The organism is Streptomyces sp. WY228, assembly GCF_019287315.1.
Taxonomy (GTDB): Bacteria; Actinomycetota; Actinomycetes; order Streptomycetales; family Streptomycetaceae; genus Streptomyces; species Streptomyces caviscabies.
This window is the reverse complement of sequence record NZ_CP079114.1, coordinates 3,469,157-3,581,370: the sequence shown is the minus strand read 5'-3', so window position 1 is coordinate 3,581,370 and position 112,214 is coordinate 3,469,157. Positions and strand designations below refer to the sequence as shown.

Annotated in this window: 106 protein-coding genes and 1 pseudogene (2 of these 107 running past the window's edge); 64 read left to right on the top strand and 43 right to left on the bottom strand. The window is 71.4% G+C overall.

All coding sequences use genetic code 11. The annotated features are described in order from the left end of the window. The 6 genes from KV381_RS15535 to hemB form a co-directional block, all read left to right on the top strand. Positions 1-151, top strand: the 3' portion of a protein-coding gene (locus KV381_RS15535; protein WP_030088041.1) for a glutaredoxin family protein. The gene continues 140 nt to the left of window position 1, outside the view; the window shows 151 of its 291 coding nt (coding positions 141-291); its start codon lies off the left edge, out of view; the stop codon is at positions 149-151. 257 nt (positions 152-408) lie between these two features. Further along, entirely contained in the window at positions 409-1,170 is a 762-nt protein-coding gene (locus tag KV381_RS15530; protein WP_030088043.1) for a redox-sensing transcriptional repressor Rex, read from the top strand. Further along, a complete protein-coding gene (locus KV381_RS15525) occupies positions 1,167-2,675 on the top strand; it encodes a glutamyl-tRNA reductase (protein ID WP_030624478.1) in 1,509 nt (502 codons plus the stop codon). The genes KV381_RS15530 and KV381_RS15525 overlap by 4 nt, the downstream gene beginning before the upstream one ends. Beyond that, on the top strand, positions 2,672-3,658 hold the full coding sequence (gene hemC, locus KV381_RS15520) for a hydroxymethylbilane synthase (protein ID WP_030088048.1): 987 nt from the start codon (positions 2,672-2,674) through the stop codon (positions 3,656-3,658). Before KV381_RS15525 ends, hemC begins: the two co-directional genes overlap by 4 nt. After that, positions 3,655-5,325, top strand: coding sequence for a bifunctional uroporphyrinogen-III C-methyltransferase/uroporphyrinogen-III synthase (locus tag KV381_RS15515; protein WP_086777442.1), 1,671 nt, complete (start codon positions 3,655-3,657; stop codon positions 5,323-5,325). Before hemC ends, KV381_RS15515 begins: the two co-directional genes overlap by 4 nt. 106 nt (positions 5,326-5,431) lie before the next feature. Beyond that, positions 5,432-6,445: a porphobilinogen synthase gene (gene hemB, locus KV381_RS15510; protein ID WP_030088051.1), complete on the top strand. Its 1,014-nt coding sequence runs from the start codon at positions 5,432-5,434 to the stop codon at positions 6,443-6,445. Positions 6,446-6,457: 12 nt separating this feature from the next. On the opposite strand, the gene KV381_RS15505 is transcribed toward hemB, so the two are convergent. Genes KV381_RS15505 through KV381_RS15490 form a run of 4 tightly spaced genes read right to left on the bottom strand, consistent with a single transcriptional unit; the run spans position 6,458 to position 10,326 of the window. Then, positions 6,458-6,946 (bottom strand): hypothetical protein, encoded by a 489-nt coding sequence (locus KV381_RS15505; protein ID WP_030088052.1) that lies wholly within the window; start codon positions 6,944-6,946, stop codon positions 6,458-6,460. A gap of 18 nt (positions 6,947-6,964) precedes the next feature. Further along, on the bottom strand, positions 6,965-7,342 hold the full coding sequence (locus KV381_RS15500; protein WP_103537161.1) for a hypothetical protein: 378 nt from the start codon (positions 7,340-7,342) through the stop codon (positions 6,965-6,967). Positions 7,343-7,390: 48 nt separating this feature from the next. Further along, a complete protein-coding gene (locus tag KV381_RS15495; RefSeq protein ID WP_086780028.1) occupies positions 7,391-9,451 on the bottom strand; it encodes a hypothetical protein in 2,061 nt (686 codons plus the stop codon). After that, positions 9,430-10,326: a DUF4253 domain-containing protein gene (locus KV381_RS15490; protein ID WP_086780027.1), complete on the bottom strand. Its 897-nt coding sequence runs from the start codon at positions 10,324-10,326 to the stop codon at positions 9,430-9,432. Before KV381_RS15490 ends, KV381_RS15495 begins: the two co-directional genes overlap by 22 nt. 155 nt (positions 10,327-10,481) lie before the next feature. Here KV381_RS15490 and KV381_RS15485 point away from each other — a divergent pair, with 155 nt between their 5' ends. Together KV381_RS15485 and KV381_RS15480 are read left to right on the top strand one after the other, a co-directional pair. Further along, positions 10,482-11,168, top strand: coding sequence for a DNA alkylation repair protein (locus tag KV381_RS15485; RefSeq protein ID WP_086780030.1), 687 nt, complete (start codon positions 10,482-10,484; stop codon positions 11,166-11,168). Positions 11,169-11,246: 78 nt separating this feature from the next. Further along, the gene (locus KV381_RS15480; protein ID WP_030624503.1) at positions 11,247-11,813 is read left to right on the top strand and encodes a dihydrofolate reductase family protein; all 567 of its coding nucleotides are present in this window, start codon (positions 11,247-11,249) and stop codon (positions 11,811-11,813) included. A gap of 19 nt (positions 11,814-11,832) precedes the next feature. On the opposite strand, the gene KV381_RS15475 is transcribed toward KV381_RS15480, so the two are convergent. The 3 genes from KV381_RS15475 to KV381_RS15465 form a co-directional block, all read right to left on the bottom strand. After that, on the bottom strand, positions 11,833-12,075 hold the full coding sequence (locus KV381_RS15475; RefSeq protein WP_030624506.1) for a DUF397 domain-containing protein: 243 nt from the start codon (positions 12,073-12,075) through the stop codon (positions 11,833-11,835). Continuing rightward, positions 12,072-12,857, bottom strand: coding sequence for a helix-turn-helix transcriptional regulator (locus KV381_RS15470; RefSeq protein ID WP_030624510.1), 786 nt, complete (start codon positions 12,855-12,857; stop codon positions 12,072-12,074). The genes KV381_RS15475 and KV381_RS15470 overlap by 4 nt, the downstream gene beginning before the upstream one ends. Positions 12,858-13,037: 180 nt before the next feature. After that, on the bottom strand, positions 13,038-13,745 hold the full coding sequence (locus tag KV381_RS15465) for a DUF4232 domain-containing protein (protein ID WP_030624512.1): 708 nt from the start codon (positions 13,743-13,745) through the stop codon (positions 13,038-13,040). 195 nt (positions 13,746-13,940) lie between these two features. Between KV381_RS15465 and KV381_RS15460 the strand changes: the two genes are divergently transcribed. The 3 genes from KV381_RS15460 (at position 13,941) to KV381_RS15450 (ending at position 17,134) form a co-directional block, all read left to right on the top strand. Beyond that, on the top strand, positions 13,941-15,323 hold the full coding sequence (locus KV381_RS15460) for a helix-turn-helix transcriptional regulator (protein WP_086780029.1): 1,383 nt from the start codon (positions 13,941-13,943) through the stop codon (positions 15,321-15,323). Between the two features lie 163 nt (positions 15,324-15,486). Continuing rightward, positions 15,487-16,716: a phosphatidylserine/phosphatidylglycerophosphate/cardiolipin synthase family protein gene (locus KV381_RS15455; RefSeq protein ID WP_030088073.1), complete on the top strand. Its 1,230-nt coding sequence runs from the start codon at positions 15,487-15,489 to the stop codon at positions 16,714-16,716. Positions 16,717-16,741: 25 nt separating this feature from the next. Next, on the top strand, positions 16,742-17,134 hold the full coding sequence (locus KV381_RS15450; RefSeq protein WP_050495790.1) for an antibiotic biosynthesis monooxygenase: 393 nt from the start codon (positions 16,742-16,744) through the stop codon (positions 17,132-17,134). A 78-nt stretch (positions 17,135-17,212) separates the two neighbouring features. Here the strand turns inward: KV381_RS15450 and argS are convergent, their stop codons facing one another. Continuing rightward, entirely contained in the window at positions 17,213-18,985 is a 1,773-nt protein-coding gene (argS, locus tag KV381_RS15445) for an arginine--tRNA ligase (RefSeq protein WP_030088076.1), read from the bottom strand. A gap of 135 nt (positions 18,986-19,120) precedes the next feature. Here argS and lysS point away from each other — a divergent pair, with 135 nt between their 5' ends. Continuing rightward, positions 19,121-20,887 (top strand): lysine--tRNA ligase, encoded by a 1,767-nt coding sequence (gene lysS, locus KV381_RS15440; RefSeq protein WP_218785414.1) that lies wholly within the window; start codon positions 19,121-19,123, stop codon positions 20,885-20,887. An 89-nt stretch (positions 20,888-20,976) separates the two neighbouring features. On the opposite strand, the gene KV381_RS15435 is transcribed toward lysS, so the two are convergent. The 4 genes from KV381_RS15435 to KV381_RS15420 form a co-directional block, all read right to left on the bottom strand. Beyond that, positions 20,977-22,350 carry a DUF2637 domain-containing protein gene (locus tag KV381_RS15435; RefSeq protein ID WP_218785413.1) on the bottom strand — a complete coding sequence of 458 codons (1,374 nt, stop codon included), beginning with the start codon at positions 22,348-22,350 and terminating at the stop codon, positions 20,977-20,979. Between the two features lie 228 nt (positions 22,351-22,578). Beyond that, complete coding sequence (locus KV381_RS15430; RefSeq protein WP_218785411.1) at positions 22,579-23,265, bottom strand: hypothetical protein; 687 nt, start codon at positions 23,263-23,265, stop codon at positions 22,579-22,581. Between the two features lie 233 nt (positions 23,266-23,498). Next, positions 23,499-24,332 (bottom strand): hypothetical protein, encoded by an 834-nt coding sequence (locus KV381_RS15425; protein ID WP_030624528.1) that lies wholly within the window; start codon positions 24,330-24,332, stop codon positions 23,499-23,501. 192 nt (positions 24,333-24,524) lie between these two features. After that, positions 24,525-25,415, bottom strand: a complete 891-nt coding sequence (locus KV381_RS15420) for a DUF3558 domain-containing protein (RefSeq protein WP_218785410.1) — start codon at positions 25,413-25,415, stop codon at positions 24,525-24,527. Between the two features lie 172 nt (positions 25,416-25,587). Between KV381_RS15420 and KV381_RS15415 the strand changes: the two genes are divergently transcribed. Beyond that, a complete protein-coding gene (locus KV381_RS15415; RefSeq protein WP_030624534.1) occupies positions 25,588-26,781 on the top strand; it encodes an RtcB family protein in 1,194 nt (397 codons plus the stop codon). Positions 26,782-26,788: 7 nt separating this feature from the next. Here the strand turns inward: KV381_RS15415 and KV381_RS15410 are convergent, their stop codons facing one another. From KV381_RS15410 to KV381_RS15400, 3 genes are all read right to left on the bottom strand, one after another. Beyond that, a complete protein-coding gene (locus tag KV381_RS15410; RefSeq protein ID WP_030624537.1) occupies positions 26,789-27,406 on the bottom strand; it encodes a dihydrofolate reductase family protein in 618 nt (205 codons plus the stop codon). Positions 27,407-27,502: 96 nt separating this feature from the next. Beyond that, entirely contained in the window at positions 27,503-28,150 is a 648-nt protein-coding gene (locus KV381_RS15405) for an HAD family phosphatase (RefSeq protein ID WP_030624539.1), read from the bottom strand. A gap of 93 nt (positions 28,151-28,243) precedes the next feature. After that, positions 28,244-28,984, bottom strand: coding sequence for a GntR family transcriptional regulator (locus KV381_RS15400; protein WP_030088096.1), 741 nt, complete (start codon positions 28,982-28,984; stop codon positions 28,244-28,246). A 323-nt stretch (positions 28,985-29,307) separates the two neighbouring features. Between KV381_RS15400 and KV381_RS15395 the strand changes: the two genes are divergently transcribed. The 5 genes from KV381_RS15395 to KV381_RS15375 are packed head-to-tail and all read left to right on the top strand — an operon-like array spanning position 29,308 to position 34,357. Continuing rightward, complete coding sequence (locus KV381_RS15395; RefSeq protein ID WP_050495791.1) at positions 29,308-30,456, top strand: extracellular solute-binding protein; 1,149 nt, start codon at positions 29,308-29,310, stop codon at positions 30,454-30,456. 2 nt (positions 30,457-30,458) lie between these two features. Further along, positions 30,459-31,433: an ABC transporter permease subunit gene (locus KV381_RS15390; RefSeq protein WP_208635435.1), complete on the top strand. Its 975-nt coding sequence runs from the start codon at positions 30,459-30,461 to the stop codon at positions 31,431-31,433. Continuing rightward, positions 31,421-32,278: an ABC transporter permease gene (locus tag KV381_RS15385; RefSeq protein ID WP_030088102.1), complete on the top strand. Its 858-nt coding sequence runs from the start codon at positions 31,421-31,423 to the stop codon at positions 32,276-32,278. The genes KV381_RS15390 and KV381_RS15385 overlap by 13 nt, the downstream gene beginning before the upstream one ends. After that, on the top strand, positions 32,275-33,348 hold the full coding sequence (locus KV381_RS15380) for an ABC transporter ATP-binding protein (protein WP_086778618.1): 1,074 nt from the start codon (positions 32,275-32,277) through the stop codon (positions 33,346-33,348). The genes KV381_RS15385 and KV381_RS15380 overlap by 4 nt, the downstream gene beginning before the upstream one ends. A gap of 19 nt (positions 33,349-33,367) precedes the next feature. Then, entirely contained in the window at positions 33,368-34,357 is a 990-nt protein-coding gene (locus tag KV381_RS15375; RefSeq protein ID WP_218785407.1) for an endonuclease/exonuclease/phosphatase family protein, read from the top strand. Between the two features lie 76 nt (positions 34,358-34,433). Here KV381_RS15375 and KV381_RS15370 read toward each other — a convergent pair whose 3' ends face one another. Next, positions 34,434-35,192 (bottom strand): SDR family NAD(P)-dependent oxidoreductase, encoded by a 759-nt coding sequence (locus tag KV381_RS15370; RefSeq protein ID WP_030088106.1) that lies wholly within the window; start codon positions 35,190-35,192, stop codon positions 34,434-34,436. 178 nt (positions 35,193-35,370) lie between these two features. Between KV381_RS15370 and KV381_RS15365 the strand changes: the two genes are divergently transcribed. Next, a complete protein-coding gene (locus tag KV381_RS15365) occupies positions 35,371-35,940 on the top strand; it encodes a hypothetical protein (protein ID WP_256995072.1) in 570 nt (189 codons plus the stop codon). Positions 35,941-36,078: 138 nt separating this feature from the next. Here the strand turns inward: KV381_RS15365 and KV381_RS15360 are convergent, their stop codons facing one another. Next, a complete protein-coding gene (locus tag KV381_RS15360; protein WP_218785405.1) occupies positions 36,079-36,813 on the bottom strand; it encodes a Mut7-C ubiquitin/RNAse domain-containing protein in 735 nt (244 codons plus the stop codon). Positions 36,814-36,908: 95 nt separating this feature from the next. Next, a complete protein-coding gene (locus tag KV381_RS15355) occupies positions 36,909-37,730 on the bottom strand; it encodes a helix-turn-helix domain-containing protein (RefSeq protein ID WP_103536615.1) in 822 nt (273 codons plus the stop codon). A gap of 80 nt (positions 37,731-37,810) precedes the next feature. On the opposite strand from KV381_RS15355, the gene KV381_RS15350 reads away from it, so the two are divergent. Beyond that, positions 37,811-38,395 carry a TIGR03086 family metal-binding protein gene (locus KV381_RS15350; RefSeq protein ID WP_218785402.1) on the top strand — a complete coding sequence of 195 codons (585 nt, stop codon included), beginning with the start codon at positions 37,811-37,813 and terminating at the stop codon, positions 38,393-38,395. Here KV381_RS15350 and KV381_RS15345 read toward each other — a convergent pair. After that, positions 38,319-38,744, bottom strand: coding sequence for a hypothetical protein (locus KV381_RS15345; RefSeq protein WP_218785400.1), 426 nt, complete (start codon positions 38,742-38,744; stop codon positions 38,319-38,321). The genes KV381_RS15350 and KV381_RS15345 overlap by 77 nt on opposite strands. Positions 38,745-39,133: 389 nt before the next feature. Between KV381_RS15345 and KV381_RS15340 the strand changes: the two genes are divergently transcribed. Next, entirely contained in the window at positions 39,134-39,502 is a 369-nt protein-coding gene (locus tag KV381_RS15340) for a hypothetical protein (RefSeq protein ID WP_050495792.1), read from the top strand. Between the two features lie 70 nt (positions 39,503-39,572). Here KV381_RS15340 and KV381_RS15335 read toward each other — a convergent pair whose 3' ends face one another. Continuing rightward, a complete protein-coding gene (locus KV381_RS15335; protein ID WP_073780093.1) occupies positions 39,573-40,157 on the bottom strand; it encodes a hypothetical protein in 585 nt (194 codons plus the stop codon). Positions 40,158-40,452: 295 nt separating this feature from the next. On the opposite strand from KV381_RS15335, the gene hemL reads away from it, so the two are divergent. From hemL to ccsB, 8 genes and pseudogenes are all read left to right on the top strand, one after another. Continuing rightward, complete coding sequence (gene hemL, locus KV381_RS15330; RefSeq protein ID WP_181008053.1) at positions 40,453-41,760, top strand: glutamate-1-semialdehyde 2,1-aminomutase; 1,308 nt, start codon at positions 40,453-40,455, stop codon at positions 41,758-41,760. Next, positions 41,757-42,479 carry a histidine phosphatase family protein gene (locus KV381_RS15325; protein WP_030088123.1) on the top strand — a complete coding sequence of 241 codons (723 nt, stop codon included), beginning with the start codon at positions 41,757-41,759 and terminating at the stop codon, positions 42,477-42,479. The genes hemL and KV381_RS15325 overlap by 4 nt, the downstream gene beginning before the upstream one ends. A 306-nt stretch (positions 42,480-42,785) precedes the next feature. Next, positions 42,786-44,174: an enterochelin esterase domain-containing protein gene (locus KV381_RS15320; RefSeq protein ID WP_086779907.1), complete on the top strand. Its 1,389-nt coding sequence runs from the start codon at positions 42,786-42,788 to the stop codon at positions 44,172-44,174. Between the two features lie 268 nt (positions 44,175-44,442). Continuing rightward, a pseudogene (locus tag KV381_RS15315) lies at positions 44,443-45,698 on the top strand (hypothetical protein). Positions 45,699-45,765: 67 nt separating this feature from the next. Further along, positions 45,766-46,368, top strand: coding sequence for a TlpA disulfide reductase family protein (locus tag KV381_RS15310; protein ID WP_030088129.1), 603 nt, complete (start codon positions 45,766-45,768; stop codon positions 46,366-46,368). A gap of 4 nt (positions 46,369-46,372) precedes the next feature. Continuing rightward, positions 46,373-47,155, top strand: coding sequence for a cytochrome c biogenesis CcdA family protein (locus KV381_RS15305; protein WP_030088130.1), 783 nt, complete (start codon positions 46,373-46,375; stop codon positions 47,153-47,155). Positions 47,156-47,160: 5 nt separating this feature from the next. Next, a complete protein-coding gene (locus KV381_RS15300; RefSeq protein ID WP_086779908.1) occupies positions 47,161-48,951 on the top strand; it encodes a cytochrome c biogenesis protein ResB in 1,791 nt (596 codons plus the stop codon). Next, positions 48,948-50,030 carry a c-type cytochrome biogenesis protein CcsB gene (gene ccsB / locus KV381_RS15295; protein ID WP_030624559.1) on the top strand — a complete coding sequence of 361 codons (1,083 nt, stop codon included), beginning with the start codon at positions 48,948-48,950 and terminating at the stop codon, positions 50,028-50,030. Before KV381_RS15300 ends, ccsB begins: the two co-directional genes overlap by 4 nt. A gap of 76 nt (positions 50,031-50,106) precedes the next feature. Here ccsB and KV381_RS15290 read toward each other — a convergent pair whose 3' ends face one another. After that, complete coding sequence (locus tag KV381_RS15290; RefSeq protein WP_030088135.1) at positions 50,107-50,463, bottom strand: PLD nuclease N-terminal domain-containing protein; 357 nt, start codon at positions 50,461-50,463, stop codon at positions 50,107-50,109. Between the two features lie 154 nt (positions 50,464-50,617). On the opposite strand from KV381_RS15290, the gene KV381_RS15285 reads away from it, so the two are divergent. Together KV381_RS15285 and mqnP are read left to right on the top strand one after the other, a co-directional pair. Next, on the top strand, positions 50,618-52,075 hold the full coding sequence (locus KV381_RS15285) for a menaquinone biosynthesis decarboxylase (RefSeq protein ID WP_030624565.1): 1,458 nt from the start codon (positions 50,618-50,620) through the stop codon (positions 52,073-52,075). Beyond that, a complete protein-coding gene (gene mqnP, locus KV381_RS15280; protein WP_086778274.1) occupies positions 52,072-52,992 on the top strand; it encodes a menaquinone biosynthesis prenyltransferase MqnP in 921 nt (306 codons plus the stop codon). The genes KV381_RS15285 and mqnP overlap by 4 nt, the downstream gene beginning before the upstream one ends. Positions 52,993-53,011: 19 nt before the next feature. Here mqnP and KV381_RS15275 read toward each other — a convergent pair whose 3' ends face one another. Next, the gene (locus tag KV381_RS15275) at positions 53,012-53,644 is read right to left on the bottom strand and encodes a rhomboid family intramembrane serine protease (RefSeq protein ID WP_030624568.1); all 633 of its coding nucleotides are present in this window, start codon (positions 53,642-53,644) and stop codon (positions 53,012-53,014) included. A 121-nt stretch (positions 53,645-53,765) separates the two neighbouring features. On the opposite strand from KV381_RS15275, the gene KV381_RS15270 reads away from it, so the two are divergent. Further along, entirely contained in the window at positions 53,766-54,449 is a 684-nt protein-coding gene (locus KV381_RS15270) for a UbiX family flavin prenyltransferase (RefSeq protein ID WP_030624571.1), read from the top strand. 8 nt (positions 54,450-54,457) lie between these two features. Here the strand turns inward: KV381_RS15270 and KV381_RS15265 are convergent, their stop codons facing one another. Beyond that, complete coding sequence (locus tag KV381_RS15265; RefSeq protein WP_007460445.1) at positions 54,458-54,604, bottom strand: hypothetical protein; 147 nt, start codon at positions 54,602-54,604, stop codon at positions 54,458-54,460. A 121-nt stretch (positions 54,605-54,725) separates the two neighbouring features. Between KV381_RS15265 and KV381_RS15260 the strand changes: the two genes are divergently transcribed. From KV381_RS15260 to KV381_RS15240, 5 genes are all read left to right on the top strand, one after another. Next, complete coding sequence (locus tag KV381_RS15260; protein WP_003968405.1) at positions 54,726-55,181, top strand: Lrp/AsnC family transcriptional regulator; 456 nt, start codon at positions 54,726-54,728, stop codon at positions 55,179-55,181. 94 nt (positions 55,182-55,275) lie between these two features. Next, positions 55,276-56,439: an aminofutalosine synthase MqnE gene (gene mqnE / locus KV381_RS15255; RefSeq protein WP_030088144.1), complete on the top strand. Its 1,164-nt coding sequence runs from the start codon at positions 55,276-55,278 to the stop codon at positions 56,437-56,439. 118 nt (positions 56,440-56,557) lie between these two features. Next, complete coding sequence (locus tag KV381_RS15250) at positions 56,558-57,097, top strand: GNAT family N-acetyltransferase (RefSeq protein WP_030088145.1); 540 nt, start codon at positions 56,558-56,560, stop codon at positions 57,095-57,097. Positions 57,098-57,171: 74 nt separating this feature from the next. Then, positions 57,172-57,465, top strand: a complete 294-nt coding sequence (locus tag KV381_RS15245) for a DUF4229 domain-containing protein (RefSeq protein ID WP_032786031.1) — start codon at positions 57,172-57,174, stop codon at positions 57,463-57,465. Between the two features lie 404 nt (positions 57,466-57,869). After that, entirely contained in the window at positions 57,870-59,252 is a 1,383-nt protein-coding gene (locus KV381_RS15240; protein ID WP_030624575.1) for a dicarboxylate/amino acid:cation symporter, read from the top strand. 86 nt (positions 59,253-59,338) lie between these two features. On the opposite strand, the gene KV381_RS15235 is transcribed toward KV381_RS15240, so the two are convergent. Continuing rightward, positions 59,339-60,592, bottom strand: coding sequence for an alpha/beta hydrolase (locus KV381_RS15235; protein WP_086778276.1), 1,254 nt, complete (start codon positions 60,590-60,592; stop codon positions 59,339-59,341). Between the two features lie 546 nt (positions 60,593-61,138). Here KV381_RS15235 and KV381_RS15230 point away from each other — a divergent pair. The 10 genes from KV381_RS15230 to KV381_RS15185 all read left to right on the top strand — a co-directional run bounded on the left by KV381_RS15230 (position 61,139) and on the right by KV381_RS15185 (position 80,688). Further along, positions 61,139-64,585: a non-ribosomal peptide synthetase gene (locus KV381_RS15230; RefSeq protein ID WP_218785398.1), complete on the top strand. Its 3,447-nt coding sequence runs from the start codon at positions 61,139-61,141 to the stop codon at positions 64,583-64,585. Beyond that, a complete protein-coding gene (locus KV381_RS15225; protein WP_218785397.1) occupies positions 64,582-70,482 on the top strand; it encodes a non-ribosomal peptide synthetase/MFS transporter in 5,901 nt (1,966 codons plus the stop codon). The genes KV381_RS15230 and KV381_RS15225 overlap by 4 nt, the downstream gene beginning before the upstream one ends. After that, positions 70,479-72,056 carry a class I adenylate-forming enzyme family protein gene (locus tag KV381_RS15220; RefSeq protein WP_218785396.1) on the top strand — a complete coding sequence of 526 codons (1,578 nt, stop codon included), beginning with the start codon at positions 70,479-70,481 and terminating at the stop codon, positions 72,054-72,056. The genes KV381_RS15225 and KV381_RS15220 overlap by 4 nt, the downstream gene beginning before the upstream one ends. Next, complete coding sequence (locus KV381_RS15215; RefSeq protein ID WP_218785395.1) at positions 72,053-75,247, top strand: non-ribosomal peptide synthetase; 3,195 nt, start codon at positions 72,053-72,055, stop codon at positions 75,245-75,247. Before KV381_RS15220 ends, KV381_RS15215 begins: the two co-directional genes overlap by 4 nt. Beyond that, positions 75,240-75,443 carry an MbtH family NRPS accessory protein gene (locus tag KV381_RS15210; RefSeq protein ID WP_218785394.1) on the top strand — a complete coding sequence of 68 codons (204 nt, stop codon included), beginning with the start codon at positions 75,240-75,242 and terminating at the stop codon, positions 75,441-75,443. The genes KV381_RS15215 and KV381_RS15210 overlap by 8 nt, the downstream gene beginning before the upstream one ends. Continuing rightward, positions 75,440-75,730: a phosphopantetheine-binding protein gene (locus KV381_RS15205; protein ID WP_030088165.1), complete on the top strand. Its 291-nt coding sequence runs from the start codon at positions 75,440-75,442 to the stop codon at positions 75,728-75,730. The genes KV381_RS15210 and KV381_RS15205 overlap by 4 nt, the downstream gene beginning before the upstream one ends. Further along, positions 75,723-77,249 carry a condensation domain-containing protein gene (locus KV381_RS15200; RefSeq protein WP_218785393.1) on the top strand — a complete coding sequence of 509 codons (1,527 nt, stop codon included), beginning with the start codon at positions 75,723-75,725 and terminating at the stop codon, positions 77,247-77,249. The genes KV381_RS15205 and KV381_RS15200 overlap by 8 nt, the downstream gene beginning before the upstream one ends. Then, positions 77,246-79,186 (top strand): N,N-dimethylformamidase beta subunit family domain-containing protein, encoded by a 1,941-nt coding sequence (locus KV381_RS15195; protein ID WP_218785392.1) that lies wholly within the window; start codon positions 77,246-77,248, stop codon positions 79,184-79,186. The genes KV381_RS15200 and KV381_RS15195 overlap by 4 nt, the downstream gene beginning before the upstream one ends. An 83-nt stretch (positions 79,187-79,269) precedes the next feature. Then, positions 79,270-79,914: a TetR/AcrR family transcriptional regulator gene (locus tag KV381_RS15190; protein ID WP_030088171.1), complete on the top strand. Its 645-nt coding sequence runs from the start codon at positions 79,270-79,272 to the stop codon at positions 79,912-79,914. 96 nt (positions 79,915-80,010) lie between these two features. Next, positions 80,011-80,688, top strand: a complete 678-nt coding sequence (locus KV381_RS15185) for a DUF2238 domain-containing protein (RefSeq protein ID WP_086779728.1) — start codon at positions 80,011-80,013, stop codon at positions 80,686-80,688. Here the strand turns inward: KV381_RS15185 and KV381_RS15180 are convergent. Both KV381_RS15180 and KV381_RS15175 read right to left on the bottom strand, forming a co-directional pair. Further along, positions 80,685-81,536, bottom strand: a complete 852-nt coding sequence (locus KV381_RS15180) for a MaoC/PaaZ C-terminal domain-containing protein (RefSeq protein WP_218785391.1) — start codon at positions 81,534-81,536, stop codon at positions 80,685-80,687. The genes KV381_RS15185 and KV381_RS15180 overlap by 4 nt on opposite strands. A gap of 5 nt (positions 81,537-81,541) precedes the next feature. Further along, positions 81,542-82,864: a 3-oxoacyl-ACP reductase gene (locus tag KV381_RS15175; protein WP_218785390.1), complete on the bottom strand. Its 1,323-nt coding sequence runs from the start codon at positions 82,862-82,864 to the stop codon at positions 81,542-81,544. A 100-nt stretch (positions 82,865-82,964) separates the two neighbouring features. Here KV381_RS15175 and KV381_RS15170 point away from each other — a divergent pair, with 100 nt between their 5' ends. Both KV381_RS15170 and KV381_RS15165 read left to right on the top strand, forming a co-directional pair. Then, complete coding sequence (locus tag KV381_RS15170; protein ID WP_218785389.1) at positions 82,965-84,260, top strand: acetyl-CoA C-acetyltransferase; 1,296 nt, start codon at positions 82,965-82,967, stop codon at positions 84,258-84,260. An 84-nt stretch (positions 84,261-84,344) separates the two neighbouring features. Continuing rightward, the gene (locus tag KV381_RS15165) at positions 84,345-86,279 is read left to right on the top strand and encodes a long-chain fatty acid--CoA ligase (protein ID WP_218785388.1); all 1,935 of its coding nucleotides are present in this window, start codon (positions 84,345-84,347) and stop codon (positions 86,277-86,279) included. A 128-nt stretch (positions 86,280-86,407) separates the two neighbouring features. Here the strand turns inward: KV381_RS15165 and KV381_RS15160 are convergent, their stop codons facing one another. Next, positions 86,408-87,271, bottom strand: a complete 864-nt coding sequence (locus tag KV381_RS15160; RefSeq protein WP_086779759.1) for a hypothetical protein — start codon at positions 87,269-87,271, stop codon at positions 86,408-86,410. Between the two features lie 394 nt (positions 87,272-87,665). Here KV381_RS15160 and KV381_RS15155 point away from each other — a divergent pair, with 394 nt between their 5' ends. From KV381_RS15155 to KV381_RS15135, 5 genes are all read left to right on the top strand, one after another. After that, on the top strand, positions 87,666-88,502 hold the full coding sequence (locus KV381_RS15155) for a M23 family metallopeptidase (protein WP_086779760.1): 837 nt from the start codon (positions 87,666-87,668) through the stop codon (positions 88,500-88,502). 180 nt (positions 88,503-88,682) lie between these two features. Further along, entirely contained in the window at positions 88,683-89,570 is an 888-nt protein-coding gene (locus KV381_RS15150) for an MOSC domain-containing protein (RefSeq protein WP_030624609.1), read from the top strand. Between the two features lie 188 nt (positions 89,571-89,758). Further along, a complete protein-coding gene (locus KV381_RS15145; protein WP_030624612.1) occupies positions 89,759-90,694 on the top strand; it encodes an aldo/keto reductase in 936 nt (311 codons plus the stop codon). Positions 90,695-90,721: 27 nt separating this feature from the next. Next, entirely contained in the window at positions 90,722-91,069 is a 348-nt protein-coding gene (locus KV381_RS15140) for a MerR family transcriptional regulator (protein ID WP_030088185.1), read from the top strand. Positions 91,070-91,303: 234 nt separating this feature from the next. Then, positions 91,304-91,570 carry a hypothetical protein gene (locus KV381_RS15135; protein WP_030088187.1) on the top strand — a complete coding sequence of 89 codons (267 nt, stop codon included), beginning with the start codon at positions 91,304-91,306 and terminating at the stop codon, positions 91,568-91,570. Positions 91,571-91,621: 51 nt separating this feature from the next. Here the strand turns inward: KV381_RS15135 and KV381_RS15130 are convergent, their stop codons facing one another. From KV381_RS15130 to KV381_RS15100, 7 genes are all read right to left on the bottom strand, one after another. After that, complete coding sequence (locus tag KV381_RS15130; RefSeq protein WP_050504789.1) at positions 91,622-92,758, bottom strand: glycoside hydrolase family 43 protein; 1,137 nt, start codon at positions 92,756-92,758, stop codon at positions 91,622-91,624. Between the two features lie 399 nt (positions 92,759-93,157). Beyond that, positions 93,158-95,326, bottom strand: a complete 2,169-nt coding sequence (locus KV381_RS15125) for a hypothetical protein (protein ID WP_030624616.1) — start codon at positions 95,324-95,326, stop codon at positions 93,158-93,160. Next, positions 95,326-96,009, bottom strand: a complete 684-nt coding sequence (locus KV381_RS15120; RefSeq protein ID WP_030088194.1) for an ABC transporter ATP-binding protein — start codon at positions 96,007-96,009, stop codon at positions 95,326-95,328. The genes KV381_RS15125 and KV381_RS15120 overlap by 1 nt, the downstream gene beginning before the upstream one ends. 83 nt (positions 96,010-96,092) lie before the next feature. Beyond that, positions 96,093-96,440, bottom strand: a complete 348-nt coding sequence (locus KV381_RS15115) for a hypothetical protein (RefSeq protein WP_063751868.1) — start codon at positions 96,438-96,440, stop codon at positions 96,093-96,095. Positions 96,441-97,013: 573 nt separating this feature from the next. Next, complete coding sequence (locus KV381_RS15110; RefSeq protein WP_030624619.1) at positions 97,014-97,550, bottom strand: hypothetical protein; 537 nt, start codon at positions 97,548-97,550, stop codon at positions 97,014-97,016. After that, positions 97,547-97,897, bottom strand: a complete 351-nt coding sequence (locus KV381_RS36475) for a hypothetical protein (protein WP_063755531.1) — start codon at positions 97,895-97,897, stop codon at positions 97,547-97,549. The genes KV381_RS15110 and KV381_RS36475 overlap by 4 nt, the downstream gene beginning before the upstream one ends. Next, positions 97,894-98,316 (bottom strand): ATP-binding protein, encoded by a 423-nt coding sequence (locus KV381_RS15100; protein WP_218785387.1) that lies wholly within the window; start codon positions 98,314-98,316, stop codon positions 97,894-97,896. The genes KV381_RS36475 and KV381_RS15100 overlap by 4 nt, the downstream gene beginning before the upstream one ends. 195 nt (positions 98,317-98,511) lie before the next feature. On the opposite strand from KV381_RS15100, the gene KV381_RS15095 reads away from it, so the two are divergent. The 4 genes from KV381_RS15095 to KV381_RS15080 all read left to right on the top strand — a co-directional run bounded on the left by KV381_RS15095 (position 98,512) and on the right by KV381_RS15080 (position 100,984). Continuing rightward, positions 98,512-99,366: a helix-turn-helix transcriptional regulator gene (locus KV381_RS15095; protein WP_103537332.1), complete on the top strand. Its 855-nt coding sequence runs from the start codon at positions 98,512-98,514 to the stop codon at positions 99,364-99,366. Next, positions 99,363-99,587, top strand: coding sequence for a DUF397 domain-containing protein (locus KV381_RS15090; protein ID WP_030088202.1), 225 nt, complete (start codon positions 99,363-99,365; stop codon positions 99,585-99,587). Before KV381_RS15095 ends, KV381_RS15090 begins: the two co-directional genes overlap by 4 nt. A gap of 15 nt (positions 99,588-99,602) precedes the next feature. Then, the gene (locus KV381_RS15085) at positions 99,603-100,028 is read left to right on the top strand and encodes a DUF5959 family protein (protein ID WP_086779763.1); all 426 of its coding nucleotides are present in this window, start codon (positions 99,603-99,605) and stop codon (positions 100,026-100,028) included. A gap of 131 nt (positions 100,029-100,159) precedes the next feature. Further along, positions 100,160-100,984, top strand: a complete 825-nt coding sequence (locus tag KV381_RS15080) for an alpha/beta fold hydrolase (RefSeq protein ID WP_218785386.1) — start codon at positions 100,160-100,162, stop codon at positions 100,982-100,984. A 40-nt stretch (positions 100,985-101,024) separates the two neighbouring features. On the opposite strand, the gene KV381_RS36470 is transcribed toward KV381_RS15080, so the two are convergent. Further along, complete coding sequence (locus KV381_RS36470) at positions 101,025-101,159, bottom strand: hypothetical protein (RefSeq protein WP_373461037.1); 135 nt, start codon at positions 101,157-101,159, stop codon at positions 101,025-101,027. Between the two features lie 68 nt (positions 101,160-101,227). On the opposite strand from KV381_RS36470, the gene KV381_RS15075 reads away from it, so the two are divergent. Next, on the top strand, positions 101,228-101,974 hold the full coding sequence (locus tag KV381_RS15075) for a phosphotransferase family protein (RefSeq protein ID WP_218785385.1): 747 nt from the start codon (positions 101,228-101,230) through the stop codon (positions 101,972-101,974). Positions 101,975-102,034: 60 nt separating this feature from the next. Here KV381_RS15075 and KV381_RS15070 read toward each other — a convergent pair whose 3' ends face one another. The 5 genes from KV381_RS15070 to KV381_RS15050 form a co-directional block, all read right to left on the bottom strand. Further along, complete coding sequence (locus KV381_RS15070) at positions 102,035-102,562, bottom strand: ATP-binding protein (RefSeq protein ID WP_030088209.1); 528 nt, start codon at positions 102,560-102,562, stop codon at positions 102,035-102,037. A 50-nt stretch (positions 102,563-102,612) separates the two neighbouring features. Further along, on the bottom strand, positions 102,613-102,762 hold the full coding sequence (locus tag KV381_RS15065) for a DUF6087 family protein (RefSeq protein WP_158101284.1): 150 nt from the start codon (positions 102,760-102,762) through the stop codon (positions 102,613-102,615). 70 nt (positions 102,763-102,832) lie between these two features. Further along, a complete protein-coding gene (locus KV381_RS15060) occupies positions 102,833-103,681 on the bottom strand; it encodes a helix-turn-helix transcriptional regulator (protein WP_030088211.1) in 849 nt (282 codons plus the stop codon). Between the two features lie 10 nt (positions 103,682-103,691). Beyond that, positions 103,692-104,210, bottom strand: coding sequence for a DUF6879 family protein (locus KV381_RS15055; RefSeq protein WP_032786039.1), 519 nt, complete (start codon positions 104,208-104,210; stop codon positions 103,692-103,694). After that, positions 104,210-104,518 (bottom strand): hypothetical protein, encoded by a 309-nt coding sequence (locus KV381_RS15050; RefSeq protein WP_086779767.1) that lies wholly within the window; start codon positions 104,516-104,518, stop codon positions 104,210-104,212. Before KV381_RS15050 ends, KV381_RS15055 begins: the two co-directional genes overlap by 1 nt. 223 nt (positions 104,519-104,741) lie before the next feature. On the opposite strand from KV381_RS15050, the gene KV381_RS15045 reads away from it, so the two are divergent. Further along, a complete protein-coding gene (locus KV381_RS15045) occupies positions 104,742-105,284 on the top strand; it encodes an adenylate cyclase (RefSeq protein ID WP_086779768.1) in 543 nt (180 codons plus the stop codon). Positions 105,285-105,334: 50 nt separating this feature from the next. Continuing rightward, positions 105,335-106,453 (top strand): radical SAM protein, encoded by a 1,119-nt coding sequence (locus KV381_RS15040; RefSeq protein ID WP_086779769.1) that lies wholly within the window; start codon positions 105,335-105,337, stop codon positions 106,451-106,453. A gap of 33 nt (positions 106,454-106,486) precedes the next feature. Here KV381_RS15040 and KV381_RS15035 read toward each other — a convergent pair whose 3' ends face one another. The 3 genes from KV381_RS15035 to KV381_RS15025 form a co-directional block, all read right to left on the bottom strand. After that, positions 106,487-107,326, bottom strand: coding sequence for an aldo/keto reductase (locus KV381_RS15035; RefSeq protein WP_218785384.1), 840 nt, complete (start codon positions 107,324-107,326; stop codon positions 106,487-106,489). A gap of 69 nt (positions 107,327-107,395) precedes the next feature. Further along, positions 107,396-107,785 carry a VOC family protein gene (locus tag KV381_RS15030; protein ID WP_218785383.1) on the bottom strand — a complete coding sequence of 130 codons (390 nt, stop codon included), beginning with the start codon at positions 107,783-107,785 and terminating at the stop codon, positions 107,396-107,398. Positions 107,786-107,924: 139 nt separating this feature from the next. Then, positions 107,925-108,734, bottom strand: a complete 810-nt coding sequence (locus tag KV381_RS15025) for an NAD(P)-dependent oxidoreductase (RefSeq protein WP_218785382.1) — start codon at positions 108,732-108,734, stop codon at positions 107,925-107,927. 379 nt (positions 108,735-109,113) lie between these two features. On the opposite strand from KV381_RS15025, the gene KV381_RS15020 reads away from it, so the two are divergent. The 3 genes in view from KV381_RS15020 to araD are tightly spaced (at most 53 nt apart) and all read left to right on the top strand, a layout consistent with a single transcriptional unit that may run on beyond the window. After that, positions 109,114-109,770 (top strand): GntR family transcriptional regulator, encoded by a 657-nt coding sequence (locus KV381_RS15020; RefSeq protein ID WP_006125376.1) that lies wholly within the window; start codon positions 109,114-109,116, stop codon positions 109,768-109,770. A 53-nt stretch (positions 109,771-109,823) separates the two neighbouring features. Then, entirely contained in the window at positions 109,824-110,726 is a 903-nt protein-coding gene (locus KV381_RS15015; protein WP_030078694.1) for a dihydrodipicolinate synthase family protein, read from the top strand. 23 nt (positions 110,727-110,749) lie between these two features. Further along, positions 110,750-112,214, top strand: partial view of an L-arabinonate dehydratase gene (gene araD / locus KV381_RS15010; RefSeq protein ID WP_256995069.1) — the 5' portion only. It continues 335 nt past the right edge of the window; the window shows 1,465 of its 1,800 coding nt (coding positions 1-1,465); it begins with the start codon at positions 110,750-110,752; the stop codon falls past the right edge of the window.

Here is a 112,214-nt window from a genome sequence, read left to right as displayed (position 1 = left end):
GGAGAAGGACATCACCGAGGACGAGGAGCTGTACAAGGAGTACTGGGAGCAGATTCCGGTGGTGCTGATCGATGACGAGCAGCACACGTTCTGGCGCGTGGACCCGGCGAGGCTGCGCAAGGCGCTGGGTGCGGACGCGAAACCCGGTTAACATTGCGGGCGTTTTGAGTGGCCTCGGGGGCTTGGCTGTGAGGAGTGTGTACCGCTTTGCCCCCTTCGAGGCTGCAACGGGCCGATGCGGTCCCCGGTTCCGGGATCGCGCGGGAAATGTGCGTGACCCCGGTCACTTTGACCGGACAAAACGGACACCATCTTTGTGCACGCGTTCACAAAGACATAGCCTGCAGGGGACGGGGCGGTCTAGGGACATACGGCCGCCTGCAGCCCCGCTCATCCCGCAGGAGCACCGTGGCAACTGGCCGAACACACCGACCGGCGACCCGTAGCCGAGGAATCCCCGAGGCCACCGTCGCCCGACTTCCGTTGTATCTGCGCGCTCTCACCGCGCTCTCCGAGCGATCGGTCCCCACGGTCTCCTCCGAGGAGCTGGCCACGGCGGCCGGCGTCAACTCGGCGAAGCTGCGCAAGGACTTCAGCTACCTCGGGTCCTACGGCACCCGCGGTGTCGGATACGACGTCGAGTATCTCGTCTACCAGATCTCGCGTGAGCTCGGGCTCACCCAGGACTGGCCGGTCGCGATCGTCGGTATCGGTAACCTCGGCGCGGCCCTCGCCAACTACGGCGGCTTCGCCTCCCGCGGCTTCCGGGTCGCCGCGCTGATCGACGCGGACCCCGCCATGGCCGGTACGCCGGTGGCCGGGATCGCCGTCCAGCACACGGACGACCTGGACCGGATCATCAGCGACAACGGTGTGTCCATCGGCGTGATCACCACCCCGCCCGGCGCGGCCCAGCAGGTCTGCGACCGGCTCGTCGCCGCCGGTGTGACCTCCATCCTGAACTTCGCGCCGACCGTGCTGTCGGTGCCCGAGGGCGTCGACGTGCGCAAGGTCGACCTCTCCATCGAGCTCCAGATCCTCGCGTTCCACGAGCAGCGCAAGGCCGGTGAGGACTCCGCCGCCGAGGACGAGGGCGCGCCCCCGATGCGTGCCACGCCCGCCGGCCGGAAGGGACCCGACGGGGACATGCCCGCCGTGATGCCGGCATGAGCCTCCTCGTCGTCGGACTGAGCCACCGCAGCGCCCCCGTCTCCGTACTGGAACGGGCCTCGCTCGCTGCCGAGACCCAGGCCAAGCTGCTCCAGGACACCCTCGCCGCGGAACCCGCGACCGAGGCCGCCGTGCTGGCCACCTGCAACCGCATCGAGCTGTACGCCGACGTGGACAAGTTCCACGCGGGCGTCGCCGAGCTCTCCACCCTGCTCGCCCAGCACAGCGGCGTCGGCCTGGAGGAGCTCACTCCGTATCTCTATGTGCACTACGAGGACCGGGCCGTCCACCACCTCTTCTCGGTGGCCTGCGGGCTGGACTCGATGGTCGTCGGCGAGGGTCAGATCCTCGGCCAGATCAAGGACGCGCTCGCGCGCGGCCAGGAGCTGCACACCGCCGGACGGCTGCTGAACGACCTCTTCCAGCAGGCCCTGCGGGTCGGCAAGCGCGCCCACAGCGAGACCGGCATCGACCGGGCCGGGCAGTCGCTCGTCACCTTCGGGCTCCAGCAGCTCGCCGCCGGCGCCGACCCCGAGCGCTGGGCCCGCGGCAAGCGCGCCCTGGTCATCGGCGCCGGATCGATGTCCTCGCTGGCCGCCGCGACCCTCGCCCGCACCGGCTGCGCCGAGGTCGTCGTCGCCAACCGGACCCGCTCCCGCGCGGACCGCCTGGTGGAGATCCTCCAGCAGGGCGACGACACGGAGGTGCGCGCGCACGCGGTCGAGATGTCCGCGGTCGGCGACGAACTGACACGTGCCGACATCGTCGTCTCCTGCACCGGTTCCACCGGCCTCGTGCTCACCGCCGACGCCCTCGCCGACGCCCTGGGCGTGACCCTGGACGCCGCGCCCGAGAAGCCCGCGGCCACCGTCACCCCGGCCCCGGCCGACGTCGACCAGCACGCCGCCTGGGTGGAGAACGGTTCCGCCACCTCCGCCGCGCACGCCGGTCCGGCGACCGCGCTGCGCCGGGCCACCGTGCCCGCCCAGTCCACCGGACCGGTCCGGCTCGCCCTGCTCGACCTCGCCATGCCGCGCGACATCGACGGCGCGGCCCACCGCATCGACGGTGTGCGCCTCGTCGACATCGAGTCGCTCGCGGAGGCGTCCGCCGACGCCCCGATGGCCGCCGATGTGGACCGGGTCCGCACCATCGTCTCCGACGAGGTGGCCGCCTTCGGCGCCGCCCAGCGCGCCGCGCACGTCGCCCCGACCGTGGTCGCCCTGCGCACCATGGCCGCCGACGTGGTGGCCGGCGAGATCGCCCGGCTGGACGGCCGCCTTCCCGACCTGGACGAGAAACAGCGCGCCGAGATCACCCAGACCGTGCGCCGCGTCGTCGACAAACTCCTGCACGCGCCCACCGTGCGGGTCAAGCAGCTCGCCAGCGAGCCCGGCGGCGCCGGGTACGCGGACGCGCTGCGAGAACTCTTCGACCTCGACCCGCAGACGGTGGCCGCCGTCTCCCGGGCCGACCTGAACGACCCGAATAGAGGGCGGTCATGACCGACAACTCATCGCCGGACGCGCGAGGCGCCGCTCCGCTCCGGCTGGGCACCCGGCGCTCCCAACTCGCCATGGCCCAGTCCGGGCTCGTCGCCGAGGCGGTTCGCGAGGTGACCGGGCGCGCCGTCGAGCTCGTCGAGATCACCACGTACGGGGACACCTCCCGCGAGCACCTGGCGCAGATCGGCGGCACCGGCGTGTTCGTCGCGGCCCTGCGCGAGGCGCTGGCGCGCGGCGAGGTGGACTTCGCCGTCCACTCGCTCAAGGACCTGCCGACCAGCCAGCCCGACGACCTCGTGCTGGCCGCCGTGCCGCAGCGCGAGGACCCGCGCGACGCGCTCGTCGCCCGGGACGGGCTGACCTTCGAGCAGCTGCCCGACGGCGCCCGCATCGGCACCGGTTCGCCGCGCCGCATGGCGCAGCTCAACGCGTACGCCCGTTCCCACGGCCTGCGGATCGAGACCGTCCCCATCCGGGGCAACGTCGACACGCGGATCGGGTTCGTGCGTGACGGAAAGCTCGACGCGGTGGTTCTCGCCGCCGCCGGGCTCAGCCGTCTCGGCCGGAGCGGTGAGGCGACCGACTTCCTGCCGGTCGACACCGTCCTGCCCGCTCCCGGCCAGGGAGCACTGGCGATCGAGTGCGCCGCGTCCAGCGCCGACCTCGCCGCCGCGCTCGCCGAGCTCGACGACCCGTACACCCGGGTCGCCGTGACCGCCGAGCGTGCCCTGCTCGCCGCCCTGGAGGCCGGCTGCTCCGCACCTGTGGGTGCGCTGGCCGACCTCCTGGTCGACGGACAGGTTGTCAACGAACTGCGCCTGCGCGGAGTCGTCGGTACCACCGACGGTTCCTCGCTCGTACAGCTGTCCACCACCGGTCCCGTCCCCACGTCGCACGACGACGCGGCGGCCCTCGGTCGCGAACTCGCGGCCGAGATGCTCGCCAAGGGTGCGGCCGGTCTTATGGGGGAGCGAGCACTTTGAGCCCCACCGGCCCCGCCGCATCCGACTTTCCTGCCCTGTCCGCCCAAGGCCAGGTCACCTTCCTCGGCGCCGGTCCCGGCGACCCGGGACTGCTGACGCTGCGCGCCGTCGAGGCGCTCGCGAGCGCGGACGTCCTTGTCGCCGAGCCCGATGTGCTCGACGTCGTTCGCAGCCATGCGCGAGCAGGCGTGAGCACGCCTGAGCTGACGGTTGTTGACGTCTCGTCAACAGCCGCCGGTGTACCCGTTCTCAGGGATGCCGCCAATCTTGTCATGGAGGCAGCGAAGGGCGGCAGGCGGGTGGTCCGTGCGGTCGCGGGCGACCCGGGCCTGGACGGGGACGCGGGCGCGGAGATGATCGCCTGCGCCGCCGCCGGGGTGCCCTTCGAGGTGGTCCCGGGCATCGCGAACGCCGTCGGCGTGCCCGCGTACGCCGGGGTGCCGCTGCGTGACGCGCAGGGCGCGGACGTCCGCTTCGTCGACGCCCGTACCGCCTCCGACCGGTGCTGGAGCGAGGTCGGCGCGAGCGACGCGACCGCCGTCGTCTCCACCACGCTGGACGCGGTCGCGGCCGCCGCCGGTGAGCTGGTCTCGGCGGGCCGCAAGCCCGACACCCCGCTCACCGTGACGATCGCGGGCACCACCACCCGCCAGCGCACCTGGACGGCGACCCTCGGGACGATCGCCCAGACGCTCAAGCAGGCCAAGGTGCTGCCCTCGCCCGAGGGCCACCGGCCGGTCATAGCCGTGGTCGGAGAGCGCAGCTCCGCCGCCCAGCGCGACCAGCTCGCGTGGTTCGAGTCCAAGCCGCTGTTCGGCTGGAGGGTGCTCGTCCCGCGCACGAAGGAGCAGGCCGCGTCGCTCTCCGACCAGCTGCGTTCCTACGGTGCGGTGCCGCACGAGGTCCCGACGATCGCCGTCGAGCCGCCGCGTACGCCCCAGCAGATGGAGCGCGCGGTCAAGGGCCTGGTCACCGGACGCTACGAGTGGATCGCCTTCACCAGCGTGAACGCCGTCAAGGCGGTCCGGGAGAAGTTCGAGGAGTACGGTCTCGACGCCCGCGCCTTCGCCGGGATCAAGGTCGCCGCGGTCGGCGAGCAGACCGCGGCCGCGCTGATCGACTTCGGCGTCAAGCCGGATCTGGTGCCCTCCGGCGAGCAGTCCGCCGCCGGGCTGCTGGAGGACTGGCCGCCCTACGACCCGGTCTTCGACCCGATCGACCGGGTGTTCCTGCCGCGCGCCGACATCGCCACCGAGACCCTGGTGGCCGGGCTGATCGAGCTGGGCTGGGAGGTCGACGACGTCACCGCGTACCGCACGGTCCGCGCCTCGCCGCCGCCGGCCGACACCCGCGAGGCGATCAAGGGCGGCGGCTTCGACGCGGTCCTGTTCACCTCGTCCTCGACCGTCCGGAACCTGGTCGGCATCGCGGGCAAGCCGCACAACGTGACCGTGATCGCGTGCATCGGCCCGGCCACCGCGAAGACCGCCGAGGAGCACGGCCTGCGGGTGGACGTGCTGTCCCCGGAGCCGTCGGTGCACAAGCTCGCCGAGGCGCTCGCCGCCTTCGGCGCGCAGCGCCGGGACGCGGCGAAGGAGGCCGGCGACCCGGTGACCCGGCCGAGCGAGCGGCGCCCGGGTGCGCGCCGGCGTCGGACGACGACGTAGCAGTTACGAGGGTGAGTGGGCCCGGTCGCTTCGGCGGCCGGGCCCGCCGCCTTTCCCGGCACCGGTGTCGGTAAGACCGCGCTGCGTACGGGTCTATCGTCGAAGGATGACTGCGTACGGAAACTTCCCCGGCTCCCGCCCCCGGCGGCTGCGGACGACCCCGGCGATGCGGCGGATGGTCGCCGAGACACGGCTCGACCCCGCGAACCTGATCCTGCCCGCGTTCGTCCGGGAGGGCGTCGACGCCCCGGTCGCCATCTCGGCCATGCCCGGCGTGCACCAGCACACCCTGGACACCCTGCGGAAGGCGGCCGTCGAGGCGGTCTCGGCCGGGGTCTCGGGGATCATGCTCTTCGGGGTGCCGGAGGACGAGAAGAAGGACGCCCGGGGCACGGCGGGCACCGACCCCGACGGCATCCTCCAGGTCGCCCTGCGCGCGGTCCGCGAGGAGGTCGGCGACGACCTCGTCGTGATGTCGGACCTCTGCCTGGACGAGTACACCGACCACGGCCACTGCGGGGTCCTGACGGCGGACGGCCGGGTGGACAACGACGCGACGCTGGAGCGGTACGCGGAGATGGCCCAGGTCCAGGCGGACGCCGGGGCGCATGTGGTGGGCCCCAGCGGCATGATGGACGGTCAGGTCGGCGTGATCCGCGACGCCCTGGACCAGACCGGCCACGAGGACGTGTCGATCCTCGCCTACGCCGTGAAGTACAGCTCCGCCTTCTACGGCCCCTTCCGCGAGGCCGTCGGCTCCTCGCTCACCGGCGACCGCAAGACCTACCAGCAGGACCCGGCGAACGCCCGCGAGTCGCTGCGGGAGCTGGCGCTGGACCTGGCGGAGGGCGCGGACATGGTGATGGTGAAGCCCGCCGGACCGTATCTGGACATCCTCGCCAAGGTCGCGGAGTCCGTGGACGTGCCGGTCGCGGCGTACCAGATCAGCGGCGAGTACGCGATGATCGAGGCCGCCGCCGAGAAGGGCTGGATCGACCGCGAGAAGGCGATCCTGGAGAGCCTGACCGGGATCCGGCGGGCCGGGGCGCAGATGATCCTCACCTACTGGGCGACCGAGGTGGCCCAGTGGCTGGGCGGACGGGACGTCAGGCGCGGCTGAGCGCGCGCGTGATCACGGCCCACCCGCTCCGGTCTCCTGGAGCCGGTGGGCCTCCTTGATGGAGAAGCGGGCGCTGTCCCGGACGAGCGGGTCCTCGTCGGCCCGTGCGGTGGTGTCGAGGACCGTGGCGACGATCGGGTCGTCGGTGTAGGGCGCCAGCGACATCGCCGCGTACTGGCGGACCAGGTCCTCCTCCGGGTCGCGCAGCGCGGTGAGCAGGGCGCGGCCCGCTTCGTGGCGCAGGACGGGGTCGGCCGGGGGCCACAGGCGCAGGACGGTGGCGCTCTCGACGCGGGCCAGGTCGTACTCGCCCGGATCCGCGACGACCGAGACGAGGAACGGCAGCGCCTGGGCGTTGTCGTCCAGCTCGGTGATGATCTCCCGCTTGCGGTCGCTGCCCGGCGGCAGCGCGCGGAACTCGGCTATCAGGCGTTCGGCGACTTCGGCCGCTTCCGTCGCGGAGGCGGCTTCCGTCGTGGTCGGGACGTTCGTGTCGTTCATGGGGGTAGACACTTTCTGTCAGGGCCAGTCGACCAGTGCCATGAATGCTACGAAAGTGACCCCCACGGTGGCGGGTGCGGCGAGTGCCAGTCCTACGCGGCGGGCCGCGTAGCGGAGTCGGTGCGGTACGGCCCAGCTCGCGATCAGCACGGCCAGGGCGATGAGCAGGCCGATCCACAGGACGGTCCACCCGATCATCCAGCTGTCGTGGAAGCGTTCGGCCACCTCGCCGTTGCAGGAGTCGCACTCCATGGGCGAGAGCGCCCCGTAGAGCAGGGCGAGCAGCCCCAGCGGCACGGTGACGACCGAGGAGATCAGCGGGGCGATCCAGGAGTGGGGGTCGGGCGTCTCGTCGGGGGTGGGTGCGGGGGCGGCCCCGGGCCTGTCGTCGCTCATGTTTCCGAGTGAACAGTGAGGGGCCGCCGCCCGCATGAGTACGAGGGCTCAGCCGGCGGCGGTCCGGTCGGCGCGGGCCGCCAGCCAGGCGCGGGCCGCGTTCACCTCGCCTTCGGTGAGGGCCGGGCGCACCTGGTCCGGGTGGCGCGTGACGTAGTGCTCGCGGGCCGCCTTCAGCCCGATCGCGCGGGCCTCGGCGGAGAGCGCGGGGTGGTCGGCCACCTCCTGGGCGCGGTGCCACCAGCTGTGGCTGCGGGGGTCGATCGCGTAGTGCCACAGCGGCTGGGCGGGGTCGGCGACCCCGATCAGGACGCGCTCCAGGACGTACGCGCGGACGCCCGGCTCCGCGATCAGCTTCTCCGCGACGTGCAGCGGGTGGACGCCGTCGAGGCGGGCGCGGAGCAGCACCCAGGTCATCAGGTGCCCGGTGTCGTGTCCGCCGGAGACGATGAACTCCCACAGCTCGGCGGCCTTCGCCTCGTCGGGCGCGCCGAGGTGGGTGAGCAGCCGGACCGGGTCCTTCCAGAGCGGTTTGGGCTTCGCCCACCAGGCCACCAGGTCGGCCGCGGCCGGGTGTTCCAGGTCGAGCGCCAGGCAGGTCAGGGTGACCAGCGGGTGGCGCCACTCGGTGTACGTGGTGCGGTACTGCTTGGTCAGCTCCTTCTTCCAGCGGGGGAGGAGCGCCTGGAGTTCCGTCTGTGTGGCCTCGCCGTGGGCGTACAGCAACTCCAGGCAGAACGCGATGCCCTGGACTTCGGTGGACGGGTCGGCGAGCCGGTCGCGGAGCCACTGGACGTCGGACGGGGTGAGGGTGCGGTAGCGGTGGTAGAGGTCGCCGAGGCCGCCCTCGTAGCCGGTGAGGTCGGGGCCGGTGCCGGCGAGGAGTTCGTCGCGGGCGGACTCGTACCGCTCCAGGGCGGCCAGCGCCTCGGCCGTCTCGGCGGCGTCGGTGAGGCGTCCGGCCGCCTCGCGCACCCGGTCGGCCGTGTCGGCGGCGGCCTTCGCGGCGGCGACCCGCAGCGGGCGCGGCAGCCGTTCGTCCGTGGCGAACCGGACGGTGGAGAGCAGGAGCGGGAAGAACCCGTCGGAGGTGGGCGGGCGCGGGGTGCGGTGCTCGGTTGTGACGGCTTCCCGCAGTGCGTGGAGGAGGCGGGTCTGCGCGGTCTCGGGTGCGGTGTGGGCCGTCAGCTCCTCGGAGAGCGCGCGGGCCGCTCTGACCGGGTCCGGTTCGTGCCGGGCGTGGTGGGCGCGGAACCAGCCGCGTACGGCACCGTCGTCACCGGTCAGCGCCCACGCACGCAGCAGCTCCAGCGAGCGCGGGGACGGATGCGCGGCGAGGGCGTGGGACGCGTCGGCTCCCAGCTCGGCGGCCACCTCCCAGGCCTCCGGGTGCTCCTGGCGCAGCAGGGCGGGGAGCACGGAACGCCAGCCGCGCCAGGCCGCGAGCCGTCCGGCGTACGTCTCCCGCCAGGCGGCCAGCAGCCGTGCCGTCTCGTCCGGTGTCAGCGCCTGCCGGTGTTCCAGCGGGGCGGCGAAGCGGTCGGCGGCGGCCAGGTCCACGGGGCCCGCCAGCCGCTCGTGGAGCCAGCGTTCCTCGGCGGCGGTCAGCGGGTCGTACTCCCGCTCGCGGGTCTTCCGGCTGCGGGGCTCGTCGATGCGGGCGAGGAACTGGCGTACGCCCGCGGTGTCCTCGGGGTCGGGCAGCCCGTCGGCGTCCGTCGCCGTGACCTTGTCCAGCTGGAAGGCCCCCTGCGGACCGTTGTCGACGATCCGGTAGCCGGGCGGGCCCTCCCCGAGACCGGCGGCGACCGTGGCGTGGTCGCCGCCCCAGTGCAGGTAGAGCACGCCGGTCAGTTCGCCGGAGCGGGCGAAGGCGTCATGGGACTGCCAGTGCCAGTAGGCGAAGGAGGTGTCGGTGGCGATGCCTTGGGTCGCGAACATCTCCGCCGCGTCCTCGTGGCCGTCCGACTGGGTGTAGCGGCCCCGGGTGGGGGGAGGCAGGACGGCGAAGCGGTCGCCGCCGAGCGTGCGCCACCAGGCCTTGATCCGAGACAGGTCCGACTGCTGCCCGGCCGGACGGTTCGTGTTCAGTCCCACCAGAACGACCACGCTTCCTGGTTGAGTACGGCCTTCTCGGCGTAGACGGCGAGGTCGTACGGCGGGGACTGGTCGATGTTGTCCGGGCAGAACGCGTAGTGCTCGGCGGCCAGGGCGCGGGCCTCCTCGATCGTGGCGGGCGGGCGGCCCACGGAGACGATCATCGTGTCGAAGCCGAGCACCACGACCCGGGCGTCGTAGCGGTCCTCCCAGGAGCGGAGCACCGCGCAGAGCCGGGCCACGTCGTTCTCGTGGTTCATCGGGCCCGACCAGCCGATCGCCGCCGGTATGTCGGCGCTGCGGCGGGCCGGGACGAGGGCGATGCGGGCTCCGCCGAGCCACTCGTCCGCGTCGGCGGTGATCACGCCCACGAGCCCCGCGGCCACCGCGTCCGGGTCCTCGGGGGCCTCCCGGGCGGGGACGGGCGCGAGGCCGGGCCAGGAGCCGGCGCCGCCGGACTGCTCCCCGTCCTCCCCGTCCTCTCCGGCCTCTCCGTCCTCTCCGGACTCCCCGTTCCTCTCGCTCTCCTCGCCGGCCCCGTCGGACGCCGGGCCGCCGCCGACCTCGTCGTCCGCGTAATCCGTCCAATACCCCGCGAGGACCTCGTCGGCGTCGTGGTCGCCGGGATACGAGGTGCCGTCCGGGCAGAGGTCCCAGTCCTCCGGCCACTGGTCGCGCGAGCCGCCGGTGACCAGCACCGGCAGCAGCCCGAGCCGCCGCCCGGACGCCCGCAGGGCCGACCAGCCGCGCTGGTCCGCCGGGCCGTCCGCGTACCAGAGCAGCGGCTCGTGCCAGGGGCCGTCCAGCGTGGCGTCCACCAGGGAGCCCGGCGGGAGGTCCAGGCCGGAGGAGGCCAGGGAGGGCAGAGGATTCGGGAGCGTCGCCATGGTGGTGACTCTAGGCGGGGGCACTGACAACAGGCACGGACAGCGGATGCCGACCGGGTGCCGAGCGGGAGCGGGCGGCCTCTGTCGGTCATAGGCTGAAAACTGCCGTGCGACGCGACCACGACCACGATCACGGCCACGGGAAGGAGACCGCGATGACCGGGACCACTGCGGCGCAGGTCATGGAGGAGCTGGCCGGGCTGGAGGACCCGAAGATGCGCGCGGTCAACGAGCGGCACGGCGACGACCACGGCGTGAACCTCGGCAAGCTGCGCGCGCTGGCCAAGCGGCTCAAGACGCAGCAGGACCTCGCCCGCGACCTCTGGGCCACCGACGACACCGCGGCCCGGCTGCTGGCGCTCCTGATCTGCCGCCCGAAGGCCTTCGAGCGCGAGGAGCTGGACACCATGCTCCGTGAGGCGCGCGCCCCCAAGGTGCACGACTGGCTCGTCAACTACGTCGTGAAGAAGAGCCCGCACGCGGAGGAGTTGCGCCTCGCCTGGACCGAGGATCCCGACCCCGTGGTCGCGAGCGCCGGGTGGGCGCTGACCACCGAGCGGGTGGCGAAGAAGCCCGAAGGGCTGGACCTCGCAGGGCTGCTGGACACCGTCGAGGCGGAGATGAAGGACGCCCCGGACCGGCTCCAGTGGGCGATGAACCACTGCCTAGCCCAGATCGGCATCCAGCACCCCGAACACCGCGCCCGTGCCGTCGCCATCGGTGAGCGTCTGGAGGTTCTCAAGGACTACCCGACCCCGCCGAACTGCACGTCCCCGTACGCGCCCGCCTGGATCGCCGAGATGGTGCGACGCCAGGAAGAAGCCACTTCGCGAGCCACCTGACGAGTCGCCCCGCAAGCCCCCCGCAAGCCACCTGACGAGTCGCCCAACGAGCCGCCCAACGAGCCCCCAGGAGCCCCCGTGAACAGGATCGTCACGTCCATCTCGCTCTCCCTCGACGGCTTCTTCGAAGGGCCCGACCAGGACATCGACTGGCACACGGTCGACGAGGAGGTGCACCAGCACTTCAACGACTATCTGCGGCTGGTGGGCGGCTTCGTGGAGGGGCGTGTCACCTACGAGCTGATGGAGGAGTTCTGGCCGACCGCCGATCAGGACCCGGAGAACGAAGGCCCGATGGCCGAATTCGCGGGGATCTGGCGGGACATGCCGAAGTTCGTCTTCTCGCGGACGCTGGAGAGCGTCGGGCCGAACGCGACCCTGCTGCACGAGGTCGACCCCGAGCAGGTGCGCGGTCTGCGGGACGCCGCCTCGGGCGATCTGGTGGTCGGCGGGTCGGATCTGCTGGAGTCGTTCCGGCAGGCCGATCTGATCGACGAGTACCGGATCTACATCCACCCCGTCATCCTCGGCCGGGGCCGCCCCTTCTTCCGGGACACGGAGGAGCGGCAGATGCTCCGGCTGATGGAGACCCGGACCTTCGGGAACGGAGTCGTCCTGCTCCGTTACGAGACGGTCCGGGCGTGAGGCTCACGGTGATGAGGCGTCAGGCGGTGGCCGCGTAGGCGGCGAACGCCGACCAGGCGGAGGGCGCGACGGTGAACGTCGGGCCTTCGATGTCCTTCGAGTCACGGATGTGGACGGCGGCGGGGTGCGCGGCGATCTCGACGCAGGCCCCGCCTTCATCGGCGCTGTAGCTCGACTTCCGCCAGTCGTACGCGACTTCGAGGCACTGGCCGCCTTCGTCGCTGCTGTAGCTCGACTTGAACCAGTTCAGTGCGGTGTTCATGTCTCTCCCAGTAAACGGGCCAGCAGGCGCAGGGTCTCAAAAGGGGTGAGCGCCTGGGCCCGCAGCATCGCATATTTCTGGGCGAGGATGCTGATCTCATTCCGGTCGGAGATCAGGTGGCTGCCACGCTGGGTCTCGGTGTAGGCGACGTGTTGGTGGTCCGGGGTCTCCAGGAGAGTGAAGGGGCCTGCGAGGCTCGCGTGGGCCCTGCTGTCCAGCGGGAGCACCTGAAGGCAGACGCCCGGGAGTTGCGCCATCGCGTAGAGGTGGCGCAGCTGTTCCCGATGGTCCTCGTCCGACGTCAGCTTCATCATCAGGACCGGCTCCCAGATCACCATGCTGATCGTCGGCGGCTTCTTCCGGTCCAGGATCTGCTGGCGTTGCAGCCGCGTCGCCGTCTGCGTCTCGACTTCCTCCGGGCTGTAGACCGGGATCTTGTTGCTGAACACCGCGTCCGCGTACGCCTTCGTCTGGAGCAGACCCGGGATGACCTGGTTGTCGTACCAGGAGAGCGCCAGCGCCTCGTGCTCCATGTTGAGGTAGTGCTCGGCCCACAGCGGAATCAGGTCGTATTCCGGCATGTTGTCGACCGCCGTCGCCAACGCGCCCTTGGTGTCCAGCAGATCGTCGATCGTCTCCGCCAGATCCGGCACGAGCGAGCGCCTGCCCTGCTCGATGGAGGCGATCGTGTCCTCCTGTACGCCTGCGGCCAGGGCCAGTTCGACCTGGGTCATGCCCGCCTCGGTGCGGAACCGGGCCAGGAGCTTGCCCACGAGCTTCATCGTCGACGCGTTCTTGCGCTGTCGCTTTCTGGGGTGCATACGGTTCCCACTCCCACCCCGGAACCCACTTCACGCATGCGCGACCCGTACAACAAATCTGTACGGGTCGCGCATGGTCACGGCACGTCAGGCGCTGGCCCGAGGTGTTCCCGAGGTGTTCCCGAGAGGGTGCTCCGCGGCTCAGAACGTCAGTGCGGTCTCCATGTCCGACTGCCAGTAGGTGACGAAGCCCAGGCTGTCCGTGTAGGTCTCCGCCGGGAGCTTCAGCGTGGCCTCGCCCTTGGACTTGTTGTTCTTGTCGACCATGATCACGCCGAGGTTGTCGCTCTTGACCGGCTCGCCCTCGCCGGGCTGGCCGAGCAGGCCGATGCCCGCGTACGCCTTCTCGCCCGGAGAGAGCACGACGACGGCCTGCGGCTTGCTGTCGTCGAGGATCGGGTAGACGGCCTGCGCGTCGTCGAAGCGGAGGAACGGCGCGTGGTACGCGGCGCAGTCCTTGGAGCCGGTGTTGGTCACCGTGAGCAGCAGGTGGTTGATCGGGCGGCTCACCGAGGAGACCTTCACCGTGGAGTTCTGGGGCGTGCAGGCCGGGATCGAGGCCGCCGCCTCCGCGTTCGGAGCGGTCTCCGGCTTCTTGGCGCGGCTGTCGCCGTTGCCGCCCGCGTTCTTGCCCCCGGCGGGGACGGTCTGGGTCTCGGGTGCGCCGGCCTCCGGCGCGTCCTGCTGTGCCGTGCCGTCGGTGTTCGACGCCGCGGGGGCCGCGGTCTCGGCGGCGCCGGCCGGCTTGGTGCCCATGGCCTTGTCCTCGCCGCCGCAGGCGGTGAGCGAGAGGGCGGCCGCGAGGGCGGTGACGGCGACGGCGGTGGTGCGGATGCGGTTGATGCGCATGGCGTTGGTACTCCCCGTACTCGGTTGATCTGCGGTGCTGCTGTGGTCTGGTCCGAGCTTGTGGGATGGCGGATTCCGGCCGCAACACCCGCAGAACCATTGGGGATGCTGGAACGTCTACGCGTACGGTGACCTGCGGGAATTCCGCGTCCCTGGAACGCCGTTCCGGGACGGATGAGGGAGGGGAACGCCGTCGTGGCGACGCCTGAGGCCGAGCATTTCGCGGCCCTGCTGAAGGAACTGAAGGGCCGTTCGGGGCGTAGCTACGGTGTTCTGGCCGGGAGACTGCACGTCAGTACGTCGACCCTCCACCGGTACTGCAACGGTGACGCCGTGCCGAACGAGTACGCGCCGATCGAGCGGTTCGCGCGGCTGTGCGGGGCGTCCGGCGACGAGCTGGTGGAGGTGCACCGGCGGTGGATCGTGGCGGACGCGGCTCGGCGGCGGACTCCGGCGGGAGCCGCCGAACCCGTTGGTGTGCCTGACGCCGTTCCCGGTGGGGGCGAGGCGAGTGAGCCGCCCCCGGTGTCCCTGGAGCCCGAGCTGTCCCGGGTACCCGAGCTGTCCCGGGAACCCGGGCCGTCCCAGGCGCCCGAGTCGGGCCCCGGCTCCCGGTGGTCCCGGCTCTCCCGGCGTACGCGGGTGCTCATCGCCGCCGCCGGGGTCGCCGCGCTCCTCGTGCCCGGCACCGTCGTCGCCGTGGATCTCGCCGGGTCGGGGAAGGAGGGCGGCGGGAGCGCCGCGGACCGGGTGGAGGACGCGGGCGGAGACCTCGCCGCGGCCCCGGAAGGCTCCGCCTCCGGTACGCCCCGGCCCTCCGCGAGCCCGAGCCCGTCGGGTTCTTCGGCGAGCGCATCCGGATCTCCGTCCGGGCCGCCGTCCGGGAAGCCCCCGGCGGGTGGCGGCTCCGGGCCCGGTCAGTCCCAGAGCGGGGGCGGCGGCGGTACGGGCCTCGGGGCTCCGCCGACCGTCACCATCAGCTCGTACAACTGGGAAGAACCCTGCGGGCAGCACTATCTGGTCAACCAGGGTCCCGACAAGCTCGATCCGCCGCCCGCACCGCAGGACCGGCGAGGCTGGGCGGAGTCGTACGGCGGGGTCGAGGCGGGGAACGCGCTGCTCCAGCTCACCGTGCAGGGCACCTCGCGCGAGGCGGTCGTCCTGAAGCGCATGAACGTCCGCGTGCTCTCCCGTAACGCTCCGCTGTCCTGGTCGGCGTACAAGATGGGCAACGGCTGCGGCAGCGGGATCACGCCGCAGACCTTCGCGGCCCACCTCGACGCCGGGCACCCCACCCTCCGGCCGGTGCCGGGGACGCAGGGGGACGTCGAGGTGCCGGCCGTGGACTTCCCGTACAAGGTGACGTCCGAGGACGTGGAGGTCTTCAACCTCGATATGGAGGCCGTGAATTACGACGTCACCTGGTTCCTGGAGCTGGAGTGGAGCAGTGGCGGCAACGAGGGGACGCTACGGATCGACGACCACGGGAAGCCGTTCCGGCTGAGCGGGATGAAGGGGCGGCCGGAGTATGTGTACGGCGGTCCCGGTTACGGCTGGGAGCCCGCCGGTCAGCCGTAGGGCGTGTCCGGGGCGCGGGGGACGGCCGCCGTATCCGTCTCCCGGCCGGGAGTGGCCGTACACGTGTGCGGAACCCGGGAGTACAGTCTGCGAGGCCCTGGCAGCCTGCCGCCGTGCGACGACGGCGTACGGCCGCCCCGCTCCCGCCCCCACCAGGTGACACATGTCCGCCACTGCTGCCGAAGCCACCGACCGACCGGGCCCGGACGACCGACCGGGCCTGGACGACCGCACCTGCGAGGAGCGGTCCCTGCGGCTCAGACGCAGGCTGGAGCGGTTGATCGGCATCGCCGCCACCGAGGGGAACGCCCTCGTCCCGCTCCGTAACGGCGACGCGATCTTCGGCGCGATGCTGGCGGCGATCCGGGGCGCGGAGCACACCGTCGACCTGATGACCTTCGTCTACTGGCGCGGTGACATCGCTCGCACGTTCGCCGAGGCGCTGGCCGACCGCGCCCGCGCCGGGGTCCGGGTGCGCCTCATGCTCGACGGGTTCGGGTCGCGGCTCATCGAGCAGGACCAGCTGGACCTGATGGACGCCGCCGGGGTCACCGTCACCTGGTTCCGCAAGCCCCTCTACCTCTCGCCGCTCAAGCAGAACCACCGCTGCCACCGCAAGGTCCTCGTGGTCGACGAGCGCACCGCGTTCACCGGCGGCGTCGGGATAGCGGAGGAGTGGTGCGGCGACGCCCGCAACGAGCACGAGTGGCGCGACACCCACGTCCAGGTCACCGGGCCCGCCGTCGACGGCCTGGCCGCCGCGTTCGCCCAGAACTGGGCCGAGTGCCACGCGGAGCTGTTCGACGAACGCGACCGCTTCATCGCGGAGGAACACCACGGTGACGCCGTCGTCCAGGTGGTGCGCGGCTCGGCCTCCTTCGGCTGGCAGGACATGCAGACCCTGATCCGGGTCGTCCTGGAGTCCGCCGAGGAGCGCATCCGCCTCACCACCGCCTACTTCGCCCCCGACGCCTACTTCACGGGGCTCCTCTGCGACGCCGCCCGGCGCGGCGTCGAGGTCGAGATCCTGCTGCCGGGGCCGCACACCGACAAGCGGGTCTGCCAGCTCGCCGGGCAGCGCTTCTACGAGGAACTGACCGGCTGCGGTGTGAAGATCCACCAGTACCAGCCGACGATGCTGCACACCAAGACGCTCACCGTCGACCGGGTCGCCTCGCTCATCGGCTCCACCAACTTCAACCGGCGCTCCCTCGACCACGACGAGGAAGTCATGCTCGCCGTCCTCGACCGGGACTTCACCGCCACCCTCGACGGCCACTTCGAGGAGGACCGGGCGAAGAGCGTGCTGATCGAGCATGGCCGGTGGAAGCGCCGCGATCTCCTCCAGCGGGCCCGGGAAGCGGCCGTCGTACCGATCCGCCGCTTCCTCTGAGCCCACGGCCTCCTAGGGTTTCCGCATGACCACAGAGAACGGCTTAACCACAGAGAACGGCTCGACCAGCGAGAACGGCTCGACCGCCGACACTCCGGACGCGTCCGTCACCTTCATCAACGTCTTCGAGATAGCCGCCGACGAACTCGACGCGTTCGTCGCGAAGTGGGAGGAGCGGGCCCGCCTCATGCGGGACAAGCCGGGCTTCATCGACTCCCGGATGCACCGCGCCCGCTCCTCCGACGCCCGCTTCCAGCTCGTCAACGTCTCCCACTGGGCGAGCCAGGAGGCGTGGGAGGCCGCCACCGCCGACCCCGACTTCGCCTCCCGGACCCGGGCCGCGCGCGAGGAGACGAAGCAGCCGGTCACCCCGAACCCGGCCGTCTACGACGTCGTCGTGGAACTCACCGCACCCTAGGGGGGCTGCCGTACGCGATCGGCCCCGGCGCCTGCGGAACAGGTGCCGGGGCCGACGTACGTACAGCCGGGTGCGGGATCAGAGCCGCTCGGGCGTCCGGATGCCCAGCAGCTCCATCCCCTGGTGCAGGGTCCGGGCGGTCAGCTCGACCAGGAAGAGCCGGTTCTCGACGACCTCCGGGTCGTTGTCCGGGCTGAGCACCTGGCACTGGTCGTAGAACGTGGTCAGGTGCGAGGCCAGCTGGTAGAGATACGCGGCCAGCTTGTGCGGCTCGTAGCCCGACGCGACCTCGCTCAGCACCTCGCCGAACTGGTCCAGGTGCAGACCGAGCGCCCGCTCGGCCGGGGCCAGCTCCAGCTCCGGGTGGGCGGCCGGAACCGCGTCCCCGGCCTTGCGCAGGATCGACCGGATCCGGGCGTAGGCGTACTGGAGGTAGACCGACGTGTCGCCGTGCAGCGACACCATCTGGTCCAGGTCGAACTTGTAGTCCCGTACGGCGGAGGTCGACAGGTCCGCGTACTTCACGGCGCCGACGCCGACGTACCGGCCGTTCTCGACGATCTCCTCCTCGGACAGGCCCACCTTCCCGGCCTTCTCCCGGACGACCGCCGTGGCCCGCGAGACCGCCTCGTCGAGGAGGTCCTCCAGCCGGACCGTCTCGCCCTCACGGGTCTTGAACGGCTTGCCGTCCTTGCCGAGGACCGTGCCGAACGCCAGCTGCACGGCCTTGACGTCCTCGTTCAGCCAGCCGGCCCGCCGGGCCGTCTCGAAGACCATCTTGAAGTGCAGCGACTGCCGGGCGTCCACCACGTACACCAGGGTGTCGGCCTTGAGGTCCTGGACCCGGTTGCGGATCGCGGAGAGGTCGGTGGCCGCGTAGCCGTAGCCGCCGTTCGTCTTCTTCACGATGAGCGGGACCTTGTTGCCGTCCGGGCCCTTCACATCGTCGAAGAACACGCACAGCGCACCCTCGGAGCGGACGGCGACACCCGTCTCCTCCAGGATCCGGCAGGTCTCCTCCAGCATGTCGTTGTAGCCGGACTCGCCGACGATGTCCGCGTCGACGATCTCCATGTCGAGCTTGTCGAACACCGAGTGGAAGTAGATCTTCGACTCGTCGACGAAGCCCTGCCACAGCTCCAGCGTCTCCGGGTCACCGGCCTGGAGCGCCACCACCCGGTCCCGGGACCGGGCCTTGAACTCCTCGTCGGAGTCGAACAGGGCCCGCGACTCCTTGTAGACCCGGTTCAGCGTCGACATCGCCGCCTCGCCGTCGCTCGCCCCGCCCTCGTGCTCCAGGGCGCCCGGGTGCTCGATCAGATACTGGATGAGCATGCCGAACTGGGTGCCCCAGTCGCCGATGTGGTGCCGCCGGACGACGTTCTCGCCGGTGAACTCCATGATCTTGACCATGGCGTCGCCGATGACCGCCGACCGCAGGTGGCCGACGTGCATCTCCTTGGCCACGTTCGGCTGGGCGTAGTCGATGACCGTGGTGCCGGCCTCGGCCTTCGGCGGCACACCGAGCCGGCCCTCGGCGTCGGCGGCCCGGGCGGCCAGCGTCTCGACGATCGCCCTGTCCGCGAGCGTGATGTTGAGGAAGCCGGGCCCGGAGACCTCGATGTCCTTGATCAGCTCACCGGCCGGAAGGGCGGCGGTGACCCGGGCGGCCAGCTCGCGCGGGTTGCCCTTGAGCTTCTTGGCGAGCGCCAGGATGCCGTTGGCCTGGAAATCGGCCCGGTCGCTTCGGCGCAGCAGCGGGTCCGCGGCGCCGGCATCCGGCAGAGCTGCCGTCAGGGCGTCCGCCAGCTGCTGCTGGAGCGTGGAAGCGAGGGAAGGGACCGAGGCCATGTCTGGCTGCCGTTTCCGTAGAAGTACAAGGGATCGGTCCAGTATCCCACGGGGCGTAAAGCCGTTTTCGCGCTGCGGGGAGTAGCTGGGAGAATGGTCCGTACCCCATCGGGAAACGACAGACGAGAGAAGGACGTGCCGACCGTGGCCGAGAGTCAGACCAGCACCGAGACCGACTGGGTCTCCCGCTTCGCGGACGATGTCATCGCCGAATCGGAGCGTCGTGCGCCTGGCAAACCGGTCGTCGTCGCCTCCGGGCTCTCCCCGTCCGGCCCGATCCACCTCGGCAACCTCCGCGAGGTCATGACCCCGCACCTGGTCGCCGACGAGATCCGCCGCCGCGGACACACCGTGCGCCACCTGATCTCCTGGGACGACTACGACCGCTACCGCAAGGTCCCGGAGGGCATCCCGGGGGTCGACAAGGCGACCTGGACCGAGCACATCGGCAAGCCGCTGACCTCGGTGCCCGCCCCGGCCGGCTCCTCCTACCCGAACTGGGCCGAGCACTTCAAGGCCGCCATGACGGCGGCCCTGGACGAGCTCGGCGTCGAGTACGACGGAATCAGCCAGACGGAGCAGTACACCGCCGGCACCTACCGCGAGCAGATCCTGCACGCGATGAAGCACCGCGCCGACATCGACGCCGTCCTCGACCGCTACCGGACCAAGAAGGACCCGGCGGCCCAGGGCAAGGGCGGCGGCAAGAAGCCGCAGCAGAAGAAGGTCGACGAGGCCGAGCTGGAGGCCGCCGAGGGCTCCGGCGCCGCCGACGAGGACGACGGCAGCGGCAACAGCGCCGGCTACTTCCCGTACAAGCCCTACTGCGGCAACTGCGAGAAGGACCTCACCGTCGTCACCTCCTACGACGACGACACCACCGAGCTGAACTACACCTGCTCGGCGTGCGGCTTCGCCGAGACGGTCCGCCTCAGCGAGTTCAACCGCGGCAAGCTGGTCTGGAAGGTCGACTGGCCGATGCGCTGGGCCTACGAGGGCGTGATCTTCGAGCCCAGCGGCGTCGACCACTCCTCGCCCGGCTCCTCCTTCGTCGTCGGCGGCCAGATCGTCCGCGAGGTCTTCGACGGCGTGCAGCCCATCGGGCCCATGTACGCCTTCGTCGGCATCTCCGGCATGGCCAAGATGTCCTCCAGCAAGGGCGGGGTGCCCACCCCGGCCGACGCGCTGGAGATCATGGAGGCGCCGCTGCTGCGCTGGCTCTACGCCCGCCGCAGGCCCAACCAGTCGTTCAAGATCGCCTTCGACCAGGAGATCCAGCGGCTGTACGACGAGTGGGACTCGCTGGGCCGCAAGGTCGCCGACGGCACGGTGCTGCCCGCCGACGCCGCCGCGCACTCCCGTGCCGTCCGCACGGCCGCCGGGGAGCTTCCGAGCACCCCGCACCCGCTGCCGTACCGGACGCTCGCCTCGGTCGCCGACATCACCGCCGGAGCCGAGGACCAGACGCTGCGCATCCTCAGCGAGCTGGACCCGGAGAACCCGCTGACCTCGCTGGACGAGGCGCGCCCGCGCCTGGACCGCGCCGAGAACTGGATCACCACCCAGGTCCCGGCCGAGGCCCGCACCATCGTCCGGGACGAGCCGGACAAGGAGCTGCTCGGCTCGCTCGACGACCAGGGCCGCCAGTCGCTGCGCCTCCTCCTGGAGGGCCTGGACACGCACTGGTCGCTGGACGGCCTCACCACGCTCGTCTACGGCGTGCCGAAGGTGCTGGCGGGCCTGGAGCCCGACGCCAAGCCGACGCCCGAGCTGAAGGCCGCCCAGCGGTCCTTCTTCGCCCTGCTCTACCGGCTGCTCGTCAGCCGCGACACCGGCCCGCGACTGCCCACGCTGCTGCTCGCGGTGGGGGCGGACCGGGTGCGCAGGCTGCTCGGCGCGTAACCCCCTGACAACGGCGGAGCGCCGCCGCCCGGGAATCACTCCCGGGCGGCGGCCCTCCGCCGTCCGTCGTACGGTCGTGCCTCCGCGCCTCAGGCGGGCTGGTCGGCGGTCGCCTGCTGCGCGTACGCGTCCCTGAACTGCGGCATCAGCTGCTGGAGCAGCTGCGTGGAGCGCGGGTGGCGGACGTTGCGCGTATCGGCCAGGTGGATGTCCAGGACCTCCAGGGACGGGTGCTGCCCCTGCTCGTCGGTGTAGTCGCTGAACACCTCGTACGCCTCCCGGGCGAAGTCGGTGTCCTCCATGGGCCACTCCTCCACCTGCGGGGCCTCCTCGGGGGCCGGAGCCTCGGGCAGCTCGGCGGCCGGCTCCTCCTGGCGGGGGTGCGGCACCGCGCCGATGGTGCCGACGTCACCCAGCGGACGGGTGCGGCCGGGGCCCGCCGGGATCTGGACCGGGGTGGGTTCGAGCCCTTCGACGTACTGCGGGTCGTACGCGCTCTCGTGGACGTTGTCCGGCAGCTTCTGGGCGGCGAACCAGGGGCTGTCGTGGGTGGGCGGACCCGGCGGAACCTGCTGCTGGAGCGAGGCGGGGTGGGGCTGTTGCTGCTGGGGGTGGGCCTTGGCCAGGTCCTGGTCCAGCCCTTGGCCCAGACCTTGGTCCTGCTGGGGCCCGTGCCCCTGGTGCTCCTGGTGTCCCTCGTACCCCTGCCGGGGCTCGTACGCCAGCTCGGCCTTCGGGCGGTCGGCCTCGACGGGCACCGGCGGCAGCAGGGCCGGCTCGATGCCCGCGGCGGCGAGCCCGGCCGGACCGGTCTCGGCGAGCGGTACGCCGTACTTCGCCAGCCGCAGCGGCATCATCGACTCGACCGGGGCCTTGCGCCGCCAGTTGCGGCCGAAACGGGCCTGGAGGCGGGCCTGGTAGATCAGCCGGTCCTGTTCGAGCTTGATGACCTGCTCGTAACTGCGCAGCTCCCACAGCTTCATCCGCCGCCACAGCTTGAACGTCGGGATCGGCGAGAGCAGCCAGCGGGTGAGGCGGACGCCCTCCATGTGCTTGTCGGCCGTGATGTCCGCGATCCGGCCCACCGCGTGCCGGGCGGCCTCGACGGAGACGACGAACAGCACCGGGATCACCGCGTGCATCGCGGTGCCCAGCGGGTCGGGCCAGGAGGCCGCGCCGTTGAACGCGATGGTCGCCGCCGTCAGCAGCCACGCCGTCTGGCGCAGCATCGGGAACGGGATCCGCATCCAGGTGAGCAGGAGGTCCAGCGCGAGCAGGACGCAGATGCCCGCGTCGATGCCGATCGGGAAGACCAGCGAGAACGTCCCGAAGCCCTTCTCCTCCGCCAGCTCGCGCACGGCGGCGTAGGAACCCGCGAACCCGATCGCGGCGATGACCACCGCACCCGCGACGACGACCCCGATGAGTATGCGGTGCGTGCGTGTCAGCTGCATCGCGGCCACGCGCGATCCCCTCCCCGACCTCTGCTGCCCGGACCCGGCGTGTGCGCCCGGCCTCGATTTCCGGCCAGGCCTGAGACGCCCGGCGATGGCACAGCCTGGCACATGTGTGCGAGTTTCGTTACGCGGGGCGGAGTTGTGGGGCTGTTCGCGGGTCCGGTGAGGGCTTTGGGCGGTGGCTTCGACAGGGCTCCGGCGGTGGCGGCGAGGGGGGCCGCCACCGCCGGAGGGTCACTCGCAGCCGCGCTGCCAGTTCCAGCCGATGAACGTGTTCTTCAGGTCGACCTCGAACTCGCAGGACGCGGTCCCGTCGGCCTTGAGGGCCACGGTGGAGCGGTGCGTGTTCGCGTACACGTTGCCCGTCGGGTCGAAGATCCCCTTGTACGTGAACGAGGCGTCGGCCACGTTGGTGGAGACCGCGCAATTCGCCACGCAGTCGGCGGACTTGCCCGAGGACTTCAGCGACCAGCCCGCGTTCCACGGCTCACGGTTCCACTGCTGGGTCGCGTCGGTGGACGAGGCGGTGACCACCGTGCCGTCGGAGCTCCAGTCGGAGGTCGTGTAGAGCCCGGTCATCCGGATGTTGCAGCAGTCGTACATCTCGGACCAGCTGCGGACCTGGCGGTCGGCCTGGGCGGCGGCGGCCGTCCGCGCGTTCGCGGCCGGGCCGGCCTTCGCCACCAGCCGTGCGGGGCCGAGCACCGGCTTGCAGTCGGGGCCGATGGAGACGTCCTGCCGCACGGCCATGCCCTCGGGAGGTACGGGCAGGGAGCCGGACAGCTTCACGTCCGCGCACGCGCGGGCGTCGCCCGATGCCGTGGCCGTCGGTTCGGCCGGAGCCGCGGTGGCGGTGGTGGCGGCGGTGAGCGCGAACAGGCCGGTCGTGAGCGCTGCGGCGAGTGCGATTCGATTGCGCAATTCCCTTGCCTTTCCTCGGGGTTCGCCGTGGAGCGTAACGGCGTTCGCGGGGCCCGGAACGGAACCGGGAAAGGGTTGGCAGGAAGGTGACAGGCACATGCCGCCGGGGCTTGCCGCACGCGCGGAACCCGGCCCTCGGGGAGGGTCGGGTTCCGGAAAAGCGGTGCTGGGAGGGGGTGTTCGCGCGTTCGCGCGCTCGCGTCCCCGCCTGTCGGCGCGATGGCGTGCCGGCGTCAGCTCGACTTCGGCTTCGACGTGGACTTCGGCTTCGACGTGGACGTGCCCTTGGCCGAGTCCTTCTTGCCCTCGTCCTTCTTGTCGTCCTTCGCCGGCGGCGTGGTCGCGGCGTCCTCGGCGGTGTCGGCAACTGCGGCGACCGCTTCCTTCGCGGCCTTCTGGGCGCCCTTGACGATGTCCGCGGAGGAGGGGGTCTTCGCGCCCGCGTAGCCCGCACCGTTGTACGTCAGGGTGACGACGACATTGCCCGTACGCGCCACGACGGTGGCGTACGCGAAGTCCTCGTCCGTCTTGCTGAGGCCGTAGGTGACGAGGGTGGCCTCCTCGCCGATGCCGGCGGCGGGCTCCGCGGCGAGCTTCTCCGCGCCGTCGGTGGCCTTCGTCTTGGTGATCTGCTTCGCGTAGTCGTCGGTGGCGCGCTTGGCGCCGCTGCCCAGCGACTGGTCCGAGTCGAACCGGGTGAAGCCGACGTCCAGCCAGCGGTACTGCGAGCCCTTGACGCCCTTGTCGTCCAGGCCGTTCCAGGAACAGCTGCTCCGGGCCGCCAGGTCGTTGGACCGGCCCGCCGTGCCGTTCTTCTTCTTGGCCGAGGGAACCAGGTCCTCGATCGTCTTCTTGGCGATCGAGCCGCACGGGTCGGGCAGATCGGCGAACTTCGCCGGCTCGACGGTGGGCTCCGAGGACTTGGCGCTGGGGGAGCCGGACGACGAGGAGCCCGCGTTCTTCTTGCCGTCGGAGCCGGAGTCCGACGAGCAGCCGACGGCTACGAGCATCACCGGAACGGCGGCGCAGGCGAGGATGCGGGACAGGCGCGGGGCAGATCGGTGCATGGTTCCTTCACTCGGATGGCACGGAGCTCTCGGTGCGGGAGGTCTCGGTTCGTGCGGTGTACGGGCGGGCTCGGTCGCGGGTCGGTACGTCTTCCGGACAGCCACGGTACGACGGGCGGCGGTCGGCGTGTGCCGCCGCCGAGAGCCCCCGGAGGCCGGAATCCGGCCGGTCGGGGGCCCGTCGGACGGGGGCTACTCGCTGAGCGTCTCGGCCAGTTTCCGGGCCAGTGCCTGGGCCTTCTCCTGGAGTTCCGCGCCGTCGGGCTCCTGGGTGACGAGGGCCGGCTGCTCGGCGTACCGGACGGTCACGACCACGTTCGATGTGCGGAATACCACGCTGACCGTGTGGTTCTGTGCGGTGGAACCTGACCTTTTGGGCAGATCGTGCAGAAATGCGGCATCTCCGAGGTTGTCGAGGATGCGCGAGGGGAGGGTGTCCTCCGGCCCGCCGCTGCCGCCGCTGCTCGCGCTGCCGCCCGCGGCGGGGGTCTTGGAGGGCGAGGCGGTGGACGAGGGGCCGGGGGAGGCCGAGCCCTTCGCCGCCCCCTTGTCGCTCTCGTCGCCCTTCTCGCCCTTCTCGCCCTTCTCGCTCTCCTCGTCCTTCTTGTCCGGGGTTCCGGAGTTCTTCTCCGCGTCGGGCCCGGGGGGCGTCGAGGACGACAGGCCGGCGGCCTTCTCCTTCTTCGCGTACACCGTGTCGGCCCGGTCGTCGTCGCTGACCGCGGGGTCGTAGGAGACGACGCGCTCGAAGTCGATGGACAGGCTCCGCGTGGCGTCCGGCGCGTCGGACTTCCAGCTGCAGCCGACCTTGCGGTCGGTGTCGTACGTGACGGCCGCCGTACCCCGGAACACCTTCTCCTGCTGGTCCCCGGGCAGCTCGGCGGCGCCGGGCAGCAGGTCCTTCAGCGTGGAGCGCGGCACGGCACGGCAGGGGGCGGGCAGCGTCAGGTACTTGCCGGGAGGAGCGGGGGTGACGGTCGGGCTGCCCGCCTTGCTGTCGGCGCCGTTCGCGTTGCTGTCGGCGTCGGCGCTGCAGCCGACGACGAGCGCTGCGAGAAGCGCGACGCCGGGTACGTACGCCATGTGTCGCACCGTCCCAGGCTCCCTTCGGTACGGAAAACGGGTTGCCGCTCGAAGGCGGCCGATGGACACAATGTGTATCGCACGCGCCGCTGTGAATGCCGGTCGGCCGACGGGTTTGCCGACCTTGGCACCGGTTTTGCGCTTTCAGTCTTTTCGGGGGAATCGAGGAGTTATGTCGTACGTAGAGGTGTCGGGAGCGAACGTTCCCATCCGGATGTGGGCGGACCCCGCGTCGGTCGAGGACGGGGCGATGCAGCAGCTGCGCAACGTCTCGACGCTGCCGTGGATCAAGGGTCTGGCCGTCATGCCGGACGTCCACTTCGGCAAGGGGGCGACGGTCGGGTCGGTGATCGCGATGCAGGGCGCGGTGTGCCCGGCGGCGGTCGGGGTGGACATCGGCTGCGGGATGTCCGCCGTCAAGACGTCCCTCACCGCGAACGATCTTCCCGGCGACCTGTCACGGCTGCGCTCCAAGATCGAGCAGGCGATTCCGGTCGGCCGGGGCATGCACGACGCCGTGGTGGACCCGGGGAAGCTGCACGGGTTCCCGACGGCGGGATGGGACGACTTCTGGGGGCGGTTCGGGGGGATCGCCGACGCGGTCAAATTCCGTCAGGAACGTGCCACGAAGCAGATGGGGACGCTCGGATCCGGAAATCATTTTATCGAGTTCTGTCTCGATGAGACCGGTTCTGTCTGGCTGATGCTGCATTCCGGTTCGCGGAACATCGGCAAGGAACTGGCCGACTTCCACATCGGCCAGGCGCAGAAGCTGCCGCACAACCAGGGGCTGATCGACCGCGACCTGGCGGTGTTCGTCGCGGACACCCCGCAGATGGCCGCGTACCGCAACGACCTCTTCTGGGCGCAGGAGTACGCGAAGTTCAACCGGGCGATCATGATGGGGCTCTTCCAGGACGTGGTCCGCAAGGAGTTCAAGAAGGCCCGGGTGACCTTCGATCCGGTCATCTCCTGCCACCACAACTACGTGGCGGAGGAGCGGTACGAGGGCATGGACCTGCTGGTCACCCGTAAGGGCGCGATCCGGGCGGGGTCCGGCGACTACGGGATCATCCCGGGGTCCATGGGCACCGGTTCGTACATCGTGAAGGGCCTCGGCAACGAGAAGTCGTTCAACTCGGCGTCGCACGGCGCGGGCCGGCGGATGAGCCGGAACGCGGCGAAGAAGCGCTTCTCGACCAAGGACCTGGAGGAGCAGACGCAGGGCGTGGAGTGCCGTAAGGACTCCGGTGTCGTGGACGAGATCCCGGGTGCGTACAAGCCGATCGAGCAGGTCATCGATCAGCAGCGGGATCTGGTCGCGGTCGTCGCGAAGCTCAAGCAGGTGGTGTGCGTGAAGGGCTGAGGCCCCGCTACGCTCCGCCCCCGTACGTCGCGTAGTCCGGCGTTCCCGTCACCGTGAAGACGTGGACGGAGACGCCGGCCGGGGTCGTCCGCTGTTCGGTCAGGTGGAGGCCGGCCGGGGCGCCGCCGTCCGGGAACAGGCGGCGGCCCTCGCCGAGCACGACCGGGGCGATGGCCAGGCGCAGTTCGTCGACCAGGCCCGCGGCCAGGAGGGACTGGGCCAGGCGGGCGCTGCCGTGGATCTGGAGGTCGCGGCCGGGTTGCCGTTTCAGGTCGGCCACCCGGGCCGGGACGTCGCCGGAGAGGACCGTGGTCGGGTTCCAGGTGGCCCCGGCCCCGGTCAGGGTGGTGGAGGCCACGTACTTCGGCAGGCCGTTCAGGATGGCGGCGAAGGGGTGGTCGGTCATCCGCGGCCAGTCCCGGGCGAAGTTCTCGTAGGTGCGGCGGCCGAAGAGGAACGCGTCCGCCTCGGCCAGCCATTCACCGGCCAGGGCCTCGAACGCCTCGTCCAGGTGCGGCACGAACCAGCCGCCCCGGGTGAACCCGTCGCTGGTGTCCTCGTCCGGCGCCCCCGGGCCCTGGGAGACGCCGTCGAGCGTCAGGAACTCCTGCACCACCAGCTTCATCGCGCGGCACTCCTCTGCGTGGGGGCTTCCGGCCGGTACGACGGGACCTTGCTGTCCTTCCCGTCTTCCTAGCACGGGCGGCCCGGAACGGACTCCCTATGCCGCGCCCGTCAGGTCCGCCTCCGTGAGCGAGGCGACCAGGACCGTGCGCGGGCCCGGTTCGATGCCGGGCACCGACGGGACGGCGAGCAGGCGGCATCCCGCGGCCAGGGCCGCGGCGGCGCCCGTGGGGGTGTCCTCGACGGCCAGGCAGTCCCGCGGGGCCACGCCGAGCGCGGCGGCGGCGGCCAGGTACGGGTCGGGGTGCGGCTTTCCGTGTGCGGTCTCGCCCGAGGCGACCGAGGTGTCGAAGCGGTGCCGGCCCAGGGTGTCGAGGACCAGGTCGGCCACGTGCCGCTCGGACGCGGTGACCAGGGCCGTCGGTACGCCGAGGGTGCGCGCCCGGTCCAGGAGGCGGAGGGCGCCCGGCTGGACGGCCACTCCGGCGGCCACCCGGGCGGTGAACTCCCGGTCGAGGTGGGCGTAGGTCTCCGGCTCGGTCAGGGCGGTGAGGCCGTCGCGTACGAGCCGGGCCGCCGCGTCGGCCAGTGCCGCGCCCGCGAACGGGGCGAGGGTGCCGGTGTCGGCCGGGGAGCCCTGCGTCCGCAGGAACCCGGCGACGGTGTCCAGCCAGGCGTGCTCGGTGTCGACGAGGGTGCCGTCCATGTCGCAGAGCAGGGCGGCGGGGCGGGGGAGCGGGGGCATGCGGGGCTCGCTGTTCCTGGGGGTGGGCCGCGCCGGAGGGGCAGGGCGGGGGTGAGGGGGTGTTCGGGCGGCCGGAGTGCGGGCCGTGGCGGGTCAGTCGGCGGCGGTGCGGACCAGGGGGTTGGCCTGCACCGAGTTGCGGACGGTGAAGACGACCGAGCCGGGCCGGTAGCGGTCGTCCGAGGTCTCCACGGGGCGGCCCTCGGAGGTGGTCGTGGTGCGGCGCACCCGCAGCAGCGGGGAGCCGCGCCGGACGCCCAGCTCGCGGGCGTCCGTGGTGCCCGCGGCGACCGCGTCCAGGTGGTGCTCGCCGTTGCTCATGACGATGCCGGCCTCCTCGTACAGGCTCCGGGTGACCGACTCGCAGTCGTCCGGCAGCCGTTCGACGGCGGCCGCCGCCCACCCGGCGTACACCGTGCGCTCCAGGAGGGCCGGTTCGCCGTCCAGGGTGCGCACCCGCAGGATGTGCAGGACCGGTTCGCCGGGGGCGAGTTGGAGCAGGGCGGCCTGTGCCTCGGTGGCCTTTCCGCGGCGGGAGCGGAGCACCAGGCCGCCGGGGGTGCGGTCGCCGGCCCTGGCCCACTCGGCGAAGCTGCGCAGTTCGGTGAAGCTCTGGCTGGGCGTGGTGGACAGGACGGTCCGGCGGGCGCCCTGCCGGGAGCCGATCAGGCCCTCCGACTGGAGCGTGCCGAAGGCCTGGCGGAGGGTGCCCCGGGACACGCCGTGGGCCAGGGCGAGTTCGGACTCGGACGGCAGCTCGGAGCCCACGGGGTGGACGCCTTCGGCGATGGCGCGGCGCAGCTCCTCGGCGATCTGCTGGTGCCGTCGGGTCACGTCTCTCCTTGGGGCTTCCGTGGGGTGCGCCGGACGCGCGGCGCGGTCCGGGTGAGCAGGGACGATCATGTCATCCGCGCGGGGTGCGACGCATCTTGGAACTGCGCGCAATCGGTGTTCCTTGGGTGGCGGGGCCCGAAGTGCGAACCCTGCGTCTAACCGGTTTGAGAGTAGGTAAACCTACGTCTTGATAACGCTTCTGACCTGCACTTTTTATCTCCATAAAGCTTTACCCGTCGCTCACTTGGCTGCTAGCTTCACCTGGCTTACTGACGATGGCTTGTCCATACAGGTGGCTCGCCGCAGACCCAGGAGTACGCATCGTGAAGGCACACCATCCCCGCCGCGTCCTGACCGCCGCGGCCCTCGCCGGCCTCACCGCCCTGGTGGCCACCGGCTGTGGCTCCGCACCCGACGACGAGGGTGCGAAGAACAGCAAGGCCGCGAAGGCGGAGTCGGCCGCGGCCCTCGGCGGTATGGAGAAGCTCGTCGCGGCGGCGGAGAAGGAGGGCAAGCTCAACGTCTACGCCCTCGCGCCGGACTGGGCGAACTACGGCGAGATGATCGCGGCCTTCGAGAAGAAGTACGCCATCGAGGTCAACAACGAGGACCCGGGCGGCAGCAGCCAGGGCGCGCTGAACGCCGCGGCCAAGCGCAAGGGCCAGGACCGGGCCGTGGACGCGCTGGACCTGGGCACCTCGTACATGCAGGACGCCAAGAAGCAGGGCCTGCTCGCGCCGTACAGGGTCGCGGGCTGGAAGGGCATTCCGGACGCGCAGAAGCAGCCGGACGCCTCCTTCATGAACAACTACGGCGGCTTCATCTCCATCGGCTGCGACGCCAAGGCCGTGAAGAACTGCCCCGAGACGTTCGCGGACCTGCTCAAGCCCGAGTACCGGAACAAGGTCGCGCTCAACGGCGACCCGACCGAGTCCAGCTCAGCGCTGGCCGCGGTCGTCGCCGCGTCGCTGGCCAACGGCGGTTCCCTGGACGACGCGCAGCCCGGTCTCGACTTCTTCCAGCAGCTGAAGAAGAAGGGCAACTTCGTGCCCGCGAAGTCGACGCTCGCCACCATCCAGCAGGGCGAGACGCCGATCTCGATCGACTGGGACTACCTGAACCTGGGGTACGGCCAGAAGCTGGCGGCCAAGGGCGTCGACTGGCAGGTCGCGGTGCCCTCCGACGGCCTGTACTCGCGCTACTACAACCAGGGCGTCAACAAGTACGCCCCGCACCCGGCCGCCGCCCGCCTGTGGCTGGAGTTCATCTACAGCCCCGAGGGCCAGAACATCTGGCTCAAGGGCTTCTCCCGCCCGGCGCTCCTGGACGCGATGAAGAAGGACGGCACCGCCGACAACGCCGCCCTGGCCAAGATCCCCGAGGTCCACGGAACGCCGAAGGAGCCGACCGTGGAGCAGGAGGCCAAGGCCAAGGAGACGGTCGTCCAGGGCTGGGGCAAGGCGGTCAGCTGAGCATGGCCGACCAGACCGCACCCTCCCCCGCGGGCAGCGGAGCCGCCGTCCTGGCGGCCTCCGCGCCCGCGGCGGGCCCGGCCGCTCCCGCCGGCCCCGTGCCTCCGGTACGGGACGGCGGCCGCCGCCGCCGTGGCGCGCGGCGGCACCGGTGGCCCGTCGTCGTTCCCTTCTTCGCGTTCCTCGCGGTGTGCTTCGGGCTGCCCGCCGGGACCATGGTGTACGGGGCGTTCACCGTCGTCGACCCGGCGAGCGGCGAGGGCCGCTTCTCCACGGAGAACGTCGGCGGATCGCTGTCGGGGGCGTACGCGACCGGGCTCGCCGGCAGCGTCGAACTCTCGCTCGTGACCGCCCTGTTGGCGACCGTGATCGGCACCCTGATCGCGCAGGCCGTCGTCAGTTCGCCGCGCCCGGCGCTGCGGGGCGTCGTCGTCTCGGCCAGCGGGGTGCTCGCCAACTTCTCCGGTGCGCCGCTCGCGTTCGCCTTCATCGCGACGCTCGGCACCACCGGCACGGTGACCCAGCTGCTCCACCTGGACCGGACGGGCTTCAGCCTCTACAGCTTCACCGGCCTGGTGCTGGCCTACCTCTACTTCATGGTGCCGCTGATGGTGGTGACCGTGCTGCCCGCGCTGGACGGTCTGCGCTCCCAGTGGCAGGAGGCCGCCGCGTCCTGCGGGGCGACCCGGGGGCAGTACTGGCGGCACGTCGGCATCCCGGTGCTGACCCCGTCGCTGCTCGGCGGCGCGGTGCTGATGTTCGGCACGGCGTTCGCCTCGCACGCCACCGCCGCCGTGATGGTCGGCTCCTCGCAGCCGCTGATCACCATCCAGATCGCCAACGCCCTCAACGGCAACGTCCTGGTGGGCCAGGAGAACCTCGCCCTCGCCATGAGCCTCAACATGGTCGTGATCGCGCTGCTCGTGATGGCCGTACAGATACCGCTGCAGCGCAGGAGCACCCGATGGCTCGGATGAAGTTGACCTCGCGGGGCGTCGTCCTGCCGCTCGCCGCGCTGTATTTCCTGGTTCCGATCGGCGCCTCGGTCTGGTTCAGCGTCAACGAGGTCGAGGGCATCAGCTTCGACGCGTACACGCGGGGGCTCGGCACCGAGGGGCTGACCACCAGCCTGATGCTCTCGGTGCGGCTGGGTCTGGCCACCATCGTCTGCGGGCTGCTGCTGATGGTGCCGACGCTGGTCGCGGTCTCGCTGTATCTGCCGAGGCTGCGCCGGATCGTCGAGATCCTGTGCATGATGCCGCTGGTCGTGCCGCCGATCGCGCTGGTCGCGGGCGTCACCACGGTGCTGTCCTGGGAACAGGACCTGGCCGACACCCCGCTGTACATGACCTTCCAGGTGCTGCGGGACGAGGACTTCCCGCTGATCCTCGTGCTCGTCTACACGGTCATGTCGCTGCCGTTCCTGTACCGCTCGCTGGACGCCGGGCTGCGCGCCGTCGATCTGCGCACCCTCGTCGAGGCCGCCCGCAGCCTGGGCGCGTCCCGGCTGCAGACGCTGTGGCAGGTGATCGTGCCGAATCTGCGGACCGCCGTGGTGGGCGGGGCCGTGCTGAGCCTGGCCATGGTGCTCGGCGAGTACACCGTCGCCTCCGTCCTCTCCTACCGCCCGTTCTCCGTGTGGATGGTGGAGATCAAGGACTCCGAGGCCCAGCTGTCGGTGGCGGCCGCGATGCTCAGCCTGCTGATCACCTGGGGGCTGCTGCTCCTGCTCACCACCCTGGCCGGTGGCCGCAGCCGCCGTCGTACGCGCCCGGGCTCCGTCCGCGAGAACCGCGAGAACCGAAAGAAGACCGTGTCATGACCGTCCCCGTGCAACTCAAGCAACTGCGCCGGAAGTTCGGCTCCACGGTCGCCCTCGACGGACTCGACCTGGACATCGCCCCGGGCGAGATGGTCGCCCTGCTGGGGCCTTCCGGCTGCGGCAAGACCACCGCGCTGCGCATCGTCGCGGGCTTCGAGAGCGCCGACGGCGGTGAGCTGCTGATGGACGGCCAGGACGTCACCTCGGTCCCGGCCCACCGCCGTGACATCGGCATGGTCTTCCAGTCGTACAGCCTCTTCCCGAACATGACGGCCGCCGAGAACATCGCGTACGGCCTGCGGGTACGGGGCCGGGCCGCCGCCGAACGCAGGCGGCGGGCGGGGGAGTTGCTGGAGCTGGTCGGGCTGCCCGGCCGCGAGGGCCACTATCCGCACCAGCTGTCCGGCGGCCAGCAGCAGCGCGTGGCGCTCGCCCGCGCCCTGGCCATCTCGCCCAAGGTGCTGCTCCTCGACGAGCCGCTGTCCGCGCTCGACGCGAAGGTGCGGCTCACGCTGCGCGAGGAGATCCGGCGCATCCAGCTGGACCTCGGCATCACCACCGTCTTCGTCACCCATGACCAGGAGGAGGCGCTGTCCATGGCGGACCGCGTCGCCGTGATGAAGGACGGCCGGCTCGAACAGTGCGCCGCCCCGAGCGAGTTGTACGAACGCCCGGCCACGCCCTTCGTCGCCGAGTTCGTCGGCACCATGAACCGGCTGCCGGGCACCGTCCGGGACGGCGCGATCGTCGAGCTGTTCGGGCGGCGGCTGCCCATCCACGGCGCGACCCCCGCCGTCGGCGCCGAGGTCGACGTACTGCTGCGCCCCGAGGGGCTGGCGGTCGGCGCCGCGGACGACGCGGCGGGCACCCCCGCGACCGTACGGGTGGCGACCTTCCTCGGCCCCACCACCCGGCTGCACCTCACCACCGACTCCGGCGTCGCGTGCAAGGCCGACCTGCCCAGCTGGGAGGCGACCGCGCTGACGCCGGGAGCACGCTGCACGATCACCCCGCACGAGAACCCCGTGCTCGTCGCCGAGCGAGCCGTCGTCCCGTCCCCGAAGGTGTAAGTGAAGGAGTGAGCAACCAGTGAGTGCCAAGCGCCGTGTGTTCCTGTCCGCCACCGGAGCGGCCGTCGCCCTCGCTGCGACCGCGGCCGTGGCGGTCGCCGGTCCGGCGGACCGGCCCGACGAGGCCAAGAAGCCCGGCAGGCCGGCCGCCGCGAGCGAGCTGCGCGTCATGACCCTGAACCTGTGGCACGGCGGTGCCAAGGTCGACGACGGGCTGGCCAAGCAGCTCGACGTGATCAAGAAGCACCGGCCCGACGTGGTCGGGCTCCAGGAGACCTCCGGGCACTCGGCGAAGGAGCTCGCGGAGGAGCTGGGCTGGGACCACTGGCAGTCCGACGCCGACCTGGGCATCATCAGCCGCTTCCCGTTCAGCTCGGAGGTGGAGACCAGCCAGGCGGCGGCGGGCGTCCGCATCCGGATCGACGAGGCCACCGGCCAGGAGGTCGAACTCTGGACGGCGCACCTCGGCTACGACCCGTACGGCCCGTACGACGCCTGCTTCGACGAGATGCCGGTCGAGGAGATCTTCCTGCGGGAGGCGCAGTCCGGGCGCACCCCGCAGGCCGAGGCCATCGCCAAGGACCTCGCGCCGAAGATCGCCGCCGCGGACGAGACGCCGGTGCTGCTCGTCGGCGACTTCAACACGCCCTCGCACCTGGACTGGACCGAGGCGACCAAGGACAGCCACTGCGGTTACGGACAGGTGGACTGGCCGGTGACCAAGATCTTCGAGGACGCCGGTCTGAAGGACTCCTTCCGGGAGGCCAACCCGGACCCGGCGACGGTGCCCGGCACCACCTGGTCGCCGGTCTACCCGAAGCACGACGGTTCCACGGGCGTCGACGAGCCGCAGGACCGGATCGACTTCATCGACTACGCGGGCGCCAAGCTGACCGTGAAGAAGTCGGTGTCCTTCGTCGAGGGCGACCCGAAGCCGGTGCCGGACCAGGCGGGCAACGCGTGGCCCACGGACCACGCGGCGGTCCTGACGACGTTCACGGTGGGCTGAGCCCGAGGCGCGGCATGCCAGGGGCCCGGAACCGGTACGCCGGTCCCGGGCCCCCTTCGCTCACCGGCTCACCGGCTCACAGGGTGCGGTGGACCTTCGTGTTGGAGGCCTGGGCGCGCGGGCGGACCACCAGGAGGTCGATGTTGACGTGGCTGGGGCGGGTGACGGCCCAGCCGATCGTGTCGGCCACGTCCTCGGCGGTCAGCGGGGCGTCGACGCCCGCGTAGACCTTGGCGGCCTTCTCGGTGTCGCCGCGGAAGCGGGTGGTGGCGAACTCCTCGGTCCTGACCATGCCGGGGGCCACCTCGATGACGCGGACCGGGGTGCCGACGATCTCCAGGCGCAGAGTCTCGGCCAGGACGTGTTCGCCGTGCTTGGCCGCCACGTAACCGCCGCCGCCCTCGTACGAGGAGAGCGCCGCGGTCGAGGAGAGGATCACGATCGTGCCGTCGCCGCTCGCGGTGAGGGCGGGCAGCAGGGCCTGGGTGACGTTGAGGGTGCCGATGACGTTGGTCTCGTACATCTGGCGCCAGTCGGCGGGGTCGCCGGTCGCTACCGGATCGGCCCCGAGCGCCCCGCCCGCGTTGTTGACGAGGACGGCGAGGGAGCGGAACGCGGTGGCGAACTCGTCGACCGCCGCCCGGTCGGTGACGTCCAGCGCGTAGGCGGTCGCCTGGAGACCGGCCTCGGTCAGCTCGGCGGCGAGCGCCTCGATGCGGTCCTTGCGACGGGCGGTCAGCACGACCCGGAAGCCGGCGGCGGCCAGCGTACGGGCGGTCGCGGCGCCGATGCCGCTGCTCGCGCCGGTGATGACGGCGATGGGGGTGGCGGCCATGGCGGATCTCCTCGGGCGGCTGCTGATCGGGTACGGGGCAAGGATAGGCAGGCGTCACGGGGCGCCCCGGTGCGCGGGGCGGCCGTGGGCCGAGTGGCCGTGGGCTGTGCGGGTGGGGGAGAGCGCGTCAGGGCGGTACGTTCATCGGACTAATCGGTGTCATCGGTATGTTCCGGGCATGCTGATGCTGAGCCGAACACTGTTGATGCCGCTGTCCGTCGCCGTCGCCGTGGCCGCGGCGACGACCGTGCCGGCCGCGACGGCGGTGCCGGTGGCGGGGCCGGTGGCGTGGTCGGCGGTGGTGGCGGACATCGACCCCGTCACCTTCGCCGCCGAGCCTGCCGCTTCCGCCGCGTCCGTCGCTTCCGAGGCGGACGTCGTCCATCGCGGGCACGTCGCCTTCTGGAGCGACCAACTGGAGATCCGGCTGCGGACCGCGAACCGGGGGCCCGCCGATGTGTCCGCCTCGACGGTGCGGCTGCGGTTCTCCGAGCCGCTGGCCGTGCGGCAGCAGCTTCCGGCGGGCTGCCTGTGGGGCGGCAGGGCGGCGGTGCTGTGCGAGACGGGCGCGCTGGCCAAGGACGGCCCGGCCCGGCGGACCGCGCTGGACCTGCGGCTGGCCGGCCGCCCGGCCGAGGTGGTCGTACGGGTCGACACGGTGTGGAGCGGCGGCGCGCGCGACGCGGACTCCGGGAACGACACGCACACGGTGCTGGCGCCTTCGACGGGTGACCCGTACGCCTTCTGACGCTGTGACGCTGTGACGCTGTGACGCTGTGACGCTTCCGAGCGGCGGATTCTCGCGGTCACGCGGTTACGCCGCTCCACGGTCACGCCGTTACGCCGCTCCACGGTCACGCCGTTACGCCGCTCCACGGTCACGCCGTTACGCCGCCGCGCCCCCGAACTCGCGGACCGCCTCGGACACGATCGTCTCCAGGTGGCCGTGGTGGGCGCCGCGCCAGTAGACCCGCTCGCACTCCGTGCACTGGGCGAACACGTCGTACGCCTGCTGCGTGCCGTGCTCCAGCAGCGCGCTCACGGAGTCCTTGGCGGCCCCGGTCAGGGTGCCGTTGCACGCGGTGCAGCGGGTCCACGGGTCCAGCACCGGAGCGAACCGGCCGAGGACGTCGCGGAGTTGCTCCTTGGGGCGGTCGCTGTAGACGTATGCGCCCGCCCAGATCTCGCGGCGGCGCAGCAGCCCGCGGTCCCGGGAGAGCAGGACGCGCCGCTCCCGTGCCGAGAGGGCGGCCAGGGCGGGGTCGCCGATGTCCTCGCTCTCGTACGCCGCGTCGACGCCCAGCAGCCGCAACCGGCGGGCCAGTGTGCCGAGATGGACGTCGAGGAGGAAGCGCAGCGGCGCGCCGGGCACCCGCTGCGGGCGTTCCACGGCACGCACCTCGACGTGCTCGCCGGGGCCCGGCACATGGGCGCGGGCCACCGGGGCGCCGTTCACCAGGAGCGTTCCGGCCTCGGTGAGCGGGACGCCGAGGGATTCGATGACATGGCCGAGGGTCGAGGAGCCGTCCGTGACGACGGGCGTGGGCCCGCCGCGGCGGTCGTGCGGGACGAAGAGCCGCAGCTCAGGGGCTACTTCGAGGGTGATCTCGGGTCCGTTCACCCGGCCAGGATGCCACCGGGGCGGGACGGGCGGCCAGGTATTTGGCAGGGGGCGGGCGGGGGCCCGGGGGCGTACGGGGGCGCGACCGCGCGCCGTCAGCGCGGGGCGAACGCGGTCGGAGGAACGCCGACCGTCGCGGTGAAGTCCCGCACCAGATGGGCCTGGTCGCTGTAGCCGAGGTCCGTCGCGAGCCGCGCCCAGTCGACTTCCGGGCCGGATTCGGCGGCCTCCAGCGCCTCGTGGATGCGGTAGCGGAGGATGACCCACTTGGGGCCGACGCCGACGTACGTGGCGAAGAGCCGTTGCAGGGAGCGGGCGGAGAGCCCGGTGTCCTGGGCGAGTCGGTCGGCCCGGCGCACCGTGCGGTCCGTGCGCGCCCGGTCGACGGCGGCCATCGCCAGCGTCGCCCGGGGGTCGGGGCGGGGCTCCAGGCCCAGCAGGAAGGCGTCCAGCGCCGCGACCCGCGCGTCCTCGTCGTCCGGTCCCAGGACCGCGTCGACGGGCGGCGGCGACCGCAGCACCTCGGCGGCGGGAACGTGGCGTCCGGTGAGGTCGCAGACGTCGTGCGCCGGCGCGAACGGGCGGAAGCCGCCGGGCCGGAACTGCACGCCGCAGACCCGCCCGCGCCCGGCCAGCTTCCGGGTGAAGAGCCCCGGGTCGACGCCCGCGACCTCGGCGTACCCGGACCGCTCCGCGGGGCTCGCCCCGGCCTCGTACCGCTGGAGGACCAGGTTCACCGACGGGTGCGGGACGACATGGGCGGCGTACGGCTCGGTGAGGTCCCAGTCGATCAGCCAGTAGTGCTCCAGGTACGGGCGCAGCGCGGCGGCGGGCTCGCGGCGGCGGAAGCGTACGTGGGCGAAGAGGTCCGGGGCGTCGACGATGCCCCGGGTGTCGCGGCGGGGTCCGGCGGCCATGCCACGATCCTAGGACTCCCGATCGGCGGCCTGTCGCGTTTCTTCAAGACGTGGGGCGGGACGCCGCGCAGGGTGGAGGCATGACGCAGAAGATCAGTGAACTGCTGGAAGTCGCCGCGGCCCGGGCGCTGCCCGTGGTCCGGGGCATCGACGAGAGCCGGCTGGGCGACCGTACGCCGTGCGCCGAGTACGACGTACGGGCGCTGCTGAACCACCTGTTCCTGGTGGTGGTGAACTTCCAGGCGCTCGCGGCCCGCGAGGAGGTGGACTTCGGCCGGGAGCCGGAGTTCGTGACGGGCGACTGGCGGGCGAGGTTCGCCGAGGAGACCGACCGGCTGGTGGCGGCGTGGGACGCGCCGGGCGCGGAGGACGGCACGACCGGGCAGATGGGACTGCCGGCCCGCACGGTGGGGCTGATGGTGCTCGGCGACCTGACCGTGCACGCCTGGGACCTGGCGCGGGCGACCGGCACGGACTTCGAGCCGGACCGGAGCGTGCTCGACGAGGTGGGCCCGGGGCTCGCGGCGATGGCCCCGCAGGCCCGCGCGATGAAGGTGTTCGGCGAGCCGTTCCCGGTAGGTGAGAGGGCTAGCGCCTTCGAACGGCTGCTGGCGGTGACGGGGCGCGATCCGGGCTGGCGTCCGGCCGGGACGGCCGGGGGCTGAACCCGGCGGGCGGTCCGGCGGGGCCGGTGGTGGCCGGTCCGGCGGGGCCGGTGGTGGCCGGTCCGGCGGGGCCGGTGGTGGCCGGTCCGGCGGGGCCGGTGGTGGCCGGTCCGGCGGGGCACGGGGTGGTGGCCGGGGCGTCGTAGAGGGGGCCGAGGGCGGCGTACGCGTCGTCGACGATGTCCGCGGCCAGGACCAGCATGTCCTGCTCCGCCAGCCGGGCGGCCCGGTGGGTGTACGGGGACGGTGGCGCCGGGTGCCTGCGGCGCCACCAGCAGTCGCAGGCCGCGTAGATGCCGCCGCCGAAGACGAGCACGGGGATGGACAGGGCCAGCAGAACGTCGCCCACGGCGGACCTCCTCGATGGTCGGTGTCCTGTGCATCGGCGTGTGGGGTGGTGGCGCTGAAGACCGGCTTCGGCCAAATTCGCCGTGATACATGGCTCGATCCGACCGAATGTGTGCACGTGAGAGCGCCTGTCTGAACGCTTCGACCGGCTGTACGGCCGTATTTCGGACGCCTCAAAGACACCGTGCGCCAGAATCCGGACGCATCGATTACCCGATGAGGCCAGGGAGTTCGACATACGAGGCGGTAGCTCGGTGCAGCACGATCTGAGTCCGGGGGCTCGTATGGGGGTGTCTCGTCGTGTTCGGTGCCGGGTGTGCCGATGGAAGCGGGCAGGGCGGCGGGGCAGGGGGCAGACGCGGGGCGTCCTCCTGGGACGAGGGTGTGAGTGTGTCGGCCGTCGCCGAGCGGCTGGGCGTGCGCGTGCCCGAGGCGGCCTCGGATGTGCGGGCCGGACACCGGAAGGGCCAGGACGACGCGCTGCTACTGGCGTTCGTGGTGCCGTCCGGAGACGTGGACGGCTTTCTCGCCGGGATGGATCCGGAGGAACCCGTGGAGGAGCGGGCCGTGCCGTTCGCGGGGGAGAGCGTGCCCGCCGCGCCCTTCGGCCATCTCGACCTGCCGGAACCGGTCGGCCTGCACGGTGTCCGAACGGCTCAGGTGTGCGCTCCCTGCGACGACGACCTCAACGCTCTCCACGTCGCGGTCGCAGCGATCGACGGTGAACGCAGCCGTGTCTATGTCAAGGGCGTCGACTGAGCCGTGCCCATGCGCCGGGCAACGGCAGCCTCGGGTGCGAGGCTGCTCGAAAACTCCGCTCAACCCAGGGTCAGGGCCACACCAGGCAGTAAGCCTGGTGGCCCGCGTCGTGCAGGCGGTGGGAGAAGTCCTGCCACTCGTGGAGCAGCTGGTAGACGTTGAAGGCGTCGCGCGGGCCGCCGCGGTCGGGGACCGTGGACCAGATGAAGGCCGCCGCGCCGACCGACTCCTCGCCGACGCCGCGCAGCGGGTCGACGACGGTCATCGGGAGTTTGACCACGGCGTAGTCGGGGTGGAGGACGACCAGTTCCAGCGGGGGGACCTTGTGCAGGGGTATGCCCTGGATTCCGGTCAGGACCATGGCGGCCACGGTCTCCGGCTTGATCTTGGTGAACATGCCGCCCATGCCCAGCTCGTCACCGCCGAGCTCCTCCGGGCGCATCGAGATGGGCACCCGGGCGGCGGTGGCGCCGTCCGGGGCGCCGAAGTACTTGTACGTCACGCCCATCCCGCCCCCGCTCCTGGTCCCGGGGGGCGGCGTGCTCTCCGCGCCCCTGCTCTGGGCGCGCTCGGCCCTGCGCCGGTGCCGCCCTCGCCGGGCAGGCTCGGGCCCCAGGTCGTCGGTCCCTTCGCCCACTCCGCCACCGCGATGCATATCTCATCCACCCGACTACTTCTTAGGAGACACAGCCCCCGCCGCGCAACCCGATCATCGTGTCAGTGACCTCCCCCGCGGGCGTGCGGTGAAACACCTGTCCGCAAGACCGTCCGTGCCTCTGACACCATGGCATGTGTGAGCTTTCCCTATGTCGCCCCAGTTTCGCAGACGTGAGGGTGCCGACGCTCTTTCGTGATACGAGGGAAGCGCGCTCCCTGCTCACCGGTGGCCGGGATTGAGCGTTGATTTCCGGCCCGGCCTCCCGATACCCGAATCGCAGATCAGGACCAAAGTGGCGTATTCATACGAAGCCCCAGTTTCGCAGTCGCTGTTCGACCGGGCGTCCGTCGTGACGCCCGGCGGCGTGAACTCACCCGTGCGTGCCTTCCGGGCCGTGGGCGGTACGCCCCGGTTCATGGTGTCCGGCACCGGTCCGTACCTCACCGACGCCGACGGCCGTGAGTATGTCGACCTCGTGTGCTCGTGGGGGCCGATGATTCTCGGCCACTCCCACCCCGAGGTCATCGCCGCCGTCCAGGAGGCGGTGTCCCGGGGTACCTCCTTCGGTACGCCGGGTGAGGGCGAGGTCGCGCTCGCCGAGGAGATCGTGGCGCGGATCGAGCCCGTCGAGCAGGTGCGCCTGGTCTCCTCCGGCACCGAGGCGACCATGTCGGCGATCCGGCTGGCCCGCGGCTTCACGGGCCGGGCCAAGGTCGTGAAGTTCGCCGGCTGCTACCACGGGCACGTGGACGCGCTGCTCGCCGCCGCCGGGTCGGGCGTGGCCACCTTCGGGCTGCCCGACACCCCGGGGGTCACGGGCGCCACGGCCGGTGACACCGTCGTGCTGCCGTACAACGACCTGGACGCGGTGCGCGCCGCCTTCGCCGCGCACCCGGGCGAGATCGCCTGCGTGATCACCGAGGCCTCGCCCGGCAACATGGGCGTCGTCCCGCCCGCGGACGGCTTCAACGCCGGGCTCAAGGAGCTGTGCGCGGCCAACGGCGCCCTGTACATCTCCGACGAGGTCATGACGGGCTTCCGTACGTCGAAGGCCGGCTGGTACGGCGTCGACGGCGTCCGCCCCGACCTGATGACCTTCGGCAAGGTGATGGGCGGCGGCTTCCCCGCCGCGGCCTTCGGCGGTCGCGGCGACGTGATGGCGCACCTGGCCCCGGCCGGCCCGGTCTACCAGGCGGGCACCCTCTCCGGGAACCCGGTCGCCACCGCCGCCGGGCTCGCCCAGCTGCGGCTGCTGGACGACGCGGCGTACGCGAAGATCGACGCGGTCTCCGCCGAGCTGCGCTCCCTGGTGGGCGAGGCGCTCACCAAGGAGGGCGTCGCGCACACCGTGTCCGCCGCGAGCAACATGTTCTCGGTCTTCTTCACCGATCAGCCGGTGCGCGACTACGACGACGCCAAGAAGCAGGACGTCTTCCGCTTCACCGCGTTCTTCCACTCCATGCTGGAGCAGGGCGTCTATCTGCCGCCGTCGGCGTTCGAGTCCTGGTTCGTCTCCACGGCCCACGACGAGCGGGCGGTCGAGCGCATCGCCGCCGCCCTGCCCGCCGCCGCCCGCGCCGCATCGGAGGCCACCGCATGAGCGAGCAGAGCCCCAAGCCCGAGAGCGCCGGCCGGGACGAGCAGCTGACCGTGGTGCACGTGGTCCGGCACGGCGAGGTCCACAACCCGGACGGTGTGCTCTACGGCCGCCGCCCCGGCTACCACCTCTCCGACCTGGGCCGGCAGATGGCCGACCGGGTCGCCGAGCACCTGGAGAAGCGCGACATCACCCATGTCGTCGCCTCCCCGCTGGAGCGCGCCCAGGAGACGGCCGCGCCCATCGCCAAGGCGCACGGCCTGGACCTGGCCACCGACGCCCGGCTGATCGAGGCCGCCAACGTCTTCGAGGGCAAGACCTTCGGCGTCGGCGACGGCGCGCTGCGCAAGCCGGACAACTGGAAGCACCTCACCAACCCCTTCAAGCCGTCCTGGGGCGAGCCGTACGTCGATCAGGTCGTCCGGATGATGGGCGCGATCGACGCCGCCCGGGACGCGGCGCGCGGGCACGAGGCGGTCTGCGTCAGCCACCAGCTGCCGATCTGGATCCTGCGCTCCTTCGTGGAGCGCCGCCGCCTCTGGCACGACCCGCGCAAGCGGCAGTGCACGCTGGCCTCGCTGACCAGCTTCACCTACCGGGGCGACACGATCGTCTCGGTCGGCTATTCGGAGCCGGCCCGGGACCTGGTGCCCGCGCACCTGCTGGCCGGGGCCAAGCCGGTGAAGGGGAAGCCGGGGCAGTCCAAGGCGTTCGGCGCATAGCCGCAGCCGTGGCTCCAGCAGTGGCCCCGGCCGCTGAGAAGAACATGCGGGACCCGTGACGGCGGCGGCGGTGGCCGTCGTGACCACCGCGGCAGCGGTGAACGCTGCGCCCCTGCGACCGTCGTGACCGCTTCGAACGTCTCGCCCTCCCTGTCTCCGTTGTGACCCGTGGTGGCAGTGGTTCCCGTGGGACTCGTCGTGGTCGCGAACGCCTACGACGAAACGGTGTAACGATGACGCGCACTGCCCCCGGAGACGTAATCGACCGGAGACCGTCGGAGCGGTCCCTCCCGGTGAGGCCGGCCGATGAGTGACCCCGTCTGCGCGGCGGATGCCGCCCCCCACCCGGTCACCGGCCCCCGGATAGCCCGACTCACCCGCCGGCTCGAAGCCGCCCGGGACACCGCTGCCCGGGACGCCCTGACCGAGGCGTTCTGGGGTGACGTCGCCCGCTCCGGAACCCCGCTCGTCGAAGCGCTCGACGACGCCCCCGGCCACCGTGCCGTCACCTTCCTCTGGCGCGGCCACCGCGCGACCCGCCAGGTCCTCCTGATGGCGACCGGCATCGGCGACCGCGAGCGACCCGCCGACTCGCTCCTCCACCACCTGCCGGGCACCGACATCTGGTACCTCGGCTACCGGCTGCGCGCCGACCACCGCGGTTCCTACCGGCTGGTGGCCGACATCTCCCCGGGCCCCGCGCCCGCCGACCCCGTCCGGCTCCAGCGGCGGCTGGTGGCCCTGATGGCGCACGGCGTGGCCGATCCGCTCAACCCCCGCCGCCTGCCGGTCCGCTGGCGCGCCGTGGAGAACTCGGTGTTCGCCCTGCCGGAGGCCCCGCCTCAGCCGTGGGCCGGCCGGCGGGCCGGCATCGGGCGCGGCGCCGTCGAGCGGCACACCCTGACCGGCGGCGCCCTGGGCGAGGAGCGCGAGGTCTGGGCGTACCTTCCGCCGGAGGGCGCGGGCCGGGCGGACGGCCCCGGCGTCGGCGGGCCGCTGCCGGTGCTCGTGCTCTGCGACGGGGACATGTGGTTCGGGCGCCTCGGCTTCCAGGACGCGCTGGACGCGCTGATCGCCGACGGGGCCCTGCCGCCGCTCGCCGTCCTCGCCCCGGACGCGGTCGATGCCGCGACCCGGCGGCGCGACCTGGGCGGACGCGAGGCCTACGCCGCGTTCCTCGCCGACGAACTGCTGCCCTGGGCGCGTGCCCGGTGGCCGCTGACCGCCGACGCGGACCGTACCGCCGTCTCCGGCCAGGGGTCCGGCGGGGCGGCGGCGCTGTACGCGGGTCTCACCCGGCCCGAACGCTTCGGCCGGGTGCTCGTCCAGTCGCCGTCACCGGGATGGTCGCCCGGCGAGGGGCCGCGTACGGACGGCGGCGACCTGCGTACGGGCGGCTTCGGACCGCGTACGGATGCCGACGTGCCGCGTACGCATGCCGACCTGTGGCGTACGGACGGCGGCGCGGGCGCCCGGCCCGTCGTCCATCTCGGCCTCGGATTGCACGACGGGGCCGCGGCCGCCCAGCACGGTGAGGCCCTCGTCGCGGTGTTGCGCGCCCGGGGGCACCGGGTCCTGCGCACCGTCCACAACGGCGGCCGCGACCACGCCTGCTGGCAGGGGCTCCTGGCCGACGCCCTGGTGGAGGCCTTCCGGCAGGAACGGCCGGCGGACGGTCTTCACGCCCGCGCATGAGTTCGAGGTTTCAGGGAATCCGACCCGTCGGCCGGCGATCCGTCGGCCGACGGCAGAACTGCGGAGGGCCGTCCACGCGTCCCTCAGCAGAGCTGCTCGTAAGGGAGTGCGAACACCGTACGGACGTAGCGCCGAGATCGGCCGCCGGCCGGCAAGGTAAAGCGTAAAGAAAGTCCCCAAATGCACGGAACCGACGTGTTACGCGCCTCATCTAACCCTTCAGCAGTTTGTATGGGCTTGAGATAAAACGACCGCAGATGGGGACGGTATGCGCGACATCAATCGAAGGGGCCTGCTCGGGGCGGGGCTCGGGGCCGCAGCCGCGATCGGACTCGCCGGCTGTGGCGCCTCGGGCTCCTCCGGCGACGGAGGGTCCGGGCAGGGCGGCAAGGGCGACGCCGGTACCGGCGGCAACGGCAGCGGAAACGGCTCGCCGAAGAACAAGGTCCGGCTGATCGGCGACGGCTCGACCGCCGACACCGGCAAGCAGCCCCAACAGCCGCCGGCGCCCGTCCCGCTCGAACCCGGCCAGAAGCCGCCGCAGTTCGTGATCTTTTCCTGGGACGGTGCGGGCGAGGTCGGCAACGGTCTCTTCCCGCGCTTTCTCGAACTCGCCAAGGAACACGACGCGGCGATGACGTTCTTCCTCTCCGGGATCTATCTGCTGCCCGAGTCGAAGAAATCCCTCTACCGTCCGCCGAACAACCCCCGCGGCGCCTCCGACATCGGCTATCTCACCGACGGCCACGTCAAGGACACGCTGAAGTACGTGCGCCAGGCGTGGCTGGACGGCCACGAGATCGGCACCCACTTCAACGGGCATTTCTGCGGCGGTTCCGGATCCGTGGAGCGCTGGACCCCGGCCCAATGGCACAGCGAGATCAATCAGGCTGTGTCCTTCGTCACGGAATGGCGGACCAACACCGGCTGGGAGAACGAGGACCCGCTCCCGTTCGACTATCGCAAGGAACTGGTCGGCGGCCGCACCCCCTGTCTGCTCGGCCAGGACAATCTCCTGCCGACCGCGAGCAAGCTGGGCTGGCGCTACGACGCCAGCTCGCCCGGCGGCCGCCAGACCTGGCCCGTGAAGCGCGGCGGCATCTGGGATCTGCCGCTGCAGGCGATGCCGTTCCCGGGGCACTCCTTCGAGGTGCTCTCGATGGACTACAACATCCTCGCCAACCAGTCGCAGAATTCGACCAAGGGCATGCCCTCGCGTTATGCCTATCTCGCCGGCCGCGCGCGGCGCGATCTTCAGGCGGTTTATGCGACGCCTACGACTCGAATCGCGCACCGTTCTACATCGGCAACCACTTCGAGGAGTGGAACGGCGGCATCTATATGGACGCCGTGGAAGAAGTGATCAAGAAGGTGGCGGACAAGGACGACGTGCGTCTCGTCTCGTTCCGGCAGTTCGTCGACTGGCTCGACGCGCAGGATCCCGCCGTGCTCGCCAAGCTCCGGACACTGGACGTCGGCCAGGCGCCCGCAGGCGGCTGGAACTCCTTCTTTAATCAGGCTTGACAAGGGGCTTTACGGGCAGCGAGGGGGGCGCGGGAAGGCCTGGAAACTGCCATGCGAAACTTTTCACATGAGCTTTGGCCGCGCGTCCCGACGCCGCTTCACCCTGCTCGCCGCCACCGCCGTGGCCGGTGCCCTGACGCTGTCCGCGTGCGGCGACGGCAACAAGGCCGGGGGTGGCGGCAACACCAACTTCGTCACCGGCAGCGGAGGCATCTCCACCGTCGCGAAGGGCGACCGGGTGGCCGCGCCGAAGCTCGACGGCAACAGCCTGGAGGGCAAGCCGCTCGACCTCGCCGACTACAAGGGCAAGGTCGTCGTGCTCAACGTCTGGGGCTCCTGGTGCGGACCCTGCCGGCTGGAGGCGAAGTACTTCGCGAAGGTCTCCGAGGAGACGAAGGCGCAGGGCGTCCAGTTCGTCGGCATCAACACCCGCGACTCCCAGCGGGACGCGGCGATCAACTTCGAGAAGGACTACGGGGTCGCCTACCCGAGCTTCTACGACCCGATCGGCAAGCTCATCCTCCGCTTCCCCAAGGGCACCCTGAACCCGCAGGCCATCCCGTCCACCGTGGTCATCGACCGGGACGGGAAGATCGCGGCCCGCACGCTCCAGGCGCTCGACGCGGACGAGCTGCGCAAGATGATCGACCCGATCATCGCGGAGAAGTGATCCGGTGATCCCCCTCGCCGCGCACCACGAGGCCGTCACGCTGGCCGCGTACAACGACACCGTCCTGAGCGGGGCCCTGCTGGCCGCTCTGCCGCTCGCCCTGCTGGCCGGTCTCATCTCCTTCTTCTCACCGTGTGTCCTGCCGCTGGTGCCCGGCTATCTGAGTTACGTCACCGGGGTCAGCGGCACCGACCTGGCCGACGCGCGCCGGGGCCGGGTGGTGGCCGGAGCCTCGCTCTTCGTCCTCGGCTTCACCGTCGTCTTCGCCTCCACCGGTGCGCTCTTCGGCTACTTCGGCCAAGAACTCCAGATGCACGCCGAGGTGCTCAACAAGGTCCTCGGCGTGCTGATGATCCTCATGGGCGTCTTCTTCATGGGGCTCCTGCCGGGTGTGACGCAGCGCGAGTTCCGCATCCACAAGCGGCCGGTGACCGGGCTGGCCGGAGCACCGCTGCTCGGCGCCCTGTTCGGGATCGGCTGGACCCCGTGCATCGGCCCGACGCTCTCCTCCGTGCTGGCGCTCTCCACCCAGAGCGCCACCGCCGGACGTGGCGCGATACTGACCGTCGCGTACTGTCTCGGACTCGGTGTCCCGTTCGTCCTGGCCGCCGTCGCCTTCCGTAAGGCGCTCGGTGCGTTCGGCTGGGTCAAGCGCCACTACGCATGGGTGATGCGGATCGGCGGCGGCATGATGATCGTGACCGGAATCCTGCTGCTGACCGGTGCGTGGGCCACGCTCATGCAGCACATGCAGAGCTGGTCCAGCGGCTTCGTTGTAGGGATCTGAGTCCAATGAGCAAGGCGAACAGCACCGGGACGCGGCAGCGCGCGGACGAGCAGGCGCAGGGCTCCGCCCACGGCGCGGCCGGCGACCGGCTCTCCACCGCACCCCGCGAGGAGCGCCCCGACACCGGGGCGGCCGTGCCCGCGATGGGCGTGATCGGCTGGGTCCGCTGGTTCTGGCGGCAGCTCACCTCGATGCGGGTGGCGCTGATCCTGCTCTTCCTGCTCTCGCTCGGCGCGATCCCGGGGTCGCTGATCCCGCAGACCAGCGTGGACGACATGAAGGTGCAGGCCTTCAAGGACCAGCACACCACCCTCACCCCGGTCTACGAGAAGCTCCAGCTCTTCGACGTCTACAGCTCGGTGTGGTTCTCCGCGATCTACATCCTGCTGTTCGTCTCGCTCATCGGCTGCATCGTGCCGCGCACCGGCCAGTTCGTCGGCCAGCTGCGCAGCCGCCCGCCGGGCGCGCCGAAGCGGCTGACGCGGCTGCCCGCGTACACCACCTGGCGCACGGAGGCCGAGCCCGACGCGGTCCGCGAGGCGGCCCTCGCGGTGCTGCGCAAGCGGCGGTTCCGTACGCACGGGGTGGGCGACGCGGTCGCCGCCGAGAAGGGCTACCTCCGCGAGGCCGGGAACCTGGTCTTCCACATCGCCCTGATCGTGATGCTGCTGGCCTTCGCCTCCGGGCAGCTCTTCAAGTCCGAGGGCGGCAAGCTGGTCGTCGAGGGCGACGGCTTCTCCAACACGCTCACCCAGTACGACGACTTCAAGTCCGGCTCGCTCTACGACTCCGACTCGCTGGCCCCGTTCAGCTTCGTGCTGGACGACTTCGCCGGTACGTACGAGAAGAGCGGCCCGCAACGCGGCACCCCGCGCACCTTCGAGGCCCGGGTGACGTACACCGAAGGGGCCGACGGCGCGGAGCGCAAGGGCGTCATCAAGGTCAACGAACCGCTCGTCGTGGACGGCACCAAGGTCTATCTGATCGCCCACGGCTACGCGCCCGTCGTCACCGTCCGGGACGGCTCCGGCAAGGTCGTCTCGAAGACCGCCGTGCCGCTGCTGCCGATCGACGACAACATCACCTCGTCCGGCGCGATCAAGGTGATGGACGGCTACAAGGACAAGAAGGGCGTCAAGACCCAGCTGGGCTTCAAGGCGTTCTTCGTGCCGACCTTCGCCGGACACGGCAAGGGCCAGATGTTCTCGCAGTTCCCCGGCCTGGAGTTCCCCGTGCTGGCGCTCAGCGCCTACCAGGGCTCCCTCGGCGTCGACTCCGGGCTGGCGCAGAACGTCTACCAGCTCGACACGTCCAAGATGAAGGAGTTCAAGGACAAGGACGGCGAGCTGCTCAAGAAGATGCTGATGCCCGGCGAGAAGCTGGATCTGCCCGACGGCGCCGGATCGATCACCTTCGACGGCGTCGAGGAGTGGGCCAGCTTCCAGGTCTCGCAGCAGCCGGGCACCGGCTGGGCGCTGACCGGAGCCGTCGCCGCCATCGCCGGACTCGCCGGTTCGCTGTTCATCCAGCGCCGCCGCGTGTGGGTGCGGGCGGTCCGGGGCGCCGACGGCGTCACAGTCGTGGAGATGGCGGGCCTGGGCCGCAGCGAGTCCGCGAAGCTCCCCGAGGAACTGGGCGACCTCGCGGCCGCTCTCGTCACCACCGCGCCGGTCGAGCCGGAGAAACCCGCGGCGTCGTCCGCGTCCATGGACGCGGACGGACCCGATGCCACCAACGAGGCCGGGAGCCGGCCCGTACACCCTGCCGAAGCACCTGCCGAAGGGGCTGAGAAGTGAATCTCGCCGCCGCAACCAACGAGAGCCTGGCGCACACCAGCAATGTGCTGATCTATTCGTCGATGGCCGTCTACACCCTGGCCTTCTTCGCGCACATCGCGGAGTGGGTCCTCGGCAGCCGCAGCAAGGTCGGGCGTACGGCCGCCGCGCTGTCCGCCTCCGGAACGGCCGCCTCCGCCTCCGCCCCGGTGGTGAAGACCCAGGCCGGCGGCACCGCCGTACTGGAGCGGCCCGAGGTCGTCACCCGCTCCGCCACCGGTACGCGTGACGTGCCCGACGGCCCGGGCGCGGCGGGCGGCACGTTCAAGGGCGATCTGTGGGGCCGGATCGCGGTCTCGCTGACCGTGGTGGCGTTCCTCGTCGAGGCGGGCGGGGTCATCACCCGCGCCCTGTCCGTGCAGCGCGCCCCCTGGGCCAACATGTACGAGTTCTCCATCACCTTCTCCACGGCGGTGGTCGGCTCCTACCTGGTGCTGCTCGCGCTGAAGAAGAACGTCCGCTGGATCGGGCTCCCCCTGGTCACCACGGTCCTGCTGGACCTCGGCATCGCGGTCACGACGCTCTACACCGACAGCGACCAGCTGGTGCCCGCGCTGCACTCGTACTGGCTGTGGATCCACGTCTCGACCGCGATCATCTGCGGCGCCGTCTTCTACCTCGGCGCGGTCGGCACGGTCCTCTACCTCTTCCGCGACAGCTACGAGAACAAGCTCGCGTCGGGCGGCAAGCCCGGGAAGTTCGCCTCCTCGGTCATGGAGCGGCTGCCCTCGGCGTCCTCGCTGGACAAGTTCGCGTACCGGATCAACGCGGCCGTCTTCCCGCTCTGGACGTTCACGATCATCGCGGGCGCGATCTGGGCCGGTGACGCCTGGGGCCGCTACTGGGGCTGGGACCCCAAGGAGGTCTGGTCCTTCATCACCTGGGTCGCCTACGCCGCCTATCTGCACGCCCGCGCCACCGCCGGCTGGAAGGGCCGCAAGGCCGCCTACCTGGCGCTCGTCGCCTTCGCCTGCTGGCTGTTCAACTACTACGGCGTGAACATCTTCGTCTCCGGCCTGCACTCCTACGCCGGCGTCTGAGCGACCCACGCACGACGCGAAAGGCTCCCCGGACGGAATCCCGTCCGGGGAGCCTTTCGTCTGCGGTGGTGCGCCGTCAGGACGTGGGCGGGGTCTTGTCGTCGGGGCCGGTGCCGCCGTCACGACGGCCCGGCTCCTCCCCGGCCTCCGCCTCGGGCTTCCGGTCGTCCTTGAGGGACTTCAGGAAGTCCGGGTTGTCGTCCGGGGCCACCCACTGCTGCCGCCTGTTCCGCTGCCACGAGGAGGGCCCGGCGCCTTCGGCCGTGGTGTGGCGGACCTTGCCCGCGATGAGCCAGACGACCGGGCCGACGATCCAGAACAGCAGGATGATGAAGACCCAGGCGATCTTCGGCAGGTGCTTGGTGTCCTCTTCCGAGGTGTTCAGGCAGTCGATGAACGCGTAGATCGTCAGAGCCAGCGGCACGATGAACATCAGGGCTCTCATGGTGCGTCCCCCAGGAAGTGGCGGCGGGCGGGACGATTGCCCCGTATCGCGGCCAGGGTACCGGCTCGGTATGAAGGAACCGGGGCGCGGGACGGGGGAGCCCCGGCGGGGCCGCGGGGGTGGGGATGACAAACTGGACGGCATGGCTTACGACGATCTTCGCTCCCTGCTCCGGGCTCTTGAGCGCGATGGTGATCTCAAGCGCGTCAAGGTCGAGGTCGACCCCCACCTGGAGGTCGGCGAGATCGTCGACCGGGTCAACAAGGCCGGCGGCCCCGCCCTGCTGTTCGAGAACGTCAAGGGGTCCTCGATGCCCCTGGCCATGAACGTCTTCGGTACCGACCGGCGCCTGCTCAAGGCCCTCGGGCTGAAGGCGTACAGCGACATCAGCGACAAGATCGGCGGGCTCCTCAAGCCGGAGCTGCCGCAGGGCTTCGTCGGCGTACGGGAGGCCTTCGGGAAGCTCGGCTCGATGGTGCACGTGCCGCCGAAGAAGGTGAAGTCCGGCGACGCGCCCGTCCAGGAAGTGGTGCTGACCGGCGACGACGTCGACCTGGACAAGCTGCCCGCGCTGTTCACCTGGCCCGAGGACGGCGGCTCGTTCTTCAACCTCGGCCTCACCCACACCAAGCATCCCGAGAACGGCGTCCGGAACCTGGGCCTCTACCGGCTCCAGCGCCACGACAAGCGCACCATCGGGATGCACTGGCAGATCCACAAGGACAGCGCCAACCACTACCAGGTCGCCGCCCGGCGCGGTGAGCGGCTGCCCGTCGCCATCGCCTTCGGCTGCCCGCCCGCCGTGACGTACGCCTCCACCGCGCCGCTGCCCGGGGACATCGACGAGTACCTGTTCGCCGGGTTCGTCCAGGGCAAGCGGATCGAGATGGTCGACTGCAAGACCGTGCCGCTCCAGGTGCCCGCGCAGGCGGAGGTCGTCATCGAGGGCTGGCTGGAGCCGGGCGAGATGCTGCCCGAGGGGCCGTTCGGGGACCACACCGGCTTCTACACCCCGCAGGAACCGTTCCCCGCACTGACCATCGACTGCGTCACCATGCGGAAGCGGCCGCTGCTCCAGTCCATCGTGGTGGGCCGCCCGCCGACCGAGGACGGGCCGCTGGGCCGGGCCACGGAGCGGTTCTTCCTGCCGCTGCTGAAGATCATCGTGCCGGACATCGTGGACTACCACCTCCCCGAGGCGGGCGGCTTCCACAACTGCGCGATCGTCTCGATCGACAAGAAGTACCCGAAGCACGCCCAGAAGGTGATGAGCGCGATCTGGGGCGCGCACATGATGTCGCTGACCAAGCTGATCGTGGTCGTCGACTCCGACTGCGATGTCCACGATCTGCACGAGGTCGCCTGGCGGGCGCTCGGCAACACCGACTACGCCCGCGACCTCGTGGTCGCCGAAGGGCCCGTCGACCATCTGGACCACGCCTCGTACCAGCAGTTCTGGGGCGGCAAGGCCGGCATCGACGCCACGAAGAAGCTGCCCACGGAGGGCTACACACGGGACGGGGGCTGGCCGGAGATGGTCGTCTCCGACCCGGAGACGGCGGCGAAGGTCGACCGCCGCTGGAAGGAATACGGGCTGTGAGCAGTGCGGCAGAAGCGGCGTCCGTCCAGGGCCCCGCACCCTCCAGCAGCAAGGTCAGGGCCTTCCTGCGGCTCGTGATGATCGAGCACTCGGTCTTCGCGCTGCCCTTCGCGTACATCGCCGCGCTGACCGCGATGTTCCTGCTGGACGGCACCATCCACTGGGGCGTCCTGCTCCTCGTCACGCTGGCCATGGTCGGGCTGCGGACCTTCGCGATGGCCGCCAACCGGATCATCGACCGGGAGATCGACGCCCGGAACCCGCGCACCGCCGGCCGTGAGCTGGTGACCGGCGCGGTGTCGGTGCGGTCCGCGTGGACCGGCGCGATCGTCGCGCTGGCGGTCTTCCTGGGCGCGGCGGCCCTGCTCAACCCGCTGTGCCTGGTGCTCGCGCCGCTGGCCGTCGTGCCGATGGTGGTCTACCCGTACGGCAAGCGGTTCACGAACTTCCCGCACGCGATCCTGGGCCTCGCGCAGGCCATCGGCCCGGTCGGCGCCTGGCTCGCGGTGACCGGCAGCTGGTCGTGGGACGCGGTGATCCTCGGGCTCGCGGTGGGCATCTGGATCGGCGGCTTCGACCTGATCTTCGCCTGCCAGGACGTCCAGGCGGACCGGGCCCACGGGGTGCTCTCCTTCCCGGCGCGCTTCGGGATCCCGGCCGCGCTGTGGGGCGCGCGGGTGTGCCACGCGGTCACGACCGGGCTGCTGGTGTGGTTCGGGCTGGCGACGGACGCCGAGGTCTTCTACTGGATCGGCATGGCGATCGTCGCCGTGGCGTTCGTCTACGAGCACCGGGTGGTGCGGCCGCACGACCTGTCCCGGCTGAACCGGGCGTTCTTCTCGGTGAACGGCTTCATCGGCATCGCGCTGTTCGCCTGCGCGCTGCTGGATCTGCTGTCGCGCGGCCTGACGCCGTAATCCCCGCGCGGGTCAGGGGTCAGACCGTGACCAGGTTGTCCGGGCCTCGACGCGTGGACGGCCGGCGGAAGAGGAACGCCGCCGCCACACCGCCGATCAGCCCGAACAGGTGCCCCTGCCAGCTGACGCCCGACTGGGTGGGCAGGACGCCCCAGAGCAGCGAGCCGTAGACCACGGCGACACCGACGCCTATGAGGACGTCCCAGGGCCGGCGGTCCACGAAGCCGCGGACCAGCAGATAGCCGAGCAGTCCGAAGACCACGCCGGACGCGCCGAGCGTGATCGTGTTCGCCGGGGCGGTCAGCCAGACGCCGAGGCCGCTGGCCAGGATGATCGTCACGACGACGGCGGCGAACCGGCGCAGTCCGGCGAGCGCGGTGATGAAGCCGAGGACCAGCAGCGGGACGCTGTTGGACGCCACGTGCTCCCAGCCGCTGTGCAGGAACGCGGCGGGCACCACGTCCCGCAGCTCGGAGAGCTCGCGCGGGCTGATGCCGTACGTGTCCAAGGCGTGGCCCGAGGCCGTGTCGATGCCTTCGAGGATCCACAGGAGGGCCACCCAGCCCGCCATCAGGAGCCCGGCGGTCAGGGCCCGCGCGCTGCCGGTGGTGCCGTTGTCCGCGGTGCGGTCGGTGGTCCAGTAATCGCCCATGGTCTGCCCCTGCCCCCGGGTTGCCCGTCACCCGGAGAACGTCCGGGGCGCCTGCCCGGTTCCGGGTGCCGGGCGCGGGGGCGTGCCGGATAGGCTCGCTGGTGTGGAATCCAGGACTTCAGTGACTCATCAGCGGCGGCGGCCTTGGATTGTCGGGGTATCCGGTGCTTCGGGTACCCCGTTCGCGGCCGCCGTTCTGCGCGGGCTGCTGGCGGCCGGCGAGAGCGTGGACCTGGTGGTGAGCCGGGCCTCGCGGCTCACCCTGCTGGACGAGACCGGCATCGCGTTCCGGGACGCGCACTGGCGCGAGGATCTGCGCGGTTGGCTGGATCGTGGCGCCGACGGGAAGCCGGACGCGTTCGCGGTGGGCGAGGCGGAGCTGGAGCGCGTACGCCACTGGCCGGCCGGTGATCTGGCCGCCGGGCCGTCCTCCGGGTCGTACCCGGCGAAGGGGATGCTGATCGTGCCGGCCTCGACGGCCTGTGTGGCCGGAGTGGCGCTCGGTCTGTCGAAGGATCTGCTCCAGCGGGCCGCGAGTGTGACGCTCAAGGAGCGCCGCCCGCTCGTCGTCGCGGTGCGCGAGACCCCGCTGAGCGGCCAGACGCTGAAGCAGATGGTGGCCCTGGACGAGGCGGGCGCGATCGTGCTGCCCGCCTCTCCGGCGTTCTACGCGGGTGCGACGCACATCCAGGACCTGGTGGATTTCGTCGCGGGGCGGGTGCTGGACGCGGCAGGGGTGCCGCACCGCTTGTACCGCCGGTGGGAAGGAGAGCTCGGTGGCTCCCGGGGTCCGCAGGGCCGCTAGGCCGCTGGTCAGCGCTTCTTGTGCGCGCGCGGGGTGCGGGTCTTGTCGACGCGGTGGGCGGCGGCGGGCTGGTGGGCACGCGAGCGGTTGGCCAGGTCCTGCAGCTCGCGCATCCGGGCGTAGGCCATCTCGATCGTGTACACGGTGAAGTTCACTCCTGAAGATTCGAAAGCGTTTCTTGGATGTTCTAGAAGATTTGCAGGGTGTCGACCCTGCATGCCTTAGATTCTACACGTAAACTCGCGGTACTGCTGAACAATGGAAGGTTTCAGTCATATGGACGCGGTGGACAGGCAGCTCATCCAGGCCCTCAGAGAGAACGGCAGGGCCTCGTACGCCGAGCTCGGGCGGCTCGTCGGGCTCTCCGGACCCAGCGTCACCGACCGCATCAACCGGCTGGAGACCGCCGGGGTCATCACCGGCTACCGCGCCACCGTCGACTCCGCGTCGCTCGGCCTCGGCGTCACCGCGCTGATCGGGATCTCGCTCTCGGACGCGGCGGACCACGAGGACGTGGCGCGCCGGCTGAAGGACCTCGCGGAGATCGAGGACGCCTGGTTCATCGCGGGCGACGACTCGTACATGCTCAAGGTGCGCGTCGGCGACGTGGACGGCCTGGAGAAGACCATCCGCCGCCTCAGCGGTACGAAGGGCGTCTCGCGGACCCGTACCACGATCGTGCTCTCCACCAAGTGGGAGAACCGGGTCGGGGAGCTGCCCGAGGAGGCGTAGGCGCGAAGCGCCGTAAAGGGGGCCCCTCCCGCCCGAAAGGTGGGGGAGTACGGTTGGGCGGAGTCTGATACACGGAGAAATGGGAGGCGGCCTAGTGGACGCGGGACTCAAGCGCGAGCTGGAGGAGAAGGTCCGGGCCGGCGAGCGGCTGACCCGCGAGGACGGGGTCGCGCTCTACGCGTCCGACGACCTGGCGTGGCTGGGCGGTCTCGCGCACGAGGTGCGGACGCGCAAGAACGGCGACGTGGTGCACTTCAACGTCAACCGTCACCTCAACATGACGAACGTGTGCACCGCCTCGTGCGCGTACTGCTCGTTCCAGCGCAAGCCGGGCGAGAAGGACGCGTACACGATGCGCATCGAGGAGGCCGTCCGCCTCGCCAAGGCGATGGAGAACGAGAACCTCACCGAGCTCCACATCGTCAACGGCCTCCACCCGACCCTCCCGTGGCGCTACTACCCGCGCTCGCTCAGCGCGCTGAAGGAAGCCCTGCCGGACGTGGCGCTGAAGGCGTTCACGGCGACGGAGATCCACCACTTCGAGACGATCTCCGGCCTCTCGGCCTCCGAGATCCTCGACGAGCTGATCGAGGCCGGTCTCGAATCGCTGACCGGCGGCGGCGCGGAGATCTTCGACTGGGAGGTCCGCCAGCACATCGTCGACCACCGCACCCACTGGGAGGACTGGTCGCGCATCCACCGTCTCGCGCACGAGAAGGGGCTCAAGACCCCGGCGACGATGCTGTACGGGCACATCGAGGAGCCCCGTCACCGCGTCGACCACGTGCTGCGGCTGCGGGAGATGCAGGACGAGACCGGCGGCTTCCAGGTCTTCATCCCGCTGCGCTACCAGCACGACTTCGTGGACATGAAGGACGGCAAGGTCCGCAACAAGCTCCAGGCGCGCACCACGATGGCGACCGGCGCGGAGGCGCTCAAGACCTTCGCGGTCTCCCGTCTCCTCTTCGACAACGTGCCGCACGTCAAGGTGTTCTGGGTGATGCACGGCGTGCAGACCGCCCAGCTCGCGCTCCAGCACGGTGCGGACGACATGGACGGCTCGGTCGTCGAGTACAAGATCACGCACGACGCGGACGACTTCGGCACGCCGAACAAGCTCGGCCGTGAGGATCTGCTGGACCTGATCCGTGACGCCGGTTTCCGGCCGGTCGAGCGGAACACCCGGTACGAGATCCTGCGCGAGTACCCGGGGCCGGAGGCGGACCGGCGCGAGTCGCCGCAGCCGATGCGCGTCTGACCGCGTCCGACGCGCCTCTTCCTGTCCCGTGTGAGCCCCGGCCGCCGTCCCCGGCCGGGGCTTTCTCATGTTCCGGACAGGCTTGAGCCGGCCGGTAAGTAATAGTTACTCTTGCTCTATGGCACTTACATTCGAGCTGGATCCCTCGTTCACCCCCGCCCTCCGCGACGGCATCACCGCCCTGTGGGCGGACGTCACCAACGCGGGCGGGGCCGTCGGCTTCGTCCCGCCCGTCACGCCCGAGGAGATCCGGCCCGACCTGCTCAAGCACCTCGCCGCCATGGAGCAGGGCCGGGTCCGGCTGCTGGTCGGCCGGGACGAGGACGGCTCCGTCGCCGCCACCGCCTTCCTCAGCCTCAACGACCACCGGCTGCTCCGGCACTGGCTGATGCTCTACACCGTGATGGTCCACCCCCGCCTCCAGGGCCAGGGGTGCGGCCGCGACCTCATGGCGGCCGCCGCCGACGCCGCGCGCTCCATCGAGGGCATCGAGGCCATCCGGCTCACCTGCCGGGGCGGCACCGGCGCGGACCGCTTCTACGCCGCCTGCGGCTACAAGGAAGTCGGCCGCGTGCCGGACGCCATCCGGGTCGCCCCCGGCGACGACCGCGACGACATCATCATGCTGCTGCCGCTCGGAGGCCCGGCAACCCCCTGAACCGAGAGAATTCGGGCCATGCTTCACTGGACGGGCAGAAGCGTGTCGAGAGTCCATGGGAAGAGAGGCCAGCCGTGTCCGCTGCCAAGCCGAGCGCGATGATCCGGTACACCGCGTTGCGCCTGTTGATCTTCGTCGGCTGCTTCTTCGTCGCCGGTGTCGCCGTCCACTTCGGGCTGATCCCCTCCGGCCTCGGCGGCTCCAACATCGTCTGGGTGATCCTCCTCGGCCTCGTCCTCTCCGCCCCGCTCAGCTATGTGCTGCTGCGCAGGCAGCGCGACGAGCTGTCCGAGCAGATCGTCTCCACGGTCGACCGGACCAAGGCGCGCCTCGACGCCAACCGCACCCGCGAGGACGCCGTTCAGTAAGGTTCCTCACACGCGCGCCGCGCGTCCCCTGCTCTTCCGCCGGACCCCGTACCGGAGCGAACCGCTCCGGTACGGGGTTCTCGGCGTTTTCCGGCCAGGTGTACCGGCAGCAGGGCCGCCCGTGAGCCAAAGAAAAGCTTTGAGGTTCCCAAAGTTCAAGTGTTAACGTATTCGACATGAAGACAGCTGTGCGCATCCGCCATGCCGCGAGCATCCCGCTCGTGGCGCGCCTGCATGTCGATCTCTGCCGCTGTATGTCCGCGGTCTGTTGCCGCGAGGTCTGATACGGCATCATGCAGCGGCGCCGCCCCCGACGCGGGCGCCGCGACCCCGTCCCCGTTCCACCGCACGACCGCACGGACTGCCCCCGTGCGCCCCGATGCGTCCTTAACTGGAGTGTGTCCGTGTCCGCGAATCCCGCGTCCGCCGCCCCCGAGGCCGAGCAGCCGTCCACCGGCTCCGGCCCCGGTTTCCGCATACCCAAGGTTCCGTTCTGGGCCCAGATCGTCGCCGGTCTGGTGCTCGGTGTACTGCTCGGCTGGCTGGCCCGCAGCCAGGAGCTCGGCTGGCTCGTCACCACCCTCGACGAGATCGGCTCGCTCTTCGTCCAGCTGCTGAAGCTGGCCGTCGCCCCGCTGGTCTTCTTCGCGATCCTCGTGTCGATCACCAACCTGCGCCAGGTCAACAACGCCGCCCGGCTGGCCACCCGCACCCTGCTCTGGTTCATGATCACCTCGCTGATCGCGGTGGCCATCGGCCTCACGATCGGCCTGGTCACCAACCCGGGCTCCGGCACCGGTCTCACGCCGAAGGACGGCAAGCTCTCCGAGACCAAGGGCAGCTGGATCGACTTCCTGACCGGCATCGTCCCGGACAGCGTGATCACGCCGTTCACCGAGCTGAACGTGCTCCAGATCGTCTTCATGGCCGCCGTCGCCGGTGTCGCCGCGCTCAAGCTCGGCGAGAAGGCCAAGCCGATCCTCACCCTCAGCCAGTCGGTCCTGGAGCTGCTCCAGAAGGCCCTGTGGTGGGTCATCCGCCTGGCCCCGATCGGCACCGTCGGCCTCATCGGCTACGCCATCGCCGACTACGGCTGGGACCTCATCGGCAAGTACGCGACGTTCACCGCCGACGTCTACATCGGCTGCGCCATCGTGCTGTTCGGCGTCTACCCGCTGCTCCTGGCCACCGTCGCCAAGGTCAGCCCGCTCCAGTTCTTCAAGGGCGCCTGGCCCGCGATCCAGCTCGCCTTCGTCTCCCGCTCCTCGGTCGGCACCATGCCGGTCACCCAGAAGGTCACCGAGCGCCTCGGCGTTCCGAAGGAGTACACCTCCTTCGCCGTCCCGTTCGGCGCGACCACCAAGATGGACGGCTGCGCCGCGATCTACCCGGCGCTGGCGGCGATCTTCATCGCGCAGATCTTCGACGTGCAGCTGGGCATCGGCGACTACCTCCTGATCGCCTTCGTCTCGGTGATCGGTTCGGCGGCCACCGCCGGTCTCACCGGCGCGACGGTCATGCTGACCCTCACCCTGTCCACGCTGGGCCTCCCGCTGGAGGGCGTCGGTCTGCTGATGGCCATCGACCCGATCCTGGACATGATCCGCACCGCCACCAACGTGGCCGGTCAGGCGGTCGTCCCGGTCATCGTCGCGGCCCGCGAGAAGATCCTCGACCACGACCAGTACAACTCGGCCTCGGCCTCCCCGATCGACGCCTTCGGCGACACCGACGAGGACGAGGTGCGCGACGCCGAGCCCAAGAGCGCGGTGCCGGTCACCGCGTAACTCCGCAGCGCAGCGCCCCCGGACCCCGCGTACGTCTCCGTACGCGGCCCGGGGGCGCTGTCGTGTGTCGTGCCGCCCTGCCCGTGTCAGGGGTTCTGGAAGAGGACTTCGGGGTTGGCCGGGGTCGGGCCGTTCAGCAGCCGGGCGGGCCGGCCGCGCAGGCTCCGGTCGAAGAAGGCGGTCACATAGCTCCTGGTGATCGTGGTCGAACGGGCCGCGGAGAGCGTCGCCTCCGGGTCCGGGTCCTCGATGCCGAGCTGCTCACCGATCTCCGGGGTGTCGGTGAAGGTGAAGTGCCCGGAGTCGCGCACCGTCAGCCACCGCTTCCACCCGCTCAGCCGGTCCCAGCCGTCGTCCCAGGACGTGTCACCCGCGCCGGGCCCGTGCCCGGGGTCGGTGCCCAGCATCAGGAACGGCCGTCCGTCCAGCCCCTCGGCGGGCATCGGGGCGAAGAACGTGCCGTCCATGTTGACGCCCGCGTCCACCCGGCGGTCGGCGGCCATGGTGGAGGCGGCCGCGTTGCCCCCGATGGAGTGGCCCGCCATGCCGACCCGGTGCGGGTCGATCGTCCGGGCGTGCCGCCACGCCGGGTGCGGGCCGGTCAGCCGGTCCAGCAGGAACGAGAAGTCGGCGGCCCGCCCGGTGGCGACGGAGGCCAGCACCTCGCGCCGCGCGGCGTCGTCGGGCTGCGCGGCCACCCGGTCGCAGGCGGCACAGGTCAGGACCCGCCCGTCGGGCAGCTCCGTACCGGTCGACTCGTACGGATGGTCCGCGGTCGCCACGACATACCCCCGGCTCGCCAGCTCCTCCGCGAGCCCGGTCAGCGTGGCCCGGGGCGTGCCGAAGCCGGGCGAGAGCAGGACCAGCGGGAAGCGCCCGGGGGCGGGTCGGGCGGCGTTACGCGCATGGGCGCGGGTCGCGCCGAGGACATCGGCCGGTACGACGTCCTCCAGACCGCGCTGCGCGAGCATCAGCCGCGCCTCTTCCGTCGTCATGTACGGGACCGGGTCACCGCCGCTGCCGGGACGGGCCGGGTAGTGCAGCGACACCAGCAACCGGCGCGGCCCGGCGGCCGGGACCCACGGGTCGGGGCGCGCGTGGTCGGTCAGGAACAGGGTGTCGCGGCCGGTGGCGTACGGGCCGGTGGGGCGGGGCAGCGTCGCCGAAGCAGGTGCGGCCGCCTGATCGCCGGGTGCGGAGGCGGTGGTTAAGGCGGCGGGCGGGCCGGATGCCGCGGCGGGTGCGGCCGTCCCGGCCAGGGCGGCCAGCGCGGTCAGGGCGAGGGTTGCGGCGGTCGCGGCGGCCATGGCCGGCCGGTTGCTGCGAGCGAAGATCGTCATGCCCGCAACGCTAGGCGGCGGCTCGGGCCGCCCACATCGGACGGCGGGTGGAGCCCGTGTCGGACCAGGGGATGACGGCGACGGCCCACAGCGGGAGGGCGGCGACGGCCCGGCGGGGGCGGACGCGGTTCCGGTGGCCGATGCGCCGGTCTCATGCGCCGGGCCGATGCCGGTATCGGTGCCGACACCGACACCGACACCGACACCGATGCCGATTACCCGACACCGATACCGAGGGGGCGTACGTGCCGTACGGGCCGGGCGATTTCGGCCAGTGAAGCAGGTATTGCCGCACCCTTTCTGGTGGTTCGCCGCCATCCGCTCGACCGGTACCGGCCACCTCTGCATGGTCCAGACCATTGACTTGGGCTGCCCCCTCCTCCTACCGTGACCGTTGCCCGGGGCCGAGGTCGCGGGGGAGGCCGGAACGCTTCACTGCCGCCCCCTGCGCTGCTTTCTGACGACCCGTCGGCAACTGCGTCCGGTGCTGCCCGCCGTCCTCGGCGGTGCCGTCACCAACGGTCGGCACACAGGGGAGCACCGCACATGATCGGTACGGCCGGCGAAACCGGGGCGGACACTTACGGCAGTGCCGACGCGGGCCACGGGGGCGCTGAGGGCCTGCCGTTGAGCCCGGCGCAGGAACGCCTCTGGTTCCTCCACCAGTTGGAGCCCGACGACGCCTCGTACAACATCCCGCTCGTGCTCCGGCTGACCGGTGCGCTCTCCGAACCGGCGCTGCGCGCCGCGTTCGACGGGACCGCCGCCCGGCACGAGGCCCTGCGCACCCGGTTCCCGGACCTGGACGGCCGACCCGCCGCGCTGGTCGAGCCGCCCGCGCCTGTGCGCGTCGAGAGCATCGACCTGCGCGACCGCCCCACGGACGCGGCCCGGCTGCTGGCGGAGCGGACCAACGCCGCCTTCGACCTCGCGCGGGGCCCGCTGCTGCGGGTGAGCCTGCTGCGTACGGACGAGGACGAGCACCTGCTGTGCCTGGTCCTCCACCACATCGTCGCCGACGGCTGGTCGCTGAACCTGCTGCGCGCCGAGCTGGCCACCCGCTACGCCGCGCACCTCGAAGGCCGCGCCGTCGCTCTGCCCGAGCTGCTTCCGTACACCGCGTACGCCCGCGGGGAACGCGAGTTCGCCGAGGGCGGCGAGGGTTCCGACGCGGAGGCCGCGCTCGCCCACTGGCGCGAGCGGCTCGCGGGCGCGCCGGTGCTCGATCTGCGGCCGACGGTGGCGGAGGGGGCCGGGGCTTCCGGCGGGGCGTTCCACACCCGGCGGATCGCCGGGGCGGGCGCGGCGGTCGACGCACTGGCCCGGCAGAAGCGGTGCACGCCGTTCATGGTGCTGCTCGCCGCCTACCAGGTGCTGCTGCACCGCTGGACCCGGCAGGACGACTTCTGCGTCGGAGTGCCGGCGGCCGGTCGCAATGATCCCGAACTCGAAGAGCTGATCGGCTACTTCTCCACCACGCTCGTGCTGCGGGCCGAGCTTTCCGGTTCGCCGACCTTCGGTGAGCTCCTGCGGCGCGTCCGCCGGTCCGCGCTGGCCGGATTCACCCACGACCGCGTGCCGTTCGAGCGGCTCATCGACGAGCTGGGCATCGAGCGCCGCCTCGGCGTCAGCCCGCTCTTCCAGACCCTGCTGACCGTCCACACCCAGGACGAACAGCCAAGCGCTGAGCGGGATTTCGCCGGGCTGCGATGTGCCGACGCCGACGGCGGTCACGCGGCCGGGAAGTTCGAGGTGATGCTCGACCTGCGCCGCGAGGGCGACGACCTGATCGCGGTGTTCGGCTACCGCACCGACCTCTACGACGACGCCTGGGCCACCCGGTTCGCCCGGCACTTCGAGACGCTGCTGCGCGGTGCGCTGGCCGACCCGGACGCGCCGGTGTCCGAACTGCCGCTCCTCGCACGGTCCGAGGTGGACGAGCTGCTGGCCCTGGGCACCGGCGCGGAGGTGCCGGCAGCCGACACGGAGGCGCTGCCCGCCGTCCTGGGCCGCGCGGCCGAGACGTACGGCGACCGCACGGCGGTGCGCGACGCGTCCGGCGAGCTGTCGGGAGAGCAGTCGGGAGAGCTGACGTACCGGGGGCTGTGGACGGCGGCCGGGGCGCTCGCGGTGCGGCTGCGGGAGGCGGGCGTACGGCGCGGGGACACCGTCGGCGTGCTGCTGCCGCGCGGTACGCGGGCGGTCACCGCGATGCTGGCCGCCTGGCGGGCGGGCGCGGCCTATCTGCCGCTGGACCCCGCCTATCCGGCGGCCCGCCTGGAGTTCATGGTCGCGGACACCGGCGTACGCGTGGTCGTGGCGGACCCGGACGAGACCGGGAACGGGGCCGGGGCCGGGGTCATGGGCGACGGCCTCGCCGAGCGGGTCACCGTGCTCGCGCCGGGCGGCCCGGACGGAACCGGTGTGCCCGACGCGCGCTGGGAGGCGGGCCCGGACGACCCGGCGTACGTCATCCACACCTCCGGCTCCACCGGAACGCCCAAGGGCGTCGTCGTCCCGCACCGCGCGCTGGCCGCCCGGGTCGGCTGGATGCGGGAGAACTACGGCATCACGGCGGACGACGAGGTGCTCCAGTTCGCCTCCCTGAGCTTCGACACCCACGCCGAGGAGATCTACCCGGCGCTCACCGCCGGGGCCCGCCTGGTCGTGGCCGGATCCGACAGCACCCTCCCGGACCACCTCCGGCTCGCCGCCGCCGGTGACGGCCGTGGACCGACCGTCCTGGACCTGCCCACGCCGTACTGGCACGAGCTCGTCGACGACCTCGACGCGCTGCCCCGGCCGCCGGGCCTGCGGCTGCTGATCCTCGGCGCGGACCAGGTGCAGCAGCGCGCGGTCGCCGCCTGGCGGGCCCGCTTCGGCGACACCGTGCGGGTGGTCAACTCCTACGGACCCACCGAGACCACCGTCATCGCCGCCACCGCCGAACTCGGCCGCGCCGACGCGATCCACCGCCCGCCCATCGGCAGCCCGGTCGGCGGCACCACGCTCACCGTCTGCGACGCGCTGGGCCGGCTCATGCCGTACGGAGCGCCCGGCGAACTCCTCGTGGGCGGCGCGGGGGTGACGTACGGCTACGGCGGCGGGCCCGGGGCCACCGCGCGGGCCTTCGTGCCCGATCCGTACGGCCCGCCGGGCGCACGCCGCTACCGCACCGGCGACCTGGTCCGGTGGCGGGCGGACGGACGGCTGGAGTTCCTCGGCCGCATCGACGACCAGGTCAAGGTGCGCGGCTTCCGCGTCGAGCCCGGCGAGGTGGAGACCGCGCTGCTGGCCCTGGACGGAGTCGGCCGGGCCGTGGTGACCGTACGGGACGAGGCGCTGGTCGGGTATGTGGTGCCGGAGCGGGAGGGCGGTGAGCGTCCGGAGGCACCGGCAGGCGGCGGCAGCCGTCCCGAAGGCCGCAGTCCTGAAGACAGCCGTCCGGAAGGCAGCCGTTCCGAAGGCCGCAGTCCCGAAGCCTCGGGAAGCGGTGGGCAGCGGCTCACGGCGGGGGCTCTGCGCGCCGCGCTGGCCGCCGTGCTCCCCGCCCACCTGGTCCCGAACTCCCTGGTCGTCCTGGACAGCCTGCCGCTGACGCCGAACGGCAAGGTGGACCGCCGCGCCCTGCCAGCGCCCGAGCAGCGGCCCGACCTCGGACCCGGTTACGTGGCCCCGCGCACCGATGCGGAGGGGCTCGTCGCCGAGGTGTGGACCGAGGTGCTGGGCCTGGACCGGGTCGGCGCGCTGGACGACTTCTTCGACCTCGGCGGCCACTCGCTCCTGGCCACCCGCGTCGTCGCCCGGATCCGGGCGGCCGCCGGTCTGTCGGTGCCGCTGCGGGCGCTGTTCGCCCACCGCACCGTCGAGGCGTTCGCGGTCGCGGTGGAGGACCTGCTGCTGGCGGAGATCGAAGCGCTGTCCGACGAGGACGCCGAGCAGCTGCTCGCGGCCGAGTCCGGCCCGGAGAGAAACGGAACGACCACGGCATGAGCAGCACCGAGGCACGCCCGACGGACGGCACCCGGGACGGCGACGCGAGCGACAGCGCCGACGGCACCGGAACCGCCGGTGGAAGCGACAGCCGGGAAAGGAGCAGCGCCGCGAGACCCGGCGGCAGGTCCGCCGCCGCCGCCCCGCTCTCCGACGCCAAGCGCGCCCTGCTCGCCCAGCGGCTGCGCGGCCGCGCCCGCCCGGCGCAGGCCGTGCCGAGACGTCCCGAATCCACCGTGCCGCCGCTCTCCTTCGCACAGGAACGCCTGTGGTTCATGGAGCAGTTCGCGCCCGGCACCGCCGCGTACAACATCCCGGTCGCCCGCCGGCTGCGCGGCCCGCTGGACCGCCCCGCCCTGCAACGGGCCCTCGACGCCGTGATCGCCCGCCACGAGACGCTGCGCTCCCGCTATCCGGCCACCGACGACGGCCGCCCGGTCCTGGAGATCGCCGCACCCGCCCCCTTCGGCCTGCGCACCGCCGAAGCGGACGACGAGGAGCACGCGGCCCGGCTCGTCGACGAGCTGGGAGCCCTGCCCTTCGACCTGGTCACCGGCCCGCTGATCAACGGCCTGCTGGTCCGCATCGCCGACGACGACCATGTGCTCCTCCTCGTCGTGCACCACAGCGTCAGCGACGGCTGGTCCAGCGAAGTGCTGGTCTCCGAGGTGCTGCGCGGCTACACCGCGTACGCGACCGGCGGACCGGATCCGCTCGTCGAACTGCCCGTCCAGTACGGCGATTTCGCGCTCTGGCAGCGCGACCGGCTGACCGGCGGCCGGCTGGCCGAGGAAGTCGCCTACTGGGCCGGTGAACTCTCCGGCGTCCGGCCGCTGGAGCTGCCGACGGCCCGGCCGCGACCCGAGCGCCAGACCTTCGACGGCGCGGGGTTCGGCTTCGACGTCGACCGTGACCTCCTCGACCGGCTCACCGTCCTCGGCAAGCAGCACGGCGCGACCGTGCACATGGTGCTCCTCGCCGCGTTCCAGCTGGTGCTGTCCCGCTTCTCCGGGCAGCGGGACTTCGCCGTCGGCTCGCCGGTGGCCGGACGCCCGGAGCCCGAACTCGAAGGGCTCGTCGGGATGTTCGTCAACGTCCTGGCGCTGCGGGCCCGACTCGACGGCGACCCGGCCTTCACCGAACTCCTCGCCCGGACCCGGGAGACCTGCCTGGAGGCGTACGCCCACCAGGAGCTGCCGTTCGCCCAGCTGGTGTCCGAACTGAACGTCGAACGGGACGTGACGCGTTCACCGGTGTTCCAGGCGGTACTGGCGATCCAGAACTACGCCTCGGCCGCCCCGCAGGAAGAACTCGCCCTGGACATCGAGCCGTTCGGGCTGCGCGCCGCAGGCACCCGGTTCGACCTGGAACTCTTCCTGATGGAGTGGCCCGGCGGGCTGCGCGGTGCGTTCAACTACAACACCGACCTCTTCGACGAGTCCGGCATCGCCCGGATCGCCGACAGCCTCGACCGCCTGCTGCACGCCGTCGCCGACCGGCCCGACCTGCCCGTCTCCGCGCACGACCTCCTGGATCCCGTCGAGCGGACCCGGATGCTCGACACGTGGAACGACACGGCCGTCGCCCTCCCGGACGACGCGACCCTGACCGGCCTCGTCGCCGCGCAGACCGCCCGGACGCCGGACGCCGTCGCCGTGGACTTCGGCGGCGAGACGCTGACGTACGCCGAACTGGACCGGGCCGCCGGGCGGATCGCGCGGCGGCTGGCCCGCGAGGGCGTCGGCCCCGGAAGCCTGGTGGCGGTCAGCGCCGAGCGCTCGCTCGACCTGCTCCCGGGCCTCCTCGGCGTCCTCAGGACCGGTGCCGCCTACACCCCGCTGGACCCCGAATACCCTGCCGAGCGGCTGGCGTTCATGCTCGCGGACAGCGGTGCGGAGGTGCTCCTCACCCAGCGCCGGACGCCGGTGCCCGAGGGGTGCGCGGCGCGCGTCCTGCTGCTGGACGATCCGGCGGAGTGGGACGGCGGCGACGACGACGGCGAGCCCGGCGGCGACGGCGTACGCCTGGTGGGTCCGGCCGCCGACGACCTCGCGTACATGATCTACACCTCCGGCTCCACCGGCCGCCCCAAGGGTGTGCCCAACACTCACCGGGCCATCGCCAACAGGCTGCTGTGGATGGCCCGTACGTACGGCCTCACGCCCGCCGACGCCGTCCTCCAGAAGACGCCGACCGGCTTCGACGTCTCCGTCTGGGAACTGTTCCTGCCGCTGATCACCGGGGCCCGGCTGGTCGTCGCGCAGCCCGGCGGGCACAAGGACGCCGCGCATCTGCGCGACACCATCGCCGAACACGGCGTCACCGTCGCGCACTTCGTGCCCGCCATGCTCGACGTGTTCCTCGCCGAGGACGACGTGGAGCGCTGCACCACCCTGCGCCGGGTCGTGTGCAGCGGCGAGGAGCTGGCCCCGCACACCGCCCGCGCGTTCACCGTCCGGCTGCCGCACTGCGCGCTCGCCAACCTGTACGGGCCGACCGAGGCGGCCGTCGACGTGACCAGCTGGGAGTGCGCGGGCGACCTCGCCGTCGTGCCGATCGGCGCACCGGTCGACAACACCAGGCTGTACGTCCTCGACGCCGACCTGTGCCCCGTCCCCGTCGGCACGCCCGGCGAGCTCCACATCGGCGGCGTCCAGGTCTCCGTCGGCTACCACCGCCGCCCCGGCCTGACCGCCGCCCGCTATGTCCCCGACCCCTTCGGCCCGCCCGGCGCCCGCCTCTACCGCACCGGAGACCTGGCCCGGTGGCGGGCGGACGGGCAGCTGGAGCACCTGGGCCGGATCGACCAGCAGGTCAAGATCCGGGGGCTGCGCATCGAGCCCGGCGAGATCGAGGCCGCGCTCCGCGCCGAGGAGGGCATCGCCGCCGCGGCCGTGATCGTCCGCGAGGACACCCCGGGCGACAAGCGCCTGGTGGCGTACGTGGTGCGCGCAGCGGACCCGGACACCGGCCCGGAGACGGCGGGCGGCCCGGGCGTGGACACCGCACCCGAAGCCGACCCCGCCCTCCTGCGCACCGCCCTGCGCCGCACGCTCCCCGACTACATGGTCCCGGCTGCCTTCGTCACCCTCGACGTCCTCCCGCTCACCCCCAACGGCAAGCTCGACCGCCGCGCCCTGCCCGCGCCGCAGGCCCGCCGTACCGGTGGCGCGATGGCCGCGCCGGAGACCGCCGCCCAGCAGGTGCTGGCCGAGATCTGGGCCGAGATCCTGAACCTGCCCGAGGTCGGCGTCGATGACGACTTCTTCGACCTCGGCGGCCACTCGCTGCTCGCCACCCAGGTCATCGCCCGTGCCCGCAAACGGCTGCCGGAGGCCGGTGCGCGGCCGGTCAGCGTCATGGACCTGTTCACCTCCCGTACGGTCCGTGAACTCGCCGCCCTGGCCGACCTGGACGAGTCCGAACGCGGCCCGCGCCACCTGCTCCACCGGCTCACCCGCCCCACACCGCCCGCCGACCGGACCCTCTCCTTCGTCTGCGTCCCGTACGGCGGCGGCAGCGCGGTCGTCTACCAGCCGGTCGCCGACGAACTGCCCGCCGGATACGACCTGTGGTCCGTGGCCATCCCAGGCCACGACATGGGCGTCACCGAGGAACACCTGGCCTTCGACGTACTGGCCCGGATGATCGCCGACGAGATACGCGAACGGGTCGACGGACCGGTCGCGCTGTACGGGCACTGCGCCGTCGGCAGCGCGCTGACCGTCGCCGTCGCCCGGCTCCTCGAAGCGGCGGACCGCGAGGTGGAGGCGGTCTACATCGGGGCGCAGTTCCCGTTCGCCCGGCCGCGCGGCCGGGTGCTGGGCCTGCTGAGCCGCATCTCCGCGCTCGACCCGCTGCTCAGCGACCGCGTCTACTTCACCTGGCTGCGCTCCATGGGGGCCGAGGTCGGCGACCTCGACGAAGCCCAGATGAAGTTCATGATCGGCAACATGCGCGCCGACTCCCGGGCGGCGGAGGAGTACTTCACCGAGGTGCTGGCCGAGGTCGAGGCGGGCGGTGCGCTGCTGAGGGCCCCGGTGATCTCGGTGATCGGCAACCGCGACCCGGCGACCGACTTCCATCAGGAGCGTTACCGCGAGTGGCAGATGCTCGCGGAGCGCTCGGCGCTGGCGGTCCTGGACGAGGGAGGCCACTTCTTCCTCAAGTACCGGGCCGGGGAGCTCGCCGAGATCGTCACGCGCACGCACGCGGCGGTCGCGGCCGGTCCGGAGGCGGTACGGGAGCTGCCGCAGGAGGCGGACGACGGGTCGTGGTGGTTCCACGAGGTGAGCGGGAAGGGCGGGGGCCGGACCGATGAGCGGTCCGAGACCGCCGGCACGGCGCACGAGACCGGGCGGACCGGGCAGACCGAGCAGAACGGTCGGACCGGGGAATTCGGGGAGACCGGGGAGATCGAGGAGACCGAGCAGGTCGAGCGCTCCGGGCGGGCCGCCGACGCCGGGCCGCCGCCCGGCATGGGCCGCTTCCTGGCCGTCGCCTTCGGCCAGCTGCTCTCCATCACCGGATCCGCGCTCACCGAGTTCGCGCTGCCGGTGTGGATCTACATGGAGACCGGCTCGATGGGCAAGTACGCCCTCTACGCCGTCATCGGCATGCTGCCCGGCATCCTCGTCGGACCGCTGGCCGGAGCCGTTGTCGACCGCTTGGACCGCCGCCGGGTCATGCTGACGAGCGACGTGGTCGCCGGCTCGACCCAGGCGGCGCTGCTGACGCTCCTGCTGAGCGGCAACCTCGCCTCCTGGCACATCTACGTCCTGCTCGGGCTGCTGTCGGTCGCGCTCACCTTCCAACGGCTCGCGTACGCCTCCTCCGTACCGCAGCTGGTGCCCAAGCAGTACCTCGGCCACGCCAACGGCATTACGCAAATGGCCTTCGGCTTCGCACAGTTCATCGTTCCGCTGGCGGCGGTGGCGCTGATGGCCGGGATCGGACTGAAGGGCATCCTCATCCTCGACGTCGTCAGCTACACCATCGCCATCGGTGTGCTGTCGTTCGTGAAGTTCCCGAAGACGCTGCCGTGGACGCGGCGGGAGTCGCTGGTCGCGGAGATCAAGCACGGCTTCGCCCACTCCTGGCGCAACCGGGGCTTCCGGGCCATGCTCCTGTGGTTCGCGGCGCTGAACATCTTCCTGTCTCCGCTGTTCCTGCTGGTCACGCCCTTGGTGCTGTCGTTCGACTCGCTGGAGGCGGTGGCCCGGATCTCGGTGGCCGGCGGGGCGGGCGCGATCCTCGGCGGTATCGCGATGGGCTTCTGGGGCGGCCCGAAGCGCAACCGGATGCGCGGCATGCTGGGCCTGGCCGGGCTGCTCGCGCTGGCCTGCGCGCTGGTCGGGGTCCGGGCGGACCTGTGGATCATCGGTGTCGGCGCGTTCGGGATGTCCTGTGCGCTGTCGATGGTGAACGGCGTCTACACGACGATCGTCCAGATCAAGGTCCCGCAGCGGTTCCACGGCCGGGTGTTCGCGCTGAACACGCTGGTCGCCTGGTCCACCCTGCCGATCGGGCACGGGATCATCGCGCCGGTGGGCTCGTCGGTCTTCGGCCCGATGTTCGAGGACGGCGGCTCGCTGACCTCGACGGTCGGAGCCCTCATCGGTACGGGGCCGGGGCGCGGGATCGGCTTCATGTACCTGCTGTTCGGCGCGGCGATGCTGGCCCTGGTGGTGATCGGCCTCCGGCTGCCGGTGCTGGCCCGCTTCGACCTCGACGTCCCGGACGCGTTGCCGGACGACCTGGTCGGCATCCAGGAACGCGAACGCCGGGTGAGGGAGGCGCGGGAGTCGCGGAAACTGCTGGACACGCACTCCGCACAGGACACGCACTCCGCACAGGACACGCAGGACTCCAAGGTCATCCTGGAGGACGCCCGATGACCACCGCCCCGCGCCCGGCCGGGAGTTCGTCCAGGCCCCCGGCCGGGCGTCCGGCCTCCCGGGCCGCCGCCACAGCCGCCGCCCCGCGCAGCCTTCCCGTCCTGCTCGGCCACCGGGCCGCCGTCGACCCCGGCCGCACCGCGCTGATCTGCGGCCCCCGCACCCTGACCTTCGGCGCGTGGCACGAGCGGGCCGAGGCGCTCGCCGCCGGGCTGCGGAGCCGGGGCCTCGGGCCCGGGGCGCGGGTCGTGCTCCGCTACGGCGGCGGCGACTGGGTCGCGTACGCCGTCGCGTACTGCGGTGTCCTGCGCGCCGGTTGCGTCGCCGTACCGCTCTCGGACCGGCAGGCCCCGGCGACCGCCGCCCACGTCCTCGCGGACAGCGGGGCCACCGCCGTACTGCACCCGGCCGGGGCGGATCTGCCCTCCGGTCTGCTCCCGCCAGGAGTGTGGTCGGCCACGACGGAGGAGATCGAGGCGGCGGAAGCAGCGCCGCCCGGCCCGGGCCCGCTCGCCGACCCCGACCCCGCCGCCCTGGCCCAGATCCTCTACACCTCCGGCACCACCGGCAGGCCCAAGGGCGTCACCGCCACCCACGGCAATCTGGCGTACGGCTGCACGCTCGACGAACGCCGCCGTCCGCTCCGGCACTCCCGCCACTTCCTGCACGCCTTCCCCGTCGGCACCAACGCGGGGCAGACGATGCTGGTCAACGCCCTCGACTCCGGCGCCACCGCCGTGGCCGCACCGCAGTTCACCCCGGGCCGGTTCGCGCGGCTCATCGAGGAGTACGAGGTCGGCAGCGTGTTCCTCGTGCCGGCGATGGCCATCGAACTGCTCGGCTCCGAGGCCGCCCGCCGGTACGCCACCGAAAGCGTCCGGCTCGTCGGCTCGACCGCCGCCGCCCTCCCCGGGCCCGTCGCGCTCGGCCTCGCCCGCGCCTTCCCGCGCGCCCAGGTCGTCAACTACTACACCTCCACCGAGGCCGCCCCCGCCCAGATCACCCTGCTCTTCGACCCCGACCGCCCCGACTCGCCGGGCCGCCCCGCCTCCCTGCGCGACCTGCGGATCACCGCCCCCGACGGGACTCCGCTGCCGCCCGGCGAACCGGGCGAGGTCCGGCTCCGCATCCCGGCCGCACCCCGCGCCTACCTCGGCGAGGACGCCGCACGGTCGGAGGTATTCCAGGGGCACTGGGTGCGGATGGGCGACCTCGGGCGGCTGGACGAGGACGGGTATCTGCATCTGCTCGACCGCGAGCGGGACGTCATCAAGTCCGGTGCGTACAAGGTCTCCACGCTCCAGGTGGAGGAGGCGCTGCACGCTCATCCGGCGGTGGCGGACGCGGCGGCGTTCGGTGTTCCGCACCCCGTCCTGGGTGCGGTCGTCGCCGCCGTGGTCGTGCCGCGCGGTGAGCTGACCGTGCCGCAGCTGCGGACCTTCCTGCTCGACCGGCTGGCGGCCCACGAACTCCCGGCCCGCCTGCTGTTCCGCCCCTTCCTGCCGCGCAACGAGGGCGGCAAGATCCTCAAGCGCGAGCTGCGCCTGCTCCTGGACGACGAGGCCCTGCGATGACGAACACGACGACGTCCCCCTCTCCTTCCGTTTCCGCTTCCTCTTCTTCTCCCGAACTCGCCCTCGGCCCGGCCCAGCACGGGATGTGGGTCACCGAACAGGTGCTGCGGCCCGGTTCCGCGCACCACCTCGCGGTGACCGCGCGGTTCGCCGTACCGCCCGATCCGGCCGCGCTGGACGCAGGCTGCGCCCGCCTGCTCGCACGGCATCCGGTGCTGGCGTCGCGGCTGGACCCTGAGGGCCCCGCGCTCGCCCCGGCCACCGGCCTCGCGCCGGAACTCCGCCGGCTGACGTGCGCGGCGGACGAACTCGACGCGCTCCTCGCGGAGGAGAGCGCCCGGCCCTTCGACCTGGCCGCAGGTCCGCTCGTACGGTTCGCGCTCGTGACGGCCGGGGACGCCGGACCGGTGCTGCACGCCGTGGCTCACCACCTGGTGTTCGACGGTATGTCGAAGGACGTCCTGCTCGCGGAGATCCTCGGCGCGGAGACGACCGCCGGCCTGCCGCCGGACGGGCCCGCCGAGCCGACGGCCGAAGAGGCTGCCGCAGCAGGGGAGTTCTGGACCGGCCGCTGGTCCGACCCGGCCGTGCCCGTGCTCCCCGGCCTCCCGTCCTCCGTACGCGACACCACCGCTCCGGCACCGGGCTCCGCCGTCCCGTTCACGCTCGACGGCCCGCTCCACGCCCGTATCACCGACACCGCGCGGTCGCTCGGCGTCACCCGCTTCGAACTGCTCCTGGCGCTCTGGCACACGCTGCTGTTCCGCTACGGCGACCGTGCGCCCGTCACCGCGCTGGAACTCTCCACCAGACGCCCGGGCAGCCCCGACCACATCGGCCTGTACGTCAACGAGCTGCCCCTCTTCAGCCGCCCCGCCCCGGACCGGCCGTTCGCCGACTTCACCCGGGACGTCCGCGCCGAGCTGCGGGCCCTCTATGCCCACCGCACGGTCCCGCTCGGCCGTGCCGTGCGCGGCGGCCTCACCCCGCGCACCGCGCTCACCCCGCTCTCGGTCAGCTACCGCCGCCGCACGGGCTGGGAGGCGCGGGAGGCACCGGACGTCGCCGTGGACTGGATCGGCTTCACGCACGCCGTCCGCAATCTGGCGCACCTCCAGCTCGTGGAGGGTCCGGACGGGGTGGACGGCTCGTTGCAGTACCGGACCGACGCCTTCGCGCCCGGCGCGCCCGCCCGGATCGTCGGCCACTTGCGCACCCTGCTCGACGCGGTGCTCACCGCACCGGACACCCGCCTCGCCGACCTGCCGCTGCTGGCGGGCGACGAGCTGGACCGGGCGCTGTACGCGGGCAACGGCACGCCCGCGGCCCGCCCGGAGGATGCCACGGTGTGGGCGATGTTCGCGGAACGGGCGGCGGCGGACCCGTCCGCCGTGGCCGTGGTCGCACCGGACGGAGCGGAGCTTTCCTACGGTGAACTCCACGCGGCCGCAAAGGCGTTCGCGGATCGGCTGGCCGCCGAGGGCATCGGGCCCGGTGATCTCGTGGGCGTCCAGGTGGCCCGGTCGGCGGGCGAACTGATCGCCGTACTCGGTACGTTGGCGGCGGGCGCGGCCTACGTACCGCTGGACCCCGGCTACCCGGCCGACCGGCTCGCCTTCGTCCGCGCGGACGCACGCCTGGCCGCCCTGGTCGTCGAAGGCCCCGCGCCGGACGGGCTGCCCGACGGCCTGCCGGTGCTGTCCCCGGAGCACGGGGAGTCCCGGGAGCACGTGGCGTCCCCGGAGCGACGAGGGGATTCCGCGCCGCCGCGCGGCCGGTCCGCCGCTCCGGCCGCCGAGGACCCCGCATACGTCCTCTACACCTCCGGCTCCACGGGCCGGCCCAAGGGCGTCGAGGTGCCGCACAGCGCGCTCGCCAACCTCATCGGCGCGCTGGCCGACCGGCTGGCTGCGGGGCCGCGGGACCGCTGGCTGGGGCTGACCTCGCTGTCTTTCGACATCTCCACCGTGGAACTGCTGCTGCCGCTGACCACCGGAGCCCGCGTCGTCCTCGTCCCGGAGGAGCGGCAGCGCGACGGCGCGGCGCTGCTGAAGCTGATCGAGGCCCATGACGTCACCCATGTCCAGGCCACGCCGAGCAGCTGGCGGCTGATGCTGGCCGCAGGTCTGCACCGCCCGGGTCTCGTCGGCCTGGCGGGAGGCGAGGCGCTGCCGGAGCCGCTGGCGGCCGAACTGGCGCGGTCCGTGGGCAGGTTGATCAACGTCTACGGGCCGACCGAGACCACTGTCTGGTCCACCCTGGCCGAGCTGACCCCCGGCGACCCGGTCACGATCGGCCGGCCGCTGGCCGCCACCCGGGCGTACGTCCTCGACGCGCACGGCCGACCCGTACCGGACGGCGTCCCCGGCGAACTGCACCTCGGCGGCGCGGGCTTGGCCCACGGCTACCGGGGCCGCCCCGGGCTGACCGCCCAGCGCTTCGTGCCGGACCCGTGGGGGCCGCCGGGCTCGCGGATGTACCGCACGGGCGACCTGGTGCGCCGACTGCCCGACGGGCGGCTGGAGTTCGCCGGACGCGTCGACACACAGATCAAGCTGCGCGGCCATCGCATCGAGCTGGGCGAGATCGAGGCCCGGCTCGTCGACCACCCTGCGGTCTCCCAGGCGGTGGTGGTCCTGGACCGCGCGGACGACGCCAAGGAGACCGGGGAGGCCCGGGAAGCCGGGGAGACCGAGGGGACCGGCCAGGACCGGCTGGTGGCGTACGTCGTCGGAGCCGGGCAGCAGGCCCCGGCCGCCGACGACCTCCGCGCCCACCTCGCCCGTACGCTTCCCGCCGCGATGACCCCCGCCACCTGGGTCCCGCTGCCCGCGCTGCCGCTCACCCCGAACGGCAAGGTGGACCGGGCCCGGCTGCCGCAGGCCCCGAGGACCCGGCCGGAGGCCGCCGCCGGGACCGGCGCGGTCGCCGCCGGGGGCGAGAAAGCCGGGACCGCCGCCGTGGTGCGCGACATCTGGCAGGAGGTGCTGCGGCTCGACGACATCGGCCCGGACGAGGACCTCTTCGACCTCGGCGGCCACTCGCTGACGATCACCGCCATCGCCGCCCGCATCCGCAAGCGGCTCGGCGTCGAGGTGCCCCTCGACGTCTTCTTCGACACCCCGACGCTCGCCGAGGTCTCGGCCGTGGTGAGCGAGCTCCAGCAGCAGGAGGAGAGCAGCGATGAGTGACGCAACCGCGTACCAGGTGGTTGTCAACGACGAGGAGCAGCACGCGCTGTGGCCCGCCAGGACCGATCCGCCGGTCGGCTGGCGGGCGGAGGGCTTCTCCGGGTCGGAGGAGGAGTGCATGGCCCATGTCGACCGGGTCTGGACGGACATCCGGCCGCTCGGCCTGCGCCGCCGTCTCGCGGAGCAGGGCCGGTGACGGCCCCGGCCGCCGCCGGGGCCGCGCTGCGGGCGCGGGTCGCCGGGCTGGTGTCCCGCGCCACCGACGGCGAGGTGACCGAGGCCGAACTGCTGGCCGAGGGGGTCTCGTTGACCGCTCTGGGGGTGACGTCGCTGGCGCTGCTCCGGCTGATCGACGCGGTGGAGGAGGAGTTCGGGATCTTCCTCGACCTCGACGGGCCGTTCCGCTTCCTGGACGACCTCGACGGCCTGGTCGGCCATCTCGCCGGGCTCGGCGCGGAGCCGGGCGGCGGCGACCATGGCTGAGCCCGCAGTGGCGGAGCCCATCGCCACCCTCGCCGGAGAGGCGATCTCCACCGAAGTGAGCTTCCGTGGTGAGCGGTCGGGGACGGCCCCGCTCACCTGGGGCCAGCGGGCCATCTGGCACGCGATCCGCCGCACCGCTCCGAACGACCACTACTTCAACATCGGCCGCGTCCTGCCGCTGGCCGACCGGGGCCGCCCCGCCACGGTCGCCGCGACGCTGGACGCGCTGGCCCGGCTGGTCGAGCGGCACGAGGCGTTGCGGACCCGGCTCGTGCCGGCGGCGGCGGACGGCGGGCCGTCGCAGTGGCTCGCGGACACCGGCTCGCTGCCCGTGACGATCGCCCCGGCCACCGGCCTCCCGGAGGCGGCGGCCAAGGCGGAAACGCTCCTCTACGGGCTGTCCGCCACCTGCTTCGACTACCCGGCCGAGTGGCCGCTGCGCGCCGCCCTGGTCACCGTCGGCGACCGGGTCACCCACGCCGTGCTGGTGCTGTGCCACCTCGCCGCCGACGGGCACGCCGCCGAGGTCCTCGTACGGGATCTGCGGCTGCTGGTCCGGCGCGGCTCGGCCGGGCGGCCGCCCGCCACCACCCCGCTGGACCTGGCGCGCGGCCAGCACGCCGAGGCCGGGCGGCGGCGCGGAGCGGCGGCCCTGGCGCACTGGGAGGCGGGCTTCCGGGCCGCGCCGCCGACGATGTTCCCCGAGCCGTGCGCGGAGCCCCGCAGCCCGCGCTTCTGGACCGGGCGGATCGTGTCGCCGGCCCTGGCCCGCGCGGTCGCGGCGGTCGCGGCCGCGCACCGGGTCAGCGGCTCCACCGTGCTGCTCACCGCGTCGGCCGCGCTGGTGGCCGCCGGGGAGGGGCACCGTACGGCGGCCGTGATGCCGATCGTCGGCAACCGCGCCGCCGAGGCCCTGCGCGATCTGGTCTCCACGCTGTCGCAGGACGGCCTGTTCGTCCTGGACCTGGCGGCGGCCGAAAGGAACACCGAGGAGAGGGACGGGGACAGATACGGGGACAGGGACGGGGAGGAGAAGGGGAACGAGGCGGCCCGGTTCACGGACCTCCTCCCCGCCGCCCACCGCGCGGCCCTGCGCGCCTACCGGGCCGCCGTGTACGACCCGGTGGAGTGGGACGCGCTCGGCGAGCGGCTGCGCGCGGAGTACGGGCGCGAGGTGCACCCGTACTGCTGCTTCAACGACATGCGCCTGGTCGAACGTCCCGTACCCGAAGGCCCCCGGCCGACCGCGCGAGTGCTGGCGGAGGCCCGGCGGCGGACCGCCTTCGGTTTCCCCGCCACCCAGGACCGGGTGGCGTGCCGCTACTGCCTGCACATCACCGAGGAGGGCGACGCGCTGGCGGTCTCGCTGACCGCCGACACCGCGTATCTCCCGCCGGAGGCGATCCGCGCGCACCTGTACGCGATGGAGGAGCTGATCGTCACGAGCGCGGCGGGCAGCCCTCCGCCGATCACGGACCTCCGCGCACTGCTGGAGTCGACGGAGGGGGACCGGCCGTGACCACCGGCGAACCGCTGCAGGCCTGGGCCGACCGGACCTCCTGCGTCCAGGGCGGCCGGCTCGCCTTCCATCTGACGGGGGCGGACCGCTCGACGGACGTCCGGGTCCGCGTCTTCGACGGGTTGAGCGACGAACTGCTCCTCACGGCCGCGGCGACCGGCTCCGACTGGACCCTGGACGTCCCGCCGGAGTGGCCCAGTTCACTCTGTCGCGCCGCCTTCGACGTACCGGGCGAGGACCGGCCGACGACCGACGAGGCCGAGCACGAGGTCTGGTTCGTCGTCCGGGCGGCCCGCCCGGGCACGGCCTCCCGGATCCTCGTCACGGTCCCGTTCGCCACCTGGCGGGCGTACACCCACGCCGGGCAGCCGCACCGGGGCCTCTACTACTCCGAGCAGCCCCACCGCGCCGCCCGGGTCTCCTTCGCCTCGCCCGGCGGCGGTCCGCCGCCCGAGCGCTGGGAGGAAGGGCTGCTGCGCTGGCTGCCGACGGCCGGATATCCGGTGGACCTCTGCTCCGGCCTGGACCTCCACGGCGGCGACGAACTCCTCTCCCACTACCGCCTGCTGGTCGTCAACGGCCATGACGAGTACTGGTCGTCGGAGATGCGCGACAGCGTCGAGGCGTTCGCGCGGCGCGGCGGCAACGTGGCCTTCTTCGCCGCGAACACCGCCTGGTGGCAGATGCGGCTGGAGGACGACGGCCGCACCATGGTCTGCCACCGGGACGCGCTCACCGACCCGATGACGGCGACCGACCCGCGCCGGACCACCGTCGAGTGGTCCAGCTCGCCCGTGGACCGCCCGGAGAACACGATGACCGGCCTCAGCTTCCGCCGGGGCGCGGGAGCCTGGGGCGAGGGCATGGCGGTGATGCGCAAGGACGCCTACACGGCCCGGTTCGCCGGGCATTGGGCCTTCGCCGGTACGGGGCTGGCGGACGGCGAACCCTTCGCGCGCGGCGCGCTCGGCTACGAGACCGACGCCTGCGACCTGGAGTGGACCGGCGATGTGCCGCGGGCGACGGGCACGGACGGGACACCGGGCTCGTTCGTCGTCCTCGCCACCGCGGATCTGCGGCACTGGCGGGAGTACGGGCAAGGCGGCGCGGCGACGATGGGCGTCTTCCGGCTCGGCGCGGGCACGGTGTTCAACGCGGGAACGATCAACTGGGGCAGCGTCCTGGCGGACGACCCGGTCGCGGACCGCATCACCCGCAACGTCCTGGACCGGCTCGGCGGAACGGCAGCCGGCGACGGCTGGGAGGCGGCCGGAGACCCGGACGACGTGCGTGCGCTGGCCGTCTGCGCGAACACCCTGTTCGGCGTCGACGGCCGGGGCCGGCTGCTGTGCCGGGAGCCGTCCGGGCAGAACCTGCCGTGGCGGCCGGTCGGGCACGCCCCCGGGGTGCGGGCGCTTGCCTCGGCGCGCGAGGCGTCCGGCGGGCTGCCGCTGGAGCTGTACGCGGCGACGGAGGACGGCCGGCTGCTGCGCCGCGCCCCGGTGCCGGGGCCGGTGACGGGCCCGGGGGAGTGGGCGGAGGCCGGGACGGTGCCGGCCGGCACGACCGCGCTCGCCCTCTGCGACGCGGGGATCTTCGCCGTGACCCCGCACGACGACCGGCTCCACCACCTCTCCGCGCTCGCGCTCGACGAGCCGTGGCAGGTGCTGGGGGACGCGGGCGGGGCGGTCGCGCTGACCACGCTGAACAGCAGACTCTGGGCGGTCACCGCCGACGGCCGGCTGCGCACCCGCCTCCCGGCGGGCCCGGCGGACGGCCCCGCCGCCTTCACGGACGCCGCGGTGCCGGGACCGCCCTCGGCAACCGGCCGCCCGGGCGGCTGCACGGGGCTCGCGGGCCGCGCCGGAAGTCTGTACGCGGCCGTAGCCGGGGGCCCGCTGCTGCTGTGCGCGCGGCCCGCCGTACCGCCCGGCTGATCGGCTTCCGGCACGACGCCGGGCCGCCCGCCGCCGTAGTGTGGACGGGGAGCAGGGCAGTGGGGGCGGGGAGGAAGCCGGACGTGGGTGCTGTGAAGAGCAAGCGGATGCCGCGCGCGGTGCGCGAGAAGCAGATGATGGACGCCGCGGTGCGGACCTTCGGGCAGCGCGGCTACCGGGCGGCCTCGATGGACGAGATCGCGGAGCTGGCGGGCGTCTCCAAGCCGTTGGTCTACCTGTACCTGAATTCCAAGGAAGAGCTGTTCTCCGCCTGCATCCGCCGGGAGGCGGCGGCCCTGCTGGAGGCGGTACGCGCCGGGGTCGAGCCGGGGCTGCCCGCCGACCGCCAACTGTGGTCGGGGCTGCGGGCGTTCTTCCTCCACACCGCCGAGAACCCGGACGGCTGGTCGGTCCTGCACCGCCAGGCCCGCTCGCACGGGGAGCCGTTCGTCAGCGAGGTCGGCTCCATGCGGGACGAGATCGTCGCGTTCGTGACGGGCCTGATCGGAGCCGCCGCCCGTGAGGCCCACAGCGACCCCGCCCTCGCGGACCGCGACGTGGCGGGCCTCGCCCAGGCCCTGGTGGGGGCCGCGGAGTCGCTGGCGGGCTGGGCCAACGACACCCCGGACGTCTCGGCGAAGGAGGCCGCGGCGACCCTGATGAACTTCGCCTGGGCGGGTCTGGAGAACCTGATGCACGCCAAGCCGTGGACGCCCCCGACGTCATAGGCACGTCATCAGGGGCTGGTTGAGTACGTGTACTCAAGGGGCGTCGGCCTGCGAGCCCCAGACTGGGGGCTCGAACCGACCCCCTAGGAGCAGGCGATGGCCGTCACCACCCCGATCCCCGCCCCGTCGCCGGCCGCGAGGCTGTCGCCGAGCCGCCGCCTGCCGGCCGCACTCGCCGTCGCGGTGACCGCGGCGCTCGTCGTGTCGAGGTTCGGAGCCGCCGACCCGACCACCTGGCTGCTGGAGACGGTGTGGGTGATGGCGGGCCTGCCGTTGATCATCCTGTTCCGTAACCGCTTCCCGCTGAGCGGCCTGCTCTGCGCGCTGCTGGCCGCCCACGCCCTGGTGCTCATCGTGGGCGGCCACTACACGTACGCGGAGGTGCCCGTCGGAGACTGGGTGCGCGACGGGCTCGGCTGGGAACGCAACCCCTACGACCGCTTCGGCCACCTCATGCAGGGCTTCGTCCCGGCGATCCTGGTACGTGAACTGCTCGTTCGCACCTCACCTCTGCGCGGCAGCCGCTGGCTCCCGGTGCTCACCGTCTGCGCCTGCCTGGCCTTCAGCGCCGTCTTCGAGATGCTGGAATGGCTGGCGGCCGTCACCGGCGGCGAGGCCGCGGACGCGTTCCTGGGAACGCAGGGGGACGTGTGGGACACCCAGTGGGACATGTTCTGCGCCCTGATCGGTGCCGTCTGCGCCCTGCTGTTCCTCAGCCGCCTCCACGACCGCTCCCTCACGCGTCCGGGCCTGAACAAGCAGGGGCGCGCCTAAGGCGTGTCGTCCAGGCCCGGACGGGTCACCGCCCCCACGAGGTGCACGCGCCCTTCGGCACCCCGCAGGGCGAAGGCGTTCCCGGCGGGGTCGGCGGCGTACGTCACGGTCGCGGGCAGCAGCACAGGGGCCTTGAAGTCGGCGCGTACGGAGCGGAGTTCGGCGGACTCTCCGGCCTCGGCCAGGCAGCGGGCGACCGTCCACATGCCGTGGGCGATGGCCCGGGGGAAGCCGAACAGCCGGGCGGTCAGCGGGTGCAGGTGGATCGGGTTGCGGTCGCCGGAGACGGCTCCGTACCGCCGCCCGAGATCGCCGGGCAGCCGCCACTCGGCGACGGCGGGCAGCTCCTCGGCGGCCGGGGGCGCGGGCGGTGGGGAAGGGGTCTCGCCCGTCGGCCGCCGGTGCCGGGACAGATAGCCGCTGCGGGACTCCCACACCAGCTCGCCGGCCACCCGCGCCTCGGTCACCATGGTGACCTCGGTCCCTCGCCGATGCGCGGTCAACTCACCCGCATACACGGTCAGTTCGAGAGCTTCGTCGACGCGTACGGTCCGGTGCGGGGTGATCTCGATCCAGGTGTGGACGAGCCCGAGCACCGGCAGCGGGAAGGCGCGCCCGGTCATCAGCCGCATGGTGAGCGGAAAGGCCAGGACATGCGGGTACGTGACCGGCAGCGGGCCGGACTCCGCGAACCCGCAGATCCGGGCGTACGCGGCGAGGGGCCCGGGCGCGACGGGTGCGGCCGGGCGGGTGAGGCGGCCCGGGGGCAGCGCGGCGTCCGCCCGCCCGGCGCGCTTGAACGGTGACGTGACGGCCCCGCGCACGAGCGAGGCGCTGAGTGAGGTCATCGGTCTCACGCCCCCAGCAGGCTCTGGCCGCAGACGCGCAGCACCTGGCCGTTGACGGCGGTGGAGTCGGGCTGCGCGAACCAGGCGACGGCCTCGGCGACATCGGCCGGAAGCCCGCCCTGGGAAAGGGAGTTCATCCGGCGGCCCGCCTCGCGGATGAAGAACGGCACGGCGGCGGTCATCTTCGTCTCGATGAACCCGGGGGCCACCGCGTTGACCGTGACACCGTGTTCGGCGGCGGCGCGCGGGCCGAGCGAGCGGACGAGGCCGATGACACCGGCCTTGCTGGCCGCGTAGTTGGTCTGGCCGTTGTTGCCCGCGATGCCCGCGATGGAGGCGGTGGCGACGATCCGGCCGCCCCGGTTCAGGGTGCCCGAGGTGAGCAGCTCGTCGGTGGTGCGGAGCACGCTGTCGAGGTTGACGTCGATGACCTGGGCCCAGCGGTCGGCCGGCATGTTGGCGAGGCGTCGGTCGCGGGTGATGCCCGCGTTGTGGACGAGGACGTCGAGCCCGTCCGGTGCGGCGGCGGCGATGCGGGCCGCGGCGTCGGGTGCGGTGATGTCCAGCGGCAGCGCGGTGGCCCCGAGCCGGTCGGCGGTGCGTACGAGGTCGTCCTGGGCCTGCGGGACGTCCAGCACGACGACCCGCGCCCCGTCGCGGGCCAGCACCGAGGCGACGGACGCGCCGATGCCCCGGGCCGCTCCGGTGACCAGGGCGGTGCGCCCGGCGAGCGGCGCGCCCCGGTCGGCGACGGGGTCCGGTGCGGCGGCGGCCAGCTCGATCACCTGGCCGCTGACGTAGGCGGACCGGGGGGAGAGGAGGAAGCGGAGGGTGGACTCGGCGGCCGCCGGCTCGGCGTCGGCCGGGAGCCGCACGAGCTGTGCGGTGGAGCCGCGCCCGATCTCCTTCCCCAGCGACCGGACGAAACCCTCCAACGCCTGCTGCGCAGCGGCCTGATGGTGGTCCTCGGAGGACGGGGGCGTGCCGAGAACGACGATCCGGCCACCGGGAGCGAGCGACCGTACAACAGGATGGAGGGCCGCGTGCACCTCGGTGAGGCCCCGGGCGGAGGTGACCCCGGTGGCGTCCAGGACGATTCCGGCGGGCCGGGCGGACTGCTGCTCGACCGTGAGCCCGGTCGCGGCCAGCACCTTCGCCAGCCCGTCCGTGATCGCGGAGGCCCCGGCGGTCAGATGCAGCAGCGGACCGTCCAGGGCCGGCGTCTCCAGGGTCCAGCGGCGCAGCGGGGCGGGCTGCGGCAGGCCGAGCCGGCGGGTGAGGAAGCGGCCGGGTGCTGTGCCGGTGAGGTGCAGATAGCGATCGGCCATTGTCCTGACTCCCTGCTCGGTCGTAGATTTACTCTTGAGTAAGGTTACTCAAGAGTCAGGAGCTGGTCGAGATGCACAATCCCGGACCGACCGAGACGAGATGGTCACGATGACGCGCCAGGACCCGTTCGTTCCGCTCGCGCTGCCGCAGCCGCGCCGCGTCGCGGTCATCGGCGGCAGCCGCACCCCGTTCGCCCGCTCCGACGGCCCCTACGCGACCGCGTCCAACCAGGACCTGCTGACGGCCGCACTGGACGGCCTGGTGGAGCGGCACGGCCTGACCGGCGAGCGGGTCGGGGCGTTCGTCGCGGGCGCGGTCCTCAAGCACAGCCGCGACTTCAACCTGGCCCGCGAGACCGTCCTCGGCTCCGCGCTCGACCCGCGCACCCCCGCCTACGACATCCAACAGGCCTGCGGCACCGGCCTCCAGGCGGTGATCGCCGCCGCGAACCAGATCGCGCTCGGGTCCGTCGACTCGGCGATCGCGGGCGGCTCCGACACCACCAGCGACGCCCCGCTCGGCGTCAACGACGACCTGCGCCGCATCCTGCTCGCCGCCCGCCGCGCGAAGACGACGGGCGCGCACCTCAAGGCCCTTTCCGCCGTACGCCCCCGCCACCTCGTCCCGGACATCCCGCGCAACGCCGAACCCCGCACCGGCCTGTCGATGGGCGACCACGCCGCCGTCACCGCCCGCCGCTGGGCGGTGACCCGCGAGGACCAGGACCAGCTGGCCGCCACGAGCCACCAGCGCCTGGCCGCCGCGTACGAACGGGGCTTCCTGGACGACCTGGTGGTCCCGTACCGCGGCCTGGACCGCGACCAGAACCTGCGCCCGGACTCGACGGCCGAGAAACTGGCACGCCTGAAGCCGGTGTTCGGCACGACCGGCCCCAACCCCACCATGACAGCGGGCAATTCGACGCCGCTGACGGACGGGGCCGCGACGGTCCTGCTGGCGAGCGAGGAGTGGGCGCGGGACCGGGACCTGGAACCACTCGCCTATCTCTCCCTCTACGAGACGGGCGCGGTCGACTACGTGGACGGCGAGGACGGCCTCCTCATGGCCCCGGCGTACGCGGTGCCGCGCCTGCTGGAGCGGGCCGGGCTCGGCATCGAGGACTTCGACCTGTACGAGATCCACGAGGCGTTCGCCTCCCAGGTGCTGGCGACCCTCGCCGCCTGGGAGAAGCAGGGCCTGGCCCCGGTGGACCGCACCCGCCTGAACGTGGCCGGGTCCTCCCTCGCCACCGGCCACCCGTTCGCCGCGACGGGCGCCCGGATCGTGGCGACCCTGGCGAAGCTGCTGGCGGAGCGGGAGGGCCCGGGCCGGGGCCTGATCTCGATCTGCGCGGCGGGCGGGCAGGGGGTGACGGCGATCCTGGAGCGCCCGTAGCGCAGCTGTTCCCTTCTTCTCCACCCTGCCGGACGGACGACCCGGCGAACCGACCCGCCCGACCCCCGAACCGAGGAGCCGCACGTGTCAACGCCACCTTCCGCCGTACCCGCATCCGCATCCGCATCGGCTGGTTCGCGGCCCGTCCTGATCGAGCCGACGAAGAAGCGCGGCCCGGACGGCCGGGTCCAGGAGGTCTCCGTACCGAAGTTCGCGCCGATCGTGGAGCGCGGCTCGCTGGCCGAGATCCCGTTCGACAACGCCCGGGAGGCTCCGGACGACCTGGTCCTCAGCCGCAAGGACGCCGAGGGCGCGTGGCAGGACGTGAGCGCCGCCGAGTTCGCCGCCGAGGTGGTGGCGGTCGCGAAGGGCCTGATGGCGGAGGGGCTGCGGGCGGGCGACCGGGTCGCGATCATGGCCCGGACGACGTACGAGTGGACGCTGCTGGACTTCGCGTCCTGGGCGGCCGGACTGGTGACGGTCCCGATCTACCCCACCTCCTCGGCCTTCCAGGCCCGCTGGATCCTCCAGAACTCGGGGGCGGTGGCGTGCGCGGTGGAGACGAAGGAGCAGGGCCGCCTGATCAGCCAGGAGCGCAAGCAGCTCGGCGACCTGGCACACCTGTGGCAGTTCGACACGGGGGCGATCGGCCACCTCAAGTCGCTCGGCAAGGACATCCCGGACGCGGCGGTCGCGGCCCGCCGGGCCACCCTGGAACCGCACAGCCCGGCCACCCTCATCTACACCTCGGGCACGACGGGCCGCCCGAAAGGCTGTGTCCTGACGCACGGCAACTTCTTCGCCGAGGTCGACAACGCGATCGAACTCCTCCACCCGGTCTTCAAGTCGGTGTCGAAGGACCCGGCTTCGACGCTCCTCTTCCTCCCTCTCTCGCATGTCTTCGGCCGGATGGTGGCGATCGGCTGCATGCGGGCGAGGGTCCGCCTGGGCCACGCCCCCTCCATCCAGACGGAAGACCTCCTGGCCGACCTGGCGGGCTTCCGCCCCACGTTCCTCCTGGCCATCCCGTACGTCCTGGAGAAGGTCTACAACACGGGCCGGGCGACGGCGGAGAAGATGGGCCGCGCCTCGTCGTTCGACCGTGCGGCGCGGATCGCCCAGCGCTACGGCCAGGCGGTGGAGGCCGCCGAACACGGCACGGGCCCGGGCCCCGGCCTGGGCCTGCGGGCTGCCCGAGCCCTCTACGACCCGCTGGTCTACCGCCGTATCCGGGCGGCGCTGGGCGGCAAGGTCCGGTACGTGATCTGCGGCGGCTCCCCGCTGGGCCGCCGGCTCGCCGCGTTCTACGAGGGCGCGGGCATCGGCATCTTCGAGGGCTACGGCCTGACGGAGACCACGGCCGCCCACACGGTGACCCCGCCGCTCAAACCCCGCCTGGGAACGGTGGGTTGGCCCTTGCCCGGAACATCGGTGCGGATCGCGGAGGACGGCGAGGTGCTGCTGAAGGGCGGCCAGGTGTTCCGGGGCTACTGGGACGGGGAGCGGGCGGAGGTGACCCCGGCGCTGCTGGCGGACGACTGGTTCCCGACGGGCGACCTGGGCGCGCTGGACGAGGACGGCTACCTGACGATCACGGGCCGCAAGAAGGACATCATCATCACGTCGGGCGGCAAGAACGTCACCCCGGCCCCCCTGGAGGACTGGCTCCGCGCCCACCCCCTGGTCAGCCAGTGCATGGTGGTAGGCGACAACCGCTCGTTCATCACGGCCCTGATCACCCTGGAGCCGGACGGCCTCCAGCACTGGCGTCAGATGACCAAGAAGCAGGACATCCCGATGCGCGACCTGATCCACGACGAGGACCTGCGCACGTCGCTCCAGAAGGCGGTGGACGAGGCGAACCGCCTCGTGTCCCGCGCGGAGTCGATCCGCAAGTTCACGGTCCTGCCGGTGGACTTCACGGAGGAGAAGGGCCACTTGACGCCGTCGCTGAAGCTGAAACGGGACGCTATCGCGCGGGACTTCTCGGGGGAGATCGAGGGGTTGTACCGGAAGTAGGACTTTGGGCAGGGGCCGGGAGCCGGGGGCCGGGGGCCGGGGGCCGGGAGCGGGGGCTGGAGGCGGGGACTCCGGCCTCCCCCCGAGGGCGAGCTCCGGCTTCATCATCGGCCCGGCTGCCTGCTCGGTCACATGCTGCCGCCGCCGCTGGTGTCCCGTTCGTACCGTCGGCTGTCGGAGAAGAACTCGACCGGATGGTCCGGATCGAGCTCGACGAGCAGGTCGCCGTCCTCGTCGGTGCGCACGATCACGCGCGTCCCGGGAACCGGGATCTCGTGCGCCCACGTGTTCACCCGCACGGTCACGGTGCGCTCGGCTCCGGTGCTGCTGTCCCGGTAGCGGATCGGGACGTCGCCGCCGTTGCTCCAGGCCTTGGGGTCCGGGAGTGCCGCGATAGCTCCCGCGTGTGCGGTACCCGCGGCGCGGAGACGCAGGATACGCGCGACGTCCTTTCGTGCGCGACGTACACCCCGCGCGGCAAAGAGCCCGGCGACCGCGCAGGAGGCTGAGAGCAGGGCCGCCGGCACGACGCCCTCCGCGCTGCCCAGCGCGGTCGGCACCGCGACGCCCAGTGCGCTCCCGCCGAGCAGGCCGGCCAACAGCAGGAGGTTCCGCGGTCGCTCACGCATGATCCGGTGCATGCCCTCGACGTAGATGCCGGCGAACCAGATCAGAGCGCATCCCGTCGCGGGAAGCGCGAGAGCCAGCCACCACCAGGATCCACCGGGTGATGCTCCGTGCGGACGGGAGATCGCAAGCCAGGTGCCCACGACCACGAGCGTCACGCTCACGACGAAGCCCACCACATAGAGCCAGAAACGCCAGGTGAAGGGCTTGAGCACCGCACCGACCGGCACAACGGTGACGTTGCCGCCCCTCTCCCCGCCAGTGGTGAACACAGGTCGGTCCTCGAGCCAGGGCCATTCCTCGTCCAACTGGGCCACCGTCACCTTCCTGTCGAACGCGGTCGGCTTTCGGGGAGCGCCGAACATCAGCGCCGGGGTGCGTCCTGCCTGCTTCGGCCGAACTGCTCAACCGTGCGGCCCGCCGGTGGATTCTAGTGGCACGTGTGTGGCACGACCCTGTACACGACAACGGGCCGGGCTGGTGGAAACCCTCCTCATCGGGACCTTTTCTCTGTGCCGCCGGCAGGAACCTGCGACACCCGTTTTAGGAGAGCGGTGCTCGCTTCTCCGAGCCGTGCGGAGCAAGCGGTTCAAGAAGCCTCGACCCCCTGTTCCCGCCACCGAAGTTGCGGCACTCTGGAGCCCGTTCAACTCGCGTAGATTCACCGGCACTTCGCGCCCCGGATCTCGCGCCCAGGCACTTCGTCCTCGCACCTCGCGCTCCACCGCCCGGTAGTCGACCCGAAGGACTTCCCCACCCATGCGACGCTCCCCCCGCACCTGCCTCCTGGCGCTCCTCGCCCTCCTCGGAGGCCTGCTCACCGTCACCGCCACCGCGTCCCCCGCCGCGGCCGCCCCGAACTTCAAGGCGCCCTACGCCTGCGGCCAGCAGTGGACCTACAGCCATCACTCCGCCGAGGTCAGACAGGCTCTCGACTTCGTCCGCACCGACGGCGGGGGCACGGCCGGCGCCCCGGTCCTCGCCTCGGCCGCCGGGACCGCGTACCGCTACTCCCAGCCGAGCGGCGCGGGCAACTACATCGCCGTCGAGCACGGTGGCGGCTGGAAGACGTACTACTTCCACCTCGCCGCGTTCTCCGTCGCCAACGGGGCCCAGGTCGCCCAGGGCCAGCAGATCGGTACCACCGGCTCCACCGGCAACAGCTCCGGCGCGCACATCCACTACGAGCAGCTCTACAACGGCGTCGGCCAGACCATCGTGATCAACGGCCAGTCCCTCGCCCCGTATCCCGGCTCGTACTACAGCAAGTACCTGACCAGCGACAACGGTTGCGGTGGCGGTGGAGGCGGCAAGTACTGGGTCGACACCTTCGCCAACGCCACCGGCTACGCCGCGGCCAACACCGCCGACGCGCAGGGCGTCCTCAACGCCGGTACCAACTACGTGTACTGCAAGGTGTGGGGAGCGCGGGTCGGCACGGCGAGCCAGTTCAACCACTGGTGGCTGCGCACCGACCTCGACGTCGTGTACGCGGGCAAGAACGGCCGCAACGCGTACGTCTCCGCGTACTACCTCTCCCGCTGGGGCAACGACGAGGCCCGCGACAACAACGGGACGGTCATCCCGGACTGCTGACGGGCCACTCCGCCCTGCCCCCGTGCTGCGCGGGGGCAGGGCGGAGCGCGGCGTGGCGCAGTGGCACCTCCGTGGTCTGGCGCAAAACCCGTCGATCACCGTCCGCGCCGCCTGGCACCCTGGCCGTAAGGGCCCGACGGCAGCAGATCCGCGGGCAGGGCGTCGCGAAGGAGAGGCCTCATGGCCACGGTCGTCGATCTGATCACCTATCCCGTCAAGGGCTGCGCGGGAACGTCCGTGGACAGTACGCACCTCACCCCGGCGGGTCTCGCGCACGACCGCAGTTTCATGGTCGTCAGCGTCGAGGGGGTCTACCGCACCCAGCGCCGCGACCCCCGCCTCGCCCTCGTCCGGCCCACCGCCTCCGCCGACGGCAGCAGGCTCACGCTCGCATCGGTGGAGCCGGACAGCGGCCACGGCGTGCTGCACCTCGACGTCACCACTTCCGCGCCCCGGCGCGAGGTGGACCTGTTCGGCGCGACGTACCAGGGCATCGACCAGGGCGAGGACGCCGCCGCCTGGCTCACGGAATTCCTCGGCACCCCGAGCCGCCTGGTCCGCGTACCGCCGGAGCACGACCGGAAGACCGACGGCCTGACCCCCGGCACCTCCGGCTACGCCGACAGCAGCGCCGTCCACCTGCTCTCCCGATCCTCCCTCGCTCTCCTGAACACGCGGATGGCCGAGCGCGACGCCCCGCCCCTGGCCATGGACCGCTTCCGCCCGAACCTCGTCGTCGACAGCCACCCCGAGGGAGCCCACGGTGAGGACGGCGAACACGGGGAGGACTGGGCGGCGGAGCCCCACGCCGAGGACCGGATCCGCCGCATGACCATCGGCGCGGCCGAGCTCGGCTACACCAAGCTCGCCGTGCGCTGCGCGGTCACCCTGGTCGACCAGGAGGCCGGGGCCAGGGGCGGCCCGGAACCGCTGCGCACCCTGGCGGGTTACCGGCGCTTCTCGGCAGGCGGGGTGGTGTTCGGCGCGAAGTTCGCCGTGGTGCGGCCGGGGAAGCTGTCGGTGGGCGACGAGGTGGGCGTCGAGGAGTGGGGCGAGCCCGAAAGCTGAGGCCTCTGCCCGGGGCTGCGCGCATCGTCGTCGGCCGTCTGCGGCGTGGACCGCGCCGGGCGCGGATGGCGGGTACTCCGAATGGCGTTCGGAGCGAGTCGGCGCGACAGTTCAACCGCCGCCGGGTTCCGGACCGCCTGTCACGATCGCTTGACCTGGAGCGCACTCCAGATTCGAGGATGGGCAGCATGGATACCACAGACCGCCAGATCGTCCTCGGGACGATGGACTTCGGCACGCGAGTTGCCCCCGAACATGCCTTCGCGATCCTCGACTCCTTCGTCGCCGGCGGCGGTGTCTGGCTCGACACCGCGAACTGTTACTCCTTCTGGACCGACCCCAGTGGTGTCGGCGGCGCCAGCGAGCGGGTCATCGGCGCCTGGCTGCGGGCCCGCCCGGGCGCGCGCGACACGGTACGGATCGCGACGAAGGTCCGCCACAACCCGCTCGTCCCGCACTCGCCGGACAGCGCGGAAGGACTCTCGGCGCGCGCCATTCACTCCGGTGTGGAGGGGAGCCTGGGGCGTCTCGGAGTTGATCACGTCGACCTGCTCTGGGCCCACGCGGAGGACCGTACCGTGCCGCTGAGGGAAACGGTCGGCGCCTTCGGCGAGTTGGTCGCAAAGGGAGTCGCCCTGCGGGTCGGGGCGGCGAACCATACCGCCTGGCGCGTCGAGAGGGCCCGGTCGCTCGCGCGGGAGCGAGGCGTGGAGCCGTGGACGGCCCTGCAGCTGCGCCACTCACTCGTCCAGCCGCGCCCGCTCGCCCCCATCGCGGAGGGCGGCCACCGCATGCTCACCGCTGAGGACCTGGACCTCGCGCGGTCGGAGGGGCTCGCCGTGTGGTCGTACAGCTCGCTGATGTGGGGTTCCTACGTGCGCGCGGACAAGCCGCTTCCGTCTATCTATGATCATCCCGGGACCGCTCGGGTACTCGAGGTTCTGGACGGCGTCGCCGGTGAGCTCTCGGCCACGAGGAACCAGGTCGTCCTCGCGTGGCTGATGCGGCAGGGCATCGATCCCATCGTTGGTGCGAGCCGGGTGGAGCAGATCGAGGAGGCACTTGCCGCACGCGGTGTGCGGCTCGGTGACGAGCACCTGGCGCGCTTCGCCGATGCGCGCTAGCTGCGGTCACGAAAGGAGATCCTCACCATGACTGCCCTCACCCCGGCGGCGGCCGCCGACCGCACGGGCGTCTCCATCGACACGCTGCGGTACTACGAGCGTGAAGGGCTCATCGGCCCGATCCGGCGCTCCGGCGGAGGCCGCAGGGAGTACACCGAGGACGACGTCTTCTGGATCGGTCTGGTCACGTGCTTCCGCGACGCCGGTCTCGGCATCGCGGACCTGCGGGGGTTTGTCGCCATCCTGCGCGCCGAGCACTCTCCGCAGGAGCGAGTTGCCTTCCTGCGCGAGCGCCGTGCCGCCCTGGAACAGCGGGTGGCAGCGCTGCGCCAGGCCATGCAGGTGCTCGACGAGAAGATCGCCTACTACAGCTGAGCGCCAGGAGCCCGACTATCGTGATTCGGCTCACCGCGTCAGTGCACTGCCACGTGAGACGGCCTCTTGGGCCATTCATCTCTTCGCGCTCGCCCGGTGGGTGGTCGAGAAGGGAACCTCAGGTATTACTCAAAGGAATTTGACCACCCCATCAAGATCGTTAGTGTTCATTCTGCTCAACTGATCACCACGCTCTGCCCATGGGGGAGCACCACAGGAATTCGAGGTTGCGGAATGGATGCCCTGACCGTTCTGTCGGCGGCCGCGTTCGGCTCCACCCTGTATCTCACCACTCTCTCGACCGTGAAATGGCTGACCCAGCAGGCCTCGCCCATGAAGGTCGCGGGCCTGGTGGTGGTCGGCATGGTTCTGTGCGCGCTGGTCGGGACGATCGCGCTCGCGAGCCAGAGCGTAGTGATCGGATTCGTCGTGGGCGGCGGCATGACGCCGCCCGTACACCGGTGGATCCGGCAGCGACCCAGGCCTGTCGCCAGTTCCTGACCTTTCGGCGAGTTCACGGGTTCGTCGACGTCGCCGATGGCCGCGTACGGCTCACTCGAAGAACTTCAGGCTCCACCCCTTGTCGGACGTGGGTCCGGGGACGTTGGCGCGGGAGTACGTCGTACCGCCCCACCAGACGAACGTGCCGGTGTACCAGTGGCGGTTGGCCCAGGAGTACGGGGTGCCCTTCGGGACCGCGTGGTACATCGACGGGAACTTCGGGCCGGCGGGCGGGCTGGTGTCGATGTCGCCGTGCAGCAGGACGAAGGTGTGGTGGCCGGGCCCGTTCACGTACAGCGTCGGGTCCCAACCCGCCATCATGGTGGACCGGTTGGAGCCGAACAGGCAGCCGTTCGACTTGTACCAGTCCCATACGTACGTGGGATCGCCGCCCTTGCGCAGGCGCAGGTCGGCCAGACAGTACTGCTCGCTCCAACTGCCGTTGGCGGAGTACGCGATGTGCAGCTGCCCGTTCGGGTCCTTGATGGCCTCGGGGCTCTCGTTGATGAACGGGTTGCCGACCACCCGCTCCCAGCTCTCGCGCGGCTGCGAGATGACGTACCGCGCGCCGGTGGGCCGGGTCGGGCTGCTCATCCGGGCGATGTAGAGGTTCTGCTCGACGTTGGTGTCGCCCGCCCAGCCGGACCAGACGAACCAGCGCTGGCCCTCGAAGGTGAACAGGGTGCCGTCGATGGCCCATTTGTCGTCGGGCAGGGCGAGTTGGGTCTCGGCCCCGTATCCGCTGTCCGGTGAGGCCGAGCTGATGACGAACATGCGGTGGGCGGCTCCGACACCGGCGGTGAAGTAGATGTAGTAGCGCCCGCCGTCCATCACGATCTCGGGGGCCCAGACCTCCCCGCGCCCCCGGCTGTCGGCCCAGACCTGCCGGGCGGGCGCGGTGGCGAGACCGTCCGTGGACGACGCCTGCCGGACGACGATCCCGCCGCCGGTCGACTGGACGCCGACGTACGTACTGCCCACCCGCAACACGCTGGGGTCGGCCGCGCGGAGGCTGGTCTGCCCCTGCGGCGCGGCCCCGCGGGCGGGCGGCGCGCCCTGGGCGGTGCCGGGTGGCGCCAGGAAGAGCGTCGCGGCGAGCGCGCCGGCCAGCGCGAGCGCACCGAGGGCGGACGAGCGGCGGAAGAGGCTCCTGGGTTTGTGCAGGGGCTTGCTCGTGGGGTCGCTCATGGGGCTCGCTCCTGGGTGGGGGGCTCGATGGTGACGGCGCTGATGGCGGTGACGACGGCAACGATTTACATCGATAGAAGAGCGCTCTCGCAGAATCCCGCCGAGGGCGGGACCTGTCAATGACCGGGGCGTTTCTCGGCGGATGACACGTCAGGAAAGCCGCTGAGCGCACCCTTCAAACAGCACCTCATGACCGACACGGCTGACCGATCCCTGCTGAGGCTCTGGGTGCGCCGGTACCCCACCCCTCGGGCAGAAGGGTCGAGCACGAGCGCCCCCGGAACCGTGCGTCCGTCATCACACGCTGAGAGGCGGCTGTCGCACGGGGCTCTCACGCGTGCGGCTTCGGGTTTCCTGCACGCTCACTCGTCTCGGACAACCGGCCGTGTTGCGTTTCATTCAATCGGCGGCGGGGCGCCACTGATTCGCCTCCCGGGCTGCCGCTCGCGCGCCGAGCAACCCGACCGCCAGGGAAACCGCGGCACACACGGTGATCCCGTATCCGAGAACCGCCCAGGACACGGAGCCTTCCTGGACCAGCGCAATGAAGAAGACCGAATGCCACGCGGTCACGGCCCCGGTGACCACGGTGGAGATGAGCAAGGGGACGGTCAGGTGCCAGGAGGCCACGGAGCGGAATACCCGGCGGTGTCCGGTCAGGATGGTGAGCGGGGCCAGCGCGTGGCGGACCCGGACGAACTCTGCCGCCGCGCTCATCGAACCGGCCACGAGAATGAACAGGATTCCAGTGACGCCGAACAGTTGGATCCAGTTCGCGAGGTGAGAACGCGAGGACCCCAACCAGTTTCCGCCCAGAGTCTCGACCTGCAGCGAGGGATTGGGAAGGGTGAACGCGGTCTGCTTCACCGCCGCGAGTTGCCCCGATGTAGGGGTCACGACAACGAGGGACTGTGTGCCGTCCGGCTTCACGCTGATGCGGGGGACTTCTGCGAATCTGACGTCGCCGTACCAGCGGCCCATCTCTTCCACCTCGGCCGACGGCGCGCCGCTCTTCGTCTCCGCCTTGGTGTCACCGTCGCAGGCCACTTGCAGCCTGCGTAGATCGCGGCAGGACCCCCCTATGGTCGTCCAGGGGTCTTGGGACGCTCCCGGATCGTGGAAGGTCCGGTTCAGCAGTATCGAACCGGCCGGAAGCTGTGAGCGGAACCGGTCCGTCTCCGACGCGCTCATGCCGCCGGCGGTCACCTCGATCACCGTGTCTTTGATCCGCTGGTGCGTGGCGGCTGCCGCCTGTGAATGCACTCCGAGCCTGCTGGTCCACACCTGCATCTGAGCGACGATCCCGATACCGATCACCATGGCCAGAGCGAGGCGCACGATCACGCCGGGATGTGCGTGCGTCCACCGCCCGCCGATCAGGCGGCCCGCATGTCCCCTGCGCTTCCCATCGGCGGCGAGCCAGGAGCCCAGGTGGCGGGTGAGGAGCGCCACGACCGAGGAAAGAAAGGCCCACATCACGACGGTCCCGAAGGTGAACACGACGAGCTGGGCCTTGCGTGGCACGTACTGGCTGGTCAGGACCAGCCCGACGCCGACACCGCAGGCGACCAGGCGCCACGCGGGGACACGGGAGGTGAAAGAGGCGGGGCGGGTGGACCTGCCGTCCCGGCCCATACGGTGCGTACCCACCACGATGCCCAGCACGATCAGCAGAGACAACGCACCCGACGCCATGGCGGTCGGCCATGCCGCCCACACGTCACGGTGGTCGAGGATGTAACCGGTGGGCGCGAGACGGATGTCCCACACGGAAGCCACGGCATACGGGACGAAGGAGACGAGCGTCCCCAGGGCCGAAGGAATCGCGGCTTCACCAACGTTGACGATCATCCGGTGCCGCCATGTACCACCCAGGGCTTGCAACAGGCTGCTGCGCCGGTCACGGGTACGGGAACCGACCCGAGCGGCAACCACAGCCAGGGCGAGGGCGGGCAGCCCGGTCAGCGCCCACAGAGCCAGGACGGGGGAGGTCACCGAGGGCTGATCGGCCATCTCCCCTGTCGCTCCGCCGCCGCTCCCGAAGGCGGAAACGCCCATCCACCTGGGATCATCCTTTGGCGGAGTCTCCGCCACCCGGACATACGCGATCCGCTCCGAGGGAGTGACCAGCCCATCGTTGGTGACGGTTCCGGCCGGCCGTCCATACCGGTTCAGGATGCCCTCGCCGCCCCCGGTCCTGACAAGCTCGGGAGAGAGCACGACCTCGCCCGGACCCGGCCAGCGGGCCACACCGCCAGGAAGAGGAGCCTCGGCTGTGAGCGGATGGAGGAACACGACGGATACGGGTCTGGAGCCGACAGAATCGATTCCCTCCCGGTACAGCAGCTTGGCGTTCTTACCGAAAGTGATCACCGGCCCTCTGTCATCCGCTCTGGTCTCGCGGCCGTGATACGTCGCAAAGGTGGCCGTGGTCGCCAAGGTGACGAAGGCGACCGCGGCTGCGGCGCAGAACAGCCCCCACCAGCGCAGACGGTCACCGGGAGTGGAGCGGCCCGCCGCGAGACCGATCCTGAACAGCTTTCCCGCGGTTCGGGCTCCTTCCCGCATCAGAGGGCTCCTGCTTCGGCCAGGATTCCGCCGAGGAGCTCGTGCCGGCGGTCGGCCCGAGCAGCCACCGACAGGTCGTGCGTGACCAGCAGCAGTGCGCAGCCCCGCTCACGGGCGGTCGTGAACAGCAGCCGGGCGACCGCCTCCTTGGCGTCGGGATCCAAGGCTCCGGTGGGCTCGTCGGCCAGGAGGACGTCCGGCTCGGTGATCAGAGCCCGAGCGACGGCAGTCCGCTGACGTTCGCCGCCGGAGAGCATGCCGGTCGGGGTGGAACCGGCGGGGACGCCGAGTTCATCGAGGAGTTCCTCCGCACGTCGGTAGGCGTCCTGATGGCGGCCCCCGTCGAGCAGGATCGGCAGAGCGACGTTCTCTACCGGACTGAGTTCGGGAAGGAGCTCACCGAACTGGAACACCATGCCCAGGGCTTCCCGCCGTACCTGCGCAAGTTGCGTGGGCCTGAGCCCGGTGATCTCCCTGCCCCCGGCGGTGATGGTGCCTGCCTGAGGCTTTATCAGGCCGAGGATGCACATGAGTAGCGTCGATTTGCCGGACCCGCTGGGACCGGTCACCGCGACCGATTCCCCGGGAGACACGGCCAACTCCACGCTGTCGAGGAGGGTCCTGCCCTCGATCTGATAGCTGAGGCCGCTTATGCGGAGCCCCGGAGAATCACTCTGCTTCACAGAAATTTGCCTTTGTCGGAAAATGAGGGCACCGCGCCGGCCCGGGACGGGTCGGCGCGGCGTATTGGGCGTGGAGAGCAGACTTACGGGATGACCCAGCCCGAGCAGTCGTCCGGCGATCCGTAGTTCTCGTCACACGCCTTGAACTTGTAGATTCTTGATCCGTCGCCGGAGGTGGCCTTGGTCCCCGGACCACTGTGGTTCCACAGGGTCCGCTTCGTCTCCGAGCTGGACGTCCGGTAGTACTCGGCCTTCACCGGATCCCCGTCCTTGCTGTTGTCCTTGACGGCTATCTTTCCGCTTTTGCCGCCATCAGCCGGAGACCATGCATGGGCGCCGCCACCGTAGGCGTCCGCGGCAACAGCAGTGGCCGTAGGAACCGCGAGCGCCACAGTAAGCAGCGCGGCAGCGACGAACTTCGTCCTCGTCATTCGTGTGCACTCCTTCAGATGGTGATGTCGAAAGGACACTGGGCATACCAGAGCGGCAGCGGCGGCTGATCGCCGATTGATGCAAAGCCCTGCTCTGGCGACGTCCATGCCGGGGCCCCGGGCGCGACGCGGTGATCACTATAGGCAAGTGAGGCGCTTACAAGCAGAGTTGGTCTTTCGAAGGCTCAAAACCGATCACGGTGCGCCGGCCTGGCTTTTCACTGGTGCGCGCACAAACACTGCATATTCCGTTGGTAGCCATGGGGGAGTTCTGGCCTGAATCCAGTTCTCGGAATAAGAGACTCCGCGTCAGTCGGTGAGATCGCATCGCGCACTGGGCCCCTCCGCCCCCTGAAGTGACGCTCGGGACGGACGCGGCGTAGTTCCATGGAGCCCACCGGTCGCACTGACACTGCCGTGGCGGACGACGCACTGCCGTACGGGAGAAGGCGACTCGGCATCTGGTTGTTTTCACGAACCAGCTCACCGCTGAGGGAAAGGAGCGACCCTCGACCAACAAGTCGCCTTTCTGAAAGCGCAGTTGTGCTGCAGGTGCTGCCTGAGCGTGGCGGTTCAGAACTGAAGCGTGCGGATCAGGCGGCGCGCGGTCCTGGCGTCGATCGAGCCGAGGTCCAGGAGGTCCGGGGTGTGCTCCCGTACGGATACGGAGAGGGCGCCGCCGCCGGTGGCCTGCGGGAAAGCCTGGATCAGCATGGCCCTTACGGTGTCGGCGTCGGGCGCGGTGTCAGCGCCGGGGTGTGCGGTGGCCGGCGGAACCGCATTCAGCAGTCGGGCCAGCCGTGCCGCGGCGTCGACCTGGATGGGCCCGAGCGTGATGCGGCCCTGCCGGACGCGTAGCCCCGGGAGATCGATCCGGTACCCCGCGCAGATCTCCCGCAGAGTGCGGGCGGCCTTGAGGGCACGCTTGGTTCCGGTGCGGATGAGTCGGGCCAACTGCTGTGCGTCGACCGGGTCAAGAGGTGTGATCCGTACGAGGTCGCCCGCCTCGGTATCCGCGACTCCCGCACGCAGCCCCGCCTCGCTGAGCGCGGCGCGCAGCTCCGAGGAGAGTGAGGGCGGTGCGGGTGCGGGCGTGGCCGTGTCGTTCATCGGTGGCTCCTGAGCGGCGGGTGGCCGGTCGGTGACAGGGGGAGGGCGGAGACCGGGTACGCCGTCCAGCGCCAGGTTCCGTCGGGGGTGCGCAGCTCGTACGCGTACCCCTGGCCGCGACGCAGGCTGCGGACGGCGGCCTCGGCGGTCCGGCGGTCGTCGAGCCAGGCCCGGGCCCGGCGCCGGGCGTCACGGTCGAGGCCCGGTGTCAGCCGTCGTACGGAGTCGCGTATCCAGATGACGGCCGGCCCGGGGGCGGTGGTGACGAGGTCGTCCGGAGGGCTTGCTGCCGGCGTGCGGTCGGTATCCGCATGGCACCAATAGGTGCGTGGCAGGCACCTGTTCACCTGGCGTACGCCGGTGTCGCGGCACGGATGTCGGCCCAGACGTCCTTGCCGTCCTGCCGCATCACCGTCCCGCACTGCGCCGCGAGCGCGGCGATCAGGAGCACCCCGCGTCCGCTCTCCTCGCTCCAGTCGGGTTCGCGCCGTTCGGGCGGCGCGGTGTCGGAGTCGCTGACGGTGACGCGTACGCCGTCGGGCCTGCGACGCAACGTGATCGTGCAGAGCGGTAAGCCGGTGTGCCGCATGACGTTGGTGAGCAGTTCGTGGGCGCAGAGCGTGGCGGCGTCGCTCAGCTCGCGCAGGTCCCAGAGGTCCAGGTGCGCGCTGACGATGCGGCGCATGATTGCGAGCGTCTCGGGGCGGGCGACGAGTTCCTGGCGGTAGTCGGGCGGGTCTAACTCGGCGGGGAGGGTGACGGCCATGGGTTCCTCCAGAGCGAAGTGCGTGGCGCACCTGCTGTTCCACTGATCGTGATCGGGCAGGTGTTTTCGGTCACGGGGAGGATGATGCAGTGCGAGGCATCACTTAGGCAAGTATTCCTTTTGGATGTCATCCGAGAGGGTGCAAGTTTCTGAAGTCTGTTGTGCCTACATGGACTTGGCGGCCAGGATGACGCCATGGCTCAGAGCGACATGCCCACGATGCGGAGCCGCCGACTCGGCGGCGAACTGCGACAGCTCCGACTGAACGCCGGCCTCAAGGTCCAGGACGCGGCGGAGGCGCTGGAGTGCGGGCAGCCCAAGATCAGCCAGATCGAGAACGGCAAGAGGGGGATCCGGCCGCTGGACCTCACGACTCTGCTCAACCTTTACGGAGTGGAGGACGAGCGGCAGCGGGCCAGCTTGAAGCGGCTGGCGAAGGAGATCCACAAGGTCGACTGGTGGAGCGGGCAGGGGCCCTTTCTCCATGACGTCCTGAAGGACTACCTGATGCTGGAGGCGGACTCCCAGGCGATTCGCACGTTCGAGCCGATGGTCATCCCGGGGCTGCTCCAGACCGAGGCGTACATGCGCCACCTCTACGAGGTCGCGTCCCCGGCCGATCAAGTGGAGTCCCTCGTCGAGACCCGCATGAAGCGTAAGGAGTTGCTCGACGACAGGCTCGGTTTCAGGCTCCGTGCTGTTATCGACGCCCCCGCACTGCACCGCATCGGGGGCGGGCCGGATCTGGTCGCCGGGCAGCTGGTGCACCTGCTGGAGGCGGGCTCGTCGTCGAACGTCAGCATTCAGGTGCTGCCGCTGGATTCTGCCCTTCCGATGGAGCAGTACGCCCCGTTCACCGTCTTCGGGCTACAGGCCGATCCGCCGGTGGAAGTGGTGTGGTTGGAGCACATCACCGGTGGTACTTTGCTGGAGCAGCGGCCTGATGTGCAGGCGTACATCAAGGCATGGGACGAATTGACTGCTGCCGCGCTGTCACCCACCGCATCCCGGCAGTACATTCGCGACCTCATTGAGGAAACCAGATCATGATCGAGGAATCGGTTCCCCGAGTTCCGGAGACCGAGCTTGAACGTGCACGCTGGCACAAGAGCACGTACAGCGGGTCGAACAACGGCTGCGTCGAGCACGCCCTGTTGGCCTCCGGTCGCCACGCGGTCCGCGACACCAAGGACCGCGCCCTCGGCGCGCACACCTTCGGCCCGGAGCAGTGGCAGGCCTTCGTCGCGGCCGTGCAGGACGGCTCCCTCTGAGAACGTCACTCGGTGATGGCTGAGCAGTTGGATCTGGCTCGCTTGCGTGATGGCGACGGCAACTGTGTTCGCATCACCGTTCTCGGCCCTCTGGAAGAAGTGCCTGGGGGACTCGCAGCGGAGATCGTCGTCGACACGCCGTTCGTGAGCGGTCGAGTGGATCTCGCGTTGTGGCGGTCGCGTCTGGTCTCGTGGGGTGAGGCCCTGGATCGGCTTGAGGGCGGCGAGGACATCGCCTGGTTGCAGGTCCAGCGTGGTCCTTCCGTCTTCATCCAGCTGAACGGGCAGCGTGACTGCCCCGAGGTTGTTGTGGAAGACGCCCTCACCTCCATGGCAACGGTCCGCGTGCCGATCGACCTGCCGGCCGACTGGATCGAATCCCATAGACACCTGCTCGAATCCGTACTCAGCGCTTGGGACGACTACCTGTCACGTGAGTGATGGGGAGGCATAGAAGCACTCTGAGGGTGACCAGGGTCTGTCCGGCGGATCACGGAGCCGGGTTGATGGTGGCTGTTTCAGCTGCGGAAAATCGGTGGATCGGCCGGGACGGGCCGTGCAACGGTCCTGGCATGCCGAGCGAGAACAACTTGCCAGAGTCCTGTGGGGCCACAGCGTCGTTGGAGTCCTTCGACGGAACCGCCATCAGCTACCGGCGGCTCGGATCGGGGCCGCCGGTCGTTCTGGTCCACGGCTCCGGCGGTGGACTGCATTCCTGGCAGCCGGTGGCCGAACACCTCTCCGCCCGGTTCGAGCTCTGGATGCCCGCCCGCCGCGGGTACGCCCCGAGCGGGCCGGGCCGATCGCCGAAGCGCTTTGCGGACGAGGTGGGCGACCTTGAGGCGCTGATCGCTGAGATCGGCCGCCCTGTGGATCTGGTCGGCATGTCCTATGGGGCCACCGTCGCCCTGCACGCCGTGGCGTCCGGGCTGCCGGTTCGCTCGCTGGTGCTGTGGGAGCCGCCGCTGTATGCGGCGGGTGAAGAGCTGACACCCGTGCTGGACGAGTTCGCGGCACTGAGCGCGACCGGCGACCGGCGGCGGGCCGATCGGCTGCTGGCGGAGAAGGTGGCGCGCGTCCCGGCCGCGCTGCTGGACCTCATGGATGCGGGTGAGCCCGCCGACGATGAACCCGACGACGCGCTCGGCTGGCACCGTGACCTCGAATCGCTGGCCGCCGACTCGGCGGATCTGGGGCGCTGGTCCACCGTGACCGTCCCGACGCTGCTGATGCGCGGCGCCGACACCTGGCAGCCGATGCCGGAAACTCTCGACCGGCTCGCGAACGCGCTGCCCCACGTCACCCGCACGACGTTCCCCGGCCAGATGCACTTCGCGCCGTCTGTCGTACCCGAAGCCGTGGCGGCGGAGATCACTCGTTTTCTGTCGCGTTCCTGAAGCTGTCCGAGAACGCTTGGGCCGGGCCGGGCCGGCTACGTCACGGCCTGGGCCACAGACGGATCGCGGAGGCGGAGACGGAGACGGTGACCGGGCCGTGGAAGACGTTGGTGCGCTTGTCGTACATGGTGGCCACGGACCGCGAGTTCGTGGGGCCGTTGATCGTCCGCGACACTTCGTTCGCGTAAGACCACGTAATAAACCCGGCGACGTCCGCGACCGTCGCCGGGATACTCGTCGCCCATGGATGAGGTCGAGGTCGTCGTCGCCCACTCCGAGCGTGCGACTCTGCGCGTCGGTGACGTGTTCCTGAAGGTGGACGCCGATCAGGCACGGATCGACGTCGAGGTCGAGGCGATGTCCCTCGCGCCCGTCCCGACCCCGGAGGTCCTGTGGCGCAGGCCGCCCGTGCTCGCGATCGCCGCGGTTCCGGGGACGACGCTCGGGCGCCTCGGCGGGCCGGCGACCGGATCACCGGCGGCGTGGGCCGCGGCGGGCGCCGCCATCCGGAAGCTGCACGACGCCCCGCTGCCGCGTCTACCCGGCCGGGCCGGCCGGAGCATCGGCGAGCTGGCCGCGGAACTCGACGCCGAGTGCGCGTTGCTCGTGGCGAACAGGCTTCTCCCCGCCGAGCTGGTCACCCGTAACCGCCAGGTCGCCGAAGCCGCGCTCCGGCCGTGGACACCTGCCTTCACGCACGGCGACCTGCAGATCGCACACGTCTTCCTCGAAGGTGACCAGGTCACGGGCATCATCGACTGGTCCGAGGCGGGCCGGGGCGACGCCCTGTACGACCTCGCCACCTTCACCCTCGGGCACGAGGCGCACATCGACGACGTCCTCGTCGGCTACGGCGATGACGTCGACCTTGAAGTGATCCGCGCGTGGTGGGCGGTGCGGAGCCTGCTCGCAGTGCGCTGGCTGACCGAGCACGGCTTCGACCCGTTCTTGCCGGGCTGTGAGGTCGAGGTGCTGAGATCTCTGGTGTGAGGTGGGGCGGGTCAGGCATCACCGTTGTTCAGTTGGTCGACACCGTGCTGGGGGGAGCGGTCAGGCGAACGACGGCCACCGGTCCGCAGCCCACTTCCGCCAGTCGCTCCACTTGGCGGGTGGACCGTCGACGGACATGCGGCCCTCCTGTTCAGCAGCGTCGGGCTCCTCGAACTGCGCCCGTGCATTCAGGATGTCGGCCTCGGAAATCGGCAACGTGTCCCCGACGGCAGTCGCCTCGCGGCGGGTGAGCCGGGCACGCTGGGTTTCGGCGTCGACGGGCAGGTAAATCATGCGGAAGCGTGAGCCCTCCGCCTCCGCCAGCCAGCGGATCGCGGACCGTTCGTTCCGGGACCAGCAGCCGTAGTCCACCACGACATCGGTTCCCAGCCTGACCGCCTCCAGGGCGAGCCAGAGCATGCGGCCCTCCAGCACGTCACGCTTGCCGTCCGACTCGGCCGCGCCGAACAGAGGAAGCATCCACTCGTCGGGCGTCAGGCGCAGCGCGCCGTGCTCCTCGGCGAGTTGCCGTGCGTGTGTGGTCTTCCCGGCCCCGGGCAGGCCGACCATCAGGAACAGCGTGGTCACACGCGGATCGTGTCAGGCGGACCGGACGACAGCCACTGATTTGTCCTCGGTCAGCCGTTCCAGCGCTGGATGGCGCGGGGTGCGTCGGGGTTGAGGTGGGAGCCCTTGGGGCCGTCGCCGGTCACCAGCGGTACGGCGCGAAGCCGGCCGGTCTTCGCGTCCCGGCACTCAGTCCGGTCCGACAGCGACTCGTCGTCCATCGTGCTTCCTTGCGCTCCGAAGACTTTCGTTCCAGCAGGCCAGTGCGGTCCCGGCGCGGTGGCAGACCGGTCAGCCGAGCGCGTCCATGGCGGTGGTGATCAGCCTGCGGGCCGCCGTGCCGTAGACGGCGCATTCCGTCAGCTCGGAGAAGGTCGCCGCGTAGGACGCCACCTCGCTCGGAGCCGTAACCGTCAGGTAGCCCGAAACCAGTTCGACGTTGACCTGCGCGGCGTCATAGATCCAGAAACCTTCCACCGGCCAGCGCTCACGGTCCGGAGCAGCCGGGACGATGCCGACGCTCACGTTGGGCAGTGAACCCATGGCGATCAGTGCCGCCAACTGCTCTGTCATGACCTGCGCTCCGCCAACGCCGGCCCACAGAACGGATTCCTCCACCAAGAACGCGAAGCGCCTGTCGCCTTCGTGCAGAACGCGCTGGCGATCCATGCGCGCGTTCACGGCCTCGGCGACGTCGTCCACGAGTCCGCGCCGTCGTTGCACGGCTCTGAGGACCGCCATGGTGTAGGAGCGCGTCTGGAGCAGCCCGGGAACGAGCCAGGACGAGTACGCGTGGAAGCGTTGTGTGCGCTCGTACAGAGGAAGGCGATTCGCCTGAGCCTGGCGGAGACCCGAGCGCTCCATCCGCCGCCATTCGATCCACATCCCTTCCGCCGCTCGGAGCGAGGCGATCAGATCTCCCGTCCTGTCCCGCGCTCCGCATGCACCGCACCAGGCCGAGATGTCATCGGCTGTCGGTGCGGTGCGGGCGTTCTCGATACGTGAGGACTTCGACGGATGCCAGCCACAGAGGCGGGCGAGCTCACGGCCGGTCAGGCCCGCCTCGCGGCGCAGTTCGGCAAGGCGGTTCGCGAGTGCCTGCCGGGCTTGTTGAGCGTTGGAATGGGGGGAGAGGGGCATGCGTCCATACTCAGGTGGGCCGGTACTCCTCGTGCGGTATCCCCCGTTGCCAAGCGGTGTCGTAGGCGAGCGCATACCGCTCTGCCGCCCGTGCGTCGTCGCAGACCTCCATCCCGGGGCCCGTCCACTGACCGTCGCCGCTGAAGTGGTGCAGGATCAGCAGCCGGTCGTCCATGATCCAGCCGTCCAGAGCCGGGAGCAGGAGGTCGCGAGCGGCGGACCGGGGCAGCCACCGCACGTCCTCGCCCGCCGCAACGTTCGTGAACGTCACGTCGTACTCGTACCGTGTGTAGTCGCTGAGAGGTTCGGACACGATACGGAGCCGACGCATGGTGACGCCGCGTTCGGTGGCGGCGACCACCACGTCGAGCCAGGGACGCCACCAGGAAGCCCGGTCCGCGGGATCGTCACGGTGACCCTGCTGCCAGCGGATGAAGTTCGGATCGTCCAGCATGTAACTGTCGCGCATTTCCAGGTGCTTGGCCGTGTGCCGCGTCCTGGCCAGCGCCTCTCGTACGGCTGTCGCCATTACTGCCCCTGACCGATCGTGTACGCCGGGGGAGTCCCGTCGGTGTCCGAGGGGGAGCTGAGAACAGGCGCGTCCGCGGGGCGGGGGATGAATTGCAGCATGTTGGCCGGTAGACGGATCACAGTTTCGTGGTCCGGTACGTCGGTGGAGTGTCCCGGAACCGACCCGACCTCCTGCGCGGCCAGGACGGTTTCCTCATCCGCTTTCCAGGACTGGATGATCAGGTCGCCGGTCGCCTCCTCCAGCCAGATGGTGGGAGACCCGTCGTCGGGTGTGTTGGGCCAGATTCCCAGAAACCGTAAAGCCATGGTGTGCTCCTTCGAGGAGTGCTCGGCTCGGTGCGATTGAGCGTCGCCCGGCTGACCGCACCAGGTCAAGGGGCCTATCGGGGGCCTGATCCATCCAGTGAAGTCGCGTGCAATCCCGCGCAATCCGATGGCGAACACGTGCTGCTGCTCCCTAGCTTCATTACGGGTCGGCTTCTCATGGCCGACGAGCTGTGCCCTGTTCCATCGGATCAACGGGAGAGTCGTGCCGGCTGTCGAATACGAGGCGAAGTATCTGGACGTCGACCCCGCCGCCATGGCGGCGCGGATTGCTGCTGCGGGCGGTGAGCACGTGGGCGGTCGGCTGATGCGCCGGTATGTCTACGACACCGTGCCTCCTGCGAAGGGACGGTGGGTGCGCCTTCGTGACGACGGATCGCTGACGACACTCTGCGTCAAGGAGATCACTTCCGACGCGATCGACGGGACCAGCGAGACCGAGACAGTGGTCGGAGATTTCGAAACCACACACGCGTTGCTGGGACGGATGGGTGTTCCGCACCGCTCGTACCAGGAGAACCACCGGGATTCCTGGGTCCTGGACGGTGCCCGGCTGGAGATCGACTCCTGGCCGCTCATCCCTCCCTACCTCGAGATCGAGGGTGATTGCGCGGATGCCGTCCGCGACGCCGCTGCTCAGCTGTCTATCGCTGTACGGGAGTTGACGAGTGAGAACACGACCAAGGTCTTCGCCAGGTACGGGATCGATCTGGAAAGCATCGCTGATCTGCGTTTCCCTCAGGCGTGAGGGACACGTACGGAACCGGTCCTGCGTCGGGCCGGCGTGGAGGTGGATCGATGAAGCAGCACGACCTGCCCGTCCCGGTGACCGTGGTGGCGGACAGAACCTTGAGAGTCAAAGTCATCGACGCATGTGGTCTCGCCTGCACTTTCTGCCACAACGAGGGCACGCCTGTGGCCTCGGACAACCGGTCGCGCCCGGCTTCCGAATTCACGGGTACCCCCGGTCGAACCGGCCGGGTTTCCCTCTACCTTTCGACGAATGGCGCCGGATTTCTTCCTGAGACGATCAAGGCCGATCCGGACTTCGCCCTTGCTCTGGCCGCAGTGCGGGGAAGCCTGGCCACGGACGAGATTCATCTGACCGGTGGCGAGCCGACCCTGCATCCGGATCTCCCCGGGCTGGTCAGGATCGCTCGTCGGCTGGGGCTGCGGGTGGGCATCACATCCAACGGGGAGAACGGCGCAGACGTGTTGCCCGCATGCGCTGCCGAAGGCCTCGACCGGATCAATCTCAGCGTTTTCGGCACCACCCCTCAAGAACTTGCCGCTGTCCAGGCGAAGCGGTTCGGGGCCGCAGGGCTTGCGCAACGGAAGCTTGATGCTCTGCACTCCACCATCGAAGCCGCTGCGCGCTGCGGAGTGAAGGCGTCCGCCAACATCGTGATTCCGGACACCACCCACGTGGACCGGGTGCTCCGTGTCGTGGAGGACTTCGGCCGGAACGTGGTCGTGCGGATGCTGGTATCGCTCGAGGACGGCGGCCGGTCCCTCGCTGCTGTGCAGGAGGTGGTGAATTACTTGGGGGCCGTTCCCGAAAGGCGCATCATCACTGCGGGGACATCTGATCAGCGCACTTGCTACCGGCTGCCCGGTGGAGGCGAGTTATACGCGAAGAGCATCCGGCCGGTGCGTCTTCCCGACACGTGCTCCGACTGCCGGTTCAACAACGACCGTGATTGTCAGGAGGGGTATTACGGGGTTCGTCTCTACCGGGCCTCAGCCGGCCCGTTCATGGTGGGCGTATGCATTCAGCGTATGGATCTGTGCGTTTCGCTGGGAGGCTTTGTCATGAGTCAGCTCTGTCGTGAGGTCACCGCCTTCCGTGAACAGGAGATGGAACGCCTCACCGCGCTCGCCCGTGCGTCCGCTGCTCGCGCTCGACCTGGGTGCTGAAGTCGACAAGGACCTGGATCCGGTCCGCTGAGGTCACTCGTCCCCCGCGATCCCGTCCAGCCGCGCCCGCAGCTCCGGGGTGAGTACGAGGTCCGCCGCCGCCGTGTTCTCCTCCAGGTGGGCGATGCTGGACGTGCCCGGGATCGGGAGCATGACCGGGGAGTGGTCCAGGAGCCAGGCCAGGCAGACCTGGGTGGGGGTGGCGTCCAGCTCGGCGGCGATGGCTGCCACCTCCGCGCGGTCGCCCGCCTTGCCCCAGGCGACCGTGCGCCAGGGCAGGAACGCGATGCCCGCCGCCTCGCACGCCTCAAGGACCGGCTCGTGTTCGCGGTCGGTCAGGTTGTAGCGGTTCTGGACGCTCGCGATGTCCACGATCTCCCGGGCCGCCGCCAGCTCGGGCGCCGTCACCTCGGACAGGCCGATCCGGGCCACCTTGCCCTCGTCGCGCAGGTCCCGCAGGGCGCCGAGCTGGTCGGCGAGCGGGGTCTCCGGGTCGATGCGGTGGAGCTGGAGCAGTTCCAGGCGGTCGACGCGGAGGCGGCGCAGGGCGTGGTCCACCTCGGTGCGCAGGGACTCCGGGCGGCCGTTCAGAGCCCACTCGCCCGTCTCGGGGGAGCGGAGCACCCCGACCTTCGTGGTGATCAGGAGATCCTTCGGGTACGGGTGGAGGGCCTCGGCCAGGACCTCCTCGTTGGCCCCGTTCCCGTACAGGTGGGCCGTGTCGATCAGCGTGATGCCCAGCTCGACCGCCCGGCGGGCCACGGCGACGGCCGACGGCCGGCCCTCGGGCCTCTCGGTGGGCAGGTGCATCGCGCCGAAGCCCAGCCGGCCCACGGTCAGGTCTCCGCCGATACGGAACGTCGTCGATGGCATGGCGCCTGAACTCCCCCTGGTTCGGATGTGCTTGACAGGCTAGGGGGTGTCCGAGGCGTCCAGGGGGTGTCAGGGCGCTTCCGGGCCCTGGAGGATCTGGAGGTAGTTGCCCACCGGGTCCACGATCGTGGAGAAGTACCAGCCGCCCCCGACCTCCTCGACCGGGCGCACCCACGTGACCCCGAGGGAGTTGAGGTGCTTCTCGGCCGCCCGGACGTCCCGCACGGTGATGTTGATCATCTGCCGGCCCGGCTCGGCCGCCTTGTCCGCCACGTCGTCCCGCTCGTCGAAACCGATGATCGCGCCGGGGCCGACGATCAGAAGGTGCTCCGCCCAGCGGGCGCCCAGCGGCTCCAGCGCGGCGCGGTACCAGGCGATCAGGGCGTCGGAGTCGGTGCTGCCGAGGATGACCCCCAGCCCGGTGATGGTGGCGGCGTTTTCGGTCGTGGAGGCATTCATGGTGGTTCCTCGCTCGGTCGGTGGGGCCTTGGGACGGTGGGTCGTCCCCGGTCGCTCTACGCGTCCCACCACTCATGACCCGCCCCGGGCCCGAAACTCATCGGTGCCCGCCGCCGGTGCGCCCCTCTGCACGGCCGGATCAGTGCGGCCAGATCGGCGGGTCCGTGACGAAGTGGCCGCCGAGACGGGTCTGCGCCGGGTCGGCCGGGTCCGGCTCACCCTGTTCGGCGATGAGTTTCGCCGCGTACGGTTCCGAGTCGTCCTGCGGTGTGTAGCCCAGGGCCCGTGCCGAGGCCAGGTCCCACCACAGGCGGGTGTTGGCGGAGGAGCCGTGGACGACGGTGTGGCCGACGTCCTCTGCGGTGAGGGCGGCGTGGAAGAGGCGGGCTCCGTCGGCGGGGCTCATCCACAGGGACAGCATGCGTACCGAGGTGGGCTCCGGGAAGCAGCTCCCGATCCGTACCGAGACGGTCTCGACGCCGTGCTTGTCCCAGTAGAGCTGGGCCAGGTCCTCTCCGAAGCACTTCGACAGGCCGTAGAAGGTGTCGGGCCGGTGCGGTGCGTCGGACGGGATCAGCTGGTCCCCGGCCAGTGGTCGCGGCGTGTGGCCGACGGCGTGGTTGGAGGAGGCGGCCACGATGCGGCGTACGCCCTCCTCGCGAGCCGCCTCGTAAAGGTGGTACGTGCCTTCGATGTTGGCGGTGAGGATCTTGTCGAACGTGGATTCCAGGGAGATGCCGGCCAGGTGGATGATCGCGTCCACTCCGCGTACGGCTTCGCGCAGCGCCTTCCGGTCGTTCAGGTCGGCGGTGATGGCCTGTGGTTCGTCCTCCACCGGGACCAGGTCGAAGAGCCGCAGGTCGTAGCCGTACGCGGGCAGCAGTCCGCGCATCAGGGTGCCGAGGCCGCCCGCGGCGCCGGTGAGCAGGACGGTACGGGGAGCGGTCATACGGAGGTCTCCTCGGGGCGATGCGATGCGATGCGGTGTGGTGTGGTGCGGTCCGGCGCGGCACCGGGTGGGCGGGCGTCGTGCCCCCCCGGGCGTCGTGCACCCAAAGCGGCGGTACGCCCCAGGGCGCAGGAGGCACCCACAGCAGCAGGACGCACCCACGGCGCCGTGACGCCTCAGGCCTTCACGGCCGTGGACCGCGTTCGCATACGTGGACAAGCTAAGAAGTCCGGCAGGTTACGTCAAGTGGTCCGTCCGTCCCGAAAGTTGTTCTGTCCGAAGCGTTGACGAAGCGTTCCGGGCGGCTCTAGCTTCATCGCGTCGTACTTCGTACGTCATATATGAGACGCGATACGCGAGATGTGAGAGCCCGTCACCCATGACCTTCGCCCCTGCCCCGATCCCGTCCCGGACCCAGTACGTGCTGGAGGCCATCAAGCACGCCATCCTCACCGCGCAGCTGAGACCGGGACAGGCGCTGGTGGAGACGGAACTCGCCGCTCAGTTCGGAGTGTCCAAGACCCCGGTCCGCGAGGCGCTCAAGACCCTCGCGGGCACGGGGCTCGTGGTCATGAGCCAGTACAAGGGCGTCACCGTGCGGCTCGTCGACGCGACCATGGCCCGGGAGGTGTACGACGTACGCCTCCTGCTGGAACCGGAGGCGCTGCGCCGGTCCGTCAACCGCAAGGCCTCGCTGGAAGCGGCCCAAGAGGCGTTGGAGCGGGCCGACTCGGCGCTCGACAAGGCCGACCGGTCGCTGGCCAACCGGGATTTCCACCGCGCCCTGTATCTGCCCTGCGGCAACCCCCTGCTCGCCCGGATGCTCGACGAGGTCCGCGACCAGGCGGCCCTCGTCTCCACGGTGGCCTGGTCGGCCGTCCCCTCCTGGGAGCGCGAGGCGGCCGAGCACCGGGAGATCCTGCGGCTCGCGCTCGCCGACGACGCGGAGGCCGCCGCCGGGGCTCTGCACCATCACATCGCATCGTTCGTACGCCGCGCCTTCCCCGACGACGAGGACGGGGGCGGTGCCGCGTGAACCGTCTGCTGGAACCGCACCACCACCAGCAATCCGACGAAAGGCCGGTCCGCATGGACTTCTCTCCGCTGAAGGCGGCCCTCGCAGACGTCGTGGCGATCCCGGTGACCCCGTTCGCCGAGGACGGCAGCATCGACGTCGCGCACCACCGCGCCCTGACGCGCAGGCTGCTCGACGGCGGTGTCCGCATCGTCACCCCGAACGGCAACACCGGGGAGTTCTACGCGCTCACCCCCGACGAGCGGCGCCTGGTCACCGAGTTGACCGTCGAGGAGGCCGCCGGACGCGCCACCGTCCTGGTGGGCGTCGGCCACGACGTACCGGCCGCCGTCGCCGCCGCCGAGCACGCCGCCGAGGCCGGCGCGGCGATGGTGATGGTCCACCAGCCGGTGCACCCCTATGTCGCCCAGGAGGGCTGGGTCGACTACCACCGGGCCATCGCCGAGGCCGTCCCGGAGCTCGGCGTCGTGCCGTACATCCGTAACCCGCTGCTCGCCGGCGACCGGCTCGCCGCGCTCGCCGACAGCTGCCCCAACGTCATCGGCGTGAAGTACGCGGTGCCCGACGCCGCGCGCTTCGGGGCCTTCGCCCGCGACGCCGGACTGGAGCGGTTCGTCTGGGTCGCCGGCCTCGCCGAGCTGTACGCCCCCTCCTACTTCGCCACCGGCGCCACCGGCTTCACCTCCGGCCTCGTCAACGTCGCCCCGGCGGTCTCCCTCGACATGCTGGAAGCGCTGCGCGCCGGGGACTACGTGGCGGCCATGAAGGTGTGGGAGCGCATCCGCCGCTTCGAGGAGCTCCGCGCCGAGGAGCAGTCCGCCAACAACGTCACGGTCATCAAGGAGGCCCTGTCCGTACTGGGCCTCTGCCGCCGTGAAGTACGAGCGCCGAGCCGGGTCCTGCCCGAGGAGCGACGCGCCGAGGTCGCCGAGCAGATAGCCGCGTGGGCGCTGTGACGGATCACCGGAGAGCGGCGGCCATGGAGACGGATCACCGGAGAGATGTCGCGGAGACGGATCACCGGAGAGCGGTCGCGGCGGCGGGCGACCGGGAAGCTGCCCCCGTCGCGCCCGAGGAGCTGCGCAGCCACCAGTGGTACGGCACCGACGGGCTGCGCTCCTTCAGCCACCGGGCCCGCACCCGCCAGCTCGGCTACCTCCCCGAGGAGCACCTCGGCAAGCCGGTCATCGCCGTCCTCAACACCTGGTCCGACATCAACCCCTGCCACTCCCACCTGCGGGAACGCGCGCAGGCGGTGAAGCGGGGCGTCTGGCAGGCGGGCGGGTTCCCGCTGGAGTTCCCGGTCTCGACCCTCTCGGAGACCTTCCAGAAGCCGACCCCCATGCTCTACCGCAATCTGCTCGCCATGGAGACCGAGGAGCTGCTCCGCTCGTACCCCGTCGACGGGGCCGTCCTGCTGGGCGGCTGCGACAAGTCGACGCCCGCGCTGCTGATGGGCGCGGCCTCCGTGGACCTGCCCACCGTCTTCGTGCCGGCCGGGCCGATGCTGCCGGGCCACTGGCGCAACGAGGTCCTCGGCTCCGGCACGGACATGTGGAAGTACTGGGACGAGCGGCGGGCCGGGCTGATCGGCGACTGCGAGATGGGGGAGCTGGAGAACGGCCTCGCCCGCTCCGCCGGTCACTGCATGACGATGGGCACCGCCTCCACGCTGACGGCCGCCGCCGAGGCACTGGGCGTCACCCTGCCCGGCGCCTCCTCCATCCCGGCCGTCGACTCCGGGCACGACCGGATGGCCGCGGGCTCCGGGCTGCGGATCGTCGAACTCGTACGGCGGCGCACGACGTTGTCGCAGATCCTCACCGCCGACGCGTACGAGGACGCCGTCGCGACCGTCCTCGCGCTCGGCGGCTCCACCAACGCCGTGATCCACCTGATCGCCATGGCGGGCCGGTCCGGGGTGAAGCTCACCCTGGACGACTTCGACCGGATCGCCCGTACGGTGCCCGTCCTCGCCGATCTCCGCCCCGGTGGACGGTACTTGATGGAGGACTTCCACTTCGCGGGCGGGCTGCCCGGCTTCCTGAGCAGGATCGCCGACGTCCTGCACCTGGACCGGCCCACCGTCGCGCACGCCACCCTGCGCGAGCAGCTCGACGGTGCGGCCGTCCACAACAGCGCCGTCATCCGCGAGCGCGCCGAACCCCTGGCCGAGGAGGGCGGGGTGGCGGTCCTGCGCGGCAATCTCTGCCCCGACGGCGCGGTCATCAAGCACATCGCCGCCGAGCCGCACCTGCTGCGTCACACCGGGCCCGCCGTCGTCTTCGACGACTACCGGGAGATGCAGCGCACGATCAACGACCCCGCCCTGGCGCTCACTTCGGACCACGTCCTGGTGCTGCGCAACGCCGGGCCCAAGGGCGGGCCCGGCATGCCCGAGTACGGCATGCTGCCGATCCCCGACTACCTGCTGAAGCAGGGCG

What these genes read in the sequence shown, in the direction of transcription:
- KV381_RS15470 (WP_030624510.1), bottom strand. Translation starts at nt 12,857, where the DNA reads ATGAAGCTCGTGGGCAAGCTCCTGGCCCGGTTCCGCACCGAGGCGGGC.
- KV381_RS15420 (WP_218785410.1), bottom strand. Translation starts at nt 25,415, where the DNA reads ATGGCGTACGTACCCGGCGTCGCGCTTCTCGCAGCGCTCGTCGTCGGC.
- KV381_RS15365 (WP_256995072.1), top strand. Translation starts at nt 35,371, where the DNA reads ATGCTGATGCTGAGCCGAACACTGTTGATGCCGCTGTCCGTCGCCGTC.
- KV381_RS15415 (WP_030624534.1), top strand. Translation starts at nt 25,588, where the DNA reads ATGTCGTACGTAGAGGTGTCGGGAGCGAACGTTCCCATCCGGATGTGG.
- KV381_RS15020 (WP_006125376.1), top strand. Translation starts at nt 109,114, where the DNA reads ATGACCTTCGCCCCTGCCCCGATCCCGTCCCGGACCCAGTACGTGCTG.
- KV381_RS15425 (WP_030624528.1), bottom strand. Translation starts at nt 24,332, where the DNA reads ATGCACCGATCTGCCCCGCGCCTGTCCCGCATCCTCGCCTGCGCCGCC.
- KV381_RS15155 (WP_086779760.1), top strand. Translation starts at nt 87,666, where the DNA reads ATGCGACGCTCCCCCCGCACCTGCCTCCTGGCGCTCCTCGCCCTCCTC.
- KV381_RS15485 (WP_086780030.1), top strand. Translation starts at nt 10,482, where the DNA reads ATGACCGGGACCACTGCGGCGCAGGTCATGGAGGAGCTGGCCGGGCTG.
- KV381_RS15065 (WP_158101284.1), bottom strand. Translation starts at nt 102,762, where the DNA reads ATGGACGACGAGTCGCTGTCGGACCGGACTGAGTGCCGGGACGCGAAG.
- hemC (WP_030088048.1), top strand. Translation starts at nt 2,672, where the DNA reads ATGACCGACAACTCATCGCCGGACGCGCGAGGCGCCGCTCCGCTCCGG.
- KV381_RS15130 (WP_050504789.1), bottom strand. Translation starts at nt 92,758, where the DNA reads ATGAGCGACCCCACGAGCAAGCCCCTGCACAAACCCAGGAGCCTCTTC.
- KV381_RS15490 (WP_086780027.1), bottom strand. Translation starts at nt 10,326, where the DNA reads ATGGCGACGCTCCCGAATCCTCTGCCCTCCCTGGCCTCCTCCGGCCTG.
- KV381_RS15135 (WP_030088187.1), top strand. Translation starts at nt 91,304, where the DNA reads ATGGATGCCCTGACCGTTCTGTCGGCGGCCGCGTTCGGCTCCACCCTG.
- KV381_RS15125 (WP_030624616.1), bottom strand. Translation starts at nt 95,326, where the DNA reads ATGCGGGAAGGAGCCCGAACCGCGGGAAAGCTGTTCAGGATCGGTCTC.
- KV381_RS15500 (WP_103537161.1), bottom strand. Translation starts at nt 7,342, where the DNA reads ATGAGCGACGACAGGCCCGGGGCCGCCCCCGCACCCACCCCCGACGAG.
- KV381_RS15465 (WP_030624512.1), bottom strand. Translation starts at nt 13,745, where the DNA reads ATGCGCATCAACCGCATCCGCACCACCGCCGTCGCCGTCACCGCCCTC.
- KV381_RS15405 (WP_030624539.1), bottom strand. Translation starts at nt 28,150, where the DNA reads ATGCCCCCGCTCCCCCGCCCCGCCGCCCTGCTCTGCGACATGGACGGC.
- KV381_RS15075 (WP_218785385.1), top strand. Translation starts at nt 101,228, where the DNA reads ATGGATGAGGTCGAGGTCGTCGTCGCCCACTCCGAGCGTGCGACTCTG.
- KV381_RS15320 (WP_086779907.1), top strand. Translation starts at nt 42,786, where the DNA reads ATGAGTGACCCCGTCTGCGCGGCGGATGCCGCCCCCCACCCGGTCACC.
- KV381_RS15080 (WP_218785386.1), top strand. Translation starts at nt 100,160, where the DNA reads ATGCCGAGCGAGAACAACTTGCCAGAGTCCTGTGGGGCCACAGCGTCG.
- KV381_RS15170 (WP_218785389.1), top strand. Translation starts at nt 82,965, where the DNA reads ATGGTCACGATGACGCGCCAGGACCCGTTCGTTCCGCTCGCGCTGCCG.
- KV381_RS15355 (WP_103536615.1), bottom strand. Translation starts at nt 37,730, where the DNA reads ATGGCCGCCGGACCCCGCCGCGACACCCGGGGCATCGTCGACGCCCCG.
- KV381_RS15390 (WP_208635435.1), top strand. Translation starts at nt 30,459, where the DNA reads ATGGCCGACCAGACCGCACCCTCCCCCGCGGGCAGCGGAGCCGCCGTC.
- KV381_RS15100 (WP_218785387.1), bottom strand. Translation starts at nt 98,316, where the DNA reads ATGGCCGTCACCCTCCCCGCCGAGTTAGACCCGCCCGACTACCGCCAG.
- KV381_RS15455 (WP_030088073.1), top strand. Translation starts at nt 15,487, where the DNA reads ATGTCCGCCACTGCTGCCGAAGCCACCGACCGACCGGGCCCGGACGAC.
- KV381_RS15015 (WP_030078694.1), top strand. Translation starts at nt 109,824, where the DNA reads ATGGACTTCTCTCCGCTGAAGGCGGCCCTCGCAGACGTCGTGGCGATC.
- KV381_RS15040 (WP_086779769.1), top strand. Translation starts at nt 105,335, where the DNA reads ATGAAGCAGCACGACCTGCCCGTCCCGGTGACCGTGGTGGCGGACAGA.
- KV381_RS15220 (WP_218785396.1), top strand. Translation starts at nt 70,479, where the DNA reads ATGACCACCGCCCCGCGCCCGGCCGGGAGTTCGTCCAGGCCCCCGGCC.
- KV381_RS15180 (WP_218785391.1), bottom strand. Translation starts at nt 81,536, where the DNA reads ATGACCTCACTCAGCGCCTCGCTCGTGCGCGGGGCCGTCACGTCACCG.
- KV381_RS15230 (WP_218785398.1), top strand. Translation starts at nt 61,139, where the DNA reads ATGATCGGTACGGCCGGCGAAACCGGGGCGGACACTTACGGCAGTGCC.
- KV381_RS15260 (WP_003968405.1), top strand. Translation starts at nt 54,726, where the DNA reads ATGGACGCGGTGGACAGGCAGCTCATCCAGGCCCTCAGAGAGAACGGC.
- KV381_RS15200 (WP_218785393.1), top strand. Translation starts at nt 75,723, where the DNA reads ATGGCTGAGCCCGCAGTGGCGGAGCCCATCGCCACCCTCGCCGGAGAG.
- KV381_RS15095 (WP_103537332.1), top strand. Translation starts at nt 98,512, where the DNA reads ATGGCTCAGAGCGACATGCCCACGATGCGGAGCCGCCGACTCGGCGGC.
- KV381_RS15115 (WP_063751868.1), bottom strand. Translation starts at nt 96,440, where the DNA reads ATGACGAGGACGAAGTTCGTCGCTGCCGCGCTGCTTACTGTGGCGCTC.
- KV381_RS15310 (WP_030088129.1), top strand. Translation starts at nt 45,766, where the DNA reads ATGAGCTTTGGCCGCGCGTCCCGACGCCGCTTCACCCTGCTCGCCGCC.
- KV381_RS15215 (WP_218785395.1), top strand. Translation starts at nt 72,053, where the DNA reads ATGACGAACACGACGACGTCCCCCTCTCCTTCCGTTTCCGCTTCCTCT.
- hemB (WP_030088051.1), top strand. Translation starts at nt 5,432, where the DNA reads ATGACTGCGTACGGAAACTTCCCCGGCTCCCGCCCCCGGCGGCTGCGG.
- KV381_RS15370 (WP_030088106.1), bottom strand. Translation starts at nt 35,192, where the DNA reads ATGGCCGCCACCCCCATCGCCGTCATCACCGGCGCGAGCAGCGGCATC.
- KV381_RS15385 (WP_030088102.1), top strand. Translation starts at nt 31,421, where the DNA reads ATGGCTCGGATGAAGTTGACCTCGCGGGGCGTCGTCCTGCCGCTCGCC.
- KV381_RS15090 (WP_030088202.1), top strand. Translation starts at nt 99,363, where the DNA reads ATGATCGAGGAATCGGTTCCCCGAGTTCCGGAGACCGAGCTTGAACGT.
- KV381_RS15475 (WP_030624506.1), bottom strand. Translation starts at nt 12,075, where the DNA reads ATGAACACCGCACTGAACTGGTTCAAGTCGAGCTACAGCAGCGACGAA.
- KV381_RS15450 (WP_050495790.1), top strand. Translation starts at nt 16,742, where the DNA reads ATGACCACAGAGAACGGCTTAACCACAGAGAACGGCTCGACCAGCGAG.
- KV381_RS15210 (WP_218785394.1), top strand. Translation starts at nt 75,240, where the DNA reads ATGAGTGACGCAACCGCGTACCAGGTGGTTGTCAACGACGAGGAGCAG.
- KV381_RS15060 (WP_030088211.1), bottom strand. Translation starts at nt 103,681, where the DNA reads ATGCCCCTCTCCCCCCATTCCAACGCTCAACAAGCCCGGCAGGCACTC.
- KV381_RS15050 (WP_086779767.1), bottom strand. Translation starts at nt 104,518, where the DNA reads ATGGCTTTACGGTTTCTGGGAATCTGGCCCAACACACCCGACGACGGG.
- KV381_RS15030 (WP_218785383.1), bottom strand. Translation starts at nt 107,785, where the DNA reads ATGAATGCCTCCACGACCGAAAACGCCGCCACCATCACCGGGCTGGGG.
- KV381_RS15035 (WP_218785384.1), bottom strand. Translation starts at nt 107,326, where the DNA reads ATGCCATCGACGACGTTCCGTATCGGCGGAGACCTGACCGTGGGCCGG.
- KV381_RS15275 (WP_030624568.1), bottom strand. Translation starts at nt 53,644, where the DNA reads ATGGGCGATTACTGGACCACCGACCGCACCGCGGACAACGGCACCACC.
- KV381_RS15250 (WP_030088145.1), top strand. Translation starts at nt 56,558, where the DNA reads ATGGCACTTACATTCGAGCTGGATCCCTCGTTCACCCCCGCCCTCCGC.
- KV381_RS15325 (WP_030088123.1), top strand. Translation starts at nt 41,757, where the DNA reads ATGAGCGAGCAGAGCCCCAAGCCCGAGAGCGCCGGCCGGGACGAGCAG.
- KV381_RS15300 (WP_086779908.1), top strand. Translation starts at nt 47,161, where the DNA reads ATGAGCAAGGCGAACAGCACCGGGACGCGGCAGCGCGCGGACGAGCAG.
- KV381_RS15410 (WP_030624537.1), bottom strand. Translation starts at nt 27,406, where the DNA reads ATGAAGCTGGTGGTGCAGGAGTTCCTGACGCTCGACGGCGTCTCCCAG.
- KV381_RS15335 (WP_073780093.1), bottom strand. Translation starts at nt 40,157, where the DNA reads ATGCATCGCGGTGGCGGAGTGGGCGAAGGGACCGACGACCTGGGGCCC.
- KV381_RS15525 (WP_030624478.1), top strand. Translation starts at nt 1,167, where the DNA reads ATGAGCCTCCTCGTCGTCGGACTGAGCCACCGCAGCGCCCCCGTCTCC.
- KV381_RS15350 (WP_218785402.1), top strand. Translation starts at nt 37,811, where the DNA reads ATGACGCAGAAGATCAGTGAACTGCTGGAAGTCGCCGCGGCCCGGGCG.
- KV381_RS15185 (WP_086779728.1), top strand. Translation starts at nt 80,011, where the DNA reads ATGGCCGTCACCACCCCGATCCCCGCCCCGTCGCCGGCCGCGAGGCTG.
- KV381_RS15290 (WP_030088135.1), bottom strand. Translation starts at nt 50,463, where the DNA reads ATGTTCATCGTGCCGCTGGCTCTGACGATCTACGCGTTCATCGACTGC.
- KV381_RS15235 (WP_086778276.1), bottom strand. Translation starts at nt 60,592, where the DNA reads ATGACGATCTTCGCTCGCAGCAACCGGCCGGCCATGGCCGCCGCGACC.
- KV381_RS15285 (WP_030624565.1), top strand. Translation starts at nt 50,618, where the DNA reads ATGGCTTACGACGATCTTCGCTCCCTGCTCCGGGCTCTTGAGCGCGAT.
- KV381_RS15225 (WP_218785397.1), top strand. Translation starts at nt 64,582, where the DNA reads ATGAGCAGCACCGAGGCACGCCCGACGGACGGCACCCGGGACGGCGAC.
- KV381_RS15160 (WP_086779759.1), bottom strand. Translation starts at nt 87,271, where the DNA reads ATGTTCGGCGCTCCCCGAAAGCCGACCGCGTTCGACAGGAAGGTGACG.
- KV381_RS15175 (WP_218785390.1), bottom strand. Translation starts at nt 82,864, where the DNA reads ATGGCCGATCGCTATCTGCACCTCACCGGCACAGCACCCGGCCGCTTC.
- KV381_RS15145 (WP_030624612.1), top strand. Translation starts at nt 89,759, where the DNA reads ATGGATACCACAGACCGCCAGATCGTCCTCGGGACGATGGACTTCGGC.
- KV381_RS15025 (WP_218785382.1), bottom strand. Translation starts at nt 108,734, where the DNA reads ATGACCGCTCCCCGTACCGTCCTGCTCACCGGCGCCGCGGGCGGCCTC.
- KV381_RS15505 (WP_030088052.1), bottom strand. Translation starts at nt 6,946, where the DNA reads ATGAACGACACGAACGTCCCGACCACGACGGAAGCCGCCTCCGCGACG.
- KV381_RS15085 (WP_086779763.1), top strand. Translation starts at nt 99,603, where the DNA reads ATGGCTGAGCAGTTGGATCTGGCTCGCTTGCGTGATGGCGACGGCAAC.
- KV381_RS15055 (WP_032786039.1), bottom strand. Translation starts at nt 104,210, where the DNA reads ATGGCGACAGCCGTACGAGAGGCGCTGGCCAGGACGCGGCACACGGCC.
- KV381_RS15380 (WP_086778618.1), top strand. Translation starts at nt 32,275, where the DNA reads ATGACCGTCCCCGTGCAACTCAAGCAACTGCGCCGGAAGTTCGGCTCC.
- KV381_RS15150 (WP_030624609.1), top strand. Translation starts at nt 88,683, where the DNA reads ATGGCCACGGTCGTCGATCTGATCACCTATCCCGTCAAGGGCTGCGCG.
- argS (WP_030088076.1), bottom strand. Translation starts at nt 18,985, where the DNA reads ATGGCCTCGGTCCCTTCCCTCGCTTCCACGCTCCAGCAGCAGCTGGCG.
- KV381_RS15110 (WP_030624619.1), bottom strand. Translation starts at nt 97,550, where the DNA reads ATGAACGACACGGCCACGCCCGCACCCGCACCGCCCTCACTCTCCTCG.
- KV381_RS15140 (WP_030088185.1), top strand. Translation starts at nt 90,722, where the DNA reads ATGACTGCCCTCACCCCGGCGGCGGCCGCCGACCGCACGGGCGTCTCC.